Origin of the sequence: Priestia sp. BR_2 (assembly GCF_041954005.1) — a bacterium.
GTDB classification, from domain to species: Bacteria; Bacillota; Bacilli; order Paenibacillales; family Paenibacillaceae; genus Paenibacillus_AQ; species Paenibacillus_AQ lautus_A.
Window position 1 is genome coordinate 1 of sequence record NZ_JAVFHM010000227.1, and the last position, 115,343, is coordinate 115,343.

Annotated in this window: 93 protein-coding genes and 2 pseudogenes (1 of these 95 running past the window's edge); 16 read left to right on the plus strand and 79 right to left on the minus strand. The window is 50.8% G+C overall.

Annotation, left to right across the window (positions count from 1 at the left end; translation table 11 throughout):
* From RB298_RS17220 to RB298_RS17260, 9 genes are all read right to left on the minus strand, one after another.
* On the minus strand, positions 1 to 151 hold a 151-nt coding region (locus RB298_RS17220; RefSeq protein WP_486047848.1), incomplete at its 3' end, for a malate:quinone oxidoreductase.
* A gap of 311 nt (positions 152 to 462) precedes the next feature.
* The gene (locus tag RB298_RS17225) at positions 463 to 1,422 is read right to left on the minus strand and encodes an ABC transporter substrate-binding protein (RefSeq protein WP_486047677.1); all 960 of its coding nucleotides are present in this window, start codon (positions 1,420 to 1,422) and stop codon (positions 463 to 465) included.
* A 63-nt stretch (positions 1,423 to 1,485) separates the two neighbouring features.
* Complete coding sequence (locus tag RB298_RS17230; protein WP_486047680.1) at positions 1,486 to 3,108, minus strand: helix-turn-helix domain-containing protein; 1,623 nt, start codon at positions 3,106 to 3,108, stop codon at positions 1,486 to 1,488.
* A 176-nt stretch (positions 3,109 to 3,284) separates the two neighbouring features.
* On the minus strand, positions 3,285 to 3,923 hold the full coding sequence (locus RB298_RS17235; RefSeq protein ID WP_015735056.1) for a spore coat protein: 639 nt from the start codon (positions 3,921 to 3,923) through the stop codon (positions 3,285 to 3,287).
* Between the two features lie 433 nt (positions 3,924 to 4,356).
* Positions 4,357 to 5,727 (minus strand): BNR repeat-containing protein, encoded by a 1,371-nt coding sequence (locus RB298_RS17240; RefSeq protein ID WP_375119703.1) that lies wholly within the window; start codon positions 5,725 to 5,727, stop codon positions 4,357 to 4,359.
* Positions 5,728 to 5,780: 53 nt separating this feature from the next.
* Complete coding sequence (locus tag RB298_RS17245; RefSeq protein ID WP_369682782.1) at positions 5,781 to 5,948, minus strand: DUF3502 domain-containing protein; 168 nt, start codon at positions 5,946 to 5,948, stop codon at positions 5,781 to 5,783.
* Positions 5,949 to 6,077: 129 nt separating this feature from the next.
* Entirely contained in the window at positions 6,078 to 6,332 is a 255-nt protein-coding gene (locus tag RB298_RS17250) for a hypothetical protein (RefSeq protein WP_486047683.1), read from the minus strand.
* A gap of 28 nt (positions 6,333 to 6,360) precedes the next feature.
* A complete protein-coding gene (locus RB298_RS17255) occupies positions 6,361 to 6,648 on the minus strand; it encodes a hypothetical protein (protein WP_486047685.1) in 288 nt (95 codons plus the stop codon).
* Between the two features lie 425 nt (positions 6,649 to 7,073).
* A complete protein-coding gene (locus RB298_RS17260; protein ID WP_486047686.1) occupies positions 7,074 to 8,729 on the minus strand; it encodes a DUF6138 family protein in 1,656 nt (551 codons plus the stop codon).
* 216 nt (positions 8,730 to 8,945) lie between these two features.
* Here RB298_RS17260 and RB298_RS17265 point away from each other — a divergent pair, with 216 nt between their 5' ends.
* Positions 8,946 to 9,584, plus strand: coding sequence for a pentapeptide repeat-containing protein (locus RB298_RS17265; RefSeq protein ID WP_452520585.1), 639 nt, complete (start codon positions 8,946 to 8,948; stop codon positions 9,582 to 9,584).
* Between the two features lie 156 nt (positions 9,585 to 9,740).
* On the opposite strand, the gene RB298_RS17270 is transcribed toward RB298_RS17265, so the two are convergent.
* On the minus strand, positions 9,741 to 10,250 hold the full coding sequence (locus RB298_RS17270; RefSeq protein WP_375119699.1) for a helix-turn-helix transcriptional regulator: 510 nt from the start codon (positions 10,248 to 10,250) through the stop codon (positions 9,741 to 9,743).
* 201 nt (positions 10,251 to 10,451) lie between these two features.
* Here RB298_RS17270 and RB298_RS17275 point away from each other — a divergent pair, with 201 nt between their 5' ends.
* On the plus strand, positions 10,452 to 11,681 hold the full coding sequence (locus RB298_RS17275; RefSeq protein ID WP_486047688.1) for a cytochrome P450: 1,230 nt from the start codon (positions 10,452 to 10,454) through the stop codon (positions 11,679 to 11,681).
* A gap of 145 nt (positions 11,682 to 11,826) precedes the next feature.
* On the opposite strand, the gene RB298_RS17280 is transcribed toward RB298_RS17275, so the two are convergent.
* The 9 genes from RB298_RS17280 to RB298_RS17320 form a co-directional block, all read right to left on the minus strand.
* Positions 11,827 to 12,963, minus strand: a complete 1,137-nt coding sequence (locus RB298_RS17280; protein WP_486047690.1) for a glycoside hydrolase family 88 protein — start codon at positions 12,961 to 12,963, stop codon at positions 11,827 to 11,829.
* A gap of 70 nt (positions 12,964 to 13,033) precedes the next feature.
* Positions 13,034 to 17,254: a glycoside hydrolase family 2 protein gene (locus tag RB298_RS17285; protein WP_486047691.1), complete on the minus strand. Its 4,221-nt coding sequence runs from the start codon at positions 17,252 to 17,254 to the stop codon at positions 13,034 to 13,036.
* Positions 17,247 to 17,933: a hypothetical protein gene (locus RB298_RS17290; RefSeq protein WP_486047693.1), complete on the minus strand. Its 687-nt coding sequence runs from the start codon at positions 17,931 to 17,933 to the stop codon at positions 17,247 to 17,249. Before RB298_RS17290 ends, RB298_RS17285 begins: the two co-directional genes overlap by 8 nt.
* Positions 17,934 to 18,053: 120 nt before the next feature.
* A complete protein-coding gene (locus tag RB298_RS17295; RefSeq protein ID WP_486047695.1) occupies positions 18,054 to 21,827 on the minus strand; it encodes an Ig-like domain-containing protein in 3,774 nt (1,257 codons plus the stop codon).
* Between the two features lie 132 nt (positions 21,828 to 21,959).
* On the minus strand, positions 21,960 to 23,486 hold the full coding sequence (locus tag RB298_RS17300) for an ABC transporter substrate-binding protein (RefSeq protein WP_192572080.1): 1,527 nt from the start codon (positions 23,484 to 23,486) through the stop codon (positions 21,960 to 21,962).
* A gap of 36 nt (positions 23,487 to 23,522) precedes the next feature.
* Positions 23,523 to 24,407 carry a carbohydrate ABC transporter permease gene (locus RB298_RS17305; RefSeq protein ID WP_090913611.1) on the minus strand — a complete coding sequence of 295 codons (885 nt, stop codon included), beginning with the start codon at positions 24,405 to 24,407 and terminating at the stop codon, positions 23,523 to 23,525.
* A gap of 15 nt (positions 24,408 to 24,422) precedes the next feature.
* A complete protein-coding gene (locus tag RB298_RS17310) occupies positions 24,423 to 25,448 on the minus strand; it encodes an ABC transporter permease (RefSeq protein ID WP_486047698.1) in 1,026 nt (341 codons plus the stop codon).
* A gap of 434 nt (positions 25,449 to 25,882) precedes the next feature.
* Positions 25,883 to 28,192, minus strand: coding sequence for a helix-turn-helix domain-containing protein (locus tag RB298_RS17315; RefSeq protein WP_486047700.1), 2,310 nt, complete (start codon positions 28,190 to 28,192; stop codon positions 25,883 to 25,885).
* 140 nt (positions 28,193 to 28,332) lie between these two features.
* Positions 28,333 to 29,229, minus strand: coding sequence for a helix-turn-helix domain-containing protein (locus RB298_RS17320; protein ID WP_096773530.1), 897 nt, complete (start codon positions 29,227 to 29,229; stop codon positions 28,333 to 28,335).
* A gap of 135 nt (positions 29,230 to 29,364) precedes the next feature.
* Here RB298_RS17320 and RB298_RS17325 point away from each other — a divergent pair, with 135 nt between their 5' ends.
* Entirely contained in the window at positions 29,365 to 31,350 is a 1,986-nt protein-coding gene (locus tag RB298_RS17325) for an alpha-amylase family protein (RefSeq protein WP_096773529.1), read from the plus strand.
* 293 nt (positions 31,351 to 31,643) lie between these two features.
* Here the strand turns inward: RB298_RS17325 and RB298_RS17330 are convergent, their stop codons facing one another.
* The 3 genes from RB298_RS17330 to RB298_RS17340 form a co-directional block, all read right to left on the minus strand.
* Positions 31,644 to 32,666, minus strand: a complete 1,023-nt coding sequence (locus RB298_RS17330) for a serine hydrolase domain-containing protein (protein WP_486047703.1) — start codon at positions 32,664 to 32,666, stop codon at positions 31,644 to 31,646.
* Positions 32,666 to 33,514, minus strand: a complete 849-nt coding sequence (locus tag RB298_RS17335) for a MerR family transcriptional regulator (RefSeq protein ID WP_096773527.1) — start codon at positions 33,512 to 33,514, stop codon at positions 32,666 to 32,668. Before RB298_RS17335 ends, RB298_RS17330 begins: the two co-directional genes overlap by 1 nt.
* A 117-nt stretch (positions 33,515 to 33,631) precedes the next feature.
* Complete coding sequence (locus RB298_RS17340; RefSeq protein WP_096773526.1) at positions 33,632 to 34,411, minus strand: alpha/beta fold hydrolase; 780 nt, start codon at positions 34,409 to 34,411, stop codon at positions 33,632 to 33,634.
* A 277-nt stretch (positions 34,412 to 34,688) separates the two neighbouring features.
* On the opposite strand from RB298_RS17340, the gene RB298_RS17345 reads away from it, so the two are divergent.
* Complete coding sequence (locus RB298_RS17345; protein ID WP_486047705.1) at positions 34,689 to 36,734, plus strand: serine hydrolase domain-containing protein; 2,046 nt, start codon at positions 34,689 to 34,691, stop codon at positions 36,732 to 36,734.
* A 134-nt stretch (positions 36,735 to 36,868) separates the two neighbouring features.
* On the opposite strand, the gene RB298_RS17350 is transcribed toward RB298_RS17345, so the two are convergent.
* The 4 genes from RB298_RS17350 to RB298_RS17365 form a co-directional block, all read right to left on the minus strand.
* Positions 36,869 to 37,081 carry a phosphotransferase family protein gene (locus RB298_RS17350; RefSeq protein ID WP_452520571.1) on the minus strand — a complete coding sequence of 71 codons (213 nt, stop codon included), beginning with the start codon at positions 37,079 to 37,081 and terminating at the stop codon, positions 36,869 to 36,871.
* Positions 37,082 to 37,100: 19 nt separating this feature from the next.
* Complete coding sequence (locus tag RB298_RS17355) at positions 37,101 to 37,403, minus strand: hypothetical protein (protein WP_375119685.1); 303 nt, start codon at positions 37,401 to 37,403, stop codon at positions 37,101 to 37,103.
* Between the two features lie 169 nt (positions 37,404 to 37,572).
* On the minus strand, positions 37,573 to 38,538 hold the full coding sequence (locus tag RB298_RS17360) for a DUF4097 family beta strand repeat-containing protein (protein ID WP_486047706.1): 966 nt from the start codon (positions 38,536 to 38,538) through the stop codon (positions 37,573 to 37,575).
* Positions 38,539 to 38,759: 221 nt separating this feature from the next.
* The gene (locus RB298_RS17365; RefSeq protein ID WP_486047708.1) at positions 38,760 to 39,575 is read right to left on the minus strand and encodes a ZIP family metal transporter; all 816 of its coding nucleotides are present in this window, start codon (positions 39,573 to 39,575) and stop codon (positions 38,760 to 38,762) included.
* A 328-nt stretch (positions 39,576 to 39,903) separates the two neighbouring features.
* Here RB298_RS17365 and RB298_RS17370 point away from each other — a divergent pair, with 328 nt between their 5' ends.
* Entirely contained in the window at positions 39,904 to 40,467 is a 564-nt protein-coding gene (locus RB298_RS17370) for an NAD(P)H-dependent oxidoreductase (RefSeq protein WP_096775633.1), read from the plus strand.
* Positions 40,468 to 40,541: 74 nt separating this feature from the next.
* On the opposite strand, the gene RB298_RS17375 is transcribed toward RB298_RS17370, so the two are convergent.
* The 4 genes from RB298_RS17375 to RB298_RS17390 all read right to left on the minus strand — a co-directional run bounded on the left by RB298_RS17375 (position 40,542) and on the right by RB298_RS17390 (position 45,796).
* Positions 40,542 to 40,913, minus strand: coding sequence for a winged helix-turn-helix transcriptional regulator (locus RB298_RS17375; RefSeq protein WP_096775632.1), 372 nt, complete (start codon positions 40,911 to 40,913; stop codon positions 40,542 to 40,544).
* 103 nt (positions 40,914 to 41,016) lie between these two features.
* Entirely contained in the window at positions 41,017 to 44,202 is a 3,186-nt protein-coding gene (locus tag RB298_RS17380) for a bifunctional cytochrome P450/NADPH--P450 reductase (protein ID WP_486047709.1), read from the minus strand.
* 389 nt (positions 44,203 to 44,591) lie between these two features.
* Positions 44,592 to 45,185 carry a GNAT family N-acetyltransferase gene (locus tag RB298_RS17385; protein ID WP_192572093.1) on the minus strand — a complete coding sequence of 198 codons (594 nt, stop codon included), beginning with the start codon at positions 45,183 to 45,185 and terminating at the stop codon, positions 44,592 to 44,594.
* Between the two features lie 2 nt (positions 45,186 to 45,187).
* The gene (locus RB298_RS17390) at positions 45,188 to 45,796 is read right to left on the minus strand and encodes a TetR/AcrR family transcriptional regulator (protein ID WP_486047710.1); all 609 of its coding nucleotides are present in this window, start codon (positions 45,794 to 45,796) and stop codon (positions 45,188 to 45,190) included.
* Positions 45,797 to 46,082: 286 nt separating this feature from the next.
* On the opposite strand from RB298_RS17390, the gene RB298_RS17395 reads away from it, so the two are divergent.
* The gene (locus RB298_RS17395; RefSeq protein WP_486047711.1) at positions 46,083 to 46,574 is read left to right on the plus strand and encodes a DUF2798 domain-containing protein; all 492 of its coding nucleotides are present in this window, start codon (positions 46,083 to 46,085) and stop codon (positions 46,572 to 46,574) included.
* Positions 46,575 to 46,700: 126 nt separating this feature from the next.
* On the opposite strand, the gene RB298_RS17400 is transcribed toward RB298_RS17395, so the two are convergent.
* The 6 genes from RB298_RS17400 to RB298_RS17425 form a co-directional block, all read right to left on the minus strand.
* Entirely contained in the window at positions 46,701 to 47,834 is a 1,134-nt protein-coding gene (locus tag RB298_RS17400; RefSeq protein WP_486047713.1) for an NAD(P)/FAD-dependent oxidoreductase, read from the minus strand.
* Between the two features lie 207 nt (positions 47,835 to 48,041).
* Positions 48,042 to 48,416 carry a VOC family protein gene (locus tag RB298_RS17405; protein ID WP_486047715.1) on the minus strand — a complete coding sequence of 125 codons (375 nt, stop codon included), beginning with the start codon at positions 48,414 to 48,416 and terminating at the stop codon, positions 48,042 to 48,044.
* 229 nt (positions 48,417 to 48,645) lie between these two features.
* Positions 48,646 to 49,605, minus strand: coding sequence for a DUF5643 domain-containing protein (locus RB298_RS17410; protein ID WP_096775626.1), 960 nt, complete (start codon positions 49,603 to 49,605; stop codon positions 48,646 to 48,648).
* Positions 49,606 to 49,648: 43 nt separating this feature from the next.
* Complete coding sequence (locus RB298_RS17415) at positions 49,649 to 50,596, minus strand: DUF5643 domain-containing protein (RefSeq protein WP_096775625.1); 948 nt, start codon at positions 50,594 to 50,596, stop codon at positions 49,649 to 49,651.
* Positions 50,597 to 50,626: 30 nt separating this feature from the next.
* On the minus strand, positions 50,627 to 51,838 hold the full coding sequence (locus tag RB298_RS17420; RefSeq protein ID WP_096775624.1) for a DUF4179 domain-containing protein: 1,212 nt from the start codon (positions 51,836 to 51,838) through the stop codon (positions 50,627 to 50,629).
* The gene (locus RB298_RS17425; protein ID WP_096775623.1) at positions 51,825 to 52,370 is read right to left on the minus strand and encodes a sigma-70 family RNA polymerase sigma factor; all 546 of its coding nucleotides are present in this window, start codon (positions 52,368 to 52,370) and stop codon (positions 51,825 to 51,827) included. The genes RB298_RS17420 and RB298_RS17425 overlap by 14 nt, the downstream gene beginning before the upstream one ends.
* A 202-nt stretch (positions 52,371 to 52,572) precedes the next feature.
* Here RB298_RS17425 and RB298_RS17430 point away from each other — a divergent pair, with 202 nt between their 5' ends.
* From RB298_RS17430 to RB298_RS17440, 3 genes and pseudogenes are all read left to right on the plus strand, one after another.
* Positions 52,573 to 54,060 (plus strand): MDR family MFS transporter, encoded by a 1,488-nt coding sequence (locus RB298_RS17430; RefSeq protein ID WP_192572098.1) that lies wholly within the window; start codon positions 52,573 to 52,575, stop codon positions 54,058 to 54,060.
* Positions 54,061 to 54,084: 24 nt separating this feature from the next.
* Positions 54,085 to 55,536: pseudogene (locus RB298_RS17435) on the plus strand (alpha/beta hydrolase family protein).
* A 94-nt stretch (positions 55,537 to 55,630) separates the two neighbouring features.
* Positions 55,631 to 56,518: a TetR/AcrR family transcriptional regulator gene (locus RB298_RS17440; protein ID WP_096775619.1), complete on the plus strand. Its 888-nt coding sequence runs from the start codon at positions 55,631 to 55,633 to the stop codon at positions 56,516 to 56,518.
* A gap of 187 nt (positions 56,519 to 56,705) precedes the next feature.
* Here RB298_RS17440 and RB298_RS17445 read toward each other — a convergent pair whose 3' ends face one another.
* Complete coding sequence (locus tag RB298_RS17445; protein ID WP_096775618.1) at positions 56,706 to 58,202, minus strand: Lsa family ABC-F type ribosomal protection protein; 1,497 nt, start codon at positions 58,200 to 58,202, stop codon at positions 56,706 to 56,708.
* Positions 58,203 to 58,691: 489 nt separating this feature from the next.
* On the opposite strand from RB298_RS17445, the gene mscL reads away from it, so the two are divergent.
* A complete protein-coding gene (gene mscL / locus RB298_RS17450; RefSeq protein ID WP_015735016.1) occupies positions 58,692 to 59,090 on the plus strand; it encodes a large conductance mechanosensitive channel protein MscL in 399 nt (132 codons plus the stop codon).
* A gap of 211 nt (positions 59,091 to 59,301) precedes the next feature.
* Positions 59,302 to 59,748 carry an OsmC family protein gene (locus RB298_RS17455; RefSeq protein ID WP_096775617.1) on the plus strand — a complete coding sequence of 149 codons (447 nt, stop codon included), beginning with the start codon at positions 59,302 to 59,304 and terminating at the stop codon, positions 59,746 to 59,748.
* Between the two features lie 105 nt (positions 59,749 to 59,853).
* Here the strand turns inward: RB298_RS17455 and RB298_RS17460 are convergent, their stop codons facing one another.
* The 13 genes and pseudogenes from RB298_RS17460 to RB298_RS17520 all read right to left on the minus strand — a co-directional run bounded on the left by RB298_RS17460 (position 59,854) and on the right by RB298_RS17520 (position 74,697).
* On the minus strand, positions 59,854 to 60,651 hold the full coding sequence (locus RB298_RS17460; RefSeq protein ID WP_486047721.1) for a polysaccharide deacetylase family protein: 798 nt from the start codon (positions 60,649 to 60,651) through the stop codon (positions 59,854 to 59,856).
* Positions 60,652 to 60,731: 80 nt separating this feature from the next.
* On the minus strand, positions 60,732 to 61,277 hold the full coding sequence (locus RB298_RS17465; protein ID WP_486047723.1) for a DinB family protein: 546 nt from the start codon (positions 61,275 to 61,277) through the stop codon (positions 60,732 to 60,734).
* Positions 61,278 to 61,422: 145 nt separating this feature from the next.
* Positions 61,423 to 62,592, minus strand: a pseudogene (locus RB298_RS17470) (NAD(P)/FAD-dependent oxidoreductase); the annotation flags it as partial.
* Between the two features lie 41 nt (positions 62,593 to 62,633).
* Positions 62,634 to 63,356 (minus strand): methyltransferase domain-containing protein, encoded by a 723-nt coding sequence (locus RB298_RS17475; RefSeq protein WP_192572104.1) that lies wholly within the window; start codon positions 63,354 to 63,356, stop codon positions 62,634 to 62,636.
* Positions 63,343 to 64,500 (minus strand): type III polyketide synthase, encoded by a 1,158-nt coding sequence (locus tag RB298_RS17480; protein WP_486047725.1) that lies wholly within the window; start codon positions 64,498 to 64,500, stop codon positions 63,343 to 63,345. Before RB298_RS17480 ends, RB298_RS17475 begins: the two co-directional genes overlap by 14 nt.
* A gap of 261 nt (positions 64,501 to 64,761) precedes the next feature.
* Positions 64,762 to 65,295 carry a hypothetical protein gene (locus RB298_RS17485; protein ID WP_036663307.1) on the minus strand — a complete coding sequence of 178 codons (534 nt, stop codon included), beginning with the start codon at positions 65,293 to 65,295 and terminating at the stop codon, positions 64,762 to 64,764.
* A 294-nt stretch (positions 65,296 to 65,589) separates the two neighbouring features.
* Positions 65,590 to 66,876: a Gfo/Idh/MocA family protein gene (locus RB298_RS17490; protein WP_486047727.1), complete on the minus strand. Its 1,287-nt coding sequence runs from the start codon at positions 66,874 to 66,876 to the stop codon at positions 65,590 to 65,592.
* Positions 66,877 to 66,900: 24 nt separating this feature from the next.
* Positions 66,901 to 67,788 carry a carbohydrate ABC transporter permease gene (locus RB298_RS17495; protein WP_015735007.1) on the minus strand — a complete coding sequence of 296 codons (888 nt, stop codon included), beginning with the start codon at positions 67,786 to 67,788 and terminating at the stop codon, positions 66,901 to 66,903.
* A gap of 20 nt (positions 67,789 to 67,808) precedes the next feature.
* A complete protein-coding gene (locus tag RB298_RS17500) occupies positions 67,809 to 68,699 on the minus strand; it encodes an ABC transporter permease (RefSeq protein ID WP_486047729.1) in 891 nt (296 codons plus the stop codon).
* Between the two features lie 84 nt (positions 68,700 to 68,783).
* Positions 68,784 to 70,508 carry an extracellular solute-binding protein gene (locus RB298_RS17505; protein ID WP_213578328.1) on the minus strand — a complete coding sequence of 575 codons (1,725 nt, stop codon included), beginning with the start codon at positions 70,506 to 70,508 and terminating at the stop codon, positions 68,784 to 68,786.
* 122 nt (positions 70,509 to 70,630) lie between these two features.
* Complete coding sequence (locus RB298_RS17510) at positions 70,631 to 71,974, minus strand: response regulator (protein ID WP_486047731.1); 1,344 nt, start codon at positions 71,972 to 71,974, stop codon at positions 70,631 to 70,633.
* Positions 71,974 to 73,722 carry a histidine kinase gene (locus RB298_RS17515; protein ID WP_486047733.1) on the minus strand — a complete coding sequence of 583 codons (1,749 nt, stop codon included), beginning with the start codon at positions 73,720 to 73,722 and terminating at the stop codon, positions 71,974 to 71,976. The genes RB298_RS17510 and RB298_RS17515 overlap by 1 nt, the downstream gene beginning before the upstream one ends.
* Positions 73,723 to 73,914: 192 nt before the next feature.
* Positions 73,915 to 74,697: a phytanoyl-CoA dioxygenase family protein gene (locus tag RB298_RS17520; RefSeq protein WP_375119662.1), complete on the minus strand. Its 783-nt coding sequence runs from the start codon at positions 74,695 to 74,697 to the stop codon at positions 73,915 to 73,917.
* A 125-nt stretch (positions 74,698 to 74,822) separates the two neighbouring features.
* Here RB298_RS17520 and RB298_RS17525 point away from each other — a divergent pair, with 125 nt between their 5' ends.
* Complete coding sequence (locus RB298_RS17525) at positions 74,823 to 75,704, plus strand: helix-turn-helix domain-containing protein (RefSeq protein WP_486047735.1); 882 nt, start codon at positions 74,823 to 74,825, stop codon at positions 75,702 to 75,704.
* A gap of 31 nt (positions 75,705 to 75,735) precedes the next feature.
* Here the strand turns inward: RB298_RS17525 and RB298_RS17530 are convergent, their stop codons facing one another.
* Both RB298_RS17530 and RB298_RS17535 read right to left on the minus strand, forming a co-directional pair.
* Positions 75,736 to 76,491 carry a siderophore biosynthesis protein gene (locus tag RB298_RS17530; protein ID WP_486047737.1) on the minus strand — a complete coding sequence of 252 codons (756 nt, stop codon included), beginning with the start codon at positions 76,489 to 76,491 and terminating at the stop codon, positions 75,736 to 75,738.
* Positions 76,492 to 76,498: 7 nt separating this feature from the next.
* Positions 76,499 to 76,990: a hypothetical protein gene (locus RB298_RS17535; RefSeq protein ID WP_486047739.1), complete on the minus strand. Its 492-nt coding sequence runs from the start codon at positions 76,988 to 76,990 to the stop codon at positions 76,499 to 76,501.
* A gap of 194 nt (positions 76,991 to 77,184) precedes the next feature.
* On the opposite strand from RB298_RS17535, the gene RB298_RS17540 reads away from it, so the two are divergent.
* Both RB298_RS17540 and RB298_RS17545 read left to right on the plus strand, forming a co-directional pair.
* Positions 77,185 to 77,835, plus strand: coding sequence for a hypothetical protein (locus tag RB298_RS17540; RefSeq protein WP_192572113.1), 651 nt, complete (start codon positions 77,185 to 77,187; stop codon positions 77,833 to 77,835).
* A 62-nt stretch (positions 77,836 to 77,897) separates the two neighbouring features.
* Positions 77,898 to 78,383, plus strand: a complete 486-nt coding sequence (locus RB298_RS17545; RefSeq protein WP_486047741.1) for a hypothetical protein — start codon at positions 77,898 to 77,900, stop codon at positions 78,381 to 78,383.
* Between the two features lie 110 nt (positions 78,384 to 78,493).
* Here the strand turns inward: RB298_RS17545 and RB298_RS17550 are convergent, their stop codons facing one another.
* From RB298_RS17550 to RB298_RS17595, 10 genes are all read right to left on the minus strand, one after another.
* On the minus strand, positions 78,494 to 78,943 hold the full coding sequence (locus RB298_RS17550; RefSeq protein WP_192572115.1) for a DUF1569 domain-containing protein: 450 nt from the start codon (positions 78,941 to 78,943) through the stop codon (positions 78,494 to 78,496).
* 109 nt (positions 78,944 to 79,052) lie between these two features.
* The gene (locus tag RB298_RS17555) at positions 79,053 to 79,514 is read right to left on the minus strand and encodes a hypothetical protein (protein WP_486047743.1); all 462 of its coding nucleotides are present in this window, start codon (positions 79,512 to 79,514) and stop codon (positions 79,053 to 79,055) included.
* A gap of 236 nt (positions 79,515 to 79,750) precedes the next feature.
* The gene (locus tag RB298_RS17560) at positions 79,751 to 80,389 is read right to left on the minus strand and encodes an RNA ligase family protein (RefSeq protein ID WP_486047745.1); all 639 of its coding nucleotides are present in this window, start codon (positions 80,387 to 80,389) and stop codon (positions 79,751 to 79,753) included.
* Between the two features lie 15 nt (positions 80,390 to 80,404).
* Positions 80,405 to 81,370, minus strand: a complete 966-nt coding sequence (locus tag RB298_RS17565; protein ID WP_486047747.1) for an AAA family ATPase — start codon at positions 81,368 to 81,370, stop codon at positions 80,405 to 80,407.
* Between the two features lie 262 nt (positions 81,371 to 81,632).
* The gene (locus RB298_RS17570; RefSeq protein WP_096775597.1) at positions 81,633 to 82,760 is read right to left on the minus strand and encodes a GntR family transcriptional regulator; all 1,128 of its coding nucleotides are present in this window, start codon (positions 82,758 to 82,760) and stop codon (positions 81,633 to 81,635) included.
* 118 nt (positions 82,761 to 82,878) lie between these two features.
* Positions 82,879 to 84,471, minus strand: a complete 1,593-nt coding sequence (locus tag RB298_RS17575; RefSeq protein ID WP_486047749.1) for an ABC transporter substrate-binding protein — start codon at positions 84,469 to 84,471, stop codon at positions 82,879 to 82,881.
* Between the two features lie 65 nt (positions 84,472 to 84,536).
* Entirely contained in the window at positions 84,537 to 85,433 is an 897-nt protein-coding gene (locus RB298_RS17580; protein ID WP_096775595.1) for a carbohydrate ABC transporter permease, read from the minus strand.
* A 37-nt stretch (positions 85,434 to 85,470) separates the two neighbouring features.
* Complete coding sequence (locus tag RB298_RS17585; protein WP_486047751.1) at positions 85,471 to 86,430, minus strand: ABC transporter permease; 960 nt, start codon at positions 86,428 to 86,430, stop codon at positions 85,471 to 85,473.
* Positions 86,431 to 86,860: 430 nt separating this feature from the next.
* Positions 86,861 to 90,100 carry an FIMAH domain-containing protein gene (locus RB298_RS17590; RefSeq protein ID WP_486047752.1) on the minus strand — a complete coding sequence of 1,080 codons (3,240 nt, stop codon included), beginning with the start codon at positions 90,098 to 90,100 and terminating at the stop codon, positions 86,861 to 86,863.
* Positions 90,101 to 90,706: 606 nt separating this feature from the next.
* Positions 90,707 to 91,513 carry a helix-turn-helix domain-containing protein gene (locus RB298_RS17595; protein WP_486047754.1) on the minus strand — a complete coding sequence of 269 codons (807 nt, stop codon included), beginning with the start codon at positions 91,511 to 91,513 and terminating at the stop codon, positions 90,707 to 90,709.
* A gap of 134 nt (positions 91,514 to 91,647) precedes the next feature.
* On the opposite strand from RB298_RS17595, the gene RB298_RS17600 reads away from it, so the two are divergent.
* On the plus strand, positions 91,648 to 92,454 hold the full coding sequence (locus tag RB298_RS17600; RefSeq protein WP_486047756.1) for a phytanoyl-CoA dioxygenase family protein: 807 nt from the start codon (positions 91,648 to 91,650) through the stop codon (positions 92,452 to 92,454).
* An 82-nt stretch (positions 92,455 to 92,536) separates the two neighbouring features.
* On the opposite strand, the gene RB298_RS17605 is transcribed toward RB298_RS17600, so the two are convergent.
* Entirely contained in the window at positions 92,537 to 92,761 is a 225-nt protein-coding gene (locus RB298_RS17605) for a dihydrofolate reductase family protein (protein ID WP_228468941.1), read from the minus strand.
* Positions 92,762 to 93,210: 449 nt separating this feature from the next.
* Here RB298_RS17605 and RB298_RS17610 point away from each other — a divergent pair, with 449 nt between their 5' ends.
* Positions 93,211 to 93,618: a hypothetical protein gene (locus RB298_RS17610; RefSeq protein WP_192572125.1), complete on the plus strand. Its 408-nt coding sequence runs from the start codon at positions 93,211 to 93,213 to the stop codon at positions 93,616 to 93,618.
* 181 nt (positions 93,619 to 93,799) lie between these two features.
* Here RB298_RS17610 and RB298_RS17615 read toward each other — a convergent pair whose 3' ends face one another.
* The 16 genes from RB298_RS17615 to RB298_RS17690 all read right to left on the minus strand — a co-directional run.
* Positions 93,800 to 94,924: a GerAB/ArcD/ProY family transporter gene (locus tag RB298_RS17615; RefSeq protein WP_486047758.1), complete on the minus strand. Its 1,125-nt coding sequence runs from the start codon at positions 94,922 to 94,924 to the stop codon at positions 93,800 to 93,802.
* 17 nt (positions 94,925 to 94,941) lie between these two features.
* Complete coding sequence (locus tag RB298_RS17620; protein WP_192572127.1) at positions 94,942 to 95,181, minus strand: hypothetical protein; 240 nt, start codon at positions 95,179 to 95,181, stop codon at positions 94,942 to 94,944.
* Positions 95,182 to 95,190: 9 nt separating this feature from the next.
* Complete coding sequence (locus RB298_RS17625) at positions 95,191 to 96,396, minus strand: Ger(x)C family spore germination protein (RefSeq protein ID WP_486047760.1); 1,206 nt, start codon at positions 96,394 to 96,396, stop codon at positions 95,191 to 95,193.
* A 36-nt stretch (positions 96,397 to 96,432) separates the two neighbouring features.
* Positions 96,433 to 98,028, minus strand: a complete 1,596-nt coding sequence (locus RB298_RS17630; protein ID WP_486047762.1) for a spore germination protein — start codon at positions 98,026 to 98,028, stop codon at positions 96,433 to 96,435.
* Between the two features lie 481 nt (positions 98,029 to 98,509).
* On the minus strand, positions 98,510 to 99,025 hold the full coding sequence (locus RB298_RS17635; RefSeq protein WP_213579803.1) for a DUF3189 family protein: 516 nt from the start codon (positions 99,023 to 99,025) through the stop codon (positions 98,510 to 98,512).
* A gap of 170 nt (positions 99,026 to 99,195) precedes the next feature.
* Positions 99,196 to 100,278 (minus strand): Gfo/Idh/MocA family protein, encoded by a 1,083-nt coding sequence (locus RB298_RS17640; RefSeq protein WP_096775583.1) that lies wholly within the window; start codon positions 100,276 to 100,278, stop codon positions 99,196 to 99,198.
* Positions 100,279 to 100,814: 536 nt separating this feature from the next.
* Positions 100,815 to 101,597 (minus strand): SDR family NAD(P)-dependent oxidoreductase, encoded by a 783-nt coding sequence (locus RB298_RS17645; RefSeq protein ID WP_213578291.1) that lies wholly within the window; start codon positions 101,595 to 101,597, stop codon positions 100,815 to 100,817.
* A gap of 181 nt (positions 101,598 to 101,778) precedes the next feature.
* Positions 101,779 to 102,516, minus strand: coding sequence for a trehalose operon repressor (treR, locus tag RB298_RS17650; protein WP_213578289.1), 738 nt, complete (start codon positions 102,514 to 102,516; stop codon positions 101,779 to 101,781).
* A 64-nt stretch (positions 102,517 to 102,580) separates the two neighbouring features.
* Positions 102,581 to 104,617, minus strand: a complete 2,037-nt coding sequence (gene treP / locus RB298_RS17655; RefSeq protein ID WP_486047765.1) for a PTS system trehalose-specific EIIBC component — start codon at positions 104,615 to 104,617, stop codon at positions 102,581 to 102,583.
* Positions 104,618 to 104,643: 26 nt separating this feature from the next.
* The gene (gene treC, locus RB298_RS17660) at positions 104,644 to 106,359 is read right to left on the minus strand and encodes an alpha,alpha-phosphotrehalase (RefSeq protein ID WP_486047767.1); all 1,716 of its coding nucleotides are present in this window, start codon (positions 106,357 to 106,359) and stop codon (positions 104,644 to 104,646) included.
* 241 nt (positions 106,360 to 106,600) lie between these two features.
* On the minus strand, positions 106,601 to 109,027 hold the full coding sequence (locus RB298_RS17665) for a glycoside hydrolase family 95 protein (protein WP_486047851.1): 2,427 nt from the start codon (positions 109,025 to 109,027) through the stop codon (positions 106,601 to 106,603).
* Between the two features lie 26 nt (positions 109,028 to 109,053).
* Entirely contained in the window at positions 109,054 to 110,766 is a 1,713-nt protein-coding gene (locus tag RB298_RS17670) for a right-handed parallel beta-helix repeat-containing protein (RefSeq protein ID WP_486047769.1), read from the minus strand.
* 82 nt (positions 110,767 to 110,848) lie between these two features.
* The gene (locus RB298_RS17675) at positions 110,849 to 111,994 is read right to left on the minus strand and encodes an SGNH/GDSL hydrolase family protein (RefSeq protein WP_486047771.1); all 1,146 of its coding nucleotides are present in this window, start codon (positions 111,992 to 111,994) and stop codon (positions 110,849 to 110,851) included.
* Positions 111,995 to 112,146: 152 nt separating this feature from the next.
* A complete protein-coding gene (locus RB298_RS17680) occupies positions 112,147 to 113,814 on the minus strand; it encodes an extracellular solute-binding protein (protein ID WP_486047773.1) in 1,668 nt (555 codons plus the stop codon).
* Positions 113,815 to 113,949: 135 nt separating this feature from the next.
* Complete coding sequence (locus RB298_RS17685; RefSeq protein ID WP_009592960.1) at positions 113,950 to 114,855, minus strand: carbohydrate ABC transporter permease; 906 nt, start codon at positions 114,853 to 114,855, stop codon at positions 113,950 to 113,952.
* Positions 114,856 to 114,869: 14 nt separating this feature from the next.
* A protein-coding gene (locus RB298_RS17690; RefSeq protein ID WP_486047775.1) for an ABC transporter permease crosses the window boundary here: on the minus strand, positions 114,870 to 115,343 show its end. It continues 483 nt past the right edge of the window; only the last 474 of its 957 coding nucleotides appear in the window; its start codon lies off the right edge, out of view — the gene reads right to left on this strand; its stop codon occupies positions 114,870 to 114,872.

A 115,343-nucleotide genomic window follows, 5' to 3' on the forward strand; every position in this document is an offset into this window, starting at 1 on the left:
CATTGGAGCTTTCTTCCCCCGCGCTTGCGAGTTTCTCGAACACTTTGATCTCCCATTCGGGCACCAGCTCCTTCAGTAAGGCTCCCAATGTCGCGCTCATGACGCCGGCACCAATCAAGATTACGTCTGTTTTTTTGTCCATGTTGCTCATTATACCCTTCCTTATCCCATATATTTGAAAAAAGAGTAGGCGTCCCTGCTAATAATGTCGATAAAAAGCAAGGCGTCTTCTGAAAACACACCTTTTCTGTGTCAATAATCACCATATTATAGTCTATTATAAATATTGATAGATTAAAATATCTACTATTATCTAATCATTATAAACGATTTCAAGTTGTTAACAAAGTGAGAAGATCCTCCACAATATCCGACAACTGATAATCCGGCTAACGTCATAACAAAAAAGCCGCGAGGATCGCGACTTTAAGCGGGTTTCGACATGGTTTTCCCGTGTTGCGGCTATTTCACGTTGCCGAGCAGCAGATTCGTCTGAATCTCCAATTGCTTTTCAAGCGAGATCAGGTCGCCTGCGGAGAACTGGTTGATATCCAGCGTAAAGATGCGGTTGTTTTTGTAAGCCGGAAGGGATTTCCACAGCGCGCTCTCCAATATCTCGTTGGCTCGTTCCCCGCCCCCGTCCGCATCGTAGACGGTCACGAACATGTAATCCGCGGCCATGTCCGGCAGCGATTCCAGCGAAATGTCCAAACCGGCGCCTCCGTTTACGACCTGCCCTTTCACGGCTTCAGGCGGCTGATAGCCGAGACCGGAATAGAGATTACGGGTTCCGCGGCCAAAGCTTTCTCCCACAACCCAGAAGTTTTTCGCCCAAATCTCGTAAACGCCAACGGTTTCTCCTTCCTTGACTACGCCGTTCAGTTTGATCCTGGCCTCAGCGAGCTTCTCCTCGTAATGCCGGACCGCCTCCTCGGCTTCCTCCGATTTCCCGATAAAGTCGCCGATTTCCCGCAGCTCAGCATACAAATCTTTGGCTCCCCAAGGAATGACAATCGTCGGCGCGATCTTGGCGAATTGTTCATAATTCTTATCCGAAGGCCGAATAATTAGGTCGGGATCAAGGGACACGATTTTCTCAAGCGCCGCTTGATCATCGCCGATGTCCTCGATTCCGTCCGTCAGGTCCTGCAAAAAATATTGATTCAAGCTGGCCGTACCTGCCCCGACCGGCTTAACGCCCAAGGTCAACAAATGGCCCAGGTATTGCGTCGCAACGATTCGCTTCGGTTCCTTCGGAATCTCGATCTCTCCCATAACCGTTTCGAATTTTCGTGTTGCTTCTGTTTGTTGACCCGCTTGGTTCACCACCTTCTCGCTTTGCTGTCCAGAATCCCCGCATGCTCCCAATACGATGACCAAACTTCCGATCAGAGCCAGTTTCCATCCTTTAAGCGACTGCATCCATTAAACCCTCCACCTATTGATAATGATTATCATTATTATATTAATAGGGAGAAGGCTCGTCTATTGCGCTCCGTTTGCGGTTCTATGGACATTTGTAAGAAGTTCGGTTTGGATGCTTAATTGCTGCTCTAACGCTAACGGGTCATTATGCTTAAACAGCTCCAGATCGAGTAAGAACACTTTGCCGTTGCGAACGGCGGGCAGGCTCCTCCATTCCTTGGTGTTCATAACCCGTTTTGCATATGCTGCACCTCCTCCCGCTTCCCACACGGTTACGAATATATAATCCGCCGCATGCGCGGCAAGCATATCCGGCGTTAATACCAAGCCGATTCCTTCTCCCAGGACGTAATCAGTCAGCGGCTCCGGCGGCCGAAAGGAAAAGGTCCGGTATAAATTGCGAAGGCCTCTGCCATATGCGACATTGACCGCCCATAACCGGTCCTGCCAAAACTCCAGTACAACTGCCGTCGCGTTATGAGTACTGATTCTGTTGGCGACTATCGAGGCTGCAGCTTCCTCTTTCGCCCGAAACGCAGTAATCCAGTTCTCCGCCTCCCGCTCGCGATTCAGCGCTCTGCCCAACCGGAGCAGCTCGTCTAAGGAGTCTTCCTGCCCCCATGGAAGGTAGATCGTTGGAGCAAGCCGGGACAAAGGCTCGCTGTTGGGTCCGGACGTGACGATCAGATCAGGCTGCACGGAAACAATCGCATGGTGCGATTTGGCATCTCCGATATCCGCTACATGCTTAAGCATTCCCCTGTAGGGGCGGGCGCGCAGCAGATTCGATGACGTTCCCACGGGCGTAAGTCCGAGCGCCAGCAGGTGGCCCAGGTATTGCAGCGCCACAATTCGCTTCGGCCGCTGCATATAATCGCGTGGAGAGTGGCCGAAATGCTGCTTGAATTTCCGGCTTAAATACATGCCGTCTTGGTATCCGACCTCCCGTGCAATGCGGTCGAGATTGCGATCGTCGCCGTCAAGCAATGCCTCTCTGGCTTTCTCGAGTCGCAGCCGGGTTAAATACTCCGTGAAACCGGAGCCCGTTGCTTTTTTGAACGATACGGAAAAGTGCTCCGGCGTAAATCCAGCCCTCTTTGCCATGTCGTTACGCGTTAAGGCTATGTGATAATGCTTCTCCATATATTCAACTGCAAGTCTCATACGCTCAAGCCAATCCTCTTCCCGATTCTTATCGTTCGTTGATCGCAGCAGCGCACTCAACAACTGTTTGAATACCGCGTCGATGCAAAGACGAGCTGCAAGTCCTCCGCATCCTGCTTGATCTTGCATTCGTTGGCTTAGTTCTTGAATCAGGACAAGAGCTTCGTGCGTTGCGGCGAAGGGAAGCTTGCCGGTGTCCATCAGTGAAGACAAATTCTTGATGTATACCCTGTTGCACGTGGTGCTATCCTTGAGCTCCCATACTTCATAACGCAATTCGTAAACCTCCAGCGGCACCGGCGAAGACGGCGTCCGTTGAATGTCGACGATCGAACCCGGCGGACAATAACAGACAGCCTTCGCCTTCGTTCGGTGCTTTCCTCCGTTCAAATATAAGTCGCCGGAGCCTTTATGGATCAGGTATAGGGTATGCGTCTCCATGAAACCCCCGACTGGCTCTTCGGCGTGACCTTGCTTTATGTACCGTACTCCCAACAGCGAATATTGCGTTTCTTCCATGCTGGCGCTCCTTCTGACGAACTCCTGTTTTAACCTATTATAATCTCATTGATAATCATTCTCAATAAAATAGTGTGTTCAGCTCTAGCTGAATTCTCTCTTATAACTGATGTGATCTGATGAAATCAGAAAAAATAAAAGCGCCATTTCCTAGTGGACTTGGCGCTTTTATGGATTTAGTGAGGGGCCATTTTGCCTGGCATTTGCGACTGGATCGGAGCCGTGGCGTAGCTGTTCTGCATATACTGCATATCTTGCTGAGGCAGCTGCGGCACTTGATAGTAGCCGTGCTTGTTTTGATACAGTGAAATTTCATACGCCATTTCGATGCAGTTGGGAAGGGAATCCGCTAGGACGCGGCGCACAACCGGATTCGTGGATTCCATCGCTGCATTCGTTTTCATGGTAGCGCCGGATTTCACGGCGTTCAGCATGCTGAGCGCGATGGTTTCATCATTGATCTCGGCAGTGGACTGCATCGGTTTTTTCGGTTGTCCCGGTTTCATGCCGTAGATAAAGTCGTTCCCTTGCTTCATTTTATAGCTTTGCGTCGACTTGGATGGATCTTGTCCTGTTTTGAAGCATTCTAAGGTGATATTATATTCATCCGCCATAAATTGCTTTTGGCGCTGCAAGATATCCCGAAGCTCCGGATCCTGCACATGTCCGCTCAGCATGGTATACGTGTTCATCGTATTAATGGCCCCTGCCAGTACCTCGTGTACATCGAACATTTCATGACCGCCATGGTTCAATTGCGGTGGAATCATGCCGGTTTCCATGTTCTGATGATTTTGCTGTTGTTCGAATTGCATTCATGTACCTCCTATGGGTTTTTCGATTTTTATGCAGCTATAAATCCACGGTGGTGGCGCTGCGAACGGATTGCATTTGCAGTCCAGGTTTATTGTTCATTACATGAATCAAAAGTATTCAGGCAGTCGACTTATTTCTGATCCATATCGTCAACAGCAGCATGAACGGCAGGGCAACCTGGAAAACCGGGGTTACATAGGTCACGACAATCTTCACGCCTAGCCATATGTCGCCGGACCCAAAGCATATTCTCAGATACGATTACAGTTCTCGGGTTGGGGACTACTTTTATTTAGCCATTATCCATGCTGCCTTCATCGGGAAGCAGTTTATTTAATAAACATTCCTTACCTCAAATAAAAAATCGACCGTTTCTCCCTATCTGGAAACGGTCGACTCCCAAGATGCTTTTCGGCGTTGCCGATATATGACTTATGCCGAAGGATCGGTCTTCCCTTCGTCTTCAATCGCTACGATTTCACACAAGGTTCGCAGTCCCGTCGTATAACCCAACCGCCCTTGCGAATGATCCCAATAGTAGTAATCCCCGTGCATCCATATCAAATCATACGCTTCGCCCAGAGCTGCATGGCGGACAACGAAAGGTCGAACGTTGTTATAAGTCGAGTTTTCGGTGACTTGATTTATTTCGGTGATCGTCCCGTCATGCGCAATGACGCATTGATGAATTTCGAAAACCTCACCGTATGTACCCTTTACAGGGATTGACATGTACACGATGGAAGGGTTGTTATGATCCAGCGTCATACCCCCGGAATAGCATAATTCTCTTTGATCATTTTGGTGGAACCATCGTCCGCCATCCGCCAACGGTGTAATCCGCCAATCGGAGCCGGACCACTTAGCGTAACAATAATGGTGGCGATCCTTATCCCTACTGATCCTAACAAACAAGATCACCGGGTATCCCTCTTTATCGACGGCTATATCCCAGTTCCAGTTGCGTATGCCCGGCTGGCGATCGACCAAGTAGGCCGGATCGGTTTCTTTGTTATCCAGCTTCAGCGGCCCGCGGTGCAGATCTGCGAGCTGATGTCCATCAGCGCCATGCAGCGTCAGGGTATTCACGTCCAAATACGAATAGTACAATGAATTCGGAATCATATTGTCCGGATGCGTATAGGTATACGTCATCATAATTTTGTCTTTGCCGTTCGTTTCGTACTTGGCATACGGCCTTTTTCCGGTTTCTTGTTCAGAACACCTGGAATCCACGATCTGTTTCGGTTCCATGTCGCAAGTGACGTCGCCATCCGGATCCGGCAGCGTGTACCTAGCGACGGTCGGGTGCCAATTCATGCCCCGCCACAACAGATAGAAATAACCGGGCTGATCCGTCATCACGAAGGGAGAAGGATAGGTGGTGTTCCCATATCCCGTGGTAGCGATGATTTTTTCAGGCCCTAAGGTTTCTAGATCGTCAAGACGGGCTGTGACGCGATAATAAAAATAGGGGGTTGTCGAGTGCTCGGCATAAAAAATCATCAACCGGCCGTCGGGCAGTGCCAAAAACGTCGGATTGTTATGGTCATCCTGCTGGAAACCCGCCCGCACCCGCACTTGCTTGCGTTCTTGGGTCACATGATCATATTGAACCGCCTGGATGCTGCCCTCAACATCGATGTACCCGATGTATGTCTTGTCGCTGCCCGTTGCGGCATTGACATGTCGCAGCGCCCTCGGATCGGCAAACCAGCACCAGGCACCATCACCGGTAAGGGTGGTAGGGATGCGTTCGATGCGTTCAGGTTCAGCATAAAGGTTTATATTGGAATTTGTCATTTGAGACCTCCTCGCTTCCTTGTCGGATCACTTGATTGCTTCATGATTATCCTCTATCGTTTCATGGCAGCGAATGCATCCAGCTGATTCTGCAGCTCCTCCATGAAGCTCGGGAATCCTGCTTCGCTCATCTGCTGCCTCGCAAATGCAAGATCAGCATCGATACCTTCGGACATGCCGACGGACAGCGGTACGATGTAATGCGATCTGACTGCCTCCATGGCTGCGAGCTCCGCCGTTATCGGTACCGTATCGAAGCGGAATCCCGCCAGCGGGCTCTCTCCGTTCTCTACGGCCCGTTTCGCGCCTTCCGAATGCTAATGCTCAACGATGGCCTGCCATTCTCCCGGTTATTTTTCCAATTGGCTCATGCTGCCTTCATACAATCCCGTCCAGCCCGGCTTATTGTTCTCCGACTTGATGCCCGCATAGCTGATGTAATCCCCCTCCAGATTGTAGTTCTCCCCTTCCACGCCATACAGCAGGAGATTGTGGTATGTACGATCCGTGTGGGCCTTCTCGATCAGCTTTAGCGCAATTTCCTTATGTTTGGAGTGCGCGCCGACCGAAATCATCGTAATGTTGTCCGTCGTCATATAAGGCATGTAGTTCGGCACATGGTCGAGATAATAATCAAACCATCCGTACTCGAACCCGGGAAACAACTCCTTGAGCAGTCCGATGCAGCCTGCTGCTGACTGCGTCGAAATGGTTGTTGAATTCCAGCGGCTTCTTATCCGTTTTCATCCATTCCAGCGTTTCGCCGGTGGCGTTTCCCTGGGCAGCCAGAATCTCGCGCCTTGATAGAAACGATCCATTCCGCTCGCTGGCTCGCGCCCATCGTGATGCCTTCAATTGTACGACGGGCTGCCCGTTTGGACCGCGAATGATGCCTGGGGTCCCTTCCTCGCGAGGATTCATCGTGGAATCATTTGCGATTATGGTGCAATAACGGATCCTGGGTCCGCAAGGTCACCATAATGAGCCCATTTCGGCAAAATAGCGAATCCTCTGTCTCATGGTCTCAATATAAGGCAACTCCAGCTCGAAGCGGAGCCTCTTCTATTCGCAATGCCCATAACGTGCCGATTCCAAGGCCCCTCCCCTGCATTCATAGGTTCCACAGAATCTTAAAGACAACGCTTTCAAATTATCGAGCGGCCTTCATACTTCCTGTCTTCTTGTCCGTATTTTATATCAATGCGTCTACCTTTAGCTACTATATTAACGGCTTCGAATCCATCATTTTCGCTTCATTTTTTCCTAGAACAGTTTGAAAAGGATAAAAAAGCTGCCTTTCAGCAGCTCCTCATTGACTCATTTAAGGTTGGCCTTAGTGAACACGATTACTTCCGACAGGCGGCCTCCGCCAGCTCGGTGAGCCACTGCGCCCTCTCCCCTTCGGCTTTGGCGGCTATCTTCTTCAGCTTGTCCGTACCGCCCCAGATCAAATATACGATATGCTCCACCTGGTAATACGGGAGGCCGCGAACTTGATCGAGCACTAGCCTGACGTTTCGATCGTGTTCCATGTCCGATTGCATCTTCAGTTTCATCGAATCGGTGCAGTGCAGCATGCACTTTATCAAGGTTGGAATGGTTTCCGTATGAACACCATGCCGCTCTTTAAAAGCTACCGTGAAATGGTTTTGAACGGATTGGTGTTCGTCATCGACTTTGCCCATGTATTCCTCCACCAACGGGAAATACGTTTGATCCTTCAATCCGAGGCCAAAGACGGCATAACTTCCCGGCATGCAGTTTTTTTCCCCTTCCGTATCCGCATACCATTCAAACGGCTCCATCGCTGCTTTGGCATACTCCTCCATGAAGGGATACAAATCCGGGTATTCCAAGGCGTTGGCGAAGAACCGATGCGTTCCCGACTTAGCCAGTCCTTTGATCGGCAGCCACTGCTTGACCGAAGATTTCAGTTTGATTTGGCAGCTTTTCGGGAATCCCAAGCTGAAGAGGCGTGTCAGAAACCGGAGCGCGCGAGCGTAACTCTCCCCCGTTTCCTGCTTAATGGCTATGGAGACCTCGGCAAACACATCGTTGGCCGTGCAGTCCACCATTTCGTCACGCAAACAGACGTCTTCCTTGGCGAAAGTCCCGCTTCCTTCCTTAGTCAATCGTTTGGCCCGTTCGCTCCCCAGCTCCTTAGCGCAATTCAACATAGCCAATCCTGTGCTTCTGCTATAAGAGGGCTCGTATTTCAGAATCAGGATGGCGGCGTAGATCAGCAGTTCGATTGGACCCTGCTCGGTATTTTCCAAATGAATGTCGATTTTTTTCTTGTATTCTCGCTGCCATTGCGTCCCGATATTATCGAAATAACGCGGCAGCCAACGCTGCTCCGCCCAATTCCGTAAAGCCGTAATCAGATTAGATCGATGCTCTGCGAGATGTTGGTTCCCTTTGTTCAATTGCTGAACCCGCTCAAAAACGGCAATGATCCATGCGGGATCCGCGTCAGGATACAGCCCCTCGTCCAGTATGTGCCTGGACAGGAAAAACGTCTCCAACGGTTTCGTCGGATAGGTTCCCGCTTCTAGCTTATTGGCAATATAGGTTGCGATTCGTTCCCGTAATTGCTTCTTCTTTGTCTCATCTGCATATGTAAGAATGGAAAGGTTCAGGTCGCCTTCACGCACTCGAAACTTGCCGTTAAACGTAAACTGATAATCGATTAACGAGCTCGGCATCTCGTCCAATTTATGCTGCATATAAGTGGATAGCTCAGGAACGATGTGCTCTCGCACATGTTCTTCGGTCAGCGGCTCACCAGGTGTCCCCCTGTCTATCGGCATCGATAAGTCCAGGTCATGATCCGTCATGCTCACCCTGCCCTTGTCATATTCGAGCAGCGCATAGTCGTGAATCCCGATCTGCAGCGAAGTACGCTTTACAATGTCCTCCGCGTTTTTATCGCTGATATGGGCCATCCATTTGTCAATCTCCAGTTTCATTTCGTTCAAAAGTGTTTCCAGTGTCTGATCCATGTTCCACTATGCTCCTTTATATCATTTCGTATTGTTCCTTATCTACCCTTACAATCTCCATGATCATGACTTAAACCTCCATTAGCGGCCCCTTCATGGATTTGACCCCATACAAATCTTGGAATCTATTACTTCATCTATGATACTATAAAACCGACTCATTTAAAGATCATTTCTAAGAGCATACATTCGATTCTGGAAATAGGAGGTTGTTCATTGAGCGCAAAACAATGGAGCGCAAGATGGGATACGGAGCAAACCACCGAAGTGAATCAGGCTGTGGCTGCGGTTACAGGCAAACATAATATGCATAAAAAAGCACGGAGATTCCCTTCCTCTCCCTTTGGATTGACAGATGCAGGGCATGAGGATTTCCGAGGTGTCACTTTGAGCGAGATTATCCAGTACCTGGATGTTCAACATGTTGATTTATCTTTTGCCAAGTTTATGGACGGAACGGGTCTGAACTCATCCAGGTTTACGCATTGCCGCTTTGATGGAATGAAACTTGGCGGTTCGTTTGTGACGCGTCATTTCAACCATTGTTCGTTTCGAAAAACCAATTTAAAAAAAGCCCGGATTGGAGAAAGGTTTGAGGATTGCGATTTTACCGGAGCCAATTTAAGTCACGCCATCGCACGCGACGCGGCCTTCATTCGGTGTAACTTCTCGAATGTTAATTTTCGCGGCGCACATCTGATGTACTGCCTCTTTGAAGAATGCAGTTTCAATGAAGCAATCTTTCATAACGGCTCCTTATCCGGAAGCCGGTTTGTAAGTGAAACAGAAGCTCTACCGGTTTGGGATAATACAATTATGGAGCATGTCAAGATCAACGGAAAACCCTTTGCTTAATTTTCGACCCTGCGAGCCCAACACCCCATCCACTACCCAGACCCTCAAGATCCACGGGTAAAAAGCCACGATTTCGCGGCTCTTTTGCTCGCGTTAAAACATCGTCGCGCTGAATGCTGCGATGAATAAAGCTCTGGTCGAAGCCGTATTTACCCATCAGGTTAAGCTGCTGACCAGCCTATCGATCCACGCCAATTCGCCTTGAACCTGGGAGACCGAATACCGTAGAACCTCGTCCCGGAATAACTCGTCCCCTTCTTCATTCAGTCTTCTCTCGATATCTGACAGCAGCGCTTCCAAGTCCTTCTTTCGCCTATGTAAAATCCGATTCCGGTCCTCCTTCGAAATACGATCGAACAGGGACACTCTAACCATGAATTCGATTTGATGTTTTGCATCTTTTTCGGTGAATTCGTTAATGAGGTTTGCGATTTGTTCCCTCCCTGCTTCTGTAATTTCATATACATACTGATTCGGTCTGCCTTCCTGCTCATTTCGATGCTTACGAACAAATCCCTCATCCGTAAATTTTCGCAATGTCGGGTATAACATGTTGTGATTGACGTCCATCAAATAACCGAGATCCTTTTGGATTTCTTTTTTTATTTCGTACCCGTGTTTCGGGGATTTATCGATTTGGATCAGAATGAGAAGTTCAAGATACATGATCGTTCAGGCCTTTCGTCGACGGATTTGACAATACCGCTGCATATTTAACAGCACATCTCTAGCGTATATGTTCAATCAAAATCCGACAAGGAAGAATATAAACAGAACTTTGGACATGGGTCATTGGAAACTATGACCAATTAAAACAATATGTTAAATTAACATATGTTATATTACACTAGCATTGGAGGGAATGTAATGAATCATGAGATCATCTCCTTAGAGGAAATCACGCAATTCCGTTCACCGATCGAAGAATTCAATCCTTATGAATGGTACAAACACAAATTGCAGCATGAGCCCATCGTTTATAATCAGGCGACCCAATCCTGGAACGTCTTCCGGTACGATGACGTCAAGAGGGTTCTCAAGGATCATGAATATTTCTCTAGTGTTAGAACGCGGACGATGATCAGCGTTGGCGCCGATAATGACGAAGGCCAGAAAATGAGCAAGATCAACCTGCAATCAGACCCCCCGGAACACCAAAAAAGCCGTGCCTTGATATCGGCGGCTTTCACCCCTCGCAGCTTGAAGCTCTGGGAGCCGCGCATTCAAGAGATTGCAGACCAGCTTCTGCAGGAAATGGGAGACGCCCATGTCATTGACATCGTCCAAAGTTATGCCAGTGCGCTGCCAACGATCGTCATAGCGGATCTGCTCGGAGTTCCTTCCGAAGACCGATTATTATTCAAGGAATGGGTAAACCATTTATTCCTTCCCCTGCCCAAAAACCATTCGGAAGATGTACAAGAACTGAAACGTCAAGCTGCCAAGGAATATTACAACTACCTCTATCCTCATATCGTCCAAAAAAGAGCCAATCTCGCGGACGATATCATCTCCGACCTCATTCAAGCCGAGGTGGACGGGGATCGGTTATCGGACGATGAGATCGTCCGAACGACGATGTTCATCCTGGGTGCAGGCATTGAAACTACGACTCATCTGCTAGCTAATACGTTCTATTCGTTCTTATATGACAACAACCAAATTTACGGGGAAATCCAGGTTAACCGCGAGCTCCTTCCCAATGCCGTCGAGGAAATGCTCCGCTATCGGTTTAACATTGCAAAAATGGATCGAACCGTCAAACAGGACAATCATGTACTCGGCGTAGATATGAAACGAGGGGATCTCGTCGTCGCATGGATGAGTGCTGCCAATATGGATGAAGAGGTATTTGAGGATCCCTTCACCTTGAACATCCACCGTACCAATAACAAAAAACATTTAACCTTTGGGAATGGCGCTCATTTCTGCCTGGGTGCTCCGCTGGCACGGCTGGAAGCAAATATTGCGATAAGCAGGTTCATGGATTTCTTCCCGCGCATTGAACCCGTTCCTGAATTTAAACTTGAAGATAACCTGAGTCCTTCTGCGGCAGGACAAATGTTGACTCAGCTTCCTATCCGTGTTCATCGGTAAGACTGACCTGTCTCATTTTATTTGGTACATCAAATGGTACATCAAAAAAAGCCCTCCACAGCAAGGGCTTATAATATCGGGAGACCCTGCCTGCTTCTGAAATGACAGGGTCTCTCGCTTAGTAGGAAATCATTCTATTGTTTTTTTACCTCTTGGGTTCATACCAGTAACCGGGCCGCCCGTTGTTTAAACGCATGAGCGCTTCCAGGAAGAAATAATCGCCCCAGATGACAAAATCGTCCGGCGCAATTCCCCCTCTGACAAAATACGAACCATGCCGCAAAAAGCCTTCTTCGTCCGGATTACCCTTCGTAAAATATCCCTGTACCATGGAATCCATGGAACGCCGAACGGCATCAAGGAGAAGTTCCCTGCGGGGATCATCGCTTGACAGCTGGTCGGCGATTTCCAGCATCCCGCAAGCGGCAATCGCTGAGGCAGAGCTGTCTTTAGGCGTAAGTGCCGTTGGCGGAACGTCGAAATCCCAGTAGGCGACTTGATCATCCGGAAGACGGTCGATGAAATAACGCGCCATTCGAATCGCCGTGTCCAAATATTGCGGTTCTTCGAAATAACGGTAGGCCAGCGCGAATCCATATATGCCCCAAGCCTGCCCCCGCGTCCACGTGGAACCATCCTGAAATCCTTGATGGGTACCTCCGCGCACGGCATCCCCCGATTCGGGATCAAAATAAAAGGTATGATAGGATGAGGCATCGCCGCGAACCAGGAACTTCAAGCTTTTGTCAGCATGAATGCGGGCGGCTTCGGCATATGCCGATCTCCCGGTCTGTTCGGTTGCCCAGCACAACAAAGGCAAATTCATCAAGCAGTCGATGATGATCCGGCCGCCGTTTTGGAGGTCATGTTCAGGGCCCCACGCCTGGATAAGCTGAAGCGTGGGCCTCCATCGTCTCATGAGCGCATCAGCCGCCTGAAGAGCCGTGATCTTGGCCGCTTCGTCCCGTTCAACCATCCATTGCGCCAGTGCAGATAAAGAATACAAGAAACCGATATCGTGATGATCCAGATTTTTATGCTCCGCTAATCTTGCTTGAAATGAATGCGTGCATCGGACTGCAGCTTCACGGATATAGGAATCCTGGCCGTACTCGCAGCTCAGCCACAGGATTCCCGGCCAAAATCCTTCCGTCCAATCCGTATGATCCACCCGTTGGTATTTGCCGTTTCCGTTTCCGACATGCGGAAACCGATCTTCAAACCGGGCGATATTCGCTTTGGTCGTATGCAAGGTTTGTTCTATGATAGCGTTCCAGTCCATCTTGCCCTCCGTAAGGTATTCATTAGGTGCGGCCCCATCCAAGCAGAGCTCGCCCTCTCCATTCTCACCACTATTTCGGCTCGACTTCGTCCAGGGTCATGCGGTATTCCAAATCCTTCATGTACGATCCATGCTCGTGCAGAAAGACCATGCCGAAGTCCATATTCCCGCCGTTTCCATGGACAATCGCGATCAGCCGGTTAAGGCCGCTCTTCAGGACAAGCTCAAGTTCTGGCTCCGGCACAAACTCGCCGTTCAAATAAATGTCGTACGGTGTTTCCGATCGAATTCTCATGCATCCCTTGCGGTACGACTCGGCGCCTTCAGGGACCTGTACGAAACAGCTCAAGAACCATGGCTCGTTCGCGGCATGGGCGATCCGCATCTTTCCGTCCTCGGACCTCCGCTCTTTTTTCTGCATCCAGCCGTATAAGCCTTCTCCCAAATTATTGAGTGAATATTCGGGATCGGTATAATACGTTTTCATGGCTTCGTAATCGACGTAAGGCGGGCAAGGCAGCGCCATAACCGCTTCCACGGCCCATGCGCCGTCATCTTTCTCGCTCTCCAGTAAGCGGTCATCGAAGGCAGACCCCAGATTGGCGAGAAGTCGAGTGTACAATCGCTGCGCTTTGTCACTGTCAAGATCAGTCAGAAGCTGCGAACAGAGAATGGAACCTGCCCCTATCCTCTCTCCAACGAGAAAAGCACCGGGTCGGCGAGCGTTCCTGCAGTTGATTTCAACCAGCGCAAGACGGCTGTATTCGGATGTATAACCATCCACGAAATAGTCCTTCCAGGCAGTTCCCTCGATGCTTACGCACACATCGTTCGTGCCCGGCACTTCCAGCCGATCGCTGGCCAGCGGCCGGTTCACGACATTGCGCGGCGAAAGGAACACTTTATCGAAGCCGAACAAATCAACCGGGCTAAAGCCGCGCACGGCGTCGTGGGAGTAATCTGCCGTTAGATGGTAGGCCTTGTGCGGCTCCACGCGTACCGGACGGCCCAACAAGCGGGCAAGCGTGTCCTGCTGACTGCTGTCCGCCGGCAGGACAAGCACATGCCCGCCGGCTTCGGCATAGCGCTTGACGGCCTCGGCAGCGCCAGGCGACCCAAGCAGGCGGGCTTCGGCCACGAGCAGGCCGAAGGATTGCTCGGGGAATTCGCGCTCCGCAGCTTCACCTATCACCGCTGCGGCATCCAGCACCTTATAACGCAGCCGAAGTCGGTCGAGGAACGCTGCCGCTGTCCCGCCAGGGCTTACCAGCGCTCCTGCCGTCCGCATGGCGGCGGGGACGACAGCTTCCTCGGCCCGCCCTGCATAAGCCAGCAGGTTGCGCAGCAGCAGACAAGCTTGCGGTACTCGGTCTAGATTGGCCATGATCTCCAGCTGATTGGCCAGAAACATGCCGCTTCCGCTCCGATATTCCAGCAGCGGCGACCAAAGATCCCCCCCGTCGCCGAAATCGCCGGCGCTGCACTCCAGCAGCAAGGTGAAATCGCCATGGACCGGCTTTTCGAACGCGGCTCGTATGATCGGCAACGGCCCTTCTTCGCGCAGCTCCTCGTGCCAGAACATCAGGTCCTCGTCGCTCAAGCCCTTCAGCACCGGATGACGGTAATCCCCGGCATAGGCGCGCAGAAAAGGCCTGCGCGACAGCGTAAGCCGACCGAGCGACAGGCCGGTCTGCTCCAGCAGAAGCAGGCGTCCGCCCCTCGCAACGAAGGCTTTAAGCTCCGCTTCCAGCCTGCCGTCCGAATCCTCCGCATTGCTGCCAATAATCAGCAAATCATCGGACGACAGCAAGGCGATCGCGTCGCGGTTCGCCCGTTGGCAGCCGGGTACAAGCCGGCGGATCCGGATATAATCTTCTTCAGAGCCCCAGTAAGCCGCCGGGCGGCCGACTTCGACAGGATCATGGAGCAAGCTTCCCGGCACAAGCCGGTATTCCTTGCGCAGCTCAAACATCAGACGCTCGCCATGAAACAGCGAGGCCTTCAGCAGCGCCGTCCCTTCCGTATCCACGGGGATGGGAGTCCATGTGATTTCAAAGGCCTTGGACTCGGCCGGCTCTTGATGGAACGTGAAGATACGATCCAGCACGATCGTCTCCCCTTGCATGACCTCGCATTCAATACGCACGTCTTGTGCGGACAGCGTGTCGTTGAAGACGTCAAAGCTGCGCGAGATGGGCGCGTCGTCGTAGAAGCAGCCGTTGTATTCGGCCGCGAACATCGTAACCGGCTTCATCGCCTCCGCCATGATGGCGAAAGCCGGATTAGGAAGATACATCGGATGATCCGGGAGCATACCGTTGTTGATCGTCAGCGAATAGGCCGGGATCTTCTTGGGGCTTACGCCGGGCAAGCCCGGTTCCAACGGCGGAGCTGCGACGTCGTTCTCCGGCATCGACCGCATGAAATAATGCGCGAAATTAAACGTGGCTATGCCCGAGACGCCTTGCCGCCGCGCATACTCCACGAATAGGCGTTCCTTGTGCGCCAGTCCGGCCGTGCTTTCGTCCGTACCGCGATAGGCCTGCAGCCCTGCGTACATGCTGGCGTTCTGCGGGCATATGTACCACCATCCGCCGTGTTCGCCGAAGGTCAAAGGGACGGAACGGTCCCATTGAGCAATGGTGCCGTCGATGTTGTAATGACGGCTCTCCACTTCCGTATGCGCTTTGGACAGCAGCCGATTGTCCCCTTCTGCGATGATCGGCCGCGTTGGATCCAGTTCGCGCATTGCCTCCATGAAGCCGGGAATCTGCGACCTGTAGCCGTCCCGGCCGTCTACCCAGCGCATTTCGTTCTGCAAGCTCCACATGATGACCGAAGGATGATTCTTGTCGCGCCGAACGAGCCGCTGAACATGCAACCGACAATGGGCCAAGTATTCGGGATGGTCGGCGAGCATGGATTTGCCCGATCCATATATGGCCGTTTCGTCGATAATCATCATGCCCTCCTCGTCGGCAATCCGCACATAATCTTCCGGATAGGGTTCGGCATGCAGGCGGATACTGTTGATTCCGACAGACCGGCACATCCGGTACCAATTACGGATATACGTCTCCGTCTGCTGGAGTCCGCCTTGAAAATGCCACGAATCGCCGCGAAGATGGATCGGGATCCCGTTCAGCATAAATTGAGGACCTTCGCACCAAAATTCGCGGAAACCGAATACCTCTTCGCGCCGGTCGAGAACCTGCTCACCTGCTACAAGTTCAAGCACCGCGACATAAAGGAATGGCGTGTCAGGATGCCACAGCTTGGCGTCCTGCCAATCCAGGGTGAAGGAGGCGCGATAAACCGCTCCGCCGCGTTCGTTCTCGCACAACCGAAGCATTCCAGCAGCAGAGAGATCGACCTGTTCAGCGGGCTGCTCCGCCTGGAGGACCGGAACGGCCAGATTGTCTTCGGCTTCCGCTCTCCCTCCTGTCCTTCTATCCACGAGGTGCCTCTCCGTTTCAATTCCACGGCCCTGAGCTTGCTGCGGCTTCGCATCTTGAACCCCGTATCGATGGGTGCCGCTGCCTGACGAATCGGCATCCCTTGCCTCCGAAAGTTCTCCATCCTGTCGCAATACGCCAAGTTCCCGCACGCTCAGCCTCACATGGATCGGCCCAAGAACCGGAGCCGTTTCGGCCGTCCCGGCGATAACCGCAAGCTCCAAGCACTTCTTCCGCACGGACGTGCAAATGGTTACATCCTCCAGTGAAAGAACCGGGTAGCTTTCCAGATAGACATCCTGCCATATCCCTCTGGCGACATTGCCAAACCATGAACCTGTCAATCCCGTCACTTTCTCCATGCCGGACGGAAGCTTCACTCTGTCGAAGCTCCCGCATAGGACATGGAGATGATGCTCACGGCCCGGCGCCACGCTCGACGTGATATCGAGCCGCAGCGGCAGGTAGCCGTCCTCCCAAACCGCGACTTCCGCCCCGTCGAGAAATAGGACGGCTTTTTGCATAATGCCGTCCAGCCGCAGGACGATCCGCTGACCGGCCATGTGTTCGGGAATCCGGAAGCAGCGGTGCAGAACGCCCGCTTCTGCGGCGTTCCACGCCTTGGGATAGCTGTAGAGATCCATCGGAGCATATCCGTGCTCGTGAATTTCGCCGAACGTTCTGCCGTTTGGCTGCTCGTACGACCGTCTCCAGCTGGAAGGAACTCGGACGGGCTCCGGCTCGTAGACGATCTCATCCGGAAGCTGCCGGCGCTGCGGCTGATCGTACAGCGGCATGAAGTCCCACTCTCCGTTCAGGCACCATCGGTTACGCATGCTTTGTACCCTGCCTTTCGTCGGAGATGCGCACTTCCCGTACAAGCTCCAGCTCCCGCCAGATCTCCTGTCCGCTCGGCGCCTCCTCCCACTTGATAAAATGCGGGTCCATCGCCGCCGCCCAATCATCCGGCCGGAGCGAAGTATTCAGCTTCCCTTTGTAGGGCGCTGGCTCAAGCGTAGCGGGAAACTCCGAGTAGAAGAAGAGCATATTCTCATGCAGGCCGATGATCCCGTACTTGTCTCCATCGCCAGGCCGTTCTTCCTGGTACTGGTAATGATAGTACACGTAGCTGGCCGTCTCTTCGGGCTTCAGCCGGGCGATCCTTCCATACGGCACGCTGTCTTTATACCTGCGTTCCCAATGCTTCTCCGAAGCGGGGGCTTGGTAATGAAAAATATCGGTCATGGCCGCCCATCGTCGTTCTAATCCCCCTCCCGGCCAAACGGCCAGCCACGAATTGGCTTCCGGCAGCAGAATTTCCGGAAGGACCTGCTCACCTCGGCATTCATAATAAAGAAACATCCGGCTTCCATCCGCAAACAAACTTAATCGGGGTACGCCCTCCCGCTTCATCGCATCTTCAACCGCTTGAATAAACCGTTCCCCGCGAAAACGGGAACGGATTTTTCCCCCGATTTCCTCGGCCCTATATAAACATCGTTGCATGAATGGCATGCAGCACCTCCTGCTGTCAATTTTGATGTTACAGGATGTCTCAATTTCAAGAAGCTGAAGCTTTCTTTTGCGATAGTAAAAGGCGGCCCCCCCTAATACCGGGAGGACACGCCGCATATCTTATGGCACCACCGAGAAGCGGATATCGTCAAACAGCATATAATCGAATCCGCTGACATAGAAGCCCACTTTGCCTGAAGGCTGATGATTCGGGTCCGTAGCGGCAAGTCTTGGCTCGTTGTTCACGTAAACCGCGACGTCCCCATTCTTCACGACGACCTTGACCGCATATTCCGTGTCCGGCAATAAGTCGCGAGTCGGCAAAGGGGTCTCGGCTATCTTCTGCCATGCCGAATCGTAGAGGATCCAGGACGAGGTTCCATCCGCCCGGGATCGATAGCCGATCCGGGTCGAACCGCTGCCCGCCTGACGGTCGAAAATATAAAAGGTTCCTTCCTCCGGCATCGACGACGGGGTCTTTAGCTTGAATTCGAGTACATACGATTCAAAGACGCGGTCCAGCAGACCCGTGGCACCGTTCAAAATTTTGTATCGGCGATTGCCGCTGAGATCCGCCGCGATGCTGCGGTTCGGGTCTACCGGCCAGCCGTTGCCGCCCGATTCGAAGTCGGTTTCGTGCATGATGCCCGAAACGGTCACCGCGATATCCGCCTTGATAAGCGGATTGACGACGGACACGGCGGTAATGATGGTCTGTCCTTCATATACGGCATGGACGACGCCCGTATCGCTTACCTCCGCCACGGATGGATCGGCGGATTGCCAAGTCATGCCGGTATCCGGGGTATCCACGGGATCGAACGTTACCTGCATCTGATGCTGCTCGCCGGCGGCAAGCCGTATTTCGCGCTCGGACGGTATGATGCCGGCCAGCTCCGTGCTCAGCGCCTTGAACCGGATGTCGTCAAACAGCATATGGCTGACGTTGTTGACATAGAATCCGACCTTGCCTGCCGCATTATGGCCCGGATCGACTGCCTTGAGACGGAATTGGCCGTCCACGTATACGCTGATATCGCCGCCTTTGACCAGCACCTTGATCTCGTATTCCGTGTTTGGCTGCAGGTCGTGGCCGGGGAGCTTCTCTTCGCGCAGCACGGTCCAGGCTGCGTTATACAGCAGCCAGGAGGAGGATCCGTCCGGACGTGTTTTGTAACCGACGCGGGTCGAACCGCTGCCCGCCTGGCGATCGAACACGTACAGCGTTGCGTTTTCACCGATCGACTCGGGTGTCTTCAGCTTGAAGCTCAGCTCATATTCGGCGAAGGATTTCTCGCTGAGTGCGGTAGCCCCGTTCAGTATCTTATACCAGCGGTTGTCGCCTTCTTTGACGATGCTGCGGTTCGCATCCTGCGGCCAGCCGTTCGCCCCCGACTCGAAATTGGTGAAATCCATGACGCCGTCTCCGGCTTCGACCGTGACGCCCACCGCCGCCGTGAGCTGCGGATTCTCCGCCGACGCCACGGTGACGACCGTTTGGCCCACCGCCTGGCCCGTGACGATGCCGTTAGTATCGACCGTGGCGACACCGGGATCGGCCGACGTGAAGACCAGCTTCGGATTATCCGCGTTCCATGGGAGTACCGCCGTGCGCAGCTTCACCGTTTTCCAACGATCTACCGTGATTTGGTTGTCATAGACCACCACATTTTGCACCGGATAGCTGTCCGGACTGCTCGTGGTACCTGCTTTCCCGTTAATGCCGATCTCGTGAAACGGAATATCCGGGAAGCCGGGGATGGCCTGGAATACTTGCGCATCCGGACGCAGCGACAGATCGCCTCCTGCCAGATTGACGAAACCAGGATCCTCGTTAGTAACCCAGTTATCCGCATATTGGACCAGATTGAATTTGTCGTACGCACCTTCCGCGTTGGTTGTCGAGCTTCGCGGAACTGTCGGATTGTATACGACGTTGCCGTGGAACGTGTTCGTGTCCGGATAATAGCGGTTTTCCGTGAAAAAGTTTGCCAGCTCCGGATATTTGGACAGATACGGCGTCCCGACGAAGTCGTTGTTGGCCTCGAACAGCGCCTCCCACTTTGGCATGTAATTCAACGGAACCTGATCGTCCGGCTCGTCGCCGAGAAACAAATCCGCGTAGTCGTACGGAATCTTGCTGTCCACGAATATATTGTTGCGGGTCAGAATATGCGCGCCGCCGTTGTTTTTGATCGCCGAGTTGCCCATTTTATAAAAGATGTTCTCGTCGATCTTCAATCCCATCGTGAAGTTATCGGGATATACCCCTTCCACGCCGGGCTTGGCTTCGCCGATGTTATGGAAGTAATTGCGGCGGATGACGGTGCCCCGCTGCTGCGGCGTTTCGCCCGCGTTCATGTAAATGGCGCCTAGATCCGAGAAGGTTTTGCAAACGTCATAAATGTCGTTGTACTCTACAAGATGATCATTGCCGAATATCAGCACACCGGGATGAGGAGCATCATGCAGCTCGTTGTGCGACATGCGGTTGCCCACTCCGGACAAGAGGACGCCCGGATTGTAAGCCTTATGATAATAGGCAAAATCATGAATGTGCGAGTTTTCCACGGCGTTGTTGCCCGGCGCGAGCGTTGTCTTGTCGCCTCCGGTGAGCGTGACGGCGGTTCCCCCGATATGGTGGATGTGGGTGTACTCGATCTTGTGGTCTGTTCCGGGAACCCCCGTAAAGTCGTTATAATGAAACCGGCTCTGGGTGTTGACCAGCACGCCGCTGTTGGTGAAGTTGCGAATTTCGCTATGGAGGACGCGCATATGGCTTCCGCCCATGAAGACGACCGCCGAATCGCGCCCGTTCTCCAGGATCAGCTCCGAGAAATCGATATGGGATGCATCCAATGCATTGATCATCGGCGTCTTGAGCATCGTCACTTCAATGGAAGGATTCGCGGTCATGAATTCGGCGTTCGGCAGAAAATAGAGCTTTCCGGCCTGGCGGTCGATGTAATACTCGCCGGGCATGTCGATCTCCTCCAGCAGGTTTTGCGCGAAATGGAAATCCGGGTACCAATTTTTGAAAATGCCGCTCATTTCTCCGTACCGGAGCGTGATGCTTCTGGCATCGGTGTCGATGGAAGCGATTTTGTTGTAGGACCATTCCCAGCTGTAGCCGAAAATGCCATCCAGCCAGATGTCGTCCGCCTGTGTCCAGTATTGCGGTCTGTCATACGTATACGTAAAGGTCCCGCCTCTTGTATGGACCTCCCCGTTCGGATCTTTCCGCGTCGGTCCGGGATCGAGGATTTCGTCCATTTGGACGGTTCCCTCGTTCGGCCAGCGTGCCAGCGTCATCCCTTGCCCGCCCACGTACAACTCCATCGGCGGCACCTTGCTCAAATCGTTGGCCAAGTAATAACCGTGCCGGCTCATCTCGCCGTAATCGGTAATGCCGAGGGCGGCCAGATCGGCGACCAGCACTTCGTTTCTTGCTTCTTCGCTAATAATGCGGTTCAGCACGGCAGGATCGGCTACCGGAACGAATGCGGATTTCTCCAGCTGCTTAGAACCGGACAAGATAACCGTTTCGCCCGGATAGGCCGTATAGGTTACCGGCTTGCCCGCTTCCCCCGAATCCTGCAAACCCAGCTCAAAGCTGGCTGCGCGCTCGTACCGGCCTTCCCGAAGATAGACCGTGACGCCGCCCCGAGGCAGCCCTTTCTTCGCTTTCAACGCCCGAATGGCGTCACGCGCTTTTTCCAACGTTCGAAACGGTTTGTTGATCGTCCCTTTGTTCGAGTCATTTCCGTCCAAGGCTACGTAAAAAGCCGTCCCGTGCGGATTTCCATAAGCCGACGCCGTCTCGGCGGCCGGCAGAAATGGATACAGCGCAAACAACAGGCTTGCCGCCAGTGCCGCAAGCACAAGCTTCTTCATAAATCGCTCCCCTTCCTCCAACGTGGAATCCGGTCAGCTCTGTCTGCGCCGTGCGCGCAGTGTCGTCAAAGCCCACCCGGGCAGCAGGTTTCTCCCGTTTCGTCTCCATCCGTCTATAAGCTTACTGGCCGATTATTTCAAGCCCTTATCTTTCAGGAATTGCTCGAACTGACGCGTCACCTCCTCCACGTATTTATCTTCGCCCGCCTCCTTCAGCTTGCCGTAAAGAACGGGCCAGGTCTCCTCGAAATCGAGCGTGCCGGTCACGAGTCCCCGTTTGTACTCGCCCCATACGGCATTCAGGTTCGCGATTTCCGTGCTGACCGGCTCGGAATTGAACTTGAAGGCGCCGACCGGATTGATTTCAGAGCTTTCGTTGATTTTTTTCGTTTCCTCCCATATGTTCTCCGGTTGGCCTTCCTTCAGGTAGGAATTGAAGACGCTGCCGAAGACCCAATCCATGTTCGGACGATACCTGGAATCCGGCATCGCTTTGATATACTCCCCGCTCAGCTTCTCGTAATGCACTCCCTCTAAGCCGTTGATCATCAGGTTATAGAGCTCCTTATCGGTGTTGATCAGATTGAGCAGCATCATGGCCCGTTCCGGATTCGGCGAAGTGCGGCTGATCGACTGGTTGGTCGTTGCCGAATAACCGTTGGAGAACCAATCGCTGAGCGGGATGATGATGACATCGTTTCCGCCGTTCTTCGGCTTGACCTCTGCCTCGACCCCAGGCTTCAATGTGACGTCGAACTCGACCGCGATCTGGCCCTTGGATTGGTAGTCGGTCATTTTTTCCGTGGCCGCGTCCTTGTGGATGTACCCGGCTTTATACCATTTGCTGGCCAGGCGGAAATTGTCCAGCTCCTCCTCCGGATAGCGATGCAACGTGTAGGACGGGTCATCGGTCTTGATGTAGAAATGATCGTCAAGCCCCGGAACGACCCAATATTGATCGTCATGCGCCTGCGGGTTGACAAACGAGCCGCCGAACAGGCCGATCGGAATGATGCCCGGCTCGTTCTGCTTGATTTGCTCAAGGAACGGCTCGATATCCGCTATCGTTTTGATCGTGGATGGATCCAAGCCGTATTTGTCGGCAAACCGCTTCTGCACGATAAAGCCGTATCTCGACCCGTTGATTTGCTGATTCGGGATGCCGTAAATTTCCCCGTCCACCGAGAGGCCATCCCACATCACCTGAGGGACGTCCGTCTTCAGCTGCGGCGCGTACTCATCCAGGAGCCCGTTCAGCGGTTGAATAGCCCCTTTCCGTACAAGCTCTTCCGGTTTCAGCATGTAACCGGTCCAGAGAATGTCGAACTTCTCGCCTGCCGCCAGTACGGTATTCATCTTCTGCACGTAATCCCCGATTGCGACCGGCATCAGCTTGACGGTGGCGTTCAGCTTCTCCTTCACGATTTTGTTGATCTCCTCTTCAACCTTCTTCTGGTCCGGCTGCAGCTGCAGCAGCGGATAATACCAAGTCAGCTCTGCGGGCTCAAGCCCGCTAGCGCCGCTCGCCTCCGGTGTCGATCCTTGCGTGCCGGTCGTTCCGCTGCCCGTATCGCTCTTCCCGCCGCTGCCTCCGCAGCCGGCAAGCGCGGACATGGCGATCATGATGACCGCGAGCAATCCGAATAATCTTTTTTTCATGACATGACCTCCTGAATGTTTATTGGTTGATGTATGTTAACCCTTAAGGGAGCCAACCGTAAGCCCTTTCACGAAGAACCGTTGGAAGAACGGGAAGATGATCAGCATCGGCCCGCCGGCCAGCACCGCGATCGCCATTCTTGCCGAGTTGTTCGGGAAGCTGGATAAATCGATGCCCAGCTGCTGCGAGAATTCCGAATTGGAGGTTATGAACTCGATGCTGCCCAGCGTTCGCACAAGCAGCAGCTGCAGCGGCACCTTGTCGGGATCGTCGATATACAGCATGGCGTTGAACCATTCGTTCCAGTACGTGAACGAGATAAGCAAACCCAGCGTGGCCAAGGCCGGCGTGGAGAGCGGCAATATGATCCGGAAAAAGATGCGCAGCTCCCTTGCCCCGTCGATTTTGGCGGATTCCACGATTTCAAGCGGAATTTTGGACATGAATCCCTTCATGACCATGATGTTGAAGGGCGAGAGCAGAACCGGCAGGATTAGGGCAAGCAAGCTGTCCTTTAAATGCAGGTATTGGGTGATGAGAATATAGGAAGGGACGAGCCCGCCGCTGAACAGCATCGTGAAAAACACGTAAAACGTCGTTACCCTGTTGTAGCGGTAATCCGGTCTCGAGATGACGTATGCGGTCATCGCGGTGAGCAGAAGGCCTGCCAGCGCTCCAATGACGGTCACCGTGATCGTGACCCCGTAGGCCCGCAGCAAAATGTCGGGTGCGTCGAGAAGATAGCGATAAGCCTCCAGGCTGAACGTTTCTGGAAAAAACTGATAGCCCTTGTCGGTAAGCGACGCTTCGTCCGTCAGCGAGACCGCGACAACGAGCAGAAACGGCAGGACGATGGCCAGCGATAGCAGGATGAACAGCAGATGGATCAACATTTTGGATAGTTCGAACTTCTTCGGCATCGGATATCCTCCTTCTTACCACAGGGAATGCTCTGGATTGATTTTGCGCACGATTCCGTTCGCCGCCAGCACGAGCACGAAACCGACAACCGACTGATAGAAGCCCGTGGCGGCCGACATGCTGACATTACCGATCTCTCGGAGTGCGCGGTATACGTACGTATCGATAATATCCGTGGATCCGTACAGGAAGCCGGAGTTGTTCGGAATGAAATAATGCAGTCCGAAGTCGCCGCGGAACATGTTGCCGATGGACAAAATCAGCAGAATGATGACCAGCGGAGCCAGCAGCGGGACCGTAATTCTCGTGGCCATCTGCCATTTCGTCGCACCATCGATCCGGGCTGCCTCGTAATACTCGCTGTTAATGCCGATAATGCCCGCAAAATAAATAAGCGTGTTGAAGCCGACTGCCTTCCATAAATGAACAAGAATGAGAATGGCCGGCCATGCCTCGGCCGTCTGGTACCAACTGATCGGATCCATGCCGAACATTTGCAAGGTGCGGTTAATGAAACCGTCGGAATGGTTCAGGAAGGCATATGCCACGTATCCGACCAGCACCCAGGATAGAAAGTGGGGCAGAAACAGCGCGGTCTGATAAAATTTGCTCCATTTCGCCCTGAGCTCGTTCATCAGAATGGCCAACAACAGCGCAGCGGCCGTGGTAACTGCAATGTAAGCGGCATTATACAGCACCGTATTGCGCGTGATCCGCCAAGCCGTATCGGTCGAGAACAAATAACGGAAGTTTTCCAGACCTACCCATTCGCTGCCGAATATGCCGAGATCGTAGCGATAATGCTTGAAGGCGATGATCAATCCCACCAATGGAATATAGGCAAAAATCAGCTTGTACAGAATCCCCGGCAGGGATAAGAGAAACAGCTCGCGGTTGTTTCGAAAGTGGCGAAGCTCCCTGCGAAGCGCCGATTTTTTTGGGCGAGTGCCGGCTGGTTCTGAATCCGGGTCGGGCCCGGTTCCCGATCGGTTCGCCGGTTCCGCGCCCATAGAGCCCGATCGTGTAATCTTCTTCAACATAGCGAAAGCCCCTTCCTTTCCTTGTGCACTTCTTGCCTGCGTTCCAGGCTTTGCACGTTTAACGATAGCTCAAACGCGGTACTTTCCGTTACTGTACAATTTCAGGATTGCTGTACAGGCGGACTGTAGGGATTTCGGAATGCTGTACAGCCGGCTGTATAGATCCAAGATTGCTGCACTTGCAAAATTTCAGGGCCTCTGCCGACACTAAGGGGCTACCATTCTCCCATCATCGATGCGATGCCCAAGGTGCAGGAGCAGTGGAGACAGTACTTTTCAGTTAAGCGTTGATCCAACTGGTCGACGGGGGCTCGCAGATTGTATCGAATCTGCCGGTTCGCCCGCATTCGAATGGATATCATTGTCGGAGCACGGCATGGCAAAAACCCGCAAACGGCAACACTCGCCTGCGGGTCTGATGGAACCTGTGCGATTTAAGTACTGCGCTCGATGGCGCACTTCAGGCGGTACTCTTTCGGGGTCGTTCCATACCGGCGCTTGAACAGCCGATAGAAATAGCTTTCATTGCCGAAGCCTACCTTCTCCATGATTTCGGCCACGGTCAATTGCTGCTGCTCCAGATACTGCTGGGCACGGGCAAGCCGAGTCGCGTTGATCTGGTCGACTACCGTCGCACCTTCCTGCGCCTTGAACACTTGCCCCAAATAGACGGAACTCATCTTCAGCATATCGGCGATCTTCTGTACGTTGAGGTCCGGATCGGCATAATGCTTATCGATCATTTCCTTGACGGTATCCGCAAGCAGCCGGTTTTTATCCTCGCGTCCGCTCCTGCGCTGCTCGAACACTTCCCGCACGACGTCCAGGAGCACGCACTCGATCTCGTCCAGCGTCTCTTTTTCGAGAATGCGGCGGTTAATTGCCTGCAGATTGACCGACACCGGGTTCAAGTTGTTATTATTCATTTCACCAAGCGTATGGCTCAGCGTCATGGTCAAATGCAGCAGCGCCGAAAACATGCCGTCAAAGCTAAACTCGGCAAGATGCTCCCTCCAGCTCCGAATCGCTTGCTCCGTCTCGTCCGGATTGCCGCCCTTTAAGCCCTCCGTCAGCCGGCGTTCCAGTTCCTTCGGAATGGTAAGCGATTCGTTTCGCTCGTTCCTGCGGATCATCTCCGGCCGGATCACGGCGCCCTTACCGAATATCATGCGATAGTTGGAATGCCGCAGCGCCAGATTGTAATGTTTCGTAAGCTGGCGATAATCCTCGAAGGTATCGCTTAGCGTTACGGTGAACGTAATCCGATAGAAGCGGAGAATGGTTTGCTGAAGTTCACGGAAGCGTTCGTGCAAGGACTCGAGGTGACCGGAATCGCCCCCGACAACAAAAACGAGATGGCCGCTCTTCATATCCGCCGCTTCGCAGGAGCCGCCATGGCGCAGCAGCTCCTGGCCGATATTCGCGATGGCGAAGGAATAAAGCTCTTCCGCCCGGGGAACCGGCTGCAGGACCTGGCTTTGCAGGTCGTCGAGCTGCACAAGCGCAAGTCGAAGCGGCGACGGATGCACGATATCGATCCCGTACTGCTCCTTCATCCGCATAAACGCTGCTTCGTCCATGCTGTCGCTTGTGCCGATCAGGCTCCGCAGATGATATAACTTGGCGATATTCCATTGCGTGGCCCGCTCCTGTTCCAATCCTCTGAGCTTGCCGATCATTTCCGTTACGTTCTCCGTGATCAGGGACAGCTCATCCTTGGCTTTGGCGTCTCCACGTCCATCGTAGGGCACCAGCGTAAGCAGGCGTCCTACCGGTTTGTATAGCCGGAGCGAAATCAGTACGGACAGCAGCAAAGCCAGCACGGCCACGGACAATGTCACGGCCATCTCCGTCCACCGCATCTGGCGGACGCTGCCCAGCACGTCGTCATAGTCTTGAAGGCTGATGATCTGCCAGTCGTTTAAGCCTTTGCTTAAATAGGTGACCTTATATTTCTTATCGCCTTGTTGATGGATGAAGGAGTCCGGTGCATGGTTTGCCGAGCCCATCCGTCCGAGTAAATCTCTCTTGATGTCCAGCCCGGGCGGTAGCTTGCGGTCGCCCGCCATCAGCACTTGACCATTGCCGTCCGTAACGAACAGGACGTCGTTTTCCCGTTCGGCGACCCGATTAAGCGCTTTCACATTGTCCAGCATCCACCCCGGCTTCACGGTCAAGATCAGCGCGTTCCGATTGACGGAACCGAGGCTCGGCCCATCATATATGAAAAATGCGAACACGTCGATGCCTTCGTTCTCCCCGTCGAGATCGAGCGGAATGAGCTGCAGCTTCGGCAGGTCCGCACGAGCGTCCATGTAATCTTCCAATGCGCCGTAAAGGACGCGCGTATCCATATCATGGCTCAGCGACGAGAAAAAACGGCCCTGTTTGCCGTTATAAAAAACGGCGGCGTGCAAGTACGGGGAAGCAGCAACCGTGCGGTTCAAACGTTCGATCTTCAGGATGCTCTGCTTATAATCCGCCCCGGATTTCAGTGCGATGAGCTCTTCGTCGTTATACAGCGATACCGCCAAATCCTTCACGATCCCGTTCATGTTCTCGATGTTGTAGTTGATTTGGGTGAGCAGCTTGACGTCGGCCTCATGCTGGAGGCTCAACACTTTGTCACGGGCGGCGGCGTTCAGAAAGAGGGAGGCTATGGCGAGCATGGCGACGACGAGCATAAAGCTCAGGATAATCCGCTGCAAATATTTGCGAGAGCGGAGGGTTTGCAGCAAGTTCATGGGACCACTCTCCTGCAAGTTTAGGTGGCTTTACTATAAGCCGCCGGGATTTTCATTGTCAATCTGCATTTTCGAAATATTACCCTGTACGGGATACGCACTGACCGTATCTCTGGGTATTGTCGTATGATCAGGGCTGCTCAGGTGACCCGCCCCTCGCCATCCCTCTTCTGCCGAAGCATTTGCCGATAAGCACCTGGCGTCATGCCAACCTTGGCGGTAAACAGGCGCGTCATGTAGTTCGAATCGCGGATTCCCACGCGTTCCGCGATCTCGGAAATGCCAAGCACCGTGCCGCCAAGCAGTTTCTTGGCCTCCTCCAGGCGCAGGTGCAGCACGTACTGCAGTGGCGTTTTGCCGATATGCCTCTTCATGCATCTTGCGACATAACTCGCTTGGAAGTGGAGCTTTTCCTCCAGCGCGGCCCGTTCAAACGGCTCCTTCCAATGTTCGTTCAAATAGGCTGCGGCGGCCTGGGCCAGCCGGACGGAAGGCTCCGGCTCGGATGTCCGGGCGCAGCCAGCCTGCAGCGCGGCAAACAGCTCGGTCAGCAAAAGGTGGAGCTGGAGCGCATTTTCCCCGTTCAGTCTGTTGTGGGTATCGTTCAATCCGCGCAGCATAGGCTCCAAGGTTTGCACCTCGAAGGGCGCAAACTTCGGCAAGTACATGCGCTGCTGCGGAGAAGGCTCAACGTCTTCTACCGTGCCTTTGGACAGCAGGTTCGACCAGGGAATATCTTCCCGACGGATGCGCGCGGCCGGATGACCATGAATGAAATGCACCCAATAAATCTCCGTATGCTCCGAGCAGGCTCGGTGTCCGACATGCGGCAGTCCCGCTTCCAGCACCAGCAGCTTTCCCGCGCCGACCTCATACTCCGTCTGTTCTTCCGTCATATAGAGCGTTCCTTTCGTGACCAGAAGCAGGTCATAAACGCCGAAGGTGCGGGCGAAATGCCTGTCTCCCGGCTTCCATACGGCATGTCCGGCCGTAACGAATTGCGGCAGCGGCGGTATGGCGAATTCTAAGCACAGCATAGCCATCCCCTCCTTTTCGCAAGTTCATTTTGTGCTAATCAAAGTCTATATTATCACTGGTTGCCCGCATGAAAAAGAGGTACATTTGATCACGAGAAACCGCTCTCATATAGCGACTAAGGAGGCTGTTTACGCATGCGTTTTCGTCAGGTTCATCTCGACTTCCATACATCCGAGGCCATTCCCGGCATCGGTAGCCGGTTTTCAAAACCCCAGTTTCAGAACATGCTGCGCGCTGGGCATGTCGATTCCATCACCGTGTTTTCTAAATGCCATCACGGCTGGGCTTACCATCCGAGCGAAGCCAATGAAACGCACCCGCATCTCTCATTCGATCTGCTGGGCGAAATGATCTCGGCTGCCCATGAAATCGGCGTCAAGACGCCGGTGTACTTATCCGCGGGGCTGGACGAAAAGCTGGCGCGGCGCCATCCCGAATGGCTGATCCGCGACGCGGAAGACCGTACGCGCTGGGCAAAAGATTTCATGACGCCCGGTTACCATGAATTTTGCTTCAACACGCCTTACCTGGACATCTTGCTGGCGCAAATCCGCGAGGTAGTTTCCAGGTATGATGCGGACGGCATTTTTCTTGACATCGTCGGAATCCGTCAATGCCGGTGCCAGCATTGCGTGGCCGCGCTGCGATCAGCGGGTCATGACCCTCGCGATGAAGCTGCCGTTGCCGCGTTAGGCGAATCCACCTACCTGAACTATGCCCGCCGGGTAAGAGAAACGATCGATGAGATCAAACCCGGTCTGCCGGTATTCCATAACAGCGGCCATCAACGTCGCGGCCGCCGCGACCTTGCTCAAGTCAACAGCCATTTGGAACTCGAATCGCTTCCTACCGGAGGCTGGGGTTACGATCACTTTCCGCTGTCCGCACGCTATGCACAGACGCTAGGCATGGACTATCTCGGCATGACGGGCAAATTCCATACCTCCTGGGGCGAATTCGGCGGTTACAAGCATCCGAACGCACTGCGCTTCGAAACGGCGCTCAGTCTCGCCCATGGCGCCAAGTGCTCGATCGGCGACCAGCTTCATCCTTCGGGTCTTATGGATGAAGCAACCTACGCCTTGATCGGCACAGCCTATGCGGAGGTGGAAGCGAAAGAGCCTTGGTGCAGCGCAACCTCTTCCGTGGCGGACATCGCCGTCCTGTCGCTGGAGGCTGCTTGGGAGGCTTGCCCGGAAGCACGGAAGTCGAATGACCGGAACAACCTGGCGGATGCCGGTGCGGTACGCATCCTGACCGAAGGGCATTACCTTTACGACATCGTGGATGCAAGTGCTGATTTTAGCCTCTACAACGTGCTGATTCTGCCGGACGAGGTACCGATATGGCCCGAATTGGAAGAGGACATCCGTGCATTCACCGCGGGCGGAGGAAAAGTTCTAGCCTCGGGTCGTTCGGGTTTGAATGCGGCAGGCGACGCGTTTGCGCTGGATCTCGGATTGAACTGGCAGGGCCAGAGCCCATACCGTCCGTCTTATTTCCGCCCGGACTTTGTTCCAGGACCTCTCATGCCTGCATCGTACGTAATGTACGGTGAAGGTCAGCTGGTTGAATTGAACGGCGGCCGAACGCTTGGCAGCAGGGAGAACCCGTACTTCAACCGCGATGTGTTCACGTTCTGCTCACATCAGCACACGCCAAGCGACGGAGAAGACGGCGGCCCGGGCATGATCGAGAGCACAAACGGCATCTACATCGCTTGGAATGTGTTCGGCGACTATGCGGACAACGGCCATCTCATTCTGAAGGAGATGGTATTGCATGCGATCGACCGGCTCCTGCCGCAGCCTACTCTGCGCTGCGATTTGCCGGCACGGGGCATCGCGACGCTGCAGTATCAGCAGGAGGAGAATCGTTATATCAATCACCTTCTCTATGCTTCTCCTGTCCTGAAGGGGCGCATTGAAGTCATCGAGGACATCGTACCGCTGCGGGATGTTTCCGTCCGCTTGCGCCTCCCTTCGGCGCCTTCGATCCGGCGGGTCTATCTGGCCCCCTCGATGGAAGAGCTTCCTTATACCATTGGGAGTCAGGGGGAGATCAACTATACGGTTCCCAATCTGGATAATCATCAAATGGTTGTGCTGGAACTGGCGTAAACAACATGCTTGCCTTCATGATGAGGGAACAGTTCTTCCATATGATACAAGCAGCCGCAGTCTGGAGACTGCGGCTGTTCGCATCATATCGGTTCATTTGCAGGTCTTTCATGTTGCCTGCTCACCTTTCTTTCGTCATGTGGCGAACGAATGTCAGCTGCTCAGCCGTTCTGAAGCTGGGTGCATTTGCTTAGTAATCGGATTATACATCTTCTAGCAGAACGGAATTGCGATGAGAACCAGGTACCTAACAAGGAAAGAAGATAGCGCGAATGGCGTTTACGTTCCTCGATTTATTCTATGACAGCGGAAAGCACGCCTTCCTTTATCAAGGTCCATCGATCCCGCGGATTGGCGATAAAGGACGATGCAATCGCTACAACCATATTTTTTTCCGGAATGCAGCAGATGATATTGCCTCCATCGCCTACGGCCGAATATGTATAAATTCCGTCCTCATCCCTCAGCCACCACAAATAACCGTATTGGTTAGCGTTCATCGCCGTTGATTGGTCTATCCAATCTCCCGGTATAATCGGTTGTCCGTCCCATAGGCCGCGGTTCAGGTACAGAAAACCGAAACGCGCCATATCGCGCGGGCTTAACGTAAGGCCCCATCCACCCGTGGTGTTGCCGCCGGGGTCTTTGACCCATCCCCTGACGTCTTTACCGAATAAATGATCAAATCCGAATGATCCCATGTCATGATCCGGGATTTCGGTCATCCCAATCGGTTTAAACAAGTGTTCGTTCGCAAGGGCGCGTGCGCTTTTTCCGGTGGTGCGGGTGATAATGGCTGACAGCAGGTGCGCTCCTGCGGTGGAATATTTGAACGCTCCCAGGGTTCCGCCTTCCCCCAGCATATCAAGCGTATATGCTACCCAATCAGGCTGCATGCACATTTTGTCCAATGGCTCGCGCCAGTCCTCAAAGGGATACGGAGCCGTCATCGTAAGAAGATGGCGAAGCGTAATGTCTTGTATTTGCCGATCAGCGGACTTGTGTTCATATTCGGGAAAGAAATCCAGCACCTTTTGATCCGAATTGTCAATATAACCGGCACCGATGGCAATGCCTATGAGGGCGGATAAAACGCTCTTGGTGACCGATGCCACATGGTGGGTATCCTCCGGGCCGCAACCATGATCGTATTTTTCATATGCGATATATCCGTTTCTCACCACGACCATACCCTTGATGTTGCCGTATTCGGATGGGATCAAAGCATCAAGGTCCGAAAGCTTGCCGGCATCCAAACTCAAGGCTTCAGGGGCAGCGGCTTGCCATGCCTTCGTTGGCCAATACTCTCTCTTCATTAGAGATACCTCGCATTTTTTATTTGTTTTTTCGACACGGGAAAATAGACCTCAGTAACCAAGTGCTCGGCCGCCGTGGCTTGATTCGGATCGGTTACATAGATTTCATACGGGGATTGGCTCAATGCGTATCCCTCTTCTTCTATCCATTCCCTGAGCCTGGCATATACCGATGTCAAATCCGAATAGGAACCCTTCCAAACAGACTTGGCACATCGTCCTCCCTCCAGGTCCCTCGTTCCAATAACCCTCTCCTTGACCGGGAGGGCAAACTCGGTGTCATTGCCTGCGGGATTGTATTCGGAGCTGTGATAAATCGTCATGGGCGTACCAACCAATGTAAGCTTCTCCTTGGCAATCTGTTCATATAACCCGCTAAAATACCTGCCATAACCCAGAGCATAATCCTCCCTGCTCATCATCCGGCGAATGAAAAGAAGATGCATTGGCGCCCGATCCACAAGCTGCACTTCAATTCGATTCAGGTACGACATCACGTCGATGCCCTTTTCCAGACTCAGGATATCCTGGTCCATTCGGTTCAGGGCATGATGATACATATCTAATTTGTGCTGGACTTCCCGACGCTTGCGGTGAAGGGCCGTGTAAAGCTTCTCATCCGAGTGACCCGGTTCCCCCGCTAAGATTTCTTTGATTTCGTCCAGTGAAAAATGGTAAGACTTCAACCGGTTAATATAGAGCATTCTCTTTAGCTGACCGATGGAATAATACCTATACCCGTTTTCCGGATTGATCTGATCCGGATGAATTAATCCGATTTCATCGTAATACCGAAGCGTCTTCGTCGATACTTCGCATAGTTTGGAGAATTCCCCGATCGGCAGCAAGGATCCACCTCTTTCCGTATATAGACTCTTGGTTCAAGATCACTTTACACCTTGCCCTTAGGGCAAAGTCCACTGCTAATTTGTAAAATGGAATCCCTGATCTTCCTCGCCTCCGTACTACACCTGAGGAAGATCTTCCGGCAGTTCCCCGGTGTTCAGCCACTTCCCCGTTACGCGGTTGAATAATGCCGGATCGGCAAGCGGTATGCCGTGCCCGATACCGGGAAACACGATCCCCTCCGCACGGTTGGATAGCTGCACAAGGTCCCTGGCTGATTTTTTAACGCTGGCTCTTTCCTTCTCCCCGACCGTAACCAATACCTTCGTCGAAGATTCTTTGATGCTTGGAGAGATTGCATAGGACATGTTTTCCTTGAGCACCGAAACCAGCAGCTCCGAGGGCATATGCAGGGATTCCGAATAATACTGTTCAAAATCATCCCGATTCACGTACAGCGTGCTTGCCTGCCATCTGGAGAACCATCGGTATTTGGTCAGCGGAAAGGTCATTCGTACAGAAGGTTCGATCAGCTTCAGCGCAGCCGGCATCGGCCTAAGCAAAGCGCTGTTTACGATTGCGTAATCGATGAGTTGAGGTCGTTGGCACATCATTTCCACGAGAATCTGCGCCCCCAAGGAAAAACCGAATACAATAATTTCCCTTCCGTCCGCCTTATTCGAGATGACCTCATTGATCTGGGCTGCAGTGCGTTTTATAGAAAAGGGCCCGTTGGCGGAGCTGCCGCCGTGTCCGGGTAAATCGGGAACCAGGCAGTAATCGTCTTTAAAAAAGGGAAGCTGCTTGTTCCACATCCAGCCGCTTACCCCGCCCCCATGCAAAAATACGATCATCCTTGACGCATGAATGTTTCCGCTCTCCTTCATGAATAAGTTCATTGTATCATCCCCAATATATAACATTTACTATTAATACAATTATAGTATATTAAACTTAATATTTAACGGTGATTTAAAAAATTATTATACTTTTATACGATACATGGTATAAGTTATGCATTGCACGGATTGCTAACACAATTCCCTGGACCAAAGTCGAGTCTGGTTTCCTGCCGCGGATCCAGTTCAAACTCCTTCTTGGGACTGTTCTTCCTCCTTCCTGCATGGTCTACCATTAAGTGGAAATCCAATGCAAATGAGATAAGGAGAGGAACCCATGAAGCCGAAGAAACAAAGCAAGTCAAGAACCATTCGTGTATTGGCAGCCTCCGTGCTGTCCGCCAGTCTGCTGGCTTTCCCCGTCGATATTCATGCGGCAGCGGCCAAATCCGCAGAAGTCGCAGTCGAATCCCGGCATGCGGGGGCACCGGTACTAAGCTCCAACGAAGTCAAGGCATTCGCTGACGCTTATTTTGCCGATCCCCAGGTTTCGGACATGCTGGCAGGCGCACTAGTAGTGGTCGTGCAAGACGACAAGGTGCTGTTGAATACGGGCTACGGTTACGCCGATCTTGAATCCAAGAAGAAGATTGATCCGGATCGTACATTGTTCCGCATGGCATCGATATCGAAATCGGTTACTGCAACGGCGGTCATGCAGCTGGTCGAGAACGGGAAAATCGACCTGAAGCAAAACATAACCGAATACATGCCGGATGTGAATATCCCTAACCATACCGGCGCCCCCGTCACCGTTGAGCATTTGCTGACGCATACGACGGGCTTCGATTTTACGGACAGCTACTCGGTTCCGCCTCACATCATTCAGAAGGGCGAGATTCCGCTCTCCGATTTTATCCGGGTGAATGCTCCGGCCGTGGTTCGTACGCCTGGTGAAGTTTACCGGTATGACAATCTGGCATCCTCCATGCAGGGATATATTGTCCAGAGCGTAGCTGGAGAGCCGTTTGAGAACTATATCAAAAAGCAAATATTCGACCCGCTGAACATGAAGCATGCCGCATTTCGAATGAACGACGATATCATCGCGAATCTTGCCACGGGGTACAATGTCGATCAACACCCGATAAAGCCTTACGAGAACGTGCCTACCATCGCACCCGAAGGCGGCATGTTCGCCAGCGGTACCGATATGGCCAATTTCATTACTGCCCATCTGAACGAGGGCCGATTCGGATCGGCCCGCATCCTGAAGGAGGAAACGACGCGATTGATGCACAAGACGCATTATGATGCCGCTGGCATTCCGTTGACGTCTTACGGCTTCGAGTCGTTCATGCACAACAGCCATAACGGCCAAACGGTGATTGGCAAAGGCGGCGATTTGGAGGGCTACCATTCCTGGCTTTGGCTGCTTCCCGACCAGAATGTCGGTGGTCTGATCGTTGTTAACAGCGACAAGAGCGCTTCGATCCGCAGCGAATTTTTCGTCGCGTTCATGGATCATTTCTATCCGAAAAAGCAGGGCTCAGAGAATTCATTCCCACTCCATCAGGAGCAGCTGCAGAAATTCGAGGGCCTATACAGAAGCCTGAGGACTCCGATAATCGCCACCCAGGTGACTGCCGGACAAGGCGAGCTGCTGGTTAACGATGCCATGGGCGAGCATAAACTCAAACCGGTCGGACCGCTGCGGTTTGTGGATGAGAACGGTGTACCCGCCGCGTTTAAGGAAGATGATAACGGTGATGTTGCGTACATGTATTACACGGCCATCGACAGTATGTCCGAGAAGCTCCCGAATCCTGCTCCTTACAACGACGTCCCTGAAGAAAATCCTTATGCCAAGGACATTTACTTCGCTCAGTCTCTCCAGGCTTTCGGGGATAAAGGACAATCCAGCTTCCGGCCGGATGAACCGATTACCCGGGCCGAGTTTGTCAGCGTCATCAGCAGGCTGGCCGGCATGAAGCCTAGCGAAAGCGTAAGCATATTCAAAGATATGCAAGGGCACCCGCTTGCTGGTTATGTGCAGAATGCTGCGGATATGGGCGCCGTGATCGGCAAGACGAACCAGAATTTCGAACCCGATCAGCCGATCACGCGCCAAGAGGCTGCAGTTATCATATGGCGGACTGCGCATCATGCGCTTGGCGCGAAGGCCGTCCCGGCCAAACTCCGTACGAAACCGGCCGCGTGGGCGGATGAAGCGGTGCAGTTTATGGTCGGAACCGGCATGCATGGTCCCGAAGTGACCAAGGATGCAAACGGTGCGGCCGAATACCGCCCAACGGACAATCTTCTGCGGAAGGAAGCGGCGGCCATCTACGCGAAACTGATTCAGCAGGCTTTAGGTTTTTAATTTGGTCCGCTGCTTACTAGTGGAAGCTTGGCACTCATAGCTTAATATGAATAAGAACAGCTGACGGTTTCGAATCGTCAGCTGTTCTAGTACGAATCATAATCAGGTGATGGTGATTAGCCCCCCGATCCTATCTAGAAAAATGCATATAATCCTTCTTCAAAGTACTTGTACTCCGACTCGCTAATCCTTCCTCTCCCATATCCTTCAAAGAAAACGTCGATTTCCGATTCGGTTTCAATCGCGTTCGGTTTAGGGCGTATCGCCAAAGACACATCATACCTTGGATCACCAAGCGCTCCACCGCTCCAATCTATGATGCCCGCAATGTTTCCGTCGCGAACCAAAACATTATCAATCGTGAAATCACCATGTATTAAGGTGTTTGTTAAGCGCCCACGATTGATTGTTTTCTTTATCTTCCACGAACCTGTAAACCGAAGGGACCAGCAACGATGTCTTTTGCAGAGAATGCAGAACGCGGATTTCTTGTGCCAGCCACGAGTTGTACTGCTCTCCCTTCGTTCGCTTTAGAATAAATCGCCCCTGCTCGTTTTCCAGTATTCCTACATCCGATGTATGACCCTGTCTTGGAAATTCCAGCTTGGATACCGTACCTACTTCATCTATAATCGACTCGGGTATTTCATGCAATTGAATCGGAAGCATATCATGTCTCCTCACCTATAAATTGGAAGCAAATATTCTTCCTCATTATACACACTGCATTCGCCTTCAATCGATAATTTTCACCTTGGCTTTTGTACCTTGTTGACTTCATGCACAACAAAAAAGACATCCCCGTTAGGATGTCTTCTCGTCTCTTTTATGCACAGAATTATTCCAGCTTGAAGTTTCCGGAGCCCGTGCGAACCTTCAACAGCACGTCGCCGCTGCCAAGCGTTCCCTTCAGTCTTCCTTTGTCTTCGTCCTTCACCTCGTAACGCATTCCATCCAACCGAATATTTCCCTCACCGGAACTTCCCTGGTAATCGACTTCCAACGAAGTAGGTTCTTGAGCCAGATCAATGCTCACGTTGCCGCTGCCGGTTTGCAGATCGGCATCATGAACCAATCGTTCCGCATCCACGCGGATATTGCCGGATCCCGTCTTGCCTTGCAAAGCCGCTTCTCCATCACTCAGCTCAACGTTGCCGCTGCCGTTTTGAAAGCTCAGCTGTTCGGCATGATAGCCGTCTGCCGAGATTTCGCCGGACCCCGATTGCAGCGCCACCGATTCGGCTTCAATCTCCTCAACTTCGATATTGCCGCTGCCGGTATGCACCGCCAGCTCGCCGGCGTTCACCTGCTGGACATTGACATTGCCGCTGCCTGCCTTGACGGTAACCTCGTCTCCCAGTAAGCTCTCTACTTCGATATTACCGCTCCCGCTTTCGATCTTGGCCGTTTCCCAGTTCTTTTCCGGTAACTCCACCGTTAACTGTAGATCCATAATGCTTATACCCAGATTAATGCCATGATCTTCTTCGACGCCAACCGTCATCGAATCGCCGTTCGGCTCAACCTGCAGTTTCACCTGGTCGGCATATTTCGAACTTGCCTTTCCACTCAGCAGCACCTTGATCTGATCCGCGGCTCCTTGGACGACATGAATGTCGATGCTTCCGGTCTTCACCGTCAAGTCCCGGTAATCATCCGCATCAAACGTTTGCTCTTCATTTATCTTCTTGGTGTCAAAGGAAAAGCCGAATTGAATATCCGAAAAAATGTTCCTTGGGTTCATCGTAAAGATCAGCAGCAGCACCCCGACTGCCACGATCAAAAATCCTGTTCTCTTCTTCATAACGTGTTCCTCATTCCTTCCGTTTCGTCCCTTTATGAGTTCTCTTTTTTTGCCAATTACTCAAGTCCTGTTCAGTATATCATCCCTACGGGAAATGAGCATTGACCCCGCGAATGAGATTGGAACCCCGACCTAAGTCTAGTAAAGCTTGGGAATACACCGCAGACTATGCATATAAACAAAAAAAGCCGCAAGATCGCGACTTTTTCTTTAATCAAGTACTATCCCAATGCCACATCCAGAATCATCATCAGTACGAAACCGAACATCAAACTCATCGAAGCCAAATCCTTGTTGCCTTTTTCCTGTGAGCTTGGAATCACCTCTTCGGCTACGACAAAGATCATCGCTCCGGCCGCAAAGCTCAAGGCATAAGGCAGCATGGGTTCAATGAAGGCTACGGCGACCGCGCCTATCACCGCGGCGATAGGTTCGACCATTCCTGAAAACTGTCCATAAAAAAAGCTTCTTTTCCGCGACATTCCGTCACCGCGGAGCGGCATCGAGACCGCTACGCCCTCCGGGAAGTTCTGAATGCCGATACCTAGGGCCAGCGTCAAAGCTCCCACCAGAGATGCCTCCGTTCCCCCGTTCGCAAGAGCCCCAAATGCGATCCCCACCGCTAATCCTTCCGGAATGTTGTGCAGCGTGATGGCCAGAACCAGCAAGGTGCTTCTTTTCCTCACTTTCGGATTATATCCCTCCGCTCCTCCCATCGGAGAATTGGGGTGAAGATGGGGTAGAATCTTATCGATTCCCCATATGAATACTCCGCCTAATAAAAATCCGAACGCAGCCGGAAACCAGTTCCCGATCGGATTGCCTTCCGACAGTTCGATGGCCGGTGCCAATAATGACCAGTAGCTGGCCGCAATCATGACGCCACCGGCAAACCCCAACATACTATCCAGCAAGCGCTGGTTCAATGTTTTTGTAACAAAAACAAGAGCCGCACCTAACGCCGTCATCCCCCAGGTAAACAAGGTGGCCAGCAATGCTTGGATGATGGGATTGAAATTCATAAAAAAATCTACCATGCAACAAAGAACTCCTTCAATGAAATTAATATGATACTGATACTATTTCCTAATGCGAGCGTTACATGCATTTGTCGGTGATAATGAAATTCATCTAGAGAATATGTACCCGCACTCGTCCATTCCGATGCATTTCAATGCAAATAATTATATATCATAAATTTCATAAAGTTGATAGATTGTTTTTCCGTGGCACCGGATCGGACCTGCCGTTTCCCCAGAACGCTCACCTTTAGGTAAGTACCTGTAAGAAAAGTGCATACTTACATCAAACCGGCGAGCCCTTTATACTCTAGAACATACATCATATCCAAGGAGGAATCATCTTTTGAAAACTCTCGTTATTGTAACGCATCCGAACATAGAAACATCGATCATCAATAAGCGCTGGGTAGAAGAACTCCGGCAATACCCGGATAAGTATACCGTTCACGAATTGCACAAAGCGTATCCGAACGGAATCATTGACGTGGAAAAAGAGCAGCAGCTCATAGAATCGCATCAAATTTTAGTTTTGCAATTCCCCGTTTATTGGTTTAGCTGCCCGCCGCTCCTAAAAAAATGGCTGGATGATGTTTTGACTTATGGTTGGGCTTATGGTTCGAATGGAGGCGATAAACTAAAGAAACGCAAGGTCGCATTAGCCGTATCCGCCGGCATTAAAGAGGAAGATTATCGGGAAGACGGAAGGTACCGCCACACCCTGGGGCAGCTGCTGGCTCCATTGGAGACAACGTTCTTATACTGCGATGCCGATTATCGTTCGTTCTATGCTTTCTATGGGCAGGAGAAGGAACCTGGCGGAAACGCGCCCGACATGGAGCCGTGGCCGCCCCAAAGCACATTGGATATAAGCGCCCGGCAGTATTTGAAGTTCTTAGACAACCTATGATGAGTTGCTGCAACAAAGTAAAAAAGAAGTATTTCCTGCTGTAGGAAATACTTCTTTAGTTACATCGGCCGTCGTCAAGCTTCACGCTGTACACCTTCCGGAGCGCTCAAACTGTTCTTCTCTCCCCATTCGCACATCATGTGTAATACAGGTATGAGAGAAAGTCCGCGTTCGGATAAAGTGTATTCCACTTTCGGGGGAACCTGGGGATATTCCGTCCGAACGATGAGATCATCCGTTTCCAGCTCCTTTAACATGATGCTAAGCGTTTTAAAGGATATGGAGCCGATGCTTCGTTTCAGCTCGTTATGCCGCATGATCTTTTTTTCTGACAGCCAGTACAGGATGATCATTTTATACTTGCCGCCGATTAAGGACAATGTATATCCAAAGCCGGTGTCTTGGGGTTTCACGCCGGTCGGTACGCAGGTTTCGCTTTCCCGCATAAGCCACACTCTCCTTCCGATCTGTTTCCAAAGCTCGATATTAGGATCATTTTATCACAAATACGATCCTGGAAACTCAGGAGAATCCCTTTCGGCATGAGAATCAACCAGCCCAGACGTCTTTTACATATTGTCCTGTCGATTCCAAACCCGACAGCCAGGCAGCAGCATATTCAGCATTCACGCCATGGCGCTCCTGATAGGATTGAATCAGCGTTTGTTCCACCTCCGGAGCCATCCGGGAGCCGTCGCCGCAAATGTACATTTGCGCTCCGCCCTCAAGCAGCGACAGCAATAACATTCCGTCTTGTTTCATCAAATGCTGAACATAGCATTTCTCCGCTCCGCTTACCCTCGAGAAAGCCGTATGCAACGTGACCAGCCCCTCCTGCTCTGCCCGCTCAAACTCCTCGCGATACAGGAAGTCCTGCTCCGGATTCCGGCAGCCGAAGTACAGATGCGCGGCGCCCAGCTCTTGACCTGCCTCCCGAAGCGCTTGTCTCGCTTGGATAAATCCCCTGAACGGTGCAACGCCCGTGCCTGGTCCGATCATGATCATAGGCGTCGCTGGATCCTCCGGCAGCGCAAAACCCGACTCGGGAGACCGTATAAACATCAAGACCTCCGCGCCCGTTTCCAATTCGGCCAAATAGTTCGAAGCAATGCCCCGGTATTCTCCCTTGCCGCTCCATGCCCGGTCCCGAACGACGCTAACCGTGACGCTTGCCGTATTCCGGCTAACTTTCGGTGAGCTGGAAATCGAATAATATCTCGGCTTCAATGGCGGCAGAAGCTCAAGAAACCGTTCAAACGGCAGTTCGCAGGCTTCATACCGCTCCAGCAGGTCGAGCATGGTGATCCGTTTGGTCCGAACTTCGGCCTGATAGCTCGCTTCCTCTATCAGTTCTTGGAGCTCTTTGGCATGCGGCGGACATACCGTGCTAGCGGCCATTTCCCGTATCTGCGCCCTTGTAGCCGGTTCCTGCAGTTCCACGCTGCGGGACAGCAGATCGTCAAGGCGGACAGGTATGCCGGTCGGCAAATGCGCGCCGCTTCTTCCTTCTGCAGACAAAATAAGATGGGAGCCCGCGTTCAGTTTGAATCTTCGAAGTACTCGCTGAACCAATGGCTTTGGATTGACCGGAAGGACCCCCAGATGATCGCCTTCACGGTATTCCGTTCCCGGCGGGAGCGAGATTTCGATATGCTGCGTGATCCTTCCGCTGCCCTCATGCTGCAGATTGCGGCTAAATACGATACGCCCTGTCACGGCGCGATAGGTTTCCGTCAACGGAACGGCGGCCGCACCCTGGACGAACTGAACGGACAAGGCGCTGCGTTTCTGTCCATGGACCGCCGTAACCGGCAATCCGAGCGCTTGCATCAAATCCGGCCATAAATGCTCCGTCCACTCATCGACTTCCCGCTCAAAATCGCCGCTTGCATCACTTTCGCCGCGCTGGATCAAACGCTGGCCCCCTTTGAGTGCAAGCTGCTCGTCGATGAAGCGGGGAATGCGCTGATACGTGCTTGCCCAGTTATGGTCTCCGCACCCGTATACCGCGTAACGAACGCCCTCAATTTCGGATTCGTTCGCGTTCTCGAGCCATTCCGTGAAAGCCTTGGCATTGGAAGGCGGTTGTCCGTTGTACGATGCAGTAACGATGACTACAACGCCTTCCTTCGGAAGCTTTCCTGCATATTCGTCCAGTGTGCCCACCTGGCTGTCGAACCCTTGATGCTTCGCAGCATCCGCCACCTCTCTGGCAATTCCCTCAGCCGTGCCCAGATTGGAACCGTACAATGCGAGCAGCGGCGTATGATGGGCAAATGCCGCCGAAGGATCGGACTTGGCATCATCCCGCTTCTTCGATTCGAGCGAAGCAACTTGACCGCCACCCGGTACCAGGAGAGCCGTCCCGTCTTGACGGCTTCGAACCTGAATACGGAACCCTTCCGGCTTCAGAGTGAGTGTTTCCTTCACTTTCAGGTCATACGGCTGGTTATCGATCAGTTCGAAATATTTGAGAACCAAACCAAGGACCAGGGTTGCTTCCTGCAACGCAAATTGCTGACCGATGCAGGCGCGTTGTCCGTTACCAAACGGTTTGTAGGCATCATGCGGCACCTGGCTCGGATCCTCGAAGCGTTCGGGTCTGAACGTTTCCGCATCGTCCCCCCACACCCGCGAGTCCCGATGGAGCCCTGGAATCAGGACGGTCACGCTGTCCCCTTTCTTCATGGGATAGGTTCCCCCGATCGCCGTATCTTCCTTTGCATACAAGGAGAAAGCAGGCGCCGTTGGCCATAAGCGCAGCGACTCGTTGAGTACCATGCGGACGTATTTGAGTTCCCTCACCTGGTTATAGGTCGGAACGGGATCTTTCAGTACGCGGTCCACTTCGCTGACCGCCTTAAACAAGGCTTCCGGATTTTTCATCAAATAATAAATGGCAAAGGACAGCAACCCGCTTGTCGTCTCATGTCCGGCGATCAGAAAGGTGATGATCTGGTAACGGATGTTCTCATGATCGAGAGACTCGCCTGTATCGGGATCGACGCCTTCCAGCATATGCGCGAGCAAATCCCCTTCTTCACCGCCGTGCTTTCTGCGATCTTGGATGAGCTCATCCACGAGGGAGAACATGAACTGGATATCCTCCTGAAACTGCCGTTTCTTTTTAATCATAAACATGTCCTGGATGCCCAGACGATGAAGCTGGTTCATGCCCTCATCCAGCGCCCGCACCATACTGTCGATAAATGGATGGTTGTCTTCGCGGTAGAAGCTGTTAAACCGGTAATTAAATCCGCAGAGGCCGATCGTATCCAGCGTCAAGCGCGTCATGTCGGCAGGAACGTCCACGGTTTCGTCCGGATTGAGCCGAGCCCATTTCTGGACCAGCTGCATGGCGATATCGACCATTTTCGTGTGGTAGCCTTGCATCGCGCGCTGGCTGAAGCTGGAGAGCAGAATGTTATGGGCTTTTTTCCAGTTTGGCTCCTGCGTGGCGCTCGTAAACAATCCATCCCCCGCGAATGGGCGGACATTCTGCAGCGGTGCCCAGATTCGTTTATCAAACCGCTTCTCGTCACAAGCATCCTTGACATATTCATGTCCCGAAACGTACAGTTCCTTGCGTCCGCCTGGATATTGAAATTGAAAGATCGGTCCGAGCTCGGAGGCAACTTTCACAAGCGATTGGACCGGTGCGGCGGAATCCAGCAGCGGCAGATTGCCGAGCGGACCGTAGGTTTTAGGCTGAGGCACTTCCTTGGTTTGTGTCATGCGATCTCCCCCCATCATCCCTGTCATCTCTTTGTATTTGCCCATATTCGGGCAGAATAATTCTCGTTCCAGAACCAATTGACCATTTTCGTAATATGGTCATTTTCATGTAAAAAAGGAGGATTCGACGCGGCATCGTTTGTTTTCACTTACAATGGCTGCCTGATCCTGCCTTTACCCTATCATGATATGGATATCCGCACATCTGCCGGAGGTCCGTAATATCGTATAGGTCCGCTGTTATTCGTTTATTACTTTTCAACCAGGAAGTGACCCGTTATTACAACTTTTGGACTATGAATCCAGAATATCGTTTGAACCGATATGGCCATAACCCTACATGTAAGCTGACATTCACGGATCTATGCTAGTGGATTAATCCGTGTTCCTCATTTTACTTGCTTTAGAGATACGATATGATTAATGCCTATTTTTCCTGCTCTCTTTGGGGGAATCGTGGTCCGTTTGTATTCCTTAAAACCCATCTTTTCGTAGAGTCTCATCGCTGGTACATTCGTATCGGCTACCTCTTCTATTAAAAACTCACGGTATGGAGCAGCTTCAAGAATATGGCCTATGATCAGCGAGCCTACCCCTTGTCCTCGATATTCCGCGGCCGTCCCCACAAACTCAATCGAACACTTCATCGGAGACGGATTCGCAAGTGGCGTTTCAAATTCCTTTTTCAAAAACATGTGCGCAAGGCTGCCCTTATATAATCCCAAATGCTTCCGCAGCTCTTTTTTGTTGAGTTTCACGGATAAAGAGGTGCCGTCCGAACATGCAGCCATTCCAGCCACTTTGTCGCCGGCAACGGCAACATAAAATTGGTCCAGGTTAAACATGTGCGCAAAGGCTCTGGCGATTTGCTCCTCATCTTTAGAGAAATACCCAAGCCATTGCGAGAACCCATCTGCAAAAATACGGGACATTTGAACTCTTGCATCCATTTCTAATTGATCGGCTTTCCTAACTGTAAACATAGTCACTCTACCTCCTTGAACAGGAATAATGTGAGTACGCTCGGTGATGGCATTACGAAGTTGTTTTTCATTATCACTTTCATATCAGCCAGGCCCTGCAATGCCGAATAAAACAACACGGCCATTTCATGGGCATCTCCAGGACGGAAATCGCCTGACTCCTGTCCCTTCTTAATAAGTGCGGCGGTAGAACGCAACAGCCGACCATTTACCTCTAAAACCTCAGCTTGTTTCCGATTGGCTCCATCACCGGAGAAAAACAGCTGATTCATGAGAATCAGCAAATTGGCAAGCTCTTCCCCATCCTGCATATCGTGATAAATTTCGTCAACAAACTGCGTCATGAGTTTTTTCGGCGAATCAGCGTCTTCGAAGGTTTGGATGATTTGGGTCAAGCCGTCAAGCGCAAATTCAACAAGTTCATTAAACAAGCTGTCTTTTGTTTTGTAATGCCGGTATAAAAGCCCGATGCTGATACCCGCTGCATCCGCTATGTCCTGTACATTCGTGGAGCCGAACCCTTTTTGAACAAAAAGCCGCATTCCGGCGGATTGTATTTTTTGTCTGGTTGCGTTACGCATTTCTTCGTATTGTTCCTTTGTACGTGGCAAGCTGCCCCTCCTTTTTATTGAGTGAGTTTTTACTCATTATAAAATGCTGATCTTGTATAATCAAGCCATAAACGATGGAATTAGCAAATTGGCCCCCAAGAGCAGTAAATCAAACCGCATGATTTCAAGATGATAATCGAAACTAGCGTTTGCAGATTCGCAATATAATTAGTCGCAGTTTTTTGTTGCATTAGAAACTTTTCTGTAAATGTTCACAGAATTTTCACTTACGAGGAGCTTTTCCCCATCCCTATAATTACAAAGGTAACTAGAAAGGATGATGAAAGTGCCAACAACTAAGAAAGAAAATTTCTATTTCGGTATAATGATGTGTGTGGGGATGGTCATCATGATGACCACCTACAATCTGATCACGAACGGATTGATCGGAAACATATCGCTTGCAGCCGTACTCATGCAGTTTGTTCTGGGCTTTATGATTGCCTTCCTGCTGGAGCTGTTTGTTGTCGGCCCTGCAGCCAAAAAAATCGTATTTTCCATAACGCGCAACAAATCCAGCAAAATTATCATGATCGTGGCAATGGCCTTTTTTATGGTGATTGGGATGGTGACTTTTATGTCCATGTACGGTCTGGCGTCCTCTTACTATGCCGACGGCCTGCCTGGTGAATCGCTGCTTGGAAGCTACTTCTCCATTTTCATTAAAAATTTTGTGTTTGCGCTGCCGCTTCAACTTCTCATTGTAGGCCCGATCGTGCGGTTCCTGTTTGGCAAGCTGAAAGCCAACCGCATGAACGAATCCCTCACGACCGTCTAGAATGTCGGAGTCTTCGCCATACTCATCAATAAAAGCCGCGATATGATCGCGGCTTTTTGAAATCCAGTATTCATCTGCATGGAGGATATTTCTGCGATCCATTCCTGGCTCTGTTCAGCCGAAGCTTCAAACTTGAGCTTCTTCCATGGCTTTACGAACATCATAATCGCGGATGTCGATATCCAGCGGCATGCGGAGCGCCAGCTTTGCCAGCTGATACCCTAGAAACGGACCCATCGTTAGTCCGGACGCTCCCAGCCCGTTTGCCGTAATCAGCCCTTCCCACTCGGGAACTGGGCCGATGACGGGAAGAAAGCCGGGCGTAAACGGACGAAAACCGACTCGCACTTCCTGAAACGTGCTGTCCGCTAAATCAGGCGCCAATGCCAATCCTTTATTCAGGATTTCCTGCATGCCGCCAGGGGTCACCCTTGTATCGTAGTCCTTGATATCATTTTCGTGAGTCGCCCCGATTACGATCCTTCGGTTATCGAAAGCGAGCAAATATTGATCCGAAGGCGGCATGATCACCGGCCAGTCTCCTGTATCTGGATGATCGGACACCTCTACATGCATGATTTGCGCTTTCTGATAGTGAACCCCAAAATGAATGCCTAAAGGCTGCAGCAGTTGTTTTGCCCAGGCGCCGGCACAGACGATGACTTCATCAGCCGAGTAGCGCTTGGATCCGACTTGGGCTCCAGTTACGCGGCTTGCCTGATACTTCAGCTCGGCATTCCCGTTTATTAGCTCGGCTCCGTGCCTTTGCGCTGATCGGATCAACGCATCTCGCAGTGCACGACCATCGACACGGGCGGCGCCGCTAATGTGAACGGAATGATAGCCTTCCTGGAGCAAAGGAAACCGTTCACGGGTTTCTTCCTGATTCAGCCGTGTGATCTCGCCGATTTCCGGAGCATCCGCTTTTCTCGTATGCGCCCGCTCGTCCATCTTACTGATTATGTTCACATCTTCATGAATGCTAAGAGCGCCGACTTGAGCGTAACCCGTGTCAGTCTCGCCCTCGCTGATAAGCTCGTTTATTAATTCAGGATAAAAGCGTGCTCCGGCTTTGGCCAATCGGTACCATGCCTGATTCCGCCTTTGCGACAGCCAGGGACATATAATTCCTGCCGCGGCATCGGTAGCCTGCCCTTGATCTTTACGGTCTATAACGAGGACTTCCGCTCCCATTTTGGCTAACTGATAAGCGGTCGATGCCCCCAGAATTCCAGACCCTATGACGATGACTTTCCTCATGTATGACATTCCCTTCCTCAAAGCACTGTATCCATTATAGCGAATGCAAGAAAAAAGTATAATGCACATCATCTCAGCGGTTTGAATCAGGCGGCTAAAACATGTCAGCGGAGCATTTCTTCCCTATAAAAGAAAATACGAAAAAGCCGCCAAATAGGCGACTTCACATCCATGTGATCTATGGTTGTTTTTACGGACCGGTTATTATTATTTTTCCATGACAGCAAAATAGTTTTCTTCATAGTCTGCAAAGTTGAACACTCTACCGGAAGGCATATTCACCACTTCGCCGACCGTGATATTGCGGCTGGTTAGATGGCTGTGCAGCGCATCGAAATCTTCGGTGAACAACATTAAAGAAGGTGTGCCCAAATGTAATCCCGGCGACATTTTGGCTACGAGCTCCTTATCATGCAGAATGATGCTTGTTTCTGCTTCCTTCGTTGGAGCGATTTCAATCCATCTCATTTCACCGTTGTTCTCTTCAGCGATAACTTCAAATCCTAGCATCTCAGTCCAAAACTTCACGGCTTGATCCTGATTGTATACATACACCATAATTTGACCAACTTTGCTAATCATCGATTCTACACTCCCTCGTATAAGTAAATGAAATGTTAAACCAGCCTGCTTCTATGACTTCCTTGTCTCTTCAGATCATAACATGCCAGATGTAAGTATATTTCTTATCAATTGCGAATTCAGGTTAATTATTGGTTGAATTTCGTAATTTAGAAAATATAAAAAGAAGTGCCCGCAGAAGTTTTGACGGGCACTTCTTCACTTGCTCCAAAATTGGTAATCTAGTGAATTATTTAATAGGGATACTCACCTCAAGATCTTTCAAGTAATTTTTGACGATCTCTCCGTTCTTATCCAGTTTGAATTCGCCTGAAGCTGCATTGGGATCTTTGAATTCAGGTGTGAACGGCTTCATGAAAATAGATTTTGCGCTTGCATCCGGAGCCTCCAGAATGAAGTCGTAATAGAAATCACCGTTCTTGTTGTTCTCATCGGTGCCTCTTCCCGATATTCGCTCCAGTTCATTACCTTGATCATCAAAGAAATCATACAGGATCGTTGAATCATGTCCGCCCTTCAGAACGAACTGAATTCGGGTGGAGTGAGCTGTTGAATGAACCTGCTTTAGCGTCAAGCGGAGATCATCCATTTTTTTAATTATGTTAGGCAGAAGAACAACCGGTTTGTTCACCATTTTTTGAATAGGAATCTCCAATGTGAACGGTTTTTGAACACCTTCCAGATGTATTTTAGCCGTTAACTTGAACTCGTCAGGAAAAGCTTCAAGATTACCTCCAAGCAGGGAAGCATCGCTCAGTATCATAATCGCATGATTCGCATCTGTACCCGGTGATGTGCTTACGCTTGGTCTTTTCGACAAATCCCCTCCCGCAAATTCGTGTATGGATTTACCGTCAATGAAGACGTCCATTTGGCGGATAGAACCTTTATCATGGATATATTCACCCATCTGCTCATCCCAATGGCCACCGGTTAAACTGCCGGAAAGTCCTTTACCGCTTCGCTGCAGTTCAACTTCAACATGGTTGCCGTCGTATAAAGATTTGGACACTCCAAGGGTAATCCCTTGTTGGGTATCGCTAACTACCTTGGATTCGTCTTGGACCATGCTGGACGCTTGAGGCTTTGTTGCCGTTATACTCGCCGCTTGAGCAGTTCCCCATACTGCTCCACCCAGAATCATACCTGTCAGTGCCACGGTACTCATTACTTTAAACATTGTTTTCATGTTTTTTTTTCTCCATTCGATTTCTATTTTTTATGTTCGTTCGCTATTTAACCAAAAGGCGAATCTCAATATCTTTCATGTATTGTTTGATGATGTTGCCTTTGCTGTCCAACTTATATTGACCGGAGGTGTCATCTTTCAGCTCAGGCTTAAAGGGCTTTATGGTCAATGAGTTCACATTTTTGCCCAGCCCATCAAGGAGGATATCATAATAGTAATCACCTTTTTTATTATTCTCGTCGGTCCCCCTGCCACTGATCATGTTAAGCTGTCTACCTTGATCATCCACAACATCAAAGGAAATCGAATTCTTTCCAGGACCTTTTAGGATGAGCTGTAATCTTGTCGAAGTAGTCGTAAGGGCAGCCTTGTTCAATGTCATGCTTAGACCATTCGATTTCTTGGTGACATTTGGCTTTAGAACGATCGGCTTACTTGAACCTTTTTTTATCGGAATATCCAACTTGAAGGGTTTGCTTACACCTTCAAGGGAAATTGTGGCATTGAGCTTAAATTTATCGGGAAAAGCCTTGATGTTTCCTCCAAGCTGTGAAGCGTCCGTCAAGGTAATGATCGCTGTGTTCGGATCAGCGCCTGCTTGCCAGCTTAAACTTGGTTTTTGCGCCAGACTTCCGGTCTCATGGATTGATTTTCCTTCGATCAGGATGTTCATATTGCTGATGGAACCTTTCTCCATAATATATTCACCGGTCTTGCTATCCCGCTTCCCTTCCGTAATTCCACCAGTAAATCCTTTGCCACTCCGATTGATCGTAATGCTGACATGGTTCCCGTCGTATACTGCCTTGGTTACCCGAAGAGTGATTCCGGATTGTGTAACAGTTATGGCTGAAGCAGCAGCCATTATCTGCGCAGAATTGCCGCTGACACTAGCCTTATCGGCGGCTGCGTCAGCATGACCCAAGACTGTTCCCCCAAGAAGCATCGCAGCGAGTGCTGCCGTAGACATGACTTTACATATTTTTTTCATAGGATCTCCTTGAAATGTCTTTTTATATTTTTACCATTGAACGTCATAGAGCTTCTCCAAACCGAGATGATCCACTGGAATGGTAATCTCCAATTCCTTCAGGTACGTCTTGACTATTTCTCCGGTACTATCGACTTTGTACAAGCCGCTGTTAGCTACGGGATCTTGAAAGACGGGCAGGAATGGCTTGATCGTTATGGATTCTGGCGCATCCTCAAACCGGTCAAACATCAACTCCAGCCGCTGTTGTTGTTGTCGATCATCCCGGTAGACTCCCTTCCCGGAAATCCGGCCGAGCTCTCTCCCCCGATCATCCCAAACCTCGAACAGCAAATTATGCTCACCAAGCCCAAGCTCCCCTGACTTGTCCGTGCGTTCCAGATTCAAGATGAGATCTGTGGTGATTGGAGTGAACTTCAGCTGCTCCAGCGTAATTTGAAACCCGTTCCATTCTCTTGTTTCTCCAGACGAGACCGTAATTTGATCTGCATTTTTCCGAACAGGTACATTAAAGATATAAGGGGCATCAATTCCTTCAAGCGTAATTTTGGCAGTCAACTGGAATTGATCCGGCAAGGATTGATTATGATTTTCTGAATATGAAAAGCCTATGAGTTCGTACAGTACGACGTTGGGATCCGAAGTCGGCTTGCCAATCAAACCCGGTTTATCGCTTAGGCCGGGGTCATGGATGGAGGTGCCGTCTATGAGCATCTCCACATCGGTTATGGCTCCTCTTTGAAATCTAAGCGTTGTATCCATGTCCTCCTGGATAACTTCAACATCCGATATCCCCCCGGTAAATCCTTCACCCTCCCGCTTCACCGCCAGGGACAAACGAGTCCCGTCATATACAACCTGCGGTATTCGAAGGGTCACACCTTGGTGCGTTACGCTAGCGTTCGGTTCAGCTGCCAAACCTCGCTCCCCCGCTGTTTGAAGCCCCAAATCATCGGCTAACCTGAAAATACTGCTGATCAGCGGAATTTTTTTTAGCGATTCTGCCATTACCGGTGATACGTAAGCACTGGTTATCAACGCAATCATGGCCGCCGCGGCCGTAGTTGCTACCATTCTGCGTATCTTAGTGGAACGATGTTGCTGATTCGATCTCGTTGACATCGGAAGATCTGTCAGAGAAGCGTAAACCTCATCCTGATGGCGGCGAATCATATCCGGAACCTCGCTCCGTGGCCCCTTCCCTATCTCCCGCAGTTCTTTATCCAAGTCAAAAGGATTCATAGGCCAGCTCCCCCTTCCGATTTTGTTTTACCTGGTCAAACAATATTCCCCGCGCTCTGTGAAGACGCGCCCTTACAGCACCATCCGTAATATCAAGCACACTTGCGATTTCCTTAATGGGCAAATCCTGAAAATAGAACAAGTGTATAACGATTCGAAGCGATTCATCTAAGCGTTCTACCGCTTCACGAAGATCCAGCTTGTGGCTGTCTTCATAATAATCGGATGTTCGTATGCGCTCAGGCACTTCTGCCATGACTACGGTACGCTCTCTGCTTCGAAGCAGCTGATTGCATTCATTGATCAGAATCCGAATCACCCAGGTTTTAAAGTACTTTGGTTTTTGTAATGTAGATAAAGATTTATATGCTTTAAGTGTTGTCTCCTGAAAAGCATCCGCACAATCTTCATCGCGTTTTAGAATGGACTTCGCCAAGCCGTACAGTTCGGGTTCCAGCCTCCGGAAGAGCCGGATAAACGCTTCACGATCTCCTCGCTGCGCTCTCTTGACTTCATGTTCCGATTCTCGCACGATATTCATCTCCTTTTGAGGGCCCTCTATAAGATTAGATGGACGAGCATACCAAAATGTTATATTTATCGATAAAAAATTTGATGGATACCCGTTTGACACAAATTACGTTCATCGTTACTATTATAAATGACTTATTGGTTTTTTTAAAAACCAATAAGTTCAAATTGTAAAATTTTTAAAAGAAAGTGGGTTCACCAACATGTCAGATCCATCTGCAATTGTCCGTAACACCTCAGAAGAAAGAGCTTTTGCTATTAAAGACATCCTTGCGCCATTGCTTGCCGTCATCATCGGCACCTTCATGGTCCTTTTGGACAGCACGGTCGTCAATGTCGCCGTACCTACGCTGGTTCAATATTTTGATAGCTCTCTGCATACCATTCAATGGTCGATCGCCGCATACACGCTTGCATTGTCCGCGGTCATCCCTCTCGCGGGATGGCTATCGGATAAATTTCAGCCCAAACGGGTGTTTCTCATATCGATCGGATTGTTTACGATAGGATCCGTGTTATGTGCTTTTGCCCAGACAGCCGAGCAGCTTATCGCCTTTCGTGTTATTCAAGGTATGGGTGGCGGCATGGTGTCGCCGATCGGAATGGCGATGGTATACCGTTTGGCACCTCCTGACAAAAGAGGTTCTATTATAGGGATGTTTGGAATTCCTTTACTGCTTGCCCCAGCGCTCGGTCCCGTATTATCCGGATGGCTGATTGAGTTTGTCAGCTGGCAATGGATATTTCTGATCAATCTCCCCATTGGCATGATCGGACTATTCGTGGGCATCAAACATCTGCCTTCCTTTTCAGAAAAAGAGGCTCCGTCTCTGGACATTGTCGGCATGCTTCTTGGGCCTGTAGCTTTTGCCATGATTACTTATGGAGTCAGTGAGGGAGGGGTAAGCTGGACTTCCGCCAAGACTTTATCCGGTCTGATCATTGGTGTGTTAGCACTTGTTCTTTTCATATGGTCTTGTTTGAGACAAGAACAGCCTTTGCTTGAGCTGCGTGCGTTCAGATCGACTGATTTTACACGTGGTATCATCATCTCCTGGATCATGCAGGCAGCGATGTTCGGTTCCGTGCTTCTATTCCCGCTGCTTCTTCAGCAGATTAGAGGTTTCACTCCGCTGACGACCGGGCTCATCCTGCTGCCGCAGGCAGTCGGTTCCATGATTTTTATGCCTATGGCCGGAAGGCTTTTTGATAAGGTGGGCGCACGTCCTCCGCTTGTGGCCGGAATGACGCTGATGACAGCGGCGTTGTTCACGATGTCTTTTGTTCGAACCGATACCCCTTTACTGCTGATCATGATCGTATTGTTCTTCATGGGCTCCGGCATGGGGTTATCGATGATGTCCCTGAATACGCATGTATTAAATGCAATCCCTAAGAGCCTTGTAAGCCGGGTTACTCCGCTAACAAGTGCATCGCAGCAGGTCATCGCTTCGTTTGCCGTAGCCGGCTTCACGGGATATTTATCTTCCCGGATGACATCAAGCCTGCCGAATAACCCTGTTGGAACCAACCCTATGGATTCCCATGCTGCATCCTTTGCGGACACCTTTTTCCTGGCTGCCTGCATTGCTTGCGCGGGACTGGTTCTCAGCTTATTTCTTAGAAAACCCAAACAAATAACCGATGTATTCTTCGTTCCATTGAACAGCAGACATAATAAGCCACAATAACCGTTACACATAGGAGGAACTTACTTGAGAATCGGAGAAATGGTTATCATACTATTCATTATCGCGCTGGCTATAATTACGATTTGGGGCCAAAGATCGAAGAAAAGCCCGCTGATTTACTCGTTAATCGCGCTATATATCGTTACGGTTGTGCAGATCATCGTTGAGGATTGCCGGTGGCAAATGATTCCTTGTTATGCGGCTTCCGTTATCCTAACGATTTGCATCATTTTTAGAAAACCCAAAAAGAAACCGCGCAGTAAGAGCGGGAGAAGATGGATAGCCGGGTTGTGGACCACGGTATTGCTCCTATACGCTTCGGTCATGGTCGCACTGCCTCTCCTGCTCCCTGTATTCGCATTTCATCAACCTTAGGGAACCTATAGTGTGGGAACTGCGGTATACCACTTTATTGACAATCACCGGCCCGATGAGTATTCTGCCGAACCGACGGATCACCGCGAGCTGATGGTACAGTTATGGTATCCCTCCGAGCCCGAAACGGGGGAAGAAGCCGCACCCTATATCCGTAATGTAACAGCGATTACACAAAGTCTCGAACAGGCCTTGTCCTTCCCTGCCTGGACGTTAAGCCATTTGGGTCTCGTGGAGACCCATGCCTACAGCAATGCCCCGCTGTCTACCACGGAGCAGGAATATCCGATCTTGATCTTTTCACATGGCATGACAGGTTTCCGCAACCAGAATACCTTCCAGATTGAAGAGCTGGCCAGCCATGGATATATCGTGGTTGGAATCGACCATGTCTATGATGCGGCTGCAACCGTATACCCGGACGGCCGGGAGATTTTGATCAACAAGCACCAGCTTTCTGGTTTTGAAGCGCTTGACGAGCACATGGCATTATGGACTCAGGATGTATCCTTTATTTTGAATCGGCTGGAACAAATGAATAGACAGGATGAACAGGAACGTTTTACCGGCCGTCTTGATCTGGAGCGAATCGGCATGTTCGGGCATTCTTACGGCGGTGCCGCTGCAGCCCAGATGCTGCTGAAGGATTCTCGTATCAAGGCTGCGATCAATATGGATGGAACCTTATATGGAGACCCCATGCCGAGCACGGGACTGAATAAGCCATACCTACAGATGAATGGAGAGAAGAGTATCGATAAGTCGATATTCGATAACTCGCTGGATCAAGCCATGGCGCAAAGCGGCCATACACGGGAGTATTACGAAGATTTTTGGGAGGAGACGGTAAGGCGTCGCATGAATGCTCTGCAGGGGGGCGGATACACGATGACGATACCGCATACTTCCCATATGAGTTATACGGATTTTCATCTGTTCTCTCCGCTGCTGCCTAACCCGGGAGAGAATCCAGAATCGGTTCATCGCATCATAAACGAGGTAAGCGTTGCTTTCTTTGACCAGCATCTCAAGGAAATACGGGATAACGCAATGAATGAATTATCGAAGAAATATCCGGTTATCGAGCTCGTTCAAGATTGAGGCGCCGTTCTTGTGCCTGTGGATTAGCTCTGCAAAAAACGATATGATAGTGATCGAATCCGGTTTGTTTGTACATCGTTAAGGGGGCCGCGCTATGAGTTTGTTAAAAGAAAAAATATTGCAATCGGCTATTCGTTCCTTTGCCGAAAAAGGATACCAAGCGACTTCGATTCAAGATATCGCGGATGATTGCAGCATTGCTAAAGGCTCAATCTATAAATACTATGGTTCCAAAGAAGAGCTGTACATCCGTATTCTGGAGAAACGACAGCAAGATATGATTGATGCCGTAGAACAGATCCGCAAAAAAGGTTTATCCCGCAGGGAAACTTTTCTTGAGGAGATCGCTTATCAGTTTGATTTTTTCATCGAGCATGGATATTATATATCGCGTGATCATAACGAGCTCCCACCGGCGAACAGTGACAAGATCGGTACCGTCATCCATCAGCTTCAATTGAATATGTTTCGTTATTACCAAGATATTTTGCTCCGTCATTACGGGGATTTGATAGCGGAATGGAAATGGGATGCTACAGCCGTCTTTAACGGATTGATCCGCGAGTATACCTTTCATGTCTTGTTTGGATTCAAACCGCTCATCCAAAAGGAATTAGCTGTTTTCATTGCTGAGCGAATGGATGATCTTGTACTGGGATTGGAAAAACGTGATCCTCGTCCCCTGCTCACCGACGAACTCATGAAGGAATATTCGATGATTGATCTAGAAGCACTTACCCATACGCAAGAAATTCGAAGAACGGCGTTGATGGATACGATCGAGTCGATTATCCCCGATATGTCCACTACGAATTCTAGAAAAAATGACTTGTCTGAGGTAACGGCAATGCTGCGGGAAGAGTTCTCCGCAGAACGTCCTCGACCCTTTTTGATCCAAGCGCTGCTAAAGGATCTGTCTTCGGAGAACGAGCTGACTTTTTACACGAATCAGCTGCTCCAGTTGATTCGAGAAGGCAATTAAGGTAGAGTTCAATTGAAATCAAGCGAGACTGGGTTTTCTGTAAGATTACCTAGATGATATAACAATAAAATGTTAAAAAAAGCTGCCGCTAATGAGCGGACAGCTTTTTTTGAAATTTACTATAAAAAAACATGGGCTAGCTAATCCATACTCCCGCTTCTTCCCGGGATAACCGCCTTGTTCTTTCTTATGCTTCTTGATTGCCTTCTAGCTCAACGATTTTCGTTGCGACATTTTCGCAAAATGCACGATCATGCTCCACGAACAGAATGGTCGGTGCATATTCCAGCAATAGCTCTTCTATTTGCATACGGGAAATAACGTCAATAAAATTTAGCGGTTCATCCCAAATATGCAAATGAGCCTGCTCACTAAGACTTTTGGCGATCAGGACCTTCTTCTTCTGTCCCCCGCTATAAGTCGAAATATCCTTTTCGAATTGGAGCCTCGAGAAATCGAGCTTCCGCAAGATGGATTTAAACAAGCTCTCGTCAATTCCACTGCTGGTGGCATATTCCGACAAACTGCCCCGAAGATGGGACGTGTCCTGGGATACGTAGGATATTTTCAGCTGACGATCCCTGCTGAGATGTCCCGTGTACTGCAGATCTTCTCCGCATATTAATTTCAGGATGCTGGATTTTCCTGATCCGTTTTTACCCGAAAGGGCAATTCGCTCCCCTTGTTCGATCGTGAAACTTACGTTCTCACACACCGTCTTGGAGCCATACGAGATGGATACATTCTCCAGCTCGGCCAGCTGCTTTTTGTGGTACTCGAGCTGGGAAATCGCAAGACTCTCGGAGCTCTCGATGTTTTTAAGGAGCTTCGATTTTTCTTCAATAGCGGATTGTTGCCGCTGCTCCAGGTTTTTGGAGCGTTTCATCATTTTTGCTGCCTTGTGGCCAATATAGCCTTTATCGACTTTGGAGCCGGAATTTCTGGTGCCGTTTTTTGTTTTTTCTACTTCATGCGACCAATTTCCCGTTCTTTTGGCAGAATTGGTTAACCGTTTAATGTCTTTCCTGAGTTTCTCGTCACTGGCAAGCTCAAATTGATCCTGTCGCTTTTTATTTTCCCACCATGCGGAGAAATTGCCCTTTTGGATCTCGATATTGGTTTTATTGATGGACAGGATGTGGTCGATACAGTCATCCAGGAATGCTCGATCGTGAGATACCAGAATGTACCCGCTTTTTTTGTTGAGATAGTCGCTGACCGATTTTCTCGCATGGATGTCAAGATGATTGGTCGGCTCGTCGATCAACAGGAAACGGTTCTCTTTGGTAAAGAGCGCCGCCAACATCACTTTGGTTTGTTCTCCGTTCGACAATGATGCATAAGGCCGATACAGAACATCTTCCGATACCTTCAGCAAGTTAAGCTCGCGCACGATTTGCCAATGAACATACTCCGGATAAATCTCTTCGATTACATCCTGGGTAAGGTATTCCTTGTGCTCGACATGGTAAGGAAAATAGTCGAAGCTCACGGCGGACGAAATATTCCCGCTGTATTCATACTTGCCCTGCAGCAGGTTCAAGAACGTGGTTTTCCCTCTGCCGTTTCTTCCGGTAAATCCTAATTTCCAATCGGTATCGATTTGAAAGCTCACATTCTCGAATATAGGATCATAACTGCTTTCATAAGCAAAGGTTAGGTTCGTTACATTAATTAATGACATTTTACTCATTCCTCTATGGCGAAATTTCAGAACGAAAAAAGCGCAGATAACACCAGATCCCCGGTGCTATCCACGCTAACGTTAACCTAACTATACCATAAAGAAACCAAGCGATTGATCAAGTCATCGCTAAGCATGCCTGTATATGAATATAGAAGGATAAAGTTCCGGTATCTGATTGGTTATGATGTGAACCTTGTCTAGTGTTCCCCGTTTCGACAGGTTCACATAAACATCTACAACCTCTAAATCAGTCATCGCTTTATCCCTCCTCTGTATGATCACTCATTATAGTCCGAATATAAAAAAAACTTAACATGAAAACCTCCCATTGGTCAACCTGCTCGGGTGTCTCGCTCAAAATTCTGAACGAAGGCCCATGAATTATTTCCGACTTTCCGATCTTGCGCAAATAGCGGGTTGCTGTTAGGATAATTCGAGTGGCAGCTAGCTGCCTAATCATATGGATCGAAAAGCAGGTGACCGATTATGAATTTGTTAAAAGAATTTAAAACCTTCGCACTCAAGGGAAATGTGCTGGATTTGGCCATCGGGGTGATCATAGGGGCAGCCTTCGGCAAGATCGTATCTTCGCTCGTGAGCGATATCATTATGCCGGTGATTGGCTTGCTTCTTGGCGGTGTGGATTTATCAGGGCTGAAGGCTACCATCGGGGACGCAACGCTGACTTACGGAGTCTTCCTTCAAACCGTCGTGGACTTCCTGATCGTCTCCTTCTCGATATTCATGTTCATCCGCACGCTCAACCGCTTCAAACGCAAAGAAGAGACCAAAGCCGAAGAACCGCCGGCTCCGTCGAAGGAAGAAGTTTTGTTAGCTGAGATTCGCGATTTGCTGAAACAGCAAAACCAGGCCTCCGAAAAATAAAACAGGATTCCATTAGAACGTGTTTTCAAGATGAAAACACGTTCTTTTTTTTGATCCACTACGGATAACATGGCGATCCCGACCTTATATGATATTGACAGATCCGAATCGCTAGAATTATAATTCATACTAACCCTACTAATATAGTATGTTTTAAAAAACGACAATTAACCGTCCAACCTTGGGCTGCCCGGAAAAGGAGAGATTCCACATGCCAAATGTTCAAACGTTTAAAGCTACCGCTCAATTGCAAGAAGGGGTAAAAGTCATAACGAAAGCAAGACAATTCGAGCTGGTCATCGATGAGCCTCAAAGTCTCGGCGGTACGGATACCGGAATGAATCCCGTAGAAGCCTTGCTTGCTTCCTTGGGTGCATGCCAATCGATCGTGGCCCGCGTTTATGCGCCGAAATTCGATGTAGTGCTCGAGGATTTCAGGGTAGACGTCGAAGGCGACTTGGATCTGGACGGATTTTTTAACCGCTCCGAGGTACGCCCCGGATACTCCGACATTCGATATACGTTTTACATCAAGACACCATCGTCCGCCGATAAGGTGGAGTCGTTCGTGGCATTCCTGGAGAGTAAGTGCCCTGTGGGCGATACGATTGCTGCGCCGGTGAATCTTAAGCTGAATCGCATCGTCATCGAAAACTGAACTCATGTACATAGAGGGAGGCAAGACTTGCACACAGCAGTCCTGCATCCCTCTTTTATCTTATGCTTAAGAACTTGAGTCTATGCTGGGCTCTACCTTCCAAATCTACAATCGCGCCATCTGACCACCTTTGATCTCTAAAGGCTCGCCGTCTACGCTAATCCACACGTTTAAGGCACTGGGGTTATGGATCATTCGGCTATCTGCCGAGAAACGAAGTTGGTCCAAGGCACTGCAGTATGCATAGATCTCGGCATTCGTGGCATACCAGATATCATTCCGCCCGCCGATCATGTCCCCGAATCGATCCACGAGATCCCAATTCCGGTCGTTCTCGAACTCGTAACTGTGGCCCCACACGTACAGGATGGCCATCCTGGAGAAAATCTGCTGCATATCCACGAACTTCTCCGCGTATTCCACCATTTCTTTATGATGACAAGTCGGATGCCAACGAAGCCAATCATCGGGCTTATGAAACGAGCCGTGGCTGTTTACCGTGCGAGCGTATTCCATGCCGACATATCTTAAAAGGCCGATCACTTGTTCACTGTATGTGCCGAACGGATAACTCATTCCCTTAATGGGGTAATGAACCAAAGCTTCTAACGCTTTCCGGTCCTCTACGACCTGCTCCACCACTTGTTCGGTAGGAATTTGCTCCAGGAAGGGATGATCCACGGTATGCGCGGATACCTCATGCCCCCGGTACAAGGATGCCACCTCCGAAGGGTCGATGTATCCGTCTTTGCCAAGCGTTCCGCTGTTCAAATGAAACGTGCCCCGTATTCCGTACTCATTCAGCTTCTTGACCAATTTTCGATCATGTTCGCGGCCATCATCAAAGCTAAGCGTCAGTGCCTTCTTGGCGTCATTCGGAAAACGGTCATATTGTATGCGCATTCAAGTTCCTCCCATTTAAGATATTGACGCATCATATCCTATTAAGTTTCATTATACGATGATTGACACCGGGACATCTATTATTTCCTGTTTACGGCATATAGGAAGCGAACATAGCCGATCTCTGCCGCATTTTTCATCAGCTCGACATTAAGCCAGGCCGCCAGCTTATGAAAGGGTTGATCCGTGAAAGGCCACTTGGTTCGTTCCGTCGAAAGAAAAGCATCGTCCGTCAACGCCGCCGCTTCACGTTCCCATCGCAGTCTCAAATCGTTAATCCGCTCTCTGGCCTCTTGAACGCTCCCAGCAGAATGGATATCGTTGCGGGTCATCGCCCCGTTGCCAAACGAATGGTTCAGCACCATCGTCCACCAATAGGTGATATGCCATGTCAGCCAGGTTATGCTGGGCGGGCCGATGTCGTACTCCTCGGATTCCGGCCATTCCGCGCGCCAGATTCCGGATTCGCGATAAACATGAAGCCCCTTCGAGGCAGGCCGCCAAAAAAACTCCTCGTCTTCAAGGCCCGTGAGATGCAAATTAAGCATCTGCCAAGCGATTTGGAACTGGAAATCAAGGGTGTTTCGAAGGATACAAGGCGGGTTAGCCGTATTTTTGTCCTGCATATTACATTCCTCCGTTATCGTTTTAAAAAAATATAGACGTTATTAATATTCGTCTATCAATTTAAGGATATAATAAGCGATTGTTTATCACCAGTCAATCCATGGATCTGAACATCAGCAAACAAAAAAGCCGCAAAGATGCGGCTTATCTGGTGCCCATGCCCGATTCGGATAAACGGGTGGCTTTGACGATATAGGAAGCCAGTCCGGGGATCATTCGGACGATGCCGGGATAGAAGCGATTGCTTTTGGCGAAAGCCAGATTCTGAATTCTTCTCGCCCTTCGAAGCAGCTGCGCAAAGGTGCGATGGGCGTCGTGCGTGTACTGATTTTGCCATTGAGCGAAGTTGATTTCTCCGTTTAAATATTTGTCGGTCCAGCCGGAGCACAGCAGAGATGAACGCAGGGCAACCGACATTCCGTCTCCGCAAAGCGGCGGAAGCATCAGCATGGCATCGCCGATGTGCGGATATTGCGACCAAGGTTCCGGTTTGTCGGATAAACGAAGCGGGGCAATCGATACCTGGGTGCCCTCAACCGCCTCTCCTTCAGCCAATCGTTCAGTTAACCTATTGTTCGAGCGCGATGCGGCTTTGAGAATTTCGGGTACCGATTTGCCGCTTCCTTGTACCGATTTCAAGGTCAGCAATGCAGCCACGTTGACCTTCCCATTCTCGACCGGCGATATCCCGACATAACCGCCATCGCAAAAATACAACTCCACCCTGGAAGGCACTGTTATGCCGGCAAAGTGCGATTTGACACCGACATATACGGTATCATCGCGATATGTTTCGGCTGAAGCAACACCGCGCGGCTTCTTAGTGCCGTAGGCTCCAATGACGGCTCTTGCCTCATACCGAATCTGCTCGTTCCCTTGCCTCGTTTCGACTTCATATCGATGATCGCCCCGCTTCCGGATCTCGGTCACGGTAGACCCCGTTACAATCTCCGCACCCGCGCTCAAGGCATTCTCATGCAATAGGCGATCCAGCTCGTAACGGCTGATGCCGGTAGCTTTACCCGGTAACGGAGCGGTGATGACGCCGCCATGAGGCATCACGATAGAGGCATGATTCATCGCAGCGGGATTCACCTCTTGGACTTGAAGATGGACACCCAGATATTCCAGCATCTCTCGAGTCTCTGGGGACATGAATTCACCGCAGGTTTTGTGGCGCGGAAAGGATTGGCGATCCAGCAGGATCGTACGATGCCCCTGCTTGGCAAGCTGCAGGGCACAGCTCGTGCCGGCAACTCCCGCGCCGATGACCATCACATCGGCTTGCTTTGACATATGTGAACACCCGCCTTTTTGCTTGCATGAAGAATTTAATCATCGGTTTCGGCAACCGATTATGTCTTCCTATCGTTCGGGATAACAACGGAATAGCGGAACAATGGCTTCCATCGATAGGTCAAAGTGGCGTGATTAAGCTGCTCTTTCAGCTCCCTCCAATCTCTCCCTTTAAACCCCTTGGCAACCGATAACGGCCCATCGTGACGAATATAACGATTGCGTGAGATGAGACGCGTTGTGATCCAGACGGCCGCGTAAGGCACAGGATGCCGATGGATATCGTTAATGACGACGCCATGAACGGAGGTTCGCAGCATATGCGACACGATCTCCATGAGCTGTTGTCCCTGAAAATGGTGGATGAACTGGGATCCGGTCACGATATCAGCCGACGCATCGGGCAGTTCCTTAACGTCCGCGCGGCGTACATGAACCCTCGGTTCATGACGAAACAGCCGTCTCGCCTCTTCGCAGGCTTCTTCCGTCACATCGACTAAGGTAATGCTCAGCTCCACGCCCATTTGATCCGACCATTGCAGCAGCTTCCGGTTCACATCGCCGGAACCCGCGCCAACATCCATGATGCTAAGGGTATACGGACAGCCGATCGATTTCCAGAGCTTCACCACGCCGTCCAAGGTCGGGCCCGGTGCCGCGAATATGCGATTCAACCGCCTTAAATGCCGGAGCGCTTCGCTCAGCTCTTCTCCGCCCATGGTAAAGTCATCCATAAGCTCATCTTCTTGTGCCCGGATCGACAGCGTTCTAAAGAAGGACATGGTCCTGCTCCTTTACCGATGGCGCATATGCCTTCACATAGGTAAAACGCATAAGCTCCGCCGCCAAGCCAGGTCCGAAAGCCATGGCTACTCCTTCCGTCGAAGCTTCATTCCGTTCTTTCATCTTCTGGCGCATCGCGTTCAGCACGAACATAATCGTCACGGAAGAGAGGTTGCCTGCCGTTCTTAGAATCTCCCGGCTGTAGTGGGTTTGCTCGTCGGTCAAGCGCATTACTTCCTGCACCGAATCTACGATGCCCCGGCCGCCCGGATGGATCGCCCATAATTCCGGAAGCTTGTCGCCTCCCAGCAGAACACGAAGCTCTTCCTCCAGATGAGTACCGAGCAATTTGGGAATACGCGGCGACAGGAAAAGATCAAAGCCCGTATTGCCTACCTCCCACGTCATATCCTCCGTTGAATCCGGGAGCAGGACGGAATATCCCGTGCCGAGCTCCACATAATGCCGATGCTCTGCTTCCGGCTGACCGATGACACAGGATGAGGCACCATCGCCGAAGAATGAGGCCGCAAACAATGCTTCCCTCTCCCGAACCGGCTGGAAGTGAAGCGTGCAAAGCTCGACGCACACGACCAGCACCTGCGAACCCGGCGCCCCGCTCACAACATCCCGCGCCATTTGGATCGCTTTAAGACCAGCGGCACAGCCTTGGAAGATTAACGGCAAACGATTGACCCGCGGAGAAAGCCCCAGCTTCCGGATCAACAGAACATCCATCCCCGGCTGGTATTGACCCGTGCAGCTGACCGTAATGAGATGCGTAATTCGATCCGGAGACATGCCGGCATCTTTCAATGCCTTCTCGGCAGCTTCCACGCCAAGCGGAAGGGCCTCTCTCTTATATGTATCCATACGCTCTTCGGTTGTCGGAATGACGGACGCGTCATGGGAGTTCAAATATCGGCACTTCTCCAAGGGATCCAGATAGTTGGATTCGCAAGTATAACGAGTTTCGACACCGCAGGATCGAAATACTCTTCGGGCAAAGCGGGCCAGATCGGGTCTGTCCTGCAGCGTGGATGCGATTAATTCTGCGATATCCGACTGAGCTACGGAATGCACCGGCAATGCCGTGCCCATCCCGAGAATCGCGACATCGGATCTACCGTTTGTTTGCTTCATGCTCAAACCTCCTGCAGTCTTGGAATTATACATGATTACCCACCCGGGGGCTTTTTGAATTCGTTTAACTTCTATTTGAGGTTAGGATAACCCGAACATGGCAAATCATATCCAATTCAAACCAAATCACTTGTAAAATCGCATCCGCAAACAAAAAAAACCACGATCACGTGGTTTTTCAGACTCGACGATCCTTGTCATCAAAGGAAAAGCAATGGCTGTTGATCCTGAACGGATGAACGCAATAGATCTACGGTTATATTACTTGCCGGGTTCAGCTTCGTCATCCTGACTTCCCAGAACTTCCGCATGGGCAAGAAGAACCCATTGGTTGGATTGGTCGTAACCGGATACCTCGGCAACCACACGATATCGAGGGTACATCCATTCGGGAGGGGTACCGGCTTCCAGAGCGGAGGTGTCCGTCAAACCGACCGCATGCGGCTCTAGCAAATGAATCAAAGTGCCTTGCGGAAAAAAGGCCTCGATCCAGCCTTCTACTCGTGCGCCGATAGGAAACATGCGCTGGATCCGCTGCCAGTCCTCCATCCAGACCAGAAGCTGCTTCTGCCAGAGCTCTTCGAATGCAGCTTGACTGATTTCTTCATAATAGGGTTCTTTCGGATCAAGCGGATGCTCCGCCAGCAAGAAATGACGGGAGTCATGCTTTCTGTTCGACGTGATCCAGCTGCCGTCCTCATCATGAACCATCTGCCTGTAAGCCGTTCCATCGTGATCCACTTCAAAATACCAGGTCCCCATTCCCGGTTCCTGAACATCTTTCAGATATTTCAAAAATCGTCCTCCTATCAGCTGAGCAACCGTTCAAGAAATTCGGCCAAGTTCCGGTGGCGGCTCTCGCTATGACTTAAATTAAACCCACACCTCGGGATCCGGCTCTAAGGTGTGGTCCGATTCGGGCCAAACCAAATATGCGATATCCTATATGCTTGCACAAGCCAGAAAAGAGAGTCGGCCATATGGCACCCGGTTTATTTTACCATATTTAGGTGCTTGGGCGCGGCGTCTTTTCTTTACAATATCAAACAAGCCTGATTGCGACTGCAATCAGGCTTCAAGATCTAAACATTAATTTCCGGACATCGTTCTGATCGGCGTACTGAACTGCTGCGCAAACTCCTTTAGCTCGATGATCTTTCCATCCACTCTCGACTGCTCAGCCGCGAATGCCATAAGGTGGCTTTGAACGGAACGGCTTGCCGATGTAAGTCCTTGATTGTTTCCTCCCGTTTGCACCAATCTCAGAAAATCCTTGATCAGACCCATATCTCCGCCGCCGTGGCCGACATGGCCGCCCCGGTCCGCAAAAGAAATTCGCTCGACCTTCCCGCTGCCAAAGTGAATGATCTCTATTTCGTTCTTCTCCATGGCTCCGCGGATTTCCCCGCGGGTTCCCATCAGCTTGATCGTGCGGCTGACATCTCGCGTAAACGCACTCATCGTGAAGGCGACCGTCACGCTGTTGGCAAACTCCATATTGACGACCTGATGATCCACCACGTCATTGTCGCAATGGTATACGCATCTGCCGTACGGCCCCTCTAGCAGCGCTTGATATCGGGCATCATAACTCATATCGTCGCTGATCGCCGTGGTCGGCCAATTCGTGTCCTCGGTCAAATAATGATCAGGTGCATAATAGAGGCACTCATCCGAGACCGGACATCCGTCCAGGCAGCGCTTCGGTGCGCCTTCCGGTGCCTGTGCAGCCGTAAAATGGCTCAAGGAGCCGAAGGAGGACACCCGGACGCAATCCGAATCGGCAAGCCAGAGCAGCATATCAAGATCATGGCAGGACTTGGCCAGTATCATTGGGCTGGAATCTTCCGTCCGCCGCCAATTCCCCCGCACAAAGCTGTGCGCTTGATGCCAATAACCCACGTTCTCGTTATGCTGAATCGACATCAATCGGCCGATCGCCTCACGCTCCAGCAGCTCCTTGATGGTGGAAAAAAACGGCGTGTACCGAAGCACATGACAGATCGAAAATACCAAACCGGCCTGCGAAGCCATTTCACCCATCCGGATGCACTCTTCGGGATCCGGAGACATCGGCTTTTCCAAAAGCACATGGTAGCCGGCCGCAAGCGCCCGCATTGTCGGCTCGAAATGCTGCTTATCCTGGGTACATATGAACACGGCGTCCGCGACCTTGGGCGCTGTAAAAAAATCATTCCAATTCTCGAAGCATGCCGCGTCTTCAAGCCCATGCCTTTCTTGAAACTGTTCCCTCCGCTGCCGATTCGGTTCTGCGACGGCGACTACTTCCATCTCATGGGGATGCTGCAGGGCATATTCCATATAATTGATGCCCCGCAGTCCGGCTCCGATCAGGGCGACCTTCACTTTATTCATCCGTTTTCTCTCCCTCCGTAGGTCTTATTCTTTCACGCTTCCGACCGTCATCCCTTTGACAAAATACTTCTGCAGGAACGGATACACGACCATGATCGGCAGTGCGCCCATGAAGATTTGGGCCGTTCGAAGCGTTTTTTCGCTCAAATTCTCCATCGCTTTGATCTGTTCGATCGAAATCGAGGTCATTTGGGAATTGATCGACATAATGAGGGTGGACAAATAGGTTTGCAGCGGGTATTTTTCCGGCGAATTCAAATACAGGATACCGTCAAACCAAGCATTCCAGTGCCCCACGATGGTGAACAGACCGATTGTCGCAATGGACGGCAGCGAAACCGGCAGGTAAATTCGCCATAATATTCTCCAGTGTCCCGCACCGTCAATCGTTGCCGCTTCTTCCAGCTCCTTCGGGATCGTCCTGAAGAAGTTCAGCATCAGAACCATGTTCCATACGTTAAGCGCTCCAGGCAGAATCAAAGCCCACACGGAGTCGATGAGTCCGGTATTCTTCACGACCATGTACGTGGGAATCAATCCCCCGCCGAAAAACATTGTTATGGCAAAAAACCACACATACGGCGTACGGAACTTAAATTGATGATTCGATTTCGATAATGGATACGCCGTTATGAATACGAGAAGCATATTCACCGCCGTCCCCAACACGACTCGGGTAAGCGAGACGCGGAACGAACGGAAAAACTCTACCTTTTCGCCCAAGTACCGGTAAGCGTCCAGGTTAAAGCCCACGGGCCAGAGTCTCACTTCTCCCGCCATTGCGGCCGTATTCGAGCTTAGCGAAATCGAGAGCAAATGAACGAACGGAATGATACCGAGCAAGGTGATGAGGGACAGCACCAGCGTATTCGTGATTACAAACAGCCTTCTGCTGATCGTTGGTTTATGCATCTTCCTACCTCCACTCCGGCCTAAAAGATCCGATAATTGTTATATTTGTAAGCCGCATAGTACGTCACGGCCACGAGCGCCAGAGAGATGACGGATTTAAAGAAACCGACGGCGGCGGCAGGACCGAACTGCTGGCTGAACATGCCCAGTCGATAAACGAAGGTATCAATGATATCCGCCCCTTCATAAACCGTCGGGTTGTACATGATCAAGATCTGCTCGAAGCCTGCGTTAAGAATGCCGCCTAGGCTTAACACGCCAAGCAAAATGAGAATCGGCGCCATGCCCGGCAGCGTGATGTGAATCATCTGCTTCCATCTTCCGGCTCCGTCTACTTCTGCTGCCTCATACAGCGTCGCATGGATTCCGGTGATGGCTGCAAGCATGACGATCATGTTGTAACCCATCCCTTTCCATACATCCGATCCGATGACGATCCCGCGGAACCAGTTATTATCCAGCATGAACATGATCGGTTCCATATGGAGCGCGCCCAGAAGGCCGTTCACCGGACCATTCAAGGAGAACAATTCGATGATGACGCCGCCGAGCACGGTCCAGGACAGAAAGAACGGCAGGAAGATGGCGGATTGGATAAAGCGCGAAAACCATCTTCGCGTGACTTCGTTGAGGAGCAGTGCCAATATCAGGGGCACCAGTAAAAACAATGCCATTTTAAATACGGAAATCACGATGGTATTCCACAGAACCTGCTTGAAATCGGGCAGTTCGAAGACATAGCGGAAATTATCGAAACCGACGAAACCCGAGCGGAAGAATCCTGCCAGCGGCTCGAATTGCTGAAAGGCCATCACAAGGCCGGCCATGGGCCCGTATGCGTAAATCAACGTGACAATGACTCCCGGCAGCAGCATCAAATGCAGCAAATATTCTTTTTTCAGCGTTCTCACAGATGAAACCTCCCCGTCCATTTCAAACGGGAGGAGTCTGCCGGCTTCCTCAAGGGCTTCTCCTCCCGCTTTATCAATCCAAGATTATTTGGCGCCCTGCTGGCCGTACCAATCATTGACTTCCTGGGTGATCTGATCCCCGCCCAGCGATTTCCAGCTCTGAACGAATTTATCGAATTCGTCCAGCGAGGCCCCCATGACGATCTTGGTGAAGGTTTCCTGCATCAGCTTATCAAGCTGGGAGCCCTTCTCGACTTGAGTTGCCGTTGGCAGTCCGTAGAACTCGTTATTTACGTAAGCTTGATTCTCTTTGATTTGCCGCGTCATGCCCCAGCCGCCGTCTTTCGCCGCCCGGCTGAAATATTGGCCCCAGTTTACGCCTTTCGAGGCATTCGCGGTATTGCCTGCAAGATAATCCTTTGCCGCCTTGAAGACGTCCGCCACATTTTTGTAGTTCTCGTCATCCAGCGTGATTTCCGTTTGGTTTGCATCGAGAGCCTTGTTTACTTCCGTATAGATCGTTTCGATTTGTGCCGGATTATAGATCCGTGGGTTGAACCAATTGTAGACGTATCCTTTTTCCGCTTTGTTCTGGTCCATGTATTTCTTGTTGCCCATCTCGATGTAGAAGTTGATCATTTTGATGGCGGCTTCCGGATTCTTCATTTTTTTGTTCACGACCACGAGTTTGTTGCTGCGGATTTTGGGTACCATGGACTTGCCCGGCCCGTCGAGTCCGGGAATCTGAAGGGCAATCCAGTCTGCCTTGGGATCCTTGTCAACATTCAGGTTCAACGGCCAGTTCGGATACCACCATTCCCCGTAAGAAATGCCCACCTTGCCTGCCGTAATATCTTCAACGGACTTGTTCTCGTCCTTCAAGGCGAATTCTTTGTCCAGAATTCCCTCCTTGTACCAGGACTGCAGCTTGCCCAGCGCGGTCTTGACTTCCGGTTGTATGAGCCCGGGGATCAGCTTGCCGCTGTCGTCCTTGATCCAGGCCGATTGATTGTCCCCGATGGAAGGGTACGCGCCAAATCCATTGAAGAAGCCCCTCAGGTCAAAGCCCCAAAAGAACAGATTCTTTTGCATGGCGATACCGTAGGTGTCGTTTTTGCCGTTTTGATCGGGATCCTGCTGCACAAAGGCTCTAGCAACCTGCTCCAGCTCATCCATCGTTTTCGGCGGCTGCAGCTTCAGGTTATCGAGCCAGTCCTTGCGAATCCAGAGCAGCTGGGTGGACAGGAACGGATCCTCGAAACCGGGAATCGCTAGCAGCTTTCCGTCTGAGGTAAACGTCTTCATCGCAAAGCCGCCGTCGGATTCCATGTATTTTTTCAGTGCCGGCGAAGCGAAGTCGTTATAAGCTTGGGTGAGATCGGCAAGCATGTCCTGCTTCTTCAGCTTCTCGAAGTTCTTCTGGTCCAGCTCCATAATGTCCGGCAGGTCGGCCGAAGCCATGGCTAATGAAAACTTTTGCTCGAACTGGCTGGAAGGCACCGTCCATTTGTACTGGACTTCAATGTTCAGCATGTCTTTGAGGTCTTTGAAATAAGCATTCTGTTCGGGCGTGATCCCTTGCGGCGTCCGCGGGTCCTCGGGCGGATTGTAGCCAAGCACTTGCGTGACCGTTACCGTTTCAGGATATTTGCCGAGAGGATCCGGCGGCGTTGTATTGGAGTTCGCCTCCTCGGCAGAGGTTTTGTTCGGTGTCCCCTCCGATTCGTTCCCCTGATTCGAGCATGCCGCCATTACCGAAAGCGTCATCGTGCTAATCAACATCATTTTCGCTAGTTTGGTCCATTTCATGATGGCTATATCCCCCTTGATCTGGCATATTCTTGATATCCGTGCTGCTTAGGTATCATTATAGATTCCGCACGAAAGCGCTATCAATTTTAAGTTTTTTACATCCCTTTCACTTTTTTTACTTATTGGGTATTTCGGTATTCCTGCGGGGTTACGCCCATCTTTTTCTTGAAAAACGTCGTGAAATACGACGGGGATTCGAACCCGAGCCGCACGGCGATCTCTTGTAATTTCATGTTCGTATGCTGCATCAGATGAAGCGCCCCCTCCAGCTTTTTCGCCTGAATATACTCCAGCAGGTTTTGACCCGTCAGCTGCTTGTAGTAGCGCGAAAGATAGGATGGGTTAAAATGCACTTCCTCCGCTATGGCGGTCAACGAGACGTCCCCGGATATATGCTCCAGTATGTACCTGTGAATCCTGTCGATCACATCGAATTTCATGTCATCCTGCCTCAACTGGCTGTTTCCATGTATCATCGCTTCGTGTTCCTTGGCCTTTTCGATATCGGCAACGACCATCTCTTGTCCCAGCGCCGCCCTGCTGAGCAGCATGGTCCGCAAAGCATGAAGCTGCTCTCCCGCCGTGTTCCATTGGTGCAGAAGATTGCCCGATATCCCGAAAGAAACCTGAACGCCAAGCAGCTCTTCGCACTCATTTTGCACCTGCTCCAGGATGCCCCTCATATACGACATCATGCCCTGCCAATGAAGCGCATCTTCCGGCTCAAACCTCCGATAACGGTCCAGAAACTCCTCGTCCGGCTGCAGCAGCCATACCAGCAAGTCTTCATCCAGTACGGCATGCTCGCAGGCAAACGAGCTGGGCAGGTCTTTGATGAACATCATCTGAACGGCTTGCACCGCATTCTTCGTCTTGGCCTCCGGGGCGATTCCGACCCTTCCAACGAGAAGGAATGCCGGCCGATCTGCGTCGATGCCGAACCCCACCTCTTCATAACGGGGCTGCGACAGCAGGGAACCCAGGGCTTCCCCTTTCAATGCCTTTTGTATGAGTTCGCGCTTGAGCAGAGGCTCGGCCATTTGAAAATGCATCTTAGCCTTTTCTGCCTGGATTCTGCGTCGGTTCTCTTCATCCAGCCTGGAGGAAGCCTCTTGGACGGCTTGAAAGATCGGATCGATCCCTTCGGTTTTCAGGATGTAGTTATCCACGTTCTTGCGCAGGGCTTCGTGCACATAATCAAACTCGCTGTAACCGGTCAGAAAAATGATCCGGCAGTGCGGCCAATAATACGTAATTTCGTCAATCAGCTGAAGCCCGTTCTTATGGGGCATTCGTATATCGCTGACCAGGATGTCCAGCTTCACTCTCATGGCGATCTCCACCGCTTCCCTGGCGGAATAGGCTTTCCATACATCCAGGTCGAATTGCGTTTGCTCCTGAAAAAGCTGAACCAAGCCGTTCACGATGACGGGCTCGTCGTCCACGATCAACAGTCTGTACATCACGATGCCTCCTCTGATTCATGAATCAAAATGATCAAATCCACCTTCAAACCGCCATGGACGCTGCGCGAGACGGATAATCCGCTGCCGGACCCATACTTGAGCTGAAGCCGGTTGTTCACGTTGACCAAGCCGGTCTGCTCCACATGCTTCGAATCCATGGCAAGCTTGCCGCGCAGATGCTGCAGCATCTCATTCGTCAGCAAATTCCCGTTGTCCTCTACCGTGATACGCAATCTGCCTTCCCGGTAATCAGCGCTAATGTACAGCATGCCTTCCTCCATGCCATCCTCGAATGCATGCTCGAACGCATTCTCCACGATAGGCTGAATGATAAGTCTCGGTACGGTGATCCCTTGCGGAATGTCCGCAAATTCCCTATGCTCGTATGAAATCCGGTTCGAGAAACGAATGCCCTGTATGTCGCAGTAATCCAAAGCATGTTTGTATTCCGTATAAAAAGGCACCTCGTCGGAGCCGCTTCTCGTGATGTACTGATAATAGCTGCCCAGCTTTTGCGAGAGCTCCGCCGCACTATCCGAATCTCCGACCTTGCACATCATATACACATTGAAAAAGCTGTTATATAAAAAATGCGGGTTAATTTGGGATTGCAGCTGCTTCAGCTGCGAGTGCTGCAGTGCTATTTTTTGCTCATAGTTTTCTTCGATCGACTGTTTAAGCTTCAAGGCCATCCTGTTGAAACCGTTAAACACGTAATGAAACTCATCCTTGGTTCTGGACTCGATCAGGATATTCAAATTATCGGTTTCGATCATATGAAAGGCTTTAACGAGCTTGGACAAAGGCCTGTGGATCATCAGATTGACCGAGAACGAATAGAGCACCATCACAATCACGGCAAGGATAAACAGCGTATAGAACCAGGTAATGAATTGGCTTATGGGGCGGGTGATTTCATTCTGATTCACGTACATGACCAAGGACAGATCCAGCGAGCCGACTTCATTCTGAATGATAAAATAGTCTACTCCTCCCAATTCCCCCGTCTCCGGCACACTTTGATCCGGATCCGGCTTGTCCAGGATATGATTCAAGATCTCTGTTGACTCATCGGCCGCAGGCGCCGTCGTCAAGATGGTCTTGCCTTCCCTGCTCCCCAGAAGGACTTCGGATTCCGGATACAGCTTGGCGATTTCGCTTAAGGCCCCGAGCAGCTTGGGCCGGGAAATCTCGATGTATGACCAGACGGCCCCGTTGTTTTCGGTTTCGATCAGGAAAATCCGGTCGCCGCTCCTATAAAATGAAGGCTTGGGCATGACCGACATCATGGACGATATCAGCTCCATTTCCTTGTTCGGGGTATTGGTCACTCCCGTCGTGGTCGAGATCGTCTTCTCGACATCCTTCACGTACACGCCGGCACTCACGACGTATTCGCTGGAAACCATCAAGGTTGCCAGCCGATCCCTGACCTGGTCGATGAGCTCCACCTCTTCGTAATCCTCAAGCATGCTGCCTCGGAAACTAAGCTTCTGCAGATCCTTGTCATTTAACAGCTGCAGCTGCAGATTCCGGATAAAATACATTTCTTTATCGAGCTGCTTGGAATAGAAGGAGGCGCCCGCAGCCGCGGAATTCAAGATAGACTCCTTGGTGACGGACATCCCCTTATAATTCAACCAAATATTCATTGAGATGAGAGGAAGTAACAATACGATAAATACGATGACGATTTTTTGATAAACAAACCATTTCGATGCTTTGCCCGCAGCCTGAAGTTTCATGCTTTTCCCCCAATCCGTTATCACTCGATCCATTATCATCTAGTATAGGGGGGCCGGCTCACATTACAACGAATTATTTTTACATATTAGGTGCAAACATGACAGGCAGGAGTTCCAGGCATAGAAAAAAGCCCCATAAGGGGCTTTTAAGCTGGTTTATCATTCGGCACAGGGATCGGTGCTGTTATGTGGTCATTTCGCACTGATGATTTCATACTTCGGCTTCACATTGTTAAAATCCGGGTTGGTTCCGCTGACCATTAAGCCCATGCCCCAATCGAAGTGAACATCCGCGGTCGGCACATCCGAAGCATCGCGATATTGGAACAGGATGTTTCGGCGCGTTCGCTCGCTCCGGTTCACGTCCGACCCATGGATGGTCAGGTAATTGAAGAACAACACATCGCCCGCTTTGGCCGGACATGGAGTCCCCGAAGATAAAGGATGCTCTTTATGGTTCAAATAGTAAGCGCCGACATGCGGCAAAACGCCCTGTTTATGAGAGCCGGGAACGACGCAGAGGCAGCCGTTCTCCGTATCGGCGTCGTCGAGATGAACGCTGGCAGCAAGCATGGTGTGGTCCCGATGAGGGAAATACGGATAATCCTGATGCATGGGGAATGCGGCCCCGTTAGATGGGGGCTTAACCAGCATTTTGGAGTGATGCAGCTGCACGTTCGGTCCGATGATCCCGTTCAGCACTTCGGTCATTCGAGGATGGATCGCGGCACGCATGAAAGCGGCATCATGATATTGCACGTCGTGAAATCCTTTCAGAACCAGCTTCTTAAGCTGTTCAGGCGGCAGGAAATCGCCCTGCCAGGCATGGTTTTGATCCGATTTGGCGCGTGCCGCCCTTTGGATGATCCCTTCAACAGCCGTTCGCATATCTTCGACTTCCTGTTGATTAAAAACGCCTCGGACCAGCAGATACCCATTTTCTTTGTAAAATTGCACATCCTTCTCGTTAATCATCGCCATGCACCCTCTCGATATTTTATGGAATATCTAGTTTAATTATAGTGAGGGCAAGCGGGATCGTATTTGCACGGGAAAGACGACGTTTTGCAAAATTACGCCAGAAGGGAGCTGTTATTGCCTTGTACCATTGGAGCAAAAGCGAGGAACGGCTTAATCGTTATGCAGGCCGGTTAGACGGCGAGAGCCTCTCGTTCCTTGTCCATTACTGGGGGACCGTCCGGCATTTGACGGCCAATTCCTTGCATCGGCATTCTTTCGTTGAAATTTGTTATGTAAACGGCGGAACCGGGGTGTATCTCGAAGGCGACAGGACCTATCCCTTATATCCGGGGGTCGCTTTCTGTACACGTCCAGGTCAGCTGCATCAAATCAAGGACGTTCACGATTTGAATCTGTTGTTCGTTGCATATGACGCGATGGAGAAACCTTCAGCCTCGGATGTAACGGCGGCATACTTGGAGGCGCTTCGTCGATGTGACGTTTGGACCGAGTTTGCCAGCGAATCGCCGGCCATCCAATTATGGAAATCCATGCTGGTTCGTTCGGAAGCCGATGATTCGCTGCCTGCTTCGCTTCTGCCCAAACTTGCGCATGCGCTGCTCGAATCCTTCCCTGCCCTGTTCGGAGCTGCACGCAACCTCGATGCGGCTCCCAGCTACTCAACCACGGTGCAGCTTGTCCAAAGGGCAAAACTGTACATTCGAGACAATCTGAGCGGACCGTTATCCTTGCCGGAAGTGGCGACATACCTCAACGTGTCGGAGCGGCAGTTGTCCCGCTTGCTTGCGGGCAGCATCCATGAATCCTTTTCGTCCATGGTTCGCACCGAACGGATCCGGGCAGCCGAGCTTCTGCTGCAGCAAACCCATGATCCCATCAAGCTGATTGCGGAACGAACCGGATTCTCTTCCGTTCATTACTTCACAAGGCTGTTCACCCAATTCAAAGGCATCTCTCCTGCGGCTTATCGTGCCAAATGGTTCTTAGGGGCGGATCATTGATCCTAACCTGGATATTCGTCACTGTCGCACCTCAAGTATATTCCAAGCAAACGACGGCCTTGCCCAGCTCCCTCGAATAGAACAAGTACAGCGCGTCTGCTCCGTACGCCTGAAAGTAATAACCCGTCAATCGGCCGACATAGGTAAAAGTCTCTCCTTCCGGCGTACGCGGCACATGCAGCAGATTGGTCTGCTCGAAGCGCAGCCAGTCCTCAAGAGATTCCCCCTCTTCCTGCAGATCCCGCTGTGCCTCTTCCGACATAAAGCCAATGTCATCCAGCAGTCCATGGATCTCCGGGAAGCTTAATCCCCAGCCCTTCTCCTGCTTTTCCTCATAATCTTGAATCAGCGCGTCCGCCGATTCGGCAGCACGACCAAAAGACGAGTAAGGGAAGATATGCCCCTTCTCTTCATAGAACCGCTTGCGGGCCATAAAGTCCCGCTCATTGTCGGCATACGCTTCTGCCAGCGTCTCATGCTCCGGTTCCTGCTCAAGCAAAAAGTAGTTCCAGTCCGCTTCGAAGCGGTATTTTCCGTTCACTACATCAAATCCGAGCATATCCTCTTTGGTATACGACCGGTGTTCGGACACGGTTTCTTCGCCGACGCTGCCATCGTAGATTTCTTTGACGGACACAAAGTGCAGCCACTGATCCTCGCCGGGAAACAGGCATTGCAGATTCAAGGAAAGAATCGGAAGAAAATGCTGCCGGTACCGCTCAACATCGCCTTCGAATACATCCTCGTAAGCCGGAAAAGGACGAATATGGGATTTCGATATATTCATAGCTTGCTCACTCCTTCAATTCAGGGGAATTCGCGTCATTGACGTATCGCTTCATTCTCTGTTCGAATACCGCATGATACCGGAAGGTCCGTGGATATCGATCTTCACGAAGCTTCTCGGACAATGCCGACTGACCTTCCTGATAACGGACCGCGAATTCACATTCATCATAGAATTTACGGGAAAGCCGGCGAAGCTCGTGATCTTCGCCCTGGCTTCGCCATCCCATCTGGATCATATCCAGCTGGTCCAACGGATCGCGATACGTGTCCAGCACGATGCAAGAAGTCGGGCCCTCCATCTCCTGGAATACCAGAACATGGCCAGAGTTCACCGGACTATCGAAATACCGTTCATAGATTTCCTCTACGGGAACCGCTATGCCAAGCCGATCCATCACAGCTTGAAAGTTGGGGTGTACCCTATACTCGTCAGACAGCTCATCCGGATACCATACGAGCTCGGAGATCGAAGCCGTTATATTGAATTCATATTGCATCTCTTGCCGCCTCCTTGCTTGCTGCAGTATCAACGTCCTATCCGTATTCGTGATAACATCTTCCGTTCGTTTAATGGATTCTCTCCATACGGGATATTCTACCATATATCGAATCAGAGATAGAATTCCCCGCGCTTAACCGCGATGACTCGGCGTGTTATAATTCGGTTAACATGCTGGAAGGGATGAAATGAATGCTGGAACTGGAAGCGGCTTTAACTAGATTCATAGAACAACAAGACTTGTATAATCGGGATTTCGGGCTCTTCACCGATCATGAAATACGGCAACGGTCCGAGGTACAGCTGCCGCCCGTGGATGACCGTATCACGCTGTCCCCTGAACTGGCTTATCTATATAGCCATTACGAGATGATCGACGCTAAGGCGGAAGGAACCCATAAAATGAAAAACGCAGCGGTTGAAATCGGCGAATCGGCTGTCATCTACTTTGTTTCTCCCGAACATCTGGTCCGGCAGCAAATGGGCTATCGCTGGATTAGCGATAAGGGGGAAACCGTAGAATCGAGCAATTGGCCATCTCATCACGTTGTCATTGCCAATGTGAACGATGATCCGCTCATTGTAGATGTCCAAGCCAGTGGTTCACCCGTATATGCCGCTTTCGAAGGTGGCGAGCCTAAGCTGATCGCGAATTCGCTTGCGGACTGCTTTCACGCGCTGTCCGTCCTCATTGAAGGCGCTCTGCTTTTTCAAGGTGAAACCTGCGACGAAGAAACTTATGAGACGAAGCCGGATTTTCTCGCCCATGTGATGCCGTCACTGTCGGATCTTTTGGGAAGCGAGCAAATGGATGCCCTGCTGGAATATTTATCGCTTCGATAAACGAAGAAGTGCAAATTTGGCATTCTATAATAATCGAAATCATTATAGACAAGGAGAATCACATGCCGGGGACGATCACATTAATCCGTTATAACGGAACCGAAAAACACGCGCTAGCAGAATCCAACGCTTTCGCTACGCGAACCGAAGTCAACGGAAAGCCGCAAATCATGCTGTGGTTTGAAACGGAAACGGAGACCGAACCGCTTCAGGCTTTCCCGGATTCGGATGAGCTGCTGAGCAATCCGGACGCGGAACTTACGATTTACCTGGATACGCTAAAACTGAATGAGTTTGCACCGCTGGAATTTACGCTTGCCCGGGGCTATAACGAGAACTCCAGAAGCCTGGATGCAAGACTCTATTATTTTGAACACCAAGAGGTAAATGATAACCGGGGACGCATTGAGTATAGGGGAAATGGCGTATTTAACGTATATTGGACTGGAACGACGATGGACGTCAATTATTATGATGGCAGTAAGCCGGATACCCGACTGGAATTGGAAGGCGAGTTTACGATGGAGAAATACAAGGAATGGTTATAGAGAAGAATACATAATCTGCAGCAAGACCCTTCAACCTCGTAGAGCCAACCTTCGTAGTCATGGCTCTACGGGGTTACATCCGTATCCACATAGCATAGGTTTATTGAGCCTTAAACGCCAAACTGTTTCAAGTGATGGTCCAGATGCTTGTATAATCCCCTCCCCCATTGCTCCGGGGTCAGTTTACCGAAGAATGGATGAGGATGCGTTGTACATTTCTCAGGACCGTTCTTTTGGAATGCCATCAATTTTTCTTTCAATTGTTCTCTTTCCGTTTCAAATTCTCTTGGATCCGCAATCAAAATATCCGGAATCGTCGACATGTTGCGAGGTAACGGTTTTTCATTATAAAACAGGGGCTTCGCGAAATTCCCTACCAACCTACCTAACCAGCCTCTTGGCGGGTTTGTGATGCCCATGGCGATGTCTTGGAACGCGGAGCAGTGAGACAGCATTTGGGCAGCATCCATTTTTCCCCATAACGGTTGTGATTGAGGGCTTAATGCGTCGATTCGGTTTAATATTTGGGTCATATCGAAATGATGGAACATATTATTCATGTTTGTCTCTCCCCATATTGAAATCCATGTTGAAACACCTGATTATATGATAGCTGACCCATCTAAGGGACATTTCTTTTGGATTGCTTTCTTGTGAACTCAGACTCCCCTACAACCATCTCATAAAAAAACCTTTGGTAATTTTCACATGACTTGCTTGTGCCCATAGTTCAAGCTGCTCGATCCCTTCAGTCTGATCCTCCACGAACTGAAAACATAGCTTCAAAGGCACGATTCTACGCCCTTTCGGCTTGATTCCGATCACCGGTTTTCTGTCCTGGTTGATCAGTAAACATTCCACGGAATCTACGTTCATTTCTTTTCCGTTTATCATGATTCCTTCTTGATGCATTTTCATCACGCCTGGTTTCATCAGGCAGGTTCTGTAGAAGGAGATGATGAATACGATGGAACAAAAAAATAACCACGCAATGCAGGCATAATAAAAGAAGTCCCTTTCTCCCTGTTCCAACATGATATTTCCAAGAAGAATAACGATTAAGAGCAGCATGGAAACCATTAATTTAATGCCAGACGGGGCTGAAACGCTAAACATCCTGTTATTGTTCATGTGATCTCCTATCATCGAATAAGGTTGGTTCTGTAATCACCTTAATGCATATGTTCATTATACCTGGACTCACAAAATGTGGTAACCTGATTTGCAATAACCCAATAAAAAAAGCCCCGATTTTAGCGGCAGCTCATATCAGTGCTATGTATCCACATCATTTTATTATAAAGCATTTAGAAACTACATGATCAACACCTCATATTCTAAAAATAATAAAAAACTTACTTACCGTTCTAATCTCCTGCAGCCAAATGATTCGCTTCCATCGGTTTGCTCAGCCAATGCTCGTCGGTTTGAACATGATTCTTGCGGACGTACTTGGCAGCGCTATGCTTAAAATCGTCATATGCAAATGCGGAAGCCAGCCTGACCACATAACCTTCCTGTTCACCGCCGCAGCAAGATCGCTTCGTATAACAAGCCTTGGCAGCATCCTCGTCCCAGATGCCCCGGTACAAGACAGGAACCGTAACCAGCCCCAGACGATCCGCCCATTCCTCCGTATCATCCCATGACAGGCACACATTCAACTGATTCCATACCGAGAACAGTATGAAGTAGGACGGCAACGCCGAATACGAAAGCGAATGTTTGGCATAGACGTTTTCCCCGCAGAGACGATATCCCTCCGGAATCAAATACTTGATGCCCCCATGCAGCGTCTTGACATAATGACGGGAAGGATGATCCTTGCTGTCCAGGGATCTGGCGTGGATGAAATCGGGGTACATGGTGGTGTTCTCCCCATCCATTTTCTCGGTAATGACGACCTCCTGCCCCTTAAAATGGTCGGTATTCCGCAAAATCTTATCGTCGTCGGTGTAACCTCTGGACCAGGGCAGATGCATCGTTCTGGGATATTTCATTTTCATCGTTGTTCACCTCTCTTACTTGCCGAACGTATCGGCCTCTGCGAAGAAATACAGCTGAGCCAGCAAATCCTCGCCTAACAAATGATAAATCTTGGATGCGCCGGCATCGCCTCCGTGCAATATTTCCATATGGAAACTGACAAGTTGGACGACATGAAGCACAAATTCATCCTCATACCCAAGGTCTTTCAAGGCATGACATGCCATGATGGCCGATACATGCTCATGCCCATAATAGGAATAGTATCCTCGAGCCTGCTTCCATACTTTGCAAAACGGCTTGCCCGCGTCATGGAACAGAGCCGCTAATTGCATAGCCAGCAGATGATCGCCTTCGCCTTCATAGCAATTTTGGATGTATTCCAGCACGGCAAACGTATGCTCCGACAACGTTCTCGAATGGAACGGATTCTCTTGATCAAATCCCAGCATCGTTTGAAAATAGGGGGATTGCGATAAGTAACCGAACAACTCATCGTGATCCGGCCTGCGCGTTAGCAGCTGTTCCAAATCCTCTCTTGCCAGCTGAGTTTCACCCGCCTCATGAACGAGATGCAGATCGACAAACCCTTCCCCTATGACCGGGAATTCAAGATTCTTGGCATACTTGGTCATGATCTTCTCATCAAGCCGGCGTTTTCGTCTCTTGACCCTATCCAGGGCCACTTCATAAGGAGTCGTGCAGATATGGCACTCCACCCGTCGATCGCCAAACCGTTTCAGAAATTTCTGTCTTCGTTCCCGGCTGACATTCGTTGCGTCGAATACGACGTTTCGATCCGACTTCAGCGCCTGTTCGATTTCGACGAAAGCCTCGTCAAATACCATATACGTATTTTTCTGTTTGGATTCGCTGCCAAACAATTTTTCGCGTATCGCGTCCGTCGCAACCAGCACGGCCCGCTCGCTTTTGCACAATTGTTTGGCATAATAGCTTTTTCCGCTGCCGGGTATCCCGGCCAGCATATGAATCGTACTCATGAAATTCACCTCCTTTCGCGACTAGCTTAGCATGGTGTCAGTGTCATGGTTTACCTGTTCGGAGGGGCTGAGCGTTATATTCTTTCGAATCATTCTCTTTGATGGACATCGCCAATCGAATTTCTTCCCTCCAAATAATGTACCACGCTTGCACTTTGCTTGAGTAAGCAAAGAATATGTATATTCAACTTTTACATACCGAACAAAAAAGCCGATTGCCCGCAGAAAATGCATCTGCAGACAATCGGCCTTTATGTCGTATCTACTTGCCCGATCTCGCTTTCGGAGCAGGAGCGGTCGTGTCCCGCTCCACCAGCTTGACGGGAATCAGCGCCCTGCCCGGTGTCGGTTTCCCTCTCTCAAGCCAGTTTACGACATGCTCGGCCGCTTGGCGGCCGATCTCGTAAAAGTTCTGCTCGACGGTAGTGAGAGGGATCATCACATGCTCCGTGACCGGATTATTATCAAAGCCAATGATCGAGATATCGTCCGGAATGCGGATCCCCCTCTCCAAACAGAGGTTCAGCAGGTTGGCGGCGATCAGATCATTTTCCGTCTGAACGGCCGTCACCCCCTCCGTCTTGTACGAGTCCAGCAGCTCGTTATAAAATTGCTCCACGCCGACCTTCTCCCGGTAACCCTTCATGTTCAGCCTGATATAACGGCTGTCGAGGGGAAGCCCGTGGTCCTTCAGCGCTTGGCAGTATCCGAAATACCGGTCGCGCACCGACGAAGTGGATTCAATGCTGACCGCGGTCAAAAACGCAATCTTTCGGTGTCCGAGCTCAATCAATCGGGATACGGCTTGATAAGAGCCGCTCCAATTATCCGAAACGACCGCCCCGAGCGGGAGGCTGTCAAAGTATTTATCGATGGTCACGATCGGATAATCTTCAAGGCACAGCCGATGCAGGATATCGTAGTTCGTATGATCGTTCCGAGGGTACAATATAATGGCCGCAATGCCCTTTCGGGTCAGCATCTCCAGCAGATCGCGCTCCTTCTGGGAGTCATAATCGCTCTGATGAATGCTTAAATAGTAGCCGTTCGCGTTCAGCCAGTCCGAAGCGCCGCGAATATACCCCATCGTGCCGCGGTCGTCTTCGGAAGGCAGGATCAGCGATATCATTTTTTCCGTTCCAACCGATCGCTGCTCCTGACCCCGCTGCCGGGGTTTGACAAAGCTTCCGCTTCCTTTGACGCGGTAGATGAACCCGTCCCGCTCCAGCTCCTCGAGCGCTCTTCTTGTGGTAATGCGGCTCACGCCAAAGGCCGTACTCAGCTCGGCCTCGGTAGGAAGCTGGGCCTCGGAAGGGTACAGGCCGGATGAAATTTTCGATATTAGCTCGTCCATCATCACGCGGTACAGCGGTTTATTGTCTTTGGTCAACTTGGTTCTCATCCCATCTTTATCTATTTTCCGGTTTGATCTAGTCCAACTAAAATTATAGCGTTTGCATCATTGGCATGTAAACCGCCCCGATCGATCAGCCTGCATCCCGTCATGGTTACTTCACATTCGTATAGCGTTCATACTGCGCCCTCTTGATTTCCAGGTAACGCTGGGCCCCCATTTTGTCCAAGGTCTTAACGTAGTTATCCCAATCCGTGTCCAGACTCGCTTTACCCGTAACAAATTTGACCCGCATCTCCTCCATATATTTATTGATGTCGGTCAGAATCGCGCTGGTTTGGTTGGCTTCGTCATCCGTGGGAACAAAATCCGGCCAAAGCTCTTTGGGCGCCAGCTCATCCAGCTCGGCAGGATCCGCTTTGATCTCGTAAGCGACCGTCGTCCCGCGAGCCGCCATCCGCAAATCGTCGTCAGGCTCAACATAAGGATAATAAGCGCCATACACATTATCAACATATTGGAAGGCACCCAGCTGCACGCCACCCTTGTAGTTCAATATGTCGTCCTTGTATTTCGGTTTGCCGTCCACCAGTTCGTAAGTTTCTCCTTCCAATCCAAAGGTAGCGAAGTTAATCCCTTCTTCACCGTAGAAATAATCGATCCACTTGATGGTTTCGACCGGATACTTGTTTTTGTTGGTAATCACGAAACCGAAGATCCCTTTGGCCGGCGGTCCCAGCACCCCCGCGACTCTATCGCCGTTCGGACCTTCCAGGGCATGGATGCCCACATAATTTTCGGCCGCTTCCTTTCCGATATATCCCGGCCCTTCCCATACAAACGAGCCGATCAAATTGTTGGAGCCGTCCGTAGACCATTTGGCATAATCGTAGCCGGTCGTGAAATTCTGCTGAGCCAACGAGCCGTCCTTGTACAGATCGCTCATATAACGCAAGAGCTCCCTGTATTTCGGATCGTTGAACGTCGTCTTGACTTGTCCGTCAGCGTCCTTATAGAGATACTGCCCGAAAGCCTTGGCGCCGCCTTCGCCCATGCCGAAGCTGCCGGCCAGAAAGCTCTCCAGGAAGGTCCAGTACTGCGATTCAAGCACCCAGCCGAGGCGGGAACTGTCCTTCTCCCGAACCTTCATGAGCGCTTGGCGGAACTCCTCGGTCGTTTTGGGCACTTCAAGCCCCGCTTCATCCAGCCAATCCTGATTAATATACAGGCGAACGGAATTGAACGCTTTTGAAAAATCAACGTATGGAAGAGCGTATATATGTCCGTCCGACATCGTAATCGCTCCTCTGATATCCGGGTTGTCCTTGAGCAGCTTATTTAAATTCGGCGCATGCTGTTCAATCAAGTCCTCGAGCGGAACAAACAAGCCCTGCTTGCCGTATTTCATCAGCTCGTCGGTGCCGAAGGCAATACGGTAGAACGCATCCGGCAGGTCGTTGGAGCCGAGCATGACATTTTTCCTCTCGGTTACGGCGGAACCGGCCAGCTCCTCAAACTCAACCTCGATTCCGGACATCTCCTCGTATTTTTGCCACATCCATAATTGATCGGCTGGTGGATGCACATCGGTATATCCGCGTTTGACGATCCTTAGCTTGATGTTCCCGGGGTCTCCGTCCGTTCCGGCTGGTTCCGGCTCCGCCTTACCCCCTGATCCGCCGCAGGCGGAAAGCGTCAACGAGCATGTCAACATGAAAGCAAGCAGAAGATTCATTCCTTTTCTCATAAATCCATATCCCCTCTTTTCATGATTATGAGTTCCGAGCGGTAATTGACCGCTCCTATATCGGCTTACCCTTTGATAGCTCCCACCATGATGCCTTTCTCAAAGAATCGCGACAGCAGCGGATACAATAGCAAAAGCGGCAGGGCGGATAATACGACGATCGCATATTTCAGGCCTTCCTTAACCATCATTTGATCCGCGTATTCGGCGCCGACCGAAATTCCGGCCATTTCCTTAAAGTCGTTCTGTACCAGGATTTCTCTTAATATCAGCTGCAGCGGGAATTTCTCCCGGTCCGTCAAATAAATCATGGCGTCAAAATACGAGTTCCAGTGGCCCACTCCATAGAACAGAATCATCACGGCAATGATCGGCATGGACAAAGGCAGCACGATCCGGAACAGCATATGGTAATCGTTGCAGCCGTCGACGTAGGCGCTCTCTTCCAGCTCTACCGGAATCCGGGTCTGAAAATAAGTTCTCATAATAATCATGTTGTAGGCGCTGATCGCACCGGGCAGCACCAATGCCCACATCGTATTCAGTAATCCAAGCTCCTTGTTCACCAAGTACAGCGGAATCAGCCCGCCGCTGAAGAACATCGTAAAAGCAAACAGCAGCGTGAATAGTCCCTTGCCATAAAAGCGCTTTCTGGATAACGGGTACGCACCGAATACCGTCATCATGATATTGATCGCGGTACCCACGAGAGCATAAAGCAGCGTATTGGCATACCCGCTCCATATTTCGCTGTTCTCGAATACTTTGGCATAGCTGTCCAGGTTGAAGCCTGCCGGAAAGAGCAGCAGCGGCTTGTCCCATATTTGGCGCGGATCGGAGAATGACGCAAACAAAACAAAAATGAGCGGGTACAAAATGACGATGGTCACGAGAATCGCCAGCACTAATATTATGATATCGGCCAGTTTTTCTCCTGGCGTTCGCTTAATGTTCAGCAGCACTTCTTAGGTTCCCTCCCTGTTCCTGCATCGACGGCCTTTACCATAGACTGGTCTCCCCCGCCTTGCGCGCAACCTCATTAACGATGATCAGGATGATAAAATTGATCACATTGTTGAACAGGCCGACTGCCGCCGAAAAGCTGTACTGAGTGTTAAGCAGTCCGCTCTTGTACATGTAAGTGGAGATTACCTCGGAGGTTTCCAGGTTCATCGCGTTTTGCATCAATAGGATTTTCTCGAAGCCGACACTCATGATGCCGCCGGCACTCAAGATAGACAGGATGACGATCGTCGGGACGATGCCGGGAATCGTAATATGCCAAATTCGGCGAAATTTGCTGGCCCCGTCCATATATGCCGCCTCGTACAGGTCCGGCGAGATGCCCGAGATGGCTGCGCTGTAGATGAGCGAAGACCAGCCAACTCCCTGCCATACGCCCGACCAGACATAGAGATGCCAGAATTTAGACGGCTCTGCCAAATAATCGACCGGTTCCTTCCCCAAGGAGACCAGGATGGAGTTAAAGACGCCATTCGTAGGCGAGATGAAAAAAAACAGGATACCGACTGCAACGACGACCGAAATAAAGTGAGGAGCATAAGAAATGCTTTGAGCGAATGAGCGGAATTTGCGATTCCGAATCTCGTTGAACAATAGCGCCAGCAGGATCGGTGCGGGAATGCCGACCAGCAGTCCGTATAAGCTGATCCCGATCGTATTTTTCAGAATCGTCCAAAAATAATAGGCGTCAAACAGCCGCTCGAAATGTTCGAACCCGACCCAAGGACTGTTCCAGATGCCAAGCCCGGGCATAAAATCCTTGAAAGCGATTTGTACGCCGTACATCGGCCAATAATGCCAGATCAAAAAGTAAAGCACTGCCGGGGAAATGATGATATACAGCCCGATATTTCGCTTTAGCTGCCTCTTAACATACGTCCACCGGGTGGTTTTGGGAGCGGGTTGTGGGGATGCCGGGTTTAATCGGGCGTCCATGCTTAATCATGACCTCCTTTATCTAATCGAATAGCGTGTAGCAGAAGTCTGAGCTGTGCGAGATCATCAGCAATATCTGCTTGGTACAGTAATATGACACCTCCCTTCTATTTACTTGTACTAACATTTGTTATGTAATTCATAATTTGTTATAACACATTTTAGTGAGGTTTTATTTTCCAGTCAATATGACATCGAATAATTGCTACTTTAGTTGTATATACGCGGAATTGTTATGACAAATTTCGACGGTTGCAGCCTTATTAACATCTTCTTGTGTACCGTAGATTGTCGAACGATCCTCGCAAGGGAGGGCCGGTATCAGTTCCGAAAAAAAGAAACAGCCGCGTGGTTTACGCGGCTGTTTCTATTAAATAAACGAGCGTTTAGAAACGCATGGTCGATATTCATTACCTTGCTCTAAGTCTGCTTATAGATATGCTGCCAGCTTTGCAAGCACATCCGCCTGTTCATCCGTCAATTTATTGCCGGATTGCGCCCTGACTTGGTTGGTAAAAGCGTTCAGCTTGTCTTGCTTAGCGGAGTCGTTGCCTCGATCCTCCGCCTCTTTGGCGCCTTGCAGCTTCGTAGACAGCGATTGTGCGATTCCCTGATCGCTTCCTGCGAAACGCTCTACCAGCCCGATCAAGCTGTCATAGGTCACGGCAACCTCAAAACGAAAGACGGATTCCGTTTTATTTCCGGCCAGATCGACTGCCGTTACGGATATTTCATGGGAGCCCGGTTCGAAGGAATAGGCAGGACGTTCGAGCAGCGGAAGAGAACAAGGATTGTCAGCTAACCCTGACAGACTGTCGTCGGCACTGCACGAAACGTATACGGAGTCGGTTACCGTGTACGTACGCTCACCGGTGAATTCAACGACGGGAGCCGTCTTGTCGATCTGCACGTTCAGCGTTCCGGGTGCCTCAGATACGCCTGAGAAGTTGGTGGCGGAATAGGTAACCGTCGTGACGCCTTCCTCAGTGATTTGAAGCTGAGCCGTACTCCCTTTTACCGTGGTCTTCTCTATCGGCTGCGCACCTTCCGCAGCATATGCAATAGAGTAGGCGCGGTCGGAAGAAATGAACAAGGACACATCGGCATTCACCCAGCCGTTCTCGTTGGGAGAAGGCGATAAGCTAACCGTCGTGACGGGCGGAACGCTGTCTTTTACGGTTACAAAGAAATCGTCATAATAGGCCGTTGCCACATTGTATCTGGAAGTTACCGCAATCAGTTTCGCATAAGCTGCATTAGCCGGAGCCTTCCCTCTGAGCGTCACTTTCTGCCATTGGGCCAATCGCGATTCATCCAAATGGGTTTCCAGTGTGGAAATCGTGGCGTTATTGCTGTCAAAGAATCGGAACATAAAGCCCGGCTGGCCCGATTCAATATAGAGATTCATGCCTGCCGTATATTCCTCTCCCGGGACGACGGGAATCGCATCACTTTGGACGGCAACGGATGCCGTTCTCAGCGTGTCCGTAATCTTCAGACTGTGCGTTCCCGTGAAACTGCGTTCCGTGCTGAGATCATAGCGATAACCGTTGCCTGGAGCGAATAATTGACTCCATCCCTTCATTTCCTCTTCGAAACCAGGATTGGTGACGGGAACAGCCGTATGCGGCGGTTCTTCCACGACTTCTCCGTCAACCTCCATCCGATACAGAATCGTATTGGTCTGCATGTCTGTGAAATAGAGATTCCCATCCACATGTAAATCGAATCTGGAGGTGTCGGCCAATGTCCGATGCTCCAGCGTTTCAGGGTCAATGACCGTCAATTTGTTGTTGAACAGCACGTAAAGCAGACCATCCTCCGACCAGCGGAGCGGGTGATGCGCCCATTGGCTGAAATTCAAGCTTGGATACACTTTTTTGCTCTTCACGACTTCATACGTATCGGGGTCGATCGCAAAAATATACTCATAGGATGCTCCCCAGATCAAGCCGTCCGGACCGGCCGAAAGATCTCCGATGAATATCGGTTTATCCAGCCCCGGAACCCGGAGCGGAAACTCGGTGATTTTTTGCTGCGTCTCTTCATCCCAAACAAAAATCTTCGCTTCCGCTTCCGTCGGCTCGGAGCCCAGTCCGCCCCGAATCGTGGTGGAACCGAACACCTTGCCGTCATGAACCGTCGTGCTGAGCACGCTCTGATTCTGGACGACGTTGCGATGAACGTTGATTTCTCCGGTGGCGGTATCATAAACGGTCAACGAGCCGCCCAAAGTGCCGTAACCGGAAATCGTCGAAATGTAGAGCTTGCCTTTGGAACTGGAGATATCAACCAGCCTCTCCTGATCGTTGCCCAGAACGGCCAGTCTCTTCGGATTGTTCAATCCAGGCTCCGTCGATAAATCGAACTCGTACAGTCCGCCTTCCGGGTACACGCCCATATAGACTTTATTGCCTACGGCATGAACGCTATCCGCTTGGCCGATGCTGAACGGCGTCGCGGTGTTATTGGTCAGATCGACGAGCGAGGAACGGGCCTGCGAGCCGGTGGTGATCAATTTAGTGTCCGATACGCTTTTCAACCGGTTGACAACGCCTGGCAGACCCGGGATGACCGGCGGCATCAGGTGCACCTGCTTGGTTTCGATGTTCATGATCGTAACACCGCCGTCATAACGGACGGTCACCAGATTTTTGCCCGGGTATTCCGGATTATTGGGAAATTCCACCCAATCTACTCCCCGAAATCCGCTGTTGTACTCCATGCCGGTCAATTCGACCTCATGCGTGGCAAGATTAAACGTTTTCAATTTCTTGTCGGACATGTAATACAGTTTTCCGTCAAGCGAGTCCGTCGCGTGCAGCCCCGTTACGTTCTCCAGCACAACATCCAGCCAGCTTTCCGTCTGTGTATCGTAGATAAACGCCTCTCCAGGAATGCCGCTTCCGTCCGTATATCGGGCAAACAAATAACGGTTATCAATCGTGCTCAGGTCATACACGGTGTCTTCCTTAACCGGCAGGGAAGCCGCGATATTTGTTTTCTCACCGGTCGCTAAATTCACGCGCACGATCTGCTTATGCGCGGTGCCGGCATATATATTGCCGCCCTGGTAAGCAATGGAGCGCACATATTCCTGGTCGAGCACGCCGATGACGCGGCCGTAATCTTTGGTTTGCTTCGTAGCCGGGTCGTATTGGTACACTTTGCCGCCGGGATAGGTTCCGACATACACGCGCCCTTGTTCATCCGTGGTAATGCTGTTCGGCACCGACTGACCGTCGAATTGGGCTACCTGCTCTGGCACGTGAGTAACGGGAGAGTAGCTCCACAGCCTGGCTCCTCCGCCGTCGGCCGCAAGGAACAAGGTCCCGTCCGGTGCCGTGGTATGTGCCCAGGAACTTTCGGAGGGGCCGATCGGAATGCTGCGAAGCAGTTTATAATCCTCCAGATCGATCACGTTAAGATGCCCCGGCTTTCCTTTACTGGTCGCATAAAGAACGTTGCGGCCTTCTTCCTTCCCTGCCGTACCGTTGAATACAGCAACCGTATAGTTGTTTGGAACGAGAATTTCCTCCGGTGTTCCGTATGTTTTCTGAGCAAGCCTGCTCTCCCCGGAAGCAGCGGCGAGACCGCCGCCCGAACAAACCAATAACAGACACAATGCCAGCATAAAGACCTGGTACTTGCCGCTTTTTGCAAATCTCATAAATGACCTCCTTAGATTTCGGTGTTGACTATCCCGAAAGACCGCTCCAATAGCTATGAACGAATCCGGCAGGCATTCAGCCTCTGTTTTTTAGTAATCTGAACCTCCTTTGGTCATGATTAGACGCAACCCGCTCTGGTGGAATATGGAAGACTAGCGGAACCGTCTGGCCGTATATTAGGCAAATACCGGGATGGTGTCAATCCATAACGATCATGCTATATTCCTCTTGTCCCTTTATTCGACAATGTGGATATTTCAAAAGAAGCAGAAGCATCACAGCAGAAAAGTTGTTATTTCTAGCAGTTAACCAAGCTCGATTCTGTCACAAAGTTAAGATTAAACGACTAAAAAGCCGCATCATAGGCGGCCCCGCATAGGCAGCAAGGTAACGTCATACGGATGGTATCTTGCTCAATTTTATCAAGCTCTTTATGAAATTCTACAATTGGGATCATGGCGAAATGGCTGAGGAACCGATGATATCTCAAATGCGGGAATAGAAAAATAAAAGACTGCCCTTCAGCAGTCCTCCTGTCATTTCGTATGTTACTCTGATATATCTGCACCGTCTTTATTCAGGCATCGAATGTAAACCCGGCACATTCATGGCTGCCTGCATGCCTGGCGGTACTGCCTCGGCGAAACCCCGAACTGCTTGCGAAACTGATCGGCAAAATGATTGTAACTGTTAAACCCTACGTCATGAGCGGCTTCATTCGCCGTACGGCCCGAATGGCTCATCAATAAAGCGGCATGTCGAACCCTCATCTGGTTCAGATGCTCCAAAATCGTGGATCCCGTTTGCTGTTTGAACAAGTGCGCCAGCCTGGATCCCGAAATTCCGATCTCTCGGGATAAGGCATCAATTTTGACGTTTTCTTTTAACGAACGGGATAACAACCCAAGCGTTTGCTCGACTCTGGGATCTAGCCTCTTGTTCGTCCGCTGTGCAAGCAGAAGCAAAATCTCTCGCAGGGCGTTCTCGCACAGAGCTTCCCACAGTTCTAACCGGTCCAGCGAATCTTGCAGCACATTACGAAAGGCCAGCTCGACACGGCCTCGGACACGTTCATCGGGCAAGGTTTCGACCAGAAACTCCTCGTTCGGCAGCATCCCGTTTTCCGGAAGCCCGGGATAATGGATCCACAGAAAGTTCCAATGCGTCCCCTGCACGGTCCCGTATTCGTGGGCGATGTTGGCGCGCAGCAGGCCGAGCTGCCCGGAACCGCAGCGTTTCTCCCCGGCAGGCGTGCGGAAATAGCCCTCACCCTGCAGCGTGTAAACAATCAGCCAGTCCTTCATTCCGTTAGGACGGCGCAGGCGATAAGAATCGTCTTGCTCGAAATGATCGCCGAATATGGTTCCGGTGCTTTCTAAGGATATGGCATGCCTATCAGCCGGCGTTCTCAAGCGACCTCTCCTCCTCTGTACCCCGAATAGCAGGATTCCGGTAATATTAAGCAGAAATCATACTTCCTCTCAAGTTAAGCAGACCTTATTCTATTGTCAACAGGAAAACCATTAATTTACGGGAGGGAATTGCTATGAGAGAGAGGTTACACGTATTGACGGAAGAACAGCTGCACCAATTCGAAACGGAGGGATATTTGATTGTAAAAGGTCTCTTCCGCGAGGAGGAGCTGTCGGAGATCGAAGCAACGTTTGAGGAGATCAGCCACAAGACCGTACCCGGCCACTTTGAGCCTGTGCTGGACGATGAAACCGTTGAACCGCTCAAACGTTATCCCCGCGTTATGCATCCGCACCGCTTTCATGCAACCGCGAAGAAATACATGCTGCATAAACCGGTCATGCAGGTATTGGCCGATTTGTACGGGGAACCGGCGCTCGCCGCCCAAAGCATGTTCTATTACAAACCTCCAGGCTCCCGCGGCCAAGCGCTGCATCAGGACAACTTCTACCTGCAGGTGGAGCCAGGCAATTGCATTGCCGCATGGACCGCAATCGACGCGGCCGATGAAGAGAACGGCGGTTTGCTCGTCGTTCCGAAAACAAGTGATTATGACCTGGTATGCCCGGAGGAAGCCGATTCGAACGAGTCGTTTACCACTCATTTCGTGAAGCCGCCCAAGGATAGAAAGGTCCTCCCCGCGATCATGGACAAAGGGGACGTCCTGTTCTTTAACGGCAACCTGATCCACGGCTCCTACCGCAACAAATCCAACCGGTTCCGCCGCGCTTTCATCTGCCATTACGCCAACGCGTCGGCTACCAAAATCGGTGCATTTTATCGGCCTTTGTTCCGGGAAGACGGCACGGAGATCAACCTTGACGTCAATCCGAATGGCGGTCCGTGCGGCATCGAATTCGATACGGCTTATCCCCATTGATATAAAGGCGGCCAGCGTACATCTTAGAGACGCTGGCCGCACTGGTTTCCTCGAATAGAAGACCTCTTCTCATAGCAATGCCCTATTTACTGTAGTACAGTCCAAGTACACCGTTGCTATAGGTTTTACTGCTGGTAAGGTTCATAGTGAATCGTTTATTTGCAAGCGCAAACAACCGTTCCCCCTGTGAAACGATTACCGGATGTATAAATAACCACAGATCATCAAATAAATCATGTTGGATAAATAATTGCCACGTTCTTACTCCACTCTCTACAGAGATATTCCCTTCTCTATTTTTGAGCATTTCGATTTAAATAATCTTCAAAGATTTCCTCATTTATGTCATCCATTGATCTTCATTTGATACAATGCCGTCCATCGTAGTCTGCATAGTCAGAATGATTCTACCCATCATTAAGTCCTCCTCGATTCACATATTGAGCATGCACACTGATTTTATCGTACTCAACTATCCATGATTTCTTCTTAATTGCTGATTTCCACATCATTAAAAACAAATAAAACAAAAACGCGATAGTCGCGGTTTCTAGTGTGTATATGTTTTTGTCTCTGGCTATCACGTTATCTGCTTCAACCGTCATTTCAAGCAATGGATCGGCGTTGCTCCCTCTATCGGTTATCACCGGAGCTTTTCCGGTGTTTTCGCGCGTTCTGATATCGTGTTAATAACGTGTTGACAACGTGTATATATTATGTGTACAATAGATTCACTACGTTAAGGAGGTTTTGCCCATGGATACCAATCTGCACATCCGTCTATCCAAAGACCTCAAGGAGAGCTTTCAAGAGATTGCGAAGGAGAATAACACAGACCCTTCAACTCTTGTTCGCGACTGGATCGGCAATTATGTAGCTGAGCATCGAGGAACAGATGAAGATACAGCTGCCGAGTTATACTTGGCAGGTTACCAATTACAGCAAGCGCTTGGAGGAAGAGAACATGTCAGCAAGGAATTCGCCAAACAATTGCAGGAGTATTCCTTGACGAACCAGAAGGAGTTCACTCAATTGATCTTGACTACCTATATGGATCTGGATCTTACGATTCCTTCGTGTTTATCCAAGGCTTATAAAGGTTACGCTTATTCTCAAATGTTTTTGTTGGGTTTAATCGGTGATAAGCCTAAGGATTTAGCATAAAGCGTTCTTTTATGAAGTCTGAGTGGCTTCATATATTAGTGCGCAAGAGAAAATCTACCCTTTCCTGCCGGTTCAACATAAAAAACCGTCTACAAGTAGACGGATCGCGCAAGCCAAACTATTTCCATTTCAATCAGGTTTACAATGGATTATCAAACAAACCACTTTGTCCTCCAACCGTTCAAGCGGATTTCGAGGACTTTTTATTTTTTTTGAACAGCCATTTCCGGAGTCCATGCATGACAAACAATAGCAGTGGGATTATAAACCCGATGGTGATCGTATATGGAATCCAGGTCTTTGAGTCCCATTCCAACTTGAATGGAACATTGGGATATATGAAGACGGAAACTGCCGCAAGTATCCAGCCTAGCGGCACGACCAGCGGCTGATAATTTTTGATTTTAAATATCTGACTGACGCCGATCGCAATGGCGTAAAAGTACAAAGAGATTCGGAAAAATAAAGTGATAAACCACATCACCGCCATGACTGCTTCAATACGCTGAAGAAAATTACCGATATTGATTTTTTTGGCCAACATATAACTGGGGTACATATTTCGTGCCGTAATGTCCGGGCCCAAGACCAAAATCGCTAATCCAATAATCGTAAAAAGCACCCCCGCACCGATTAGGCTACCGATATATACGGCTTTGTATGCCTCCGCCGGGCGGTTAACGGCCCCCGGGTAGATGATCATCAACACGACGTGCGGCAAAAACGCAGTACTAACGAAAGAGATTGCGGCAGGGAAGATAGGCTTGGCACCCGATTCGAAAATGGGAAGTGCATTCTCCCATTTAATCTCCGACAATAATAAAATGCTCATGGACAGAAACAGAAGAAGAAACCATGGAAACAGTATCTCCGCTGATCTGGCCAGCACTTCGAGCCCCAAACGCACCCCCAGGACAACAAGGGCCCCGAAGAGGAAAATGATCGCCTGAATCGGGGTTTCGGGCAGCATTTGTATGGTCATGAAGTCGCTAATTTCGTGTAACACCCAAGCGGGACCACTTAGGAGCAATGTAGTTAATAACAGAAAGTTTACCGTTTTGCCGATCCATTTCCCTAAAAGTTTCTCGGATAATTGCATCAAATTCGTTTCCGGATACTTTTTGGACAATTGCAACTGCAGCGCCAAGATCATGAATCCTAGACCGATCCCGACCAAAGCGGCAATCCATGCATCTTGCTTAGCAATGTTAGCCGTACCCGAAGGAACGATAAGGATAGCGCTCCCGATCGTATACATGGCAGTTAAAATGCTGACCTGGCGCAATGATATTTTGACAACGGGCATCTTTCCTGCTCCTTTTCTTATTGGATCAAACCGATAGCAGAGAGCCAATCACTGAACGGCTTGAATACGATCGTTAACATAACCATAGGAGTTGGAATATCGTTCATGACCGTTTGGACCACGCTTATTCCAATGCCTATAATCATAAATGCCGTGAACCCCCAAATTTCCCTTTGTTCTTTTTCCCGGAGCATCCTCGGCAGCTCAAGCCAGGTTAGGATGGTGGCTGAAATTGCAATAATCGCGATATTCAGCATCAATTCGCCTCATTCCTTTAGATCATTTAGAAAAGAATCATTGGTTGTTCCGGTTCGCCGGATTTTGTAATCCACATGAATATGGGTCTCGAGGTTTGGAAAATACCGGTCGTTCCACTCTTCCTCCATTGCCTTCCACGCTTTCGGATGCGAACGGCGAAAAGCCTCCCCGAAGCCGAATATGTCCACTTTTAACTCATCCTGCACTTTATTGATAACGGACTCCAAGCTTTGGGTTATGTTTTCTTCCATTTCGACTTCGAGATCCCTCACGGTTGCTGGCTGCGTCAGATCCAATCCGCTGCACTCCACAGCACCAATATTTCCCTCCAAACGAATCATGATATCCATTTCTGGACGGGATTCGACGAATCTTCCTTTTATCTTGGAATCGGTTCTCAGCGTCTCCACGACAACCTTTCCATCGTTCCGGCAGGGAATAAACGCTACGGAGCTTTTCACGTGCCCCCTTATGAGTCGATACCCCCTGCTATCCTTCTCGTTTAACCATCCGATCAGCTTGTCAAATTTGAAAACGGCAAGCCCCGAATATTTCAATTGGCTCGGTGTATCGATATTTTCTACGTTTTTCCTCGTTTTTCCAAAATCCCGATTCCCTGTTATCACCAGTCCTGTAAGCACGGGGTGTTTTCCGCTGCTGGTAATATCACTTATCAATTGATCCAGTGTCACAGCCATACTGGGTGACCAAACCTTCTCCGAGATTTGCAGGGAATCGTAAAGTTTATTGGCAGGAATCGTTTCCATGGACGTCATGATTTTCAAGGTTTCCTCCACTGTTGCTCCTTTGGTAACAACCAGGTAGAAATCGGGTCTGAATTCGTGATCCCTCGATAACAAGTCAAGTACTTTGGCTATCCCTTCCCTTGCCATCGCCTCATCCATCAGAAACATCCGTAAATGGGAAAAATATATTTTTCGCGGGCTGATCTGAGTAATCCTTCGCGCCGCTTCAAATATGGTGTCGCCTTCAGCCGTGAACAGCGTAGCAGGCGCTTGGGGACTTCCGCTCCTTTTGGCTGTGATCTGCCCGGGAATAGCGACTTGGACCGATAAACGGTAGCGGCCGTCTACCCAGTCAACCCCTGCGGCCACCGCTACGGCCAGCTCGTTCAATTCCCTCCGGTTCCAGCAACCGCTCAGAAGAAGCGTGATGACGATATGTAGGATAAGCAAGGCCAATATCCGTTTCATTCAATTCACTCGCTTTCCCGCTTGTATGAAAATTAGCTATTCCCGCGATTTCTGGGGAGGTTTGCTGTTGCTGCGCTTTACGTTATACTGATTTATCAAACGGGGGCGAGTCGACATCATCCAATGTGGCAGCCGTAAGAGCGTGTCTTTTTGCCCATCCGGAATTAGCGGCGCTAAAGGCGACATATACGGAACTCCAAACGAGCGGAGGCTGCACAAATGCAGAATTAGGGCGATGATCCCGACTAATATGCCGAACAGGCCAAAAGATCCGGCAAGCGCCATCAACGGAAATCGGAGCATCCGAAAAGCAATGGACATGTTGAAAGATGGAACGACAAAGCTGGAAATGGCCGTTATCGCAACCACGATGACCATGGCCGGTGAGATGATCCCCGCTTCGACGGCGGCTTGACCTATGACCAACGTTCCTACGATGGAAATCGCCGACCCGATATTTTTGGGCAGCCGCACGCCAGCCTCCCGCAGAATCTCGAAAGTGACCTCCATGAGGACGGCCTCAACGAAGGCGGGAAACGGGATCTGCTCACGTTGTCCAGCCAGCCCGAACAGGAGCCGGGTCGGCAGCATTTCGTGATGAAAGGTGGTTATGGCTACATAGAGGGAAGGCCCAAGCAACGAAATGAATATGCTCAGGTAGCGAAGCACCCGCAGGAATGAACTGATATCCGCGCGCTGATAGTAATCTTCCGCAGCATGCAAGAAAGAAACAAATAGGGCCGGAACGATCAGCACAAATGGAGTGCCATCCACGATAATAGCGACTTTGCCTTCAAGCAGCTCGGCTGCGACCACATCGGGACGTTCGGTATTATATACGGTGGGAAAAGGAGTTAAGGTCTTATCCTGGACCAGTTCCTCGATATATCCGCTCTCCAAAATGCTGTCTACATCGATTCGTCCAAGCCGGGTGCGGACTTCTCCGACGATTTTCTCGTTAGCAATGCCTTTGATGTACATCATCGCGACATCGGTTTGCGTTACTCGGCCGATCTGCTTCGTTTCCATCCAAAGATTCGGATCCTTGATCTTTCGGCGAATCAAGGCCGTATTCGTACGCAGTGCCTCCGAAAAGGACTCGCGCGGGCCGCGGACGACATTTTCCGCCGACGTTTCCATGACCCCGCGGTCCTTCCATCCCCGTGTGCCTGCTGCGATACCTCGATCCAATCCATCTACCAGAAAAATGGTGTCTCCCGACAATAAGGAATGGAACAACTTTTTATAATCGGTTATAGACTGAATCTCGTTATTGACGAGGGAAATTTGTTCTAATATCTTTTGCCCTTCGAATGCCTCAAAATGATCCGAATCATCCCTAACCCGGGATTTTGCAATATCAGCTACGACCATCATGATGGATTCCGAAATGATCTTCTGGTCGGACAAACCATCGGTATAGAGGATAGCGATATAATGTATCTCCTTCTCATCCAGCGGAATTTCCCTGATCACGATATCGGTACTGTTTCCGAGGGCTGCTCTGATATGGTTTAGATTGCTTTTTATATCCGGGCTTAAAGCATCGGGATCTTTAGTCGATGTGTTAGCCGGTCGGGTATCTTTGGTGTTGTTTTTGATGTGATGGCCGCTTCTTCTTCGATACCGCATAGGAACATCCTTCCTCTCACAGATGCTATTCCCACATTATTACCGAAGAAAACAAGCTGTAAACTTTCAAACGAATATTGCTGTGTACCCGTACAGGCCAAGAGAATTTTCGATTACCTCCACTCCCGCAGGAAAACGCAGCTAACCGAAAAATCGATTAATTTTGTTATTTAGGCAAAAAAAAGATGACATCCAGAAAGTCGATGGACTGGGATATCATCCTTTTCTTCGTCGCGCTATTTCATCATACGCTTCAGCTCTTTATACAACTTGCTTGCGATCAATATATTGAATCAGTTTAGTCAATCCATAGAAAATGATGACAATCATGGCGGTGACAACAGTCATTAGAACACTTGCACGAACAATCACCCGACAGACTCCTAGATTATACCAGAAAACGTTGTGGCATACTTGGCTAAAAAAAAGAAGATAAACCTGTTGAATCCCGGATTATCTTCACAGCACAGACTTCGAATAGCTATGCGGAATAATTTTTGTTCTCAATAACAATAACAGACTCCGTTCCGGACCTCGCGGCAGCGGTTTGTTTTGTATGTAGAACTAGTTCACGGATATTGGCGCAGCATTGCTTCGAACCCGCGACCAATAAAGGATCGCCGACAAAACCTAATTTTAATCCTCTGGACAAAAATCCCCCGATCGTCATGATCAATGGAACGGTAGGTGAAGTGTTGGAAAACACAATAGGCTCCGCGTTCTGATATTTGTCTTGAAGGATCAGACTCAAATTTTCTAGAGCTGGAATGACAACCTTGGATGAGCCCCTTCCAAGGGTGTACACCGGATTCCCGTTCTCATCCAACCCGTGAAATATGAGTTTGCCCATGTCGGACCTATTTAGTTTATTGAAATAGTCCACCGCCAGAATTTCTTCGGTTGTGAGCTGCCGATTCGTAGGTAGTTTATTTAGATGATACGCGGCCGCCAGTGAGGTTGTGTGGGTTCCACCGTAATCATTATAAATAAATATCATTTCATGTACCCTGCCTTCATTATGTAATGAGCTTATTATTCCCGTTAATCTATATCTCATTCCTCCAAAATTACATATCCAGTTTGCTAGATTCAGCATGTTTCGAAAATAATAAAAAAAGCCCTGATCATTCAGGGCTCCTTCATTATTGATCATAATATGAAAGTATCTTAGTCCAGATAAACGGCCTTACCGATTTTTGCGGATTCGTATAGAGCTTCCAAGATTCGAGATACAACATAAGCTTGTTCCGGGGTTACCACAGGATCTTTATCCTGGTCGATAGCCTCGATCCATCTTCTCATCTCAACATCCGGAGCTTGCTCCTTCTTGCCGTCGTAGAATGCAACCCCGCCGGAGTTCAATTCGATTTCGTTTGTATACAGGCGGCTGAATTTCTCGCCGTTGATGCGAAGACCGTTCTTCATATCGGCTCCGCCTTCCGAACCGCTCAGCGAGCATTTGGCTTCATCAACTTCAAGCGTATTGAGCGCCCAGCTGGATTCCAGCATAATGGTTGCGCCGTTCTCCATCACAATCATGCCGAAGGCGGAATCTTCCACCGTGAATTTTTCGGGATCCCAAGGTCCCCAGGCATTGGCCGCATTCTCCTTGCGGGACAGTTCATGGTATGTGGTGCCGAGTACAATCTTCGGCTTGTAATTATCCATCATCCAGAGCGTCAGATCAAGCGCGTGCGTGCCGATGTCGATAAGCGGCCCGCCGCCTTGTTTTTCCTCATCCAAAAATACGCCCCAAGTCGGCACGGCTCTTCTCCGTACGGCATGCGCTTTGGCAAAATAAATATTTCCGAGTTCGCCGGCTTCGCATACTTGTTTCAGGTAAAGACTGTCTTCACGGAATCGGTTATTGTATCCGATCGTCAATTTCTTGCCTGTGCGCTTCGCGGTTTCCATCATAAGCTTGGCATCGGCGGCCGTTTTGGCCATCGGCTTCTCACACATCACATGTTTTCCCGCTTCAAGCGAAGCAATGGAAATCTCGGCATGAGAATCATTAGGGGTCAAGACATGGATAATATCGATGCTTTGATCCTGCAGCAGCTCTTTATAATCGCTGTACACTTTAGCTTCCTCAATACCGTACTTGCTAGCCGCTGCTTCTGCCCGATCGATTACGATATCGCAGAATGCCACGAGCTCCACGTTGTTTAATCTGCTTAAGCTCGGAAGATGCTTCCCGTTTGCGATTCCGCCGCAGCCGATAATTCCAATACGATAAACTTTAGACATGGATCATCACCATCACTTTTCGTCATTTTATAAAATTTCATAATTTCTGCTTATTCGAAACGCCTTATAAAACAAGCAGATCGTTGTATGTAATTCTGTCACAACACCTCTACGAATCTCTGAAAGGCACATCACGCTCAACAAAGAGCGGCCGCCAGTCGGCAGGTGGATAACCTTCCTCCATCCGAAGGGTTGGTGTACGAACCACGTTTAGGGAAGTGGTCCTATGACTGCTCTATCCCTATGGCGTCTTAGAAAAAAAGTAACAATGAGGGAAATCACTCCTTCCGGCAGCCCGTCATTTATTTTCCGAACATCCACATATAAGGTATCACATCTTGCACATTTTTTTAGTCCAACTATGCGACAAAACATATATAAAATTACGACATCCTCGCCATGTCTTCAAACAAGGGCTGCCCGTTCCGAAACACATGGTTTACATAATATACGTTATGAAAATATTATAAATTTTACCAGCGAGCATGAACCTCCATGCTCCAAATGCATATCCCCATCTTTTAAATGCTGACCCCTTACAAAGCCGGAGCTGAACCCCCGTCAATATTGATGGAAGTTCCTGTAACATAGGAAGCAGCATCGGAAGCCAAAAATACGATGACTTTTGCCGCTTCCTCCGTATCGCCGATACGCCCGAGCGGGATGTTATGGCGCGGATCCCGGGCGTACTGGTCCCAGGTGAGTTCAGGTGATTCACGTTTCCAACGCGCCTCAAGCTGTGCACTCCGTATCGTTCCGATACATACGGTGTTTACCCGGACATGGTCTTTCGCCAAATCGTGACTCATCGCTTTGGTCATGGCTTGTCCCGCCGCGCGGCTGACGCTGCTTGGCATGGATGAAGCCGGCGGCGTTTTGGCCCAGGATGTCGTCACATTAATAATCGCGCCGCCGCCGGAATTCCGCAGATGAGGGACGGCCGCACGCGAAAAACGAATCGCGCCGAACAGCTTGAGATCCAGATCGGATGCCCATGATTCGTCGTCGATCTGCTCAAACGGCTTCGCTGCGGCTGTTCCGGCATTGTTCACCAGGATATCGAGCCGTCCGTAGCGGCTGACGGTTTCGTTTACGGCTCGCATGCAATCCTCAGGTTTCGTAACATCCGCTGCGATGGTTAACGCTTCGGATTTCGATAGATGCCTGATATGATCCGCGGCAGCCCTTAACTGCTCCTCATCTCGTGCACATATGGCAACTTTAGCCCCTTCCAACGCAAACGTAACGGCGGTTTCAAGGCCAATCCCCCTGCTCCCCCCGGTAATCAACGCAACCTTTCCATGGAGTCCCAAATCCATGATCCATCAGCTCCTTTAACTGGATTGCTTGAATCTTTGCCTCTAAGTACAGCTTCAACATCAACCAGGAGTTTTCCTCTTTATTTCATCTATTACGCTGCTGATCTGCATGGCCATTGCGAATGAGCGACATGGGAAGCCAATAAAAAAAGCCGCGATACACTCGCGGCTAACTTCACTTCTATTTGTCTCCAAAATCATGATTGGATTCCCTTCTTGCAAAATCCACAAACTGAAATTTATCCAATCGATGTCGGGATTCCGTGTACTGGAAAAGCGTGGTATCTTCCAAGTGGACGTAACCTCGGACGACGACGACATGGGTATCGCTTCCAAGATCCATATAGGACTGGTCCATCGTCGTAGCTCGTTCCACGGAGATGATTTTTTTCGAGTAACTGATCTTTAGATGGAGCTCCTGCTCCAAGTATTGATAGATGGAATCGCCCGTAATTTCTCTCGTTAAACCCGTCACGATGTCGGCAAGCAAATAATCCACATCGAGGATGATGCGCTCCCCTTCAATTTCCCTGGATCGGATCACCTTCCACACGAGCATGTCCGGGCGGGTGTGCAGCTCCTTGGCGATGGCTTCCCCGGCCGGAACGCACTCCGTTTCATGCACAATCGTACGGCTTTTCCGGCCAATCCGCTCCGCCATTTCCTTATAACTGACAAGCCCCGTAACCGGGAAATTCATTCTTCCGGTATCCAGCACAAACGAACCTTTGCCTTTCACCTTATGAATATAGCCGTTTTGGGCGAGTAAATTCAACCCCTTGCGGACCGTTTCCCTTGTAATTTGATAGGTTGCCGCAAGCGTGTTCTCCGAGGGCAGCTTGCTGCCGGGCTGCAAAGCGCCGGTTTCGATTTGGTCGGCATAGTCTTTATACAGCATCCAATAAATGTTGTTCGTCATCCTTTATCACCATCAGCTATTGTACCATTTTCGGAGCAGCGATTACATGTTGCAAAGGAACCCGTCAGTGTCCATTACCGAGAGTCACTTGAAGCACTCGCGTTTCGCCAGGAAGCGCCTCGCCTTCAAACTCCGTAACGTTCTGAATGTGATCTTGGCCATCCGGAATAATGACCGGCGTAATGACCGGCAATCCGGCTTGCTGAATACGATCGATATCGAATTCAAGCAGCAGCTGCCCTTTCCTTATCTCCGCACCTGTTTCCACATATGCCGTGAATCCTTCGCCTTTTAACGAAACGGTGTTGATTCCGACGTGAATCAGGATCTGGATTCCGTTCGTATCCGTCAAAATCATCGCATGTTTGCTCTTCTTGATGAGATGGGCGACTTGTCCGTCAAACGGAGCATACACTTTGCCTTCGGACGGGATGATGGCAATCCCCTGGCCCATTTGTTTATCGGCGAAAGCAGGGTCCGGTACCTCTGACAGGGGAACCACTTTCCCTTTGATCGGTGCCTTGACCTCTACAGCGCCTTGTTGCTCCGCTTCCACGGTTGAAGGGTTTGCCGTTTCCGTCGATGCGAACGACCCGGATTGAAGACTGCCGTTCGATTCCGTATTCACAGCTTGCGCTCTTCCATCTATGCCGGCAGCATTCCCATCCGCTGCAGCTGCATATCGAGACTGTTTGGACAACTGGTAACGCCCGAACAGCAATGTCCCCGTGAACGGAACGACCAGAACAATCGCCATGCCAATGAAGAAGACGCCCCACTGGTTAGGGAAGATGGACAGGAATCCCGGAATCCCGCCAACGCCGATCGATGAAGCCAGAACGTTGTTCATGGCCAGCAGCACGCCGGCAATCCCGGAACCGATCATACCGAAGATAAACGGATATTTATGACGAACGTTGACCCCGAAGATGGCGGGTTCCGTTACCCCCAGGAAGGCGGAGATGGAAGATGTGACGGCAAGTCCTTTCGCCTTCTGTTCCTTCATGATAAACATCATGGCCAGCGCTGCGGCACCTTGAGCAATATTAGACAGCGCCAGCATCGGCCACAAGAACGTTCCGCCTTCGCTGCCGATGAGCTGAATGTCCACCGCAAGGAAGGTATGATGCATCCCCGTAATTACAAGGAGTGCATACAGTCCGCCATAGATCAGGCCGCCCAGAGCGGCAAAGGAATCAAAAATGCTGACCAGGCCTGAAGTAAGGACGTTGCCGATGGCAAACGTGATCGGCCCCACCAGAACGAACGCGAGGAACCCGGTCACCAACAGGGCAACGGGTGCCACGACAAGCAGCTTGATGGAATCGTGGACGCGTTTGTTCAGGAACTTCTCGATTTTGGCCAAAATATATGCCGAGACAAGGACCGGCAGCACCTGGCCTTGATAACCGATTTTCTCCACTTCAAAGTCGAACAGGTTCCAAACCGGAACCGTGCCTTCAAGTTTGGCATCCGCATACTGGTAGGCGCTGAGCAGATCCGGGTTTACCAGGATCAGGCCCAGCACGATTCCAAGCAGCGGATTGCCTCCGAACTGACGTACCGCCGACCAGCCGATCAGGACTGGCAGGAAGGTAAAGGCGGTGCTTGCAATCAGATTGATGATCGAGGCTACGTCCGCCCATTCGGGATGGACTTGAATCAACGATTGTCCTTCATAGAATATGCCCGGTCCCGTAAGCAGATTGTTAATCCCTAACAATAAACCTGCCATGACGATCGCCGGCAGAATCGGTATGAATATATCTGCAAGCGTTTTAATTGCACGCTGAAGCGGATTTTGCTTCTTGCTCGCAATGTTCTTCACTTCATCCTTCGATACTCTCGCACCGCCGGTGATAGCCATCATTTCGTTGTAAACCTGGTCTACTAGACCCGGTCCGATCACGACCTGAAATTGTCCCTGGGAAGAGAACTGCCCCTTCACCAGGTCGTTCTCGTCAAGTGCCCGGGAATCCACCTTGCTGTCGTCCACGAGGGCGAATCTTAATCGGGTTACGCAATGCGTAGCGGCTTCGATATTGTCTTTTCCGCCGACTGCTTCGACAATGCGTTCCACGTTTTTGCGATCAATAGCCATAGCTCTACGCTCCTGACATTATGAATTTAGTTGTTGTGAATAAGCCACATATAGGAAGCATACGGTCGTAGGGCAACTGTTGGCGTGAGCTTGGGTTCTTCCGTTGTGTTGCCGATTAACAGTTGAACCGATCGACTTTCGGTTAGATGATCATGCATCTCCTCAGGAAGCTCGAACGATACGCCCCGGTCGCTGAAATTCGAAATGACAACAAGCGTCTGCTCCTTGTTCGTTCTTGCGTACGCATATAATTCGGGATGCCCTTCATCCAAGCGAACATATTCACCGTCCGTCATCACCGGAAGGTTCTTACGCATTTCAATCAGTTTCCGGTAATGATGATAGATCGATTGCGGATTATCCACTTCGGATTGCGCATTGATCAGCGGATACCGCTCATCGAGCTTGATCCAAGGCGTCCCCGTCGTAAATCCTGCTTGATCGCCGTCATGCCAAGGCATGGGTAATCTGGAGTTGTCGCGCGAGCGCACCCTGACGATATGCGCAGCCTCCTCCGGCGTCTTCCCTTTCTCTTGGAGAATGGTGTACATGTTTAGCGATTCAACATCCCTAAACTCGGATATGTCATTCCATTTCGGATCGGGCATGCCGATCTCTTCACCCTGATACACATATGGCGTGCCCTGCAATCCGTGAAGCGTCGTAGCCAGCATTTTTGCGCTTTCCGAGCGGTATTCGCCATCATTGGTGAACCGGGTCAGCGCCCGCGGCTGATCATGGTTGTTCCAGAAAAGAGCATTCCAGCCCCCGCCCTTATGCATGCCGATTTGCCAATCGGAAAGCACCCGCTTCAATTCTTCGAAATCGTAAGGCTTGAGCGCCCACTTTTGCCCGTTGGGGTAGTCCACCTTCAAGTGGTGGAAGTTGAACGTCATGGAGAATTCGTTCTCCTTCGGGTTCGAGTAACGAATGCAATGCTCCAAGGTTGTGGAGGACATTTCTCCTACCGTGACGAGATTGTAAGGCTTGAACACTTTTTCGTTCAATTCCTTAATGTATTCATGCACGCGGGGGCCGTCCGTATAAAACCTGCGCCCGTCGCCCGGCGCCACGGAACCGTCATCATCGGGATAAGCGGGATCCTTCGATATGAGATTGATGACATCCATCCGGAATCCGCTGACGCCTTTGTCCGCCCAGAACGTGAGAATGTCCACGACCTCCGCCCGGACCTTCTCGTTCTCCCAATTCAGATCGGCCTGCGTCTTGTCAAACAATGTCAAGTAATATTGCCCTGTCCCCTCGTCATACTGCCACGCCGGGCCTCCAAACTTGGATTGCCAGTTATTCGGCGGGCCGCCGTCTTCCGCGGGATCCCGCCAGATGTAATAGTCGCGATACGGGTTATCGCGCGAGGAAATGGCTTCTTTAAACCATCGATGCTCGGTCGAAGAATGATTCACGACGATGTCGATCATCAAATGCATGTCTCTCTTTTTTAATTCGGCAACAAGTTCATCGAAATCGTCCATCGTCCCGTATGCAGGATCGATGCTGCAATAATCCGCGACGTCGTAACCGTTATCATTTTGCGGAGAAACATACACCGGCTGGAGCCACACGATATCGATGCCAAGTCCCTTTATATAATCAAGCTTTTCCATGAGCCCGCGTATATCGCCGGTTCCCCGGCCGGTTGTATCGTTGAAGCTCTTCGGGTATACCTGATAAACCGTCGAAGTTCTCCACCAATCTTGAGATTGGGTTCCTGGGTTCTGCATGTAACTGGGTCCTCCTCGTCATCTTGTATATACAGGTTGCATATAGGAAAATCATATACATGTATATACAGGTTGTCAACCGTTTAACAATTAATACCCACTTCCAGGACGTTTCGACTACAAAAATAATAATTTAATTGGAATTTTCTTCTGAGTTCACGTAAAAAAGACTCCTTGAAGGAGTCTTTTTTTAACATAGTATAATGTATGGATACCATCGAAAAGGTCTCCATTATGCCGATCAAGCTCCGGGCTCCCCTGCGTGATCCGTGACCAGTCGATAGGTTAAGCCCTGTTCTGTTTCAAATGAAACTACGCCTTTGGCGGGGGCCTGTACGGGAATGCTGGCATCGCCTTGGTAAACCGCAATCCCATTTCCAAGTCCATTACTTATGCTTACGCTGCATACATTCCCCAAACGAGACATGATCTCTGCCTCCGTCAGTCTTCCATTCTTCCAGCGAATACCGACTTCAAAGCCGCCTCGTGCCCGCAATCCACGTACCTCGCCTTCCGGCCATTCATCCGGCAGAGCCGGCAGCAGCACGAGTAAGGAGCGATGCGACTGCAGCAGCATTTCCGCAATTCCCGCTGTAGCTGCGAAGTTGCCGTCGATCTGAAAAGGAGGATGCGCTCCTAATAAGCTCGCATACACACCTCCATGATCGTAACGTTCCGAGTCCCCGTCCCGCACCAATCTCAGCATATTGGTTAACAGCCGGAGCGCACGGTTGCCGTCACCGAATCGGCTCCATAGCGCCACCCGCCAGCCCAGGCTCCAGCCCGTGCTTTCCTCCCCGCGACGCTCCAAAGAGGTTTGGGCAGCTGCAAACAGTTCCGGGCTTTCTTCCGCAGATAGCTGCCGTCCAGGATAAACCCCGACCAGGTGGGACGTGTGCCGATGAAATACGTCCTCATCCTCGGAGTCATGGGACCATTCCTGCAGCTGGCCGTATCGGCCGACCTGCAGAGGCAGCAAACGTTCGCGTTTGCTGCTCCATTCCTCCCGGAATTCCTCATCCACGCCGAGAATGCCGGCGGCTTCCATGCAATTGGTGAACAGCTCCCATATGAGGGAAATATCCATGGTCGCCCCTTCGCTGACGGCCGCCATCCCTTCAGACGTGCGGAATTTATGCTCAGGCGAGGTCGACGGCGAGGTCACGAGATGGCCTGCGTCGTTTTCTATAAGCCAGTCCAAAGCAAATAAAGAAGCTTCCTTCATCAGAGGATAAGCGAACGATCGTAAATAAGCTTCATCGCCGCTGTATGCGTAATGCTCCCATAAGTGCTGCGTTAACCAGATTCCTCCCATTTGCCAAAGCGCCCAGGAAGGATCGCCGTCCCCGTAATTGCCGACCGGTGCGGTATGGGCCCAGATATCCGTATTGTGATGAACGGTCCAGCCCCGGGTGCCGTAATGGACGGCGGCGGTTTCCGCACCGTTTACCGACAGGCTTCTGATCAGCTCCAGCAGAGGCTGATGGCATTCCGCCAAATTGCATACCTCCGCGGGCCAATAGTTCATTTGCGCATTGATGTTTAAGGTCCAATTGCTGCTCCACGGCGGCCGGGTTGAGGCATTCCATATCCCCTGAAGATTGGCTGCTTGCGTTCCGGGCCTGGAGCTTGAAATCAGGAGATAGCGGCCATAGTGGAACAGCAGCTCGACCAAGCCTGGATCCCGGGCACCGAATCGCTCGATTCTCTCCTCCGTGTCCATATCTTCTGCAGCCAGCGCCTCGCCTAATCGGAGGCTGACGCGGTCAAACAGGCTGCGATAATCGTTGATGTGCCGATCGCGCAGCTCTGTCCAAGACTGGCTGCATGCGGCTTTCATGGTCCCCGCAGCTATAGCCGAGGCGACAGCCGCTGGGTGATCTCGGCCATCGCGGTGACCTGGAATTTGGTCAAATCCGTTGAAGCTGGTGGCCGCGGTGAAGTAAATGACCGCTTCGCTCGCATCCAGTACATGAATGCCAGCTGCATCTACGGTAACGCGGCCATCCGTTTCGGCCACCGCCAGCCGACCGTTGAAGGCCATTGCAGCGGTATGTTCAGGATCGCCGTAACGGATTGGACGATCAGAGAAAACGTAGCTGGGCTCGACGCGTTCCGGCGCAAATCCCGACATGGCGTACATATCTTCTTCGGTCTTTACGGTATAACGCAGCGGACTTTCCAGATAGGCATGAAAGTTCAGGGCGCAAGCAGCGCTCGAGGTTAACCGCAAGGCAATCATCTGGTCCGGGCTGGACGCAAAGCATTCCCTTGTGTAGGTCACCTCGCCGATGCGGTATTCCGTTCGTTGAACGGCATTGGCGATATCCAGCGTTCTTCGGTAAGAATGAAACACGCCTCCATGATCAAACCTGAGGCATAAGTCTCCTAACGGCAGGTAAGATTCCGTATAGGGCCCCATCATCTTGCGCCCTAGCTGATCTGCCTCCATATAACGCCCCTGGCTTGCCAGCTCCCGGATCTCCGGCAGCGCTTCCCGTGCAGACGGGTTGTTCCAATCCCTGGGATAACCGGACCAGAGCGTATCCTCGTTCAAGCTGATCGTTTCACGCTCCACGCCGCCGTAAACCATGCCTCCAAGACGTCCGTTGCCGATCGGCAGCGCCTCGGTCCAGACCGTCGCCGGTTTCACATACTGCAATTTCATGTTTGCTCCCACTCGCCTTGCCTCCTTTATTTCAATTCGTCATGCTCCAAGTCATTACAGGAAATATCCGTTCCCGTGCAGGCTTCCAAAAGGACGCGTTCGTCCGTACGGGTATTCCCTGCAAGGGCGTGTTTTTCCTGCATCCGAATCACGTTATTTTGGAATATCAGTCCCTCCGTGCTTCTTGCCATTAACCAAGCTTCCCCGGTCGTTTCAAAGCGGTTGCACGCGATCCGAATGTTGCGGTGAACGGCTGCATGATATTGTTTATTCTCCGGCGCAATCCGTATCACGGCATGTCCGGGACCGCCGCAATTCACAAACCGGTTATCCACGATGCTCATATCCGTTACGGCGCCCGATTCGTACCAGGAAGATGCATCCGCTGCGACCAGTATCGCGCTCATCTGCATGTTCAAGAAGGTGTTATCCCGAATCACGATCCGCCGCGGCGTCGTGGCCAGAATTCCGCGCGTGGGAATCCGGGCGAATGTATTGCCGACAATTTCGACCTCCGGCGTCCAAGTCATATTTTCAAGGACGTCCCCTTCTCCGATGTCAGCGGGAACCGCGTTTTCCAACGTGAGCAGCCATTCGCGCGGCGACTTCATGGCGACAGCGGCGACTCGTCCGAAAGCGTAAGGGTTCAGCGTATCCGCGTTTACGAACGCAACCTCATCTTCCGGCAGAAAAGCAGAAAATCCGTAAGTCTGCGGATGCATAAACCTGACAAGCAATTGATTGGAGTCTGGTCTACCAACGATCCGAAGATAGGTGCCGTGGACATTGATCCCATCATCATGCGCCCCTGCAAACCGACTATTCCGAATCGAGACCTTCCCCCTGCAGCCCGACAAGTGGATGAAATCCGCAAATCCCGCCACCGTGCGGCCGGTCTCCGGACGCGGCGTCAGATCCAAGCGTTCAAAGGTCAGATTGGCGCTGAACTGTCCAACCACGCCCAGTCCATGCATGAAATGCAGACCCACGTCGCTGAACGTCACCCCGGAGCTTTGGGTGATCAACATGCCAACCTGGTCCCGAATGCCGTCGCGCATTTGCACGATCGTACCGGGAGCCATGTGCGGAGGGGGTTGATTTCCAAAATGAAACCGAAGCCGACGCGGCGACAGCTCCTCGGTAAACACCACCCGCTCCAGCCAATTGTCCACGCGCCAGGCAGCACCCAAATCCGCACTGCATAACTGCATCGGTCCTTCGCGAAAACGCCAGCCTTCGCCCACCCATTCGAATATGCCGTCAGCGCAATCATAGCGTGAATCCGGGTGAACGGTTGCCTCAAGATAAGCATCGGCGCACCGATCCACCGTCATTTCGGTCACGGTCGGGGCGGCGTAATCCCAGTGCAGGTTGCGAATTTCAATATTCGTGCAGCCATCGAGGACAAGCATCGTCTGCTTTCCGTGGAAAACAAACAAAGCGCCGTTCCCCTCGAGCGTCACGTTGTGCAGATCCTTAAGCCAAATCCCGATCGTTTTGGTCACATCCGGATTCTCTTCCTCGCTGGTTGTATTCGTGATATAATACGCTTCCCGATCGGCCGATTGAGGATAAAAATGATAGCAGCCCGGCGGTATGTCCAGAATGACCGAGCCTTCCATTGCCCTGGCGGCTTCTATCGCGCGTTTCATGGCAGGCTGCGCATCCGGGTTATTCGAGTCCTCGTAATCCCGCAAGGAAAGGATAATCGGAGCTGTAGTGTTTTGATTTCCAGGCATATGCAGTGACAACACCTCCCATTACTAGTAACAGCCCTTTGCGGGCTTGGTGAGACCCATCGCGAAAAATCCGCGATTACGCCTAATTCGCTAGCAGCTTCAGCACGCGCATGCCCGTACCCTGGCTTCGCTTATCCTTGAGTCCTGTATTGCGAACCATGACCGAAATCGGCCTGCGCGCCTGCAGTCTCGGAAAGTGTACGCTGACTGGCCGATAAGCGTTCAAGCACCACTCGTCGAAGGGATTGACCGGTACGATGGACCCGCCGTTGATCGAGTATTCAAAGATTCCGGTGTCGGGTCCGCATAACAGCAGCAGTCCGCTGCTTTGTCCCACCACGGTGAACGTAAACGAAGTGTCCGGATGATCGGAGTACCTGTGATCTGTCGCGTAACGCCAATTCATGAGCTTTGAACCTGACGGCAGCTCCCGGATTTGAAAATCCCCGGTATAATCGGCTAGCTCATATGGGAGCATTTCGGCATATTCGTAGTTCCCCGCCAGCAGCGGTTCTGCGGGCAAATGTCCGCAATGATTGAGCATCAAGGAGTCACCCTCTGTCGACAGCAGCTCCTTCAAATATCCCTGCAAAAAACCGGCGTATATCTCATGCCCCTCATCGTTCGGATGGTATCCATCAGGTGCAAGCGATGACCAAGCGACCTCACCGTTAGTCAGCATGCCATAAATGCCGGCGGCAAAATCGACGGAAGGAATGCCGTAATGCTCGGCCACTTCTTCGTGAACGGCAATGGGATACGGCCGGATACGGGCCAGGTTTCGCTCCGACCCGGTGTAAATGAAACATAGATCCGTTCCGGGTGACAGACGACGGCATTGGCGTACAATTCCCTCCATTCCTCTAATGGATTCTTCCCGGTCGCTCCCGTCATTTACGCTGAATTCCACGAATAGCAAATCGATGTTCCCGACGCTCAGCACGTGCTCTCGAAGACGGTGAGCTCCCAGCGAAGAATCCGTCCCCCCGACACCTGCGTTAATGGAGCGAATCCGCGAACTTCCGAAACGTTCTCTTAAATAATGAGCCGTTAAAGCACGCCAGCTGGTCTTATCGGCCGCTGAAGCGCCGGCTCCCTCCGTGATGGATCCGCCCAGAAAGGCAACCGTCACCTGTTCTTTCCCTGCAAGTTTGGCTTTAACATGAGGCAGCCCTTCGCGATGAACGATGAATGCGGTACGGTCCCTGCCTTTGTTATAATCCGACACATGATCACCTTCCCTCGTTTCATTCCTGTGTCTTCTCCATAGAAACCCTTGAAACAGAGAAAATGCGGAGTGGCCGATCGGTTGAGACCGGCACCCGCATATGGATGTTGGAATGACTTCATGACAGCCGCAGTTGCTTAGCAATCCTTCGATTATTTGGCGGATTGATCGTAAGCCGTCTGCAAAATTTCGAGATAACGATCCAGTTTCAGATCCTTCAATCCTTTGACGTAAGCGTCCCAATCCTTGTTCAGATCCTTGTTGCCCGTAATGAATTGCAGCTGGTTTTGCTCAATATAGTTTTTAAGGTTGGTCTGAAGCATGCTGGCTTCATCGATGACGCTCGGATCGATCCAGATCGACCAGATCGGAAAGATCTCCTTCGGCTCATGTCCTTGATACAGCAGCGAAGCATTATACAATCTGCGCTCATAGCCGTCGGATGCATAAATATCGGTTCCCTGCACCCACGTATCGCGATACTCCTTCGGCATATAGAAATGGCCCATTCCGCTCCAACCCGCATTATGCGGCGTTTCGCCTTCCTTCGTCGGAATGGTCTTGACCATCGGCGTCACGCCCTCGCCGAGCGCTTGATCGCCGGGCTCGGGGTCTGTCCAATCGATCCCTTTCATGCCGGTTGCGGCATTGGTTTGGCCTTCCGGCGTAAACATGTAGTCCACCATCTTGATCAATGCTACCCGGGCTTCTTCACTGGCTTTGTTCGTGATCACGAATTTTGCGCCCGGTGATACGCCGCCCGCATCATGGGTTGCGTATGAAATTCCGTTCGGTCCGCTTAGCGGCGGAAGCGGATTGTAATGCGCCGAACGGGTGTTGCCCGGATCGATGTTCACGAAGATGGCCGGGTGCATGCCGGCACCGGCGCCGAGAATTTCAGCGTCCGCATTCTCGCCGATTTTCTTGAATGCCTCCGCATTTTGGGTGAATGCGCCCGGATCGATCAATCCCTCGTCATACAACGATTTGATATAGGTGAGCCCTTCCTTCCATTCCGGCGTGATCGCCGCGGACTCGACCTTGCCGCCATTCATCGTCAAGTAGTTGCGGTCGTCGTCGTAAACGAAGCTGTTCATCAGATAAGGGATAATTCGAACGCCGAAATCCTCCGTTGAACCGCTGAGGGGCACTTCATCCGCCTTCCCGTTGCCGTTCGGATCCTGCGTTTTGAATGCCTGCAGCATGCTTCTGAATTCCTCGGTCGTTTTCGGTTCCTTGAGATTCAGCTTCTTCAACCATTCGGTATTGATCCACATTTTGTTGGGATAGGAGCAGTGGAAGCATTCCGTGTATGCGCCTAGTCCGTAGATATTCCCATCCGGGGCCGTAACAAGCGCCTTCATTTCCGGCGTAGCCTCCATGGCCGCTTTAATGTTCGGCCCATGCTGTTCAATCAGATCGTTCAGGGGAACGAGCACTCCCTGCTGACCGTATTTGAGCACATCCGCTTGGGAGAATTCATCGATATAGTGCGTCAGCAGATATGCATCCGGATAATCGCCGCTGGCCAGAGAAATTTGGCGTTTCTCCTTGGCGCCGTCCGAGGGATTGATCTGCCAATTAAATTTAATGTTAAACTGTTCCTCGATATGCTTGGTGAATTTGTTCACCGGAATATCGATGCCTGATTCCTGTACGGCAAAAACGCTGATTTCCACGGGTTTCGAGCTGTCCGAACTGCCGGACGCGCTTCCGCCCTTCGGGCTGCTCGGGCTTTCTGTATTTTTGCCTGAGCAACCTGCCATCACGATGCTGCTCACCAATAACAGCATGAGCATGCTGAATAGGCCTTTTTTCAAATGGAATCGCTCCCTTTTTCATTAGAGTCAACACGCAAACGACTAGCTTTACACGATACGGAGCCTCACCTCCCTTCCAACATAAGCAAGCTCAAGTTCCCTTGGCCTGATTCGGCCGTTCCCCTCAAATAGCGATCAGCCTTTCACGGAACCTACGAGCATCCCCTGCACAAAATAGCGCTGCACAAACGGATAAATGACCAGCACAGGCAAGGTGGCAACCACGATCAGCGCATATTTAAGGAGTTCGGCAAGCTGCTGCCTCTCAACCATGGCTAAAGCATCCATCGTTCCCGAACTGTTATTCTGAATGATGATGCTTCGAAGAATCAGCTGAAGCGGAAACAAGTCGGCGCTTTTCAAGTAAATCAACGCATCGAAGTACGCATTCCATTGGCCGACCGCATACATAAGCACGAGCACGGCCATAATCGGCTTCGACAACGGGAGGACGATGCTCCAGATAAAACGGATGTCGCTGCAGCCGTCCATCTCGCTGGCCTCCTGCAATTCGTCCGGAATGGAAGACTGAAAGAAAGATCGGGCGATAATCACCTGCCACACCCAAATGGCATTGGGAATGAGCAGCGCCCAGCGTGTGTCGATCAGATGAAGCTCCCGCACGACCATGTAGGTCGGTATCAGCCCCCCGCTGAATATCATCGTAAACGTAATGATCATCATCAACGCGTTGCGTCCGAAAAACGATCTGCGCGACAGCGGGTAGGCAATCATGATGGTCAACACGACACTGATGATCGTGCCAGCCGTCGTGTAGAAAATGGAATTGGCGTATCCGGTCATAATCTCGGGCGTTTTAAAAAGGACCCGAAAGCCTTCGAACGAAATATCGACCGGCCACAACCATACCCGACCCGAAGTAACGGCCGCCGGGCTGCTGATGGAGCTGCTGATGATATAAATCAATGGATACAATACCGCAATAACGACCAGAAAGAGAACGATGTATACCGTCGTCAGGAAGATGCGGTCGCCTGCGGACTCCTTGATTTTTCTTGTGCCTGCTTGTTGAACTGCCATGCGATAGCTCCTCCTTACCAAATGCTGTTATGGGTCATTCGTTTAGCCAATCCGTTCACGGTCAGCAGCAGAATGAGGTTGATCACGGAATTGAAGAGGCCGACTGCGGTTGCAAAGCTGTAGTTGGCATTCAGCAGCCCAATCCGATACACATACGTTGCAATGATTTCGGAGTTCACCTGATTCAGCGGATTTTGCAGCAGATAGACCTTCTCGAATCCAAGCGCCATCACGTTGCCGACATTCAGAATCAAAATGATGACGATGGTCGGCACAATGCCCGGCAGATCCACATGGCGGATCTTTTGGAAGCGCGAGGCGCCGTCCACCTTCGCCGCTTCATACAGGGTCGGATCAATGCCGGCCAATGCCGCCAAATAGATCACCGCGCTGTAACCTGCCGTCTGCCAAATATCGGACCATACGTAGATGGAACGAAACATCCCGGGATCGCCGAGAAAGTTCACGGTCTCCAGTCCGAAAAAATT

Coding starts and splice junctions, on each gene's coding strand:
- RB298_RS17340 (WP_096773526.1), bottom strand. CDS start 34,411: ATGAACTTATTCATGAAGGAGAGCGGAAACATTCATGCGTCAAGGATG.
- RB298_RS17420 (WP_096775624.1), bottom strand. CDS start 51,838: ATGAATCCTTTTGACTTGGATAAAGAACTGCGGGAGATAGGGAAGGGG.
- RB298_RS17260 (WP_486047686.1), bottom strand. CDS start 8,729: ATGGATCAGACACTGGAAACACTTTTGAACGAAATGAAACTGGAGATT.
- RB298_RS17305 (WP_090913611.1), bottom strand. CDS start 24,407: ATGCCGAAGAAGTTCGAACTATCCAAAATGTTGATCCATCTGCTGTTC.
- RB298_RS17270 (WP_375119699.1), bottom strand. CDS start 10,250: ATGTATCTTGAACTTCTCATTCTGATCCAAATCGATAAATCCCCGAAA.
- RB298_RS17575 (WP_486047749.1), bottom strand. CDS start 84,471: ATGAGAAAAGGAATGAATCTTCTGCTTGCTTTCATGTTGACATGCTCG.
- RB298_RS17330 (WP_486047703.1), bottom strand. CDS start 32,666: ATGAAGAGAGAGTATTGGCCAACGAAGGCATGGCAAGCCGCTGCCCCT.
- RB298_RS17465 (WP_486047723.1), bottom strand. CDS start 61,277: ATGCAGGACAAAAATACGGCTAACCCGCCTTGTATCCTTCGAAACACC.
- RB298_RS17440 (WP_096775619.1), top strand. CDS start 55,631: ATGAGTTTGTTAAAAGAAAAAATATTGCAATCGGCTATTCGTTCCTTT.
- RB298_RS17560 (WP_486047745.1), bottom strand. CDS start 80,389: ATGAAAATGAAATATCCCAGAACGATGCATCTGCCCTGGTCCAGAGGT.
- RB298_RS17640 (WP_096775583.1), bottom strand. CDS start 100,278: ATGTCTAAAGTTTATCGTATTGGAATTATCGGCTGCGGCGGAATCGCA.
- RB298_RS17510 (WP_486047731.1), bottom strand. CDS start 71,974: ATGTACAGACTGTTGATCGTGGACGACGAGCCCGTCATCGTGAACGGC.
- RB298_RS17325 (WP_096773529.1), top strand. CDS start 29,365: ATGCGTTTTCGTCAGGTTCATCTCGACTTCCATACATCCGAGGCCATT.
- RB298_RS17540 (WP_192572113.1), top strand. CDS start 77,185: ATGCTGGAACTGGAAGCGGCTTTAACTAGATTCATAGAACAACAAGAC.
- RB298_RS17255 (WP_486047685.1), bottom strand. CDS start 6,648: ATGAATCCTCGCGAGGAAGGGACCCCAGGCATCATTCGCGGTCCAAAC.
- RB298_RS17310 (WP_486047698.1), bottom strand. CDS start 25,448: ATGTTGAAGAAGATTACACGATCGGGCTCTATGGGCGCGGAACCGGCG.
- RB298_RS17230 (WP_486047680.1), bottom strand. CDS start 3,108: ATGGAAGAAACGCAATATTCGCTGTTGGGAGTACGGTACATAAAGCAA.
- RB298_RS17380 (WP_486047709.1), bottom strand. CDS start 44,202: ATGACACAAACCAAGGAAGTGCCTCAGCCTAAAACCTACGGTCCGCTC.
- RB298_RS17530 (WP_486047737.1), bottom strand. CDS start 76,491: ATGAATATATCGAAATCCCATATTCGTCCTTTTCCGGCTTACGAGGAT.
- RB298_RS17250 (WP_486047683.1), bottom strand. CDS start 6,332: ATGCCTTATATGACGACGGACAACATTACGATGATTTCGGTCGGCGCG.
- RB298_RS17225 (WP_486047677.1), bottom strand. CDS start 1,422: ATGCAGTCGCTTAAAGGATGGAAACTGGCTCTGATCGGAAGTTTGGTC.
- RB298_RS17460 (WP_486047721.1), bottom strand. CDS start 60,651: ATGCGCATACAATATGACCGTTTTCCGAATGACGCCAAGAAGGCACTG.
- RB298_RS17565 (WP_486047747.1), bottom strand. CDS start 81,370: ATGAGTACGATTCATATGCTGGCCGGGATACCCGGCAGCGGAAAAAGC.
- RB298_RS17615 (WP_486047758.1), bottom strand. CDS start 94,924: ATGCCCGTTGTCAAAATATCATTGCGCCAGGTCAGCATTTTAACTGCC.
- RB298_RS17240 (WP_375119703.1), bottom strand. CDS start 5,727: ATGACAAATTCCAATATAAACCTTTATGCTGAACCTGAACGCATCGAA.
- RB298_RS17375 (WP_096775632.1), bottom strand. CDS start 40,913: ATGCGGGAAAGCGAAACCTGCGTACCGACCGGCGTGAAACCCCAAGAC.
- RB298_RS17315 (WP_486047700.1), bottom strand. CDS start 28,192: ATGAACTTGCTGCAAACCCTCCGCTCTCGCAAATATTTGCAGCGGATT.
- RB298_RS17320 (WP_096773530.1), bottom strand. CDS start 29,229: ATGCTGTGCTTAGAATTCGCCATACCGCCGCTGCCGCAATTCGTTACG.
- RB298_RS17475 (WP_192572104.1), bottom strand. CDS start 63,356: ATGTCCTTCTTTAGAACGCTGTCGATCCGGGCACAAGAAGATGAGCTT.
- treC (WP_486047767.1), bottom strand. CDS start 106,359: ATGCAGAACCCAGGAACCCAATCTCAAGATTGGTGGAGAACTTCGACG.
- RB298_RS17670 (WP_486047769.1), bottom strand. CDS start 110,766: ATGCCTGGAAATCAAAACACTACAGCTCCGATTATCCTTTCCTTGCGG.
- RB298_RS17515 (WP_486047733.1), bottom strand. CDS start 73,722: ATGAAACTTCAGGCTGCGGGCAAAGCATCGAAATGGTTTGTTTATCAA.
- RB298_RS17610 (WP_192572125.1), top strand. CDS start 93,211: ATGGATACCAATCTGCACATCCGTCTATCCAAAGACCTCAAGGAGAGC.
- RB298_RS17520 (WP_375119662.1), bottom strand. CDS start 74,697: ATGATTAACGAGAAGGATGTGCAATTTTACAAAGAAAATGGGTATCTG.
- RB298_RS17280 (WP_486047690.1), bottom strand. CDS start 12,963: ATGGACTGGAACGCTATCATAGAACAAACCTTGCATACGACCAAAGCG.
- RB298_RS17345 (WP_486047705.1), top strand. CDS start 34,689: ATGAAGCCGAAGAAACAAAGCAAGTCAAGAACCATTCGTGTATTGGCA.
- RB298_RS17625 (WP_486047760.1), bottom strand. CDS start 96,396: ATGAAACGGATATTGGCCTTGCTTATCCTACATATCGTCATCACGCTT.
- RB298_RS17665 (WP_486047851.1), bottom strand. CDS start 109,027: ATGAAATTGCAGTATGTGAAACCGGCGACGGTCTGGACCGAGGCGCTG.
- RB298_RS17590 (WP_486047752.1), bottom strand. CDS start 90,100: ATGAGATTTGCAAAAAGCGGCAAGTACCAGGTCTTTATGCTGGCATTG.
- RB298_RS17365 (WP_486047708.1), bottom strand. CDS start 39,575: ATGGTAGATTTTTTTATGAATTTCAATCCCATCATCCAAGCATTGCTG.
- RB298_RS17275 (WP_486047688.1), top strand. CDS start 10,452: ATGAATCATGAGATCATCTCCTTAGAGGAAATCACGCAATTCCGTTCA.
- mscL (WP_015735016.1), top strand. CDS start 58,692: ATGAATTTGTTAAAAGAATTTAAAACCTTCGCACTCAAGGGAAATGTG.
- RB298_RS17550 (WP_192572115.1), bottom strand. CDS start 78,943: ATGAATAATATGTTCCATCATTTCGATATGACCCAAATATTAAACCGA.
- RB298_RS17605 (WP_228468941.1), bottom strand. CDS start 92,761: ATGCTCAAAAATAGAGAAGGGAATATCTCTGTAGAGAGTGGAGTAAGA.
- RB298_RS17685 (WP_009592960.1), bottom strand. CDS start 114,855: ATGGCAGTTCAACAAGCAGGCACAAGAAAAATCAAGGAGTCCGCAGGC.
- RB298_RS17410 (WP_096775626.1), bottom strand. CDS start 49,605: ATGAAAACAATGTTTAAAGTAATGAGTACCGTGGCACTGACAGGTATG.
- RB298_RS17290 (WP_486047693.1), bottom strand. CDS start 17,933: ATGCCATTCATGCAACGATGTTTATATAGGGCCGAGGAAATCGGGGGA.
- RB298_RS17400 (WP_486047713.1), bottom strand. CDS start 47,834: ATGAGGAAAGTCATCGTCATAGGGTCTGGAATTCTGGGGGCATCGACC.
- RB298_RS17600 (WP_486047756.1), top strand. CDS start 91,648: ATGAGAGAGAGGTTACACGTATTGACGGAAGAACAGCTGCACCAATTC.
- RB298_RS17505 (WP_213578328.1), bottom strand. CDS start 70,508: ATGAAATGGACCAAACTAGCGAAAATGATGTTGATTAGCACGATGACG.
- treP (WP_486047765.1), bottom strand. CDS start 104,617: ATGGCTATTGATCGCAAAAACGTGGAACGCATTGTCGAAGCAGTCGGC.
- RB298_RS17235 (WP_015735056.1), bottom strand. CDS start 3,923: ATGCAATTCGAACAACAGCAAAATCATCAGAACATGGAAACCGGCATG.
- treR (WP_213578289.1), bottom strand. CDS start 102,516: ATGACGAACAACATTTATTGGATGCTGTATAAAGACTATGCCGACCAA.
- RB298_RS17535 (WP_486047739.1), bottom strand. CDS start 76,990: ATGCAATATGAATTCAATATAACGGCTTCGATCTCCGAGCTCGTATGG.
- RB298_RS17490 (WP_486047727.1), bottom strand. CDS start 66,876: ATGAATAAAGTGAAGGTCGCCCTGATCGGAGCCGGACTGCGGGGCATC.
- RB298_RS17445 (WP_096775618.1), bottom strand. CDS start 58,202: ATGTCATTAATTAATGTAACGAACCTAACCTTTGCTTATGAAAGCAGT.
- RB298_RS17545 (WP_486047741.1), top strand. CDS start 77,898: ATGCCGGGGACGATCACATTAATCCGTTATAACGGAACCGAAAAACAC.
- RB298_RS17630 (WP_486047762.1), bottom strand. CDS start 98,028: ATGCGGTATCGAAGAAGAAGCGGCCATCACATCAAAAACAACACCAAA.
- RB298_RS17555 (WP_486047743.1), bottom strand. CDS start 79,514: ATGAACAATAACAGGATGTTTAGCGTTTCAGCCCCGTCTGGCATTAAA.
- RB298_RS17245 (WP_369682782.1), bottom strand. CDS start 5,948: ATGGAGGCAGTCAGATCGCATTACATCGTACCGCTGTCCGTCGGCATG.
- RB298_RS17645 (WP_213578291.1), bottom strand. CDS start 101,597: ATGGATTTGGGACTCCATGGAAAGGTTGCGTTGATTACCGGGGGGAGC.
- RB298_RS17295 (WP_486047695.1), bottom strand. CDS start 21,827: ATGAAGAAGCTTGTGCTTGCGGCACTGGCGGCAAGCCTGTTGTTTGCG.
- RB298_RS17495 (WP_015735007.1), bottom strand. CDS start 67,788: ATGCATAAACCAACGATCAGCAGAAGGCTGTTTGTAATCACGAATACG.
- RB298_RS17635 (WP_213579803.1), bottom strand. CDS start 99,025: ATGATATTTATTTATAATGATTACGGTGGAACCCACACAACCTCACTG.
- RB298_RS17430 (WP_192572098.1), top strand. CDS start 52,573: ATGTCAGATCCATCTGCAATTGTCCGTAACACCTCAGAAGAAAGAGCT.
- RB298_RS17385 (WP_192572093.1), bottom strand. CDS start 45,185: ATGTTTACAGTTAGGAAAGCCGATCAATTAGAAATGGATGCAAGAGTT.
- RB298_RS17620 (WP_192572127.1), bottom strand. CDS start 95,181: ATGCTGAATATCGCGATTATTGCAATTTCAGCCACCATCCTAACCTGG.
- RB298_RS17355 (WP_375119685.1), bottom strand. CDS start 37,403: ATGCTTCCGATTCAATTGCATGAAATACCCGAGTCGATTATAGATGAA.
- RB298_RS17405 (WP_486047715.1), bottom strand. CDS start 48,416: ATGATTAGCAAAGTTGGTCAAATTATGGTGTATGTATACAATCAGGAT.
- RB298_RS17455 (WP_096775617.1), top strand. CDS start 59,302: ATGCCAAATGTTCAAACGTTTAAAGCTACCGCTCAATTGCAAGAAGGG.
- RB298_RS17360 (WP_486047706.1), bottom strand. CDS start 38,538: ATGAAGAAGAGAACAGGATTTTTGATCGTGGCAGTCGGGGTGCTGCTG.
- RB298_RS17300 (WP_192572080.1), bottom strand. CDS start 23,486: ATGAAAAAAAGATTATTCGGATTGCTCGCGGTCATCATGATCGCCATG.
- RB298_RS17415 (WP_096775625.1), bottom strand. CDS start 50,596: ATGAAAAAAATATGTAAAGTCATGTCTACGGCAGCACTCGCTGCGATG.
- RB298_RS17585 (WP_486047751.1), bottom strand. CDS start 86,430: ATGGACGCCCGATTAAACCCGGCATCCCCACAACCCGCTCCCAAAACC.
- RB298_RS17285 (WP_486047691.1), bottom strand. CDS start 17,254: ATGCGTAACCGATGGTGCCTGAACGGAGAGTGGGACTTCATGCCGCTG.
- RB298_RS17480 (WP_486047725.1), bottom strand. CDS start 64,500: ATGAAGCAAACAAACGGTAGATCCGATGTCGCGATTCTCGGGATGGGC.